General features: G+C 71.4%; 96 protein-coding genes and 4 tRNA genes (1 of these 100 running past the window's edge). 76 read left to right on the top strand and 24 right to left on the bottom strand.

Annotated features, from left to right (window positions below):
• The 20 genes from argS to AB0K08_RS12955 form a co-directional block, all read left to right on the top strand.
• Positions 1-776, top strand: partial view of an arginine--tRNA ligase gene (gene argS / locus AB0K08_RS13050; RefSeq protein ID WP_363355127.1) — the 3' portion only. 877 nt of this gene lie to the left of the window's left edge; 776 of the gene's 1,653 nt are visible here — the last part of the coding sequence; its start codon lies off the left edge, out of view; the stop codon is at positions 774-776.
• A gap of 2 nt (positions 777-778) precedes the next feature.
• Positions 779-2,248 carry a diaminopimelate decarboxylase gene (lysA, locus tag AB0K08_RS13045; protein ID WP_363355125.1) on the top strand — a complete coding sequence of 490 codons (1,470 nt, stop codon included), beginning with the start codon at positions 779-781 and terminating at the stop codon, positions 2,246-2,248.
• Positions 2,249-2,395: 147 nt separating this feature from the next.
• Positions 2,396-3,784, top strand: a complete 1,389-nt coding sequence (locus AB0K08_RS13040; RefSeq protein WP_363355124.1) for a homoserine dehydrogenase — start codon at positions 2,396-2,398, stop codon at positions 3,782-3,784.
• Positions 3,785-3,789: 5 nt separating this feature from the next.
• Entirely contained in the window at positions 3,790-4,902 is a 1,113-nt protein-coding gene (gene thrC, locus AB0K08_RS13035) for a threonine synthase (protein WP_363355122.1), read from the top strand.
• Entirely contained in the window at positions 4,902-5,867 is a 966-nt protein-coding gene (gene thrB, locus AB0K08_RS13030) for a homoserine kinase (RefSeq protein ID WP_363355120.1), read from the top strand. Before thrC ends, thrB begins: the two co-directional genes overlap by 1 nt.
• A gap of 239 nt (positions 5,868-6,106) precedes the next feature.
• Entirely contained in the window at positions 6,107-8,287 is a 2,181-nt protein-coding gene (gene rho / locus AB0K08_RS13025; protein ID WP_363355118.1) for a transcription termination factor Rho, read from the top strand.
• 106 nt (positions 8,288-8,393) lie between these two features.
• Entirely contained in the window at positions 8,394-9,473 is a 1,080-nt protein-coding gene (gene prfA / locus AB0K08_RS13020; RefSeq protein ID WP_363355116.1) for a peptide chain release factor 1, read from the top strand.
• The gene (locus AB0K08_RS13015) at positions 9,466-10,392 is read left to right on the top strand and encodes a HemK/PrmC family methyltransferase (protein ID WP_363355114.1); all 927 of its coding nucleotides are present in this window, start codon (positions 9,466-9,468) and stop codon (positions 10,390-10,392) included. Before prfA ends, AB0K08_RS13015 begins: the two co-directional genes overlap by 8 nt.
• Entirely contained in the window at positions 10,389-11,045 is a 657-nt protein-coding gene (locus AB0K08_RS13010; protein ID WP_363355112.1) for an L-threonylcarbamoyladenylate synthase, read from the top strand. The genes AB0K08_RS13015 and AB0K08_RS13010 overlap by 4 nt, the downstream gene beginning before the upstream one ends.
• A 10-nt stretch (positions 11,046-11,055) precedes the next feature.
• Positions 11,056-12,192, top strand: coding sequence for an MraY family glycosyltransferase (locus AB0K08_RS13005; RefSeq protein WP_363355110.1), 1,137 nt, complete (start codon positions 11,056-11,058; stop codon positions 12,190-12,192).
• The gene (locus AB0K08_RS13000; RefSeq protein ID WP_363355108.1) at positions 12,189-12,635 is read left to right on the top strand and encodes a hypothetical protein; all 447 of its coding nucleotides are present in this window, start codon (positions 12,189-12,191) and stop codon (positions 12,633-12,635) included. The genes AB0K08_RS13005 and AB0K08_RS13000 overlap by 4 nt, the downstream gene beginning before the upstream one ends.
• Positions 12,636-12,915: 280 nt before the next feature.
• Positions 12,916-13,728 carry a F0F1 ATP synthase subunit A gene (atpB, locus tag AB0K08_RS12995; RefSeq protein WP_363355106.1) on the top strand — a complete coding sequence of 271 codons (813 nt, stop codon included), beginning with the start codon at positions 12,916-12,918 and terminating at the stop codon, positions 13,726-13,728.
• Positions 13,729-13,875: 147 nt separating this feature from the next.
• Complete coding sequence (locus tag AB0K08_RS12990; protein ID WP_309808883.1) at positions 13,876-14,091, top strand: F0F1 ATP synthase subunit C; 216 nt, start codon at positions 13,876-13,878, stop codon at positions 14,089-14,091.
• An 83-nt stretch (positions 14,092-14,174) separates the two neighbouring features.
• Positions 14,175-14,732: a F0F1 ATP synthase subunit B gene (locus AB0K08_RS12985; RefSeq protein ID WP_363355104.1), complete on the top strand. Its 558-nt coding sequence runs from the start codon at positions 14,175-14,177 to the stop codon at positions 14,730-14,732.
• The gene (locus tag AB0K08_RS12980) at positions 14,732-15,541 is read left to right on the top strand and encodes a F0F1 ATP synthase subunit delta (protein ID WP_363355102.1); all 810 of its coding nucleotides are present in this window, start codon (positions 14,732-14,734) and stop codon (positions 15,539-15,541) included. The genes AB0K08_RS12985 and AB0K08_RS12980 overlap by 1 nt, the downstream gene beginning before the upstream one ends.
• An 81-nt stretch (positions 15,542-15,622) precedes the next feature.
• Complete coding sequence (atpA, locus tag AB0K08_RS12975) at positions 15,623-17,260, top strand: F0F1 ATP synthase subunit alpha (RefSeq protein ID WP_363355100.1); 1,638 nt, start codon at positions 15,623-15,625, stop codon at positions 17,258-17,260.
• A 93-nt stretch (positions 17,261-17,353) separates the two neighbouring features.
• A complete protein-coding gene (locus AB0K08_RS12970; RefSeq protein WP_363355098.1) occupies positions 17,354-18,247 on the top strand; it encodes a F0F1 ATP synthase subunit gamma in 894 nt (297 codons plus the stop codon).
• A 65-nt stretch (positions 18,248-18,312) separates the two neighbouring features.
• Positions 18,313-19,770 (top strand): F0F1 ATP synthase subunit beta, encoded by a 1,458-nt coding sequence (gene atpD, locus AB0K08_RS12965; protein WP_363355096.1) that lies wholly within the window; start codon positions 18,313-18,315, stop codon positions 19,768-19,770.
• A gap of 4 nt (positions 19,771-19,774) precedes the next feature.
• Positions 19,775-20,068 (top strand): F0F1 ATP synthase subunit epsilon, encoded by a 294-nt coding sequence (locus tag AB0K08_RS12960; RefSeq protein WP_363355094.1) that lies wholly within the window; start codon positions 19,775-19,777, stop codon positions 20,066-20,068.
• Position 20,069: 1 nt separating this feature from the next.
• Positions 20,070-20,516, top strand: coding sequence for a DUF2550 family protein (locus AB0K08_RS12955; protein WP_363355092.1), 447 nt, complete (start codon positions 20,070-20,072; stop codon positions 20,514-20,516).
• A 110-nt stretch (positions 20,517-20,626) separates the two neighbouring features.
• Here the strand turns inward: AB0K08_RS12955 and AB0K08_RS12950 are convergent, their stop codons facing one another.
• On the bottom strand, positions 20,627-21,781 hold the full coding sequence (locus tag AB0K08_RS12950) for an N-acetylglucosamine-6-phosphate deacetylase (RefSeq protein ID WP_363355090.1): 1,155 nt from the start codon (positions 21,779-21,781) through the stop codon (positions 20,627-20,629).
• A complete protein-coding gene (nucS, locus tag AB0K08_RS12945) occupies positions 21,759-22,454 on the bottom strand; it encodes an endonuclease NucS (protein ID WP_363355089.1) in 696 nt (231 codons plus the stop codon). The genes AB0K08_RS12950 and nucS overlap by 23 nt, the downstream gene beginning before the upstream one ends.
• A gap of 37 nt (positions 22,455-22,491) precedes the next feature.
• Between nucS and AB0K08_RS12940 the strand changes: the two genes are divergently transcribed.
• Positions 22,492-22,866, top strand: a complete 375-nt coding sequence (locus tag AB0K08_RS12940) for a hypothetical protein (RefSeq protein ID WP_363355087.1) — start codon at positions 22,492-22,494, stop codon at positions 22,864-22,866.
• 51 nt (positions 22,867-22,917) lie between these two features.
• Here AB0K08_RS12940 and AB0K08_RS12935 read toward each other — a convergent pair whose 3' ends face one another.
• Positions 22,918-24,246, bottom strand: a complete 1,329-nt coding sequence (locus AB0K08_RS12935; RefSeq protein WP_363355086.1) for an AI-2E family transporter — start codon at positions 24,244-24,246, stop codon at positions 22,918-22,920.
• 144 nt (positions 24,247-24,390) lie between these two features.
• On the opposite strand from AB0K08_RS12935, the gene AB0K08_RS12930 reads away from it, so the two are divergent.
• From AB0K08_RS12930 to AB0K08_RS12905, 6 genes are all read left to right on the top strand, one after another.
• Positions 24,391-26,190, top strand: coding sequence for a hypothetical protein (locus AB0K08_RS12930; protein WP_363355084.1), 1,800 nt, complete (start codon positions 24,391-24,393; stop codon positions 26,188-26,190).
• Between the two features lie 111 nt (positions 26,191-26,301).
• Positions 26,302-27,294: a tetratricopeptide repeat protein gene (locus tag AB0K08_RS12925; protein WP_363355082.1), complete on the top strand. Its 993-nt coding sequence runs from the start codon at positions 26,302-26,304 to the stop codon at positions 27,292-27,294.
• An 84-nt stretch (positions 27,295-27,378) separates the two neighbouring features.
• Positions 27,379-28,221 (top strand): ABC transporter ATP-binding protein, encoded by an 843-nt coding sequence (locus tag AB0K08_RS12920; protein ID WP_363355080.1) that lies wholly within the window; start codon positions 27,379-27,381, stop codon positions 28,219-28,221.
• The gene (locus tag AB0K08_RS12915) at positions 28,206-29,783 is read left to right on the top strand and encodes a hypothetical protein (protein ID WP_363355078.1); all 1,578 of its coding nucleotides are present in this window, start codon (positions 28,206-28,208) and stop codon (positions 29,781-29,783) included. Before AB0K08_RS12920 ends, AB0K08_RS12915 begins: the two co-directional genes overlap by 16 nt.
• Positions 29,784-29,831: 48 nt before the next feature.
• A complete protein-coding gene (locus tag AB0K08_RS12910) occupies positions 29,832-30,209 on the top strand; it encodes a DUF3039 domain-containing protein (RefSeq protein WP_363355076.1) in 378 nt (125 codons plus the stop codon).
• A gap of 114 nt (positions 30,210-30,323) precedes the next feature.
• Entirely contained in the window at positions 30,324-32,129 is a 1,806-nt protein-coding gene (locus tag AB0K08_RS12905) for a DEAD/DEAH box helicase (RefSeq protein ID WP_363355074.1), read from the top strand.
• A 55-nt stretch (positions 32,130-32,184) separates the two neighbouring features.
• Here AB0K08_RS12905 and AB0K08_RS12900 read toward each other — a convergent pair whose 3' ends face one another.
• Positions 32,185-32,856 carry an isochorismatase family protein gene (locus AB0K08_RS12900; RefSeq protein ID WP_363355072.1) on the bottom strand — a complete coding sequence of 224 codons (672 nt, stop codon included), beginning with the start codon at positions 32,854-32,856 and terminating at the stop codon, positions 32,185-32,187.
• A 69-nt stretch (positions 32,857-32,925) separates the two neighbouring features.
• Positions 32,926-34,266 (bottom strand): nicotinate phosphoribosyltransferase, encoded by a 1,341-nt coding sequence (locus AB0K08_RS12895; protein WP_363355070.1) that lies wholly within the window; start codon positions 34,264-34,266, stop codon positions 32,926-32,928.
• 78 nt (positions 34,267-34,344) lie between these two features.
• Between AB0K08_RS12895 and clpS the strand changes: the two genes are divergently transcribed.
• The 7 genes from clpS (at position 34,345) to AB0K08_RS12860 (ending at position 40,057) form a co-directional block, all read left to right on the top strand.
• Positions 34,345-34,722, top strand: a complete 378-nt coding sequence (clpS, locus tag AB0K08_RS12890) for an ATP-dependent Clp protease adapter ClpS (RefSeq protein ID WP_363355068.1) — start codon at positions 34,345-34,347, stop codon at positions 34,720-34,722.
• A complete protein-coding gene (locus AB0K08_RS12885) occupies positions 34,722-35,474 on the top strand; it encodes a DUF2017 family protein (RefSeq protein WP_363355066.1) in 753 nt (250 codons plus the stop codon). Before clpS ends, AB0K08_RS12885 begins: the two co-directional genes overlap by 1 nt.
• Positions 35,471-36,520 carry a glutamate racemase gene (murI, locus tag AB0K08_RS12880; RefSeq protein ID WP_363355065.1) on the top strand — a complete coding sequence of 350 codons (1,050 nt, stop codon included), beginning with the start codon at positions 35,471-35,473 and terminating at the stop codon, positions 36,518-36,520. The genes AB0K08_RS12885 and murI overlap by 4 nt, the downstream gene beginning before the upstream one ends.
• A gap of 6 nt (positions 36,521-36,526) precedes the next feature.
• Positions 36,527-37,342: an MBL fold metallo-hydrolase gene (locus AB0K08_RS12875; RefSeq protein ID WP_363355063.1), complete on the top strand. Its 816-nt coding sequence runs from the start codon at positions 36,527-36,529 to the stop codon at positions 37,340-37,342.
• A gap of 71 nt (positions 37,343-37,413) precedes the next feature.
• The gene (gene rph / locus AB0K08_RS12870; RefSeq protein ID WP_363355189.1) at positions 37,414-38,190 is read left to right on the top strand and encodes a ribonuclease PH; all 777 of its coding nucleotides are present in this window, start codon (positions 37,414-37,416) and stop codon (positions 38,188-38,190) included.
• Positions 38,187-38,903, top strand: coding sequence for an RdgB/HAM1 family non-canonical purine NTP pyrophosphatase (gene rdgB / locus AB0K08_RS12865; RefSeq protein ID WP_363355061.1), 717 nt, complete (start codon positions 38,187-38,189; stop codon positions 38,901-38,903). Before rph ends, rdgB begins: the two co-directional genes overlap by 4 nt.
• Positions 38,903-40,057, top strand: coding sequence for an exonuclease domain-containing protein (locus tag AB0K08_RS12860; RefSeq protein ID WP_363355059.1), 1,155 nt, complete (start codon positions 38,903-38,905; stop codon positions 40,055-40,057). Before rdgB ends, AB0K08_RS12860 begins: the two co-directional genes overlap by 1 nt.
• Positions 40,058-40,121: 64 nt before the next feature.
• Here the strand turns inward: AB0K08_RS12860 and AB0K08_RS12855 are convergent, their stop codons facing one another.
• Positions 40,122-41,981: a DUF222 domain-containing protein gene (locus AB0K08_RS12855; protein WP_363355057.1), complete on the bottom strand. Its 1,860-nt coding sequence runs from the start codon at positions 41,979-41,981 to the stop codon at positions 40,122-40,124.
• 112 nt (positions 41,982-42,093) lie between these two features.
• Positions 42,094-43,029 carry a LysR family transcriptional regulator gene (locus tag AB0K08_RS12850; RefSeq protein WP_363355055.1) on the bottom strand — a complete coding sequence of 312 codons (936 nt, stop codon included), beginning with the start codon at positions 43,027-43,029 and terminating at the stop codon, positions 42,094-42,096.
• A 197-nt stretch (positions 43,030-43,226) separates the two neighbouring features.
• Here AB0K08_RS12850 and AB0K08_RS12845 point away from each other — a divergent pair, with 197 nt between their 5' ends.
• Positions 43,227-44,507: a Glu/Leu/Phe/Val dehydrogenase dimerization domain-containing protein gene (locus tag AB0K08_RS12845; protein WP_363355053.1), complete on the top strand. Its 1,281-nt coding sequence runs from the start codon at positions 43,227-43,229 to the stop codon at positions 44,505-44,507.
• On the opposite strand, the gene AB0K08_RS12840 is transcribed toward AB0K08_RS12845, so the two are convergent.
• Together AB0K08_RS12840 and AB0K08_RS12835 are read right to left on the bottom strand one after the other, a co-directional pair.
• The gene (locus AB0K08_RS12840) at positions 44,504-45,307 is read right to left on the bottom strand and encodes a maleate cis-trans isomerase (RefSeq protein WP_363355051.1); all 804 of its coding nucleotides are present in this window, start codon (positions 45,305-45,307) and stop codon (positions 44,504-44,506) included. The genes AB0K08_RS12845 and AB0K08_RS12840 overlap by 4 nt on opposite strands.
• Complete coding sequence (locus AB0K08_RS12835) at positions 45,304-46,143, bottom strand: Asp/Glu/hydantoin racemase (protein WP_363355049.1); 840 nt, start codon at positions 46,141-46,143, stop codon at positions 45,304-45,306. The genes AB0K08_RS12840 and AB0K08_RS12835 overlap by 4 nt, the downstream gene beginning before the upstream one ends.
• Positions 46,144-46,399: 256 nt before the next feature.
• On the opposite strand from AB0K08_RS12835, the gene AB0K08_RS12830 reads away from it, so the two are divergent.
• On the top strand, positions 46,400-47,776 hold the full coding sequence (locus tag AB0K08_RS12830; protein WP_363355047.1) for an amidase: 1,377 nt from the start codon (positions 46,400-46,402) through the stop codon (positions 47,774-47,776).
• Positions 47,777-47,824: 48 nt separating this feature from the next.
• Here AB0K08_RS12830 and AB0K08_RS12825 read toward each other — a convergent pair whose 3' ends face one another.
• Together AB0K08_RS12825 and AB0K08_RS12820 are read right to left on the bottom strand one after the other, a co-directional pair.
• On the bottom strand, positions 47,825-48,352 hold the full coding sequence (locus AB0K08_RS12825; protein WP_363355045.1) for a DUF3830 family protein: 528 nt from the start codon (positions 48,350-48,352) through the stop codon (positions 47,825-47,827).
• A 15-nt stretch (positions 48,353-48,367) separates the two neighbouring features.
• Positions 48,368-49,633, bottom strand: coding sequence for an aminotransferase class III-fold pyridoxal phosphate-dependent enzyme (locus tag AB0K08_RS12820; RefSeq protein WP_363355043.1), 1,266 nt, complete (start codon positions 49,631-49,633; stop codon positions 48,368-48,370).
• Positions 49,634-49,721: 88 nt separating this feature from the next.
• Between AB0K08_RS12820 and AB0K08_RS12815 the strand changes: the two genes are divergently transcribed.
• Positions 49,722-51,230: an NAD-dependent succinate-semialdehyde dehydrogenase gene (locus tag AB0K08_RS12815; RefSeq protein ID WP_363355041.1), complete on the top strand. Its 1,509-nt coding sequence runs from the start codon at positions 49,722-49,724 to the stop codon at positions 51,228-51,230.
• Positions 51,231-51,243: 13 nt separating this feature from the next.
• On the opposite strand, the gene AB0K08_RS12810 is transcribed toward AB0K08_RS12815, so the two are convergent.
• On the bottom strand, positions 51,244-52,389 hold the full coding sequence (locus tag AB0K08_RS12810; RefSeq protein WP_363355040.1) for an ADP-ribosylglycohydrolase family protein: 1,146 nt from the start codon (positions 52,387-52,389) through the stop codon (positions 51,244-51,246).
• A 90-nt stretch (positions 52,390-52,479) separates the two neighbouring features.
• On the opposite strand from AB0K08_RS12810, the gene AB0K08_RS12805 reads away from it, so the two are divergent.
• Both AB0K08_RS12805 and AB0K08_RS12800 read left to right on the top strand, forming a co-directional pair.
• Entirely contained in the window at positions 52,480-53,748 is a 1,269-nt protein-coding gene (locus AB0K08_RS12805; RefSeq protein ID WP_363355038.1) for an exonuclease SbcCD subunit D, read from the top strand.
• Complete coding sequence (locus tag AB0K08_RS12800; RefSeq protein WP_363355036.1) at positions 53,745-56,936, top strand: AAA family ATPase; 3,192 nt, start codon at positions 53,745-53,747, stop codon at positions 56,934-56,936. The genes AB0K08_RS12805 and AB0K08_RS12800 overlap by 4 nt, the downstream gene beginning before the upstream one ends.
• Positions 56,937-56,939: 3 nt before the next feature.
• Here AB0K08_RS12800 and AB0K08_RS12795 read toward each other — a convergent pair whose 3' ends face one another.
• The 8 genes from AB0K08_RS12795 to AB0K08_RS12760 all read right to left on the bottom strand — a co-directional run bounded on the left by AB0K08_RS12795 (position 56,940) and on the right by AB0K08_RS12760 (position 66,779).
• Positions 56,940-60,137 (bottom strand): efflux RND transporter permease subunit, encoded by a 3,198-nt coding sequence (locus AB0K08_RS12795; RefSeq protein ID WP_363355034.1) that lies wholly within the window; start codon positions 60,135-60,137, stop codon positions 56,940-56,942.
• 25 nt (positions 60,138-60,162) lie between these two features.
• Positions 60,163-61,647 (bottom strand): malate:quinone oxidoreductase, encoded by a 1,485-nt coding sequence (locus AB0K08_RS12790; protein ID WP_363355032.1) that lies wholly within the window; start codon positions 61,645-61,647, stop codon positions 60,163-60,165.
• 53 nt (positions 61,648-61,700) lie between these two features.
• The gene (locus tag AB0K08_RS12785; protein WP_363355030.1) at positions 61,701-63,461 is read right to left on the bottom strand and encodes an ABC transporter substrate-binding protein; all 1,761 of its coding nucleotides are present in this window, start codon (positions 63,459-63,461) and stop codon (positions 61,701-61,703) included.
• A gap of 58 nt (positions 63,462-63,519) precedes the next feature.
• Positions 63,520-63,604: transfer RNA gene (locus AB0K08_RS12780), tRNA-Leu, on the bottom strand.
• A 78-nt stretch (positions 63,605-63,682) separates the two neighbouring features.
• Positions 63,683-64,159, bottom strand: coding sequence for a thioredoxin-dependent thiol peroxidase (gene bcp / locus AB0K08_RS12775; protein WP_363355028.1), 477 nt, complete (start codon positions 64,157-64,159; stop codon positions 63,683-63,685).
• Positions 64,152-65,927 carry a peptidoglycan DD-metalloendopeptidase family protein gene (locus tag AB0K08_RS12770; RefSeq protein WP_363355026.1) on the bottom strand — a complete coding sequence of 592 codons (1,776 nt, stop codon included), beginning with the start codon at positions 65,925-65,927 and terminating at the stop codon, positions 64,152-64,154. Before AB0K08_RS12770 ends, bcp begins: the two co-directional genes overlap by 8 nt.
• A 230-nt stretch (positions 65,928-66,157) precedes the next feature.
• Positions 66,158-66,230: transfer RNA gene (locus AB0K08_RS12765), tRNA-Lys, on the bottom strand.
• Between the two features lie 78 nt (positions 66,231-66,308).
• The gene (locus AB0K08_RS12760; RefSeq protein WP_363355024.1) at positions 66,309-66,779 is read right to left on the bottom strand and encodes a hypothetical protein; all 471 of its coding nucleotides are present in this window, start codon (positions 66,777-66,779) and stop codon (positions 66,309-66,311) included.
• A 164-nt stretch (positions 66,780-66,943) separates the two neighbouring features.
• Between AB0K08_RS12760 and ilvD the strand changes: the two genes are divergently transcribed.
• The 17 genes from ilvD (at position 66,944) to AB0K08_RS12675 (ending at position 88,685) form a co-directional block, all read left to right on the top strand.
• Positions 66,944-68,692, top strand: a complete 1,749-nt coding sequence (ilvD, locus tag AB0K08_RS12755) for a dihydroxy-acid dehydratase (RefSeq protein ID WP_363355022.1) — start codon at positions 66,944-66,946, stop codon at positions 68,690-68,692.
• A gap of 359 nt (positions 68,693-69,051) precedes the next feature.
• Positions 69,052-70,923: an acetolactate synthase large subunit gene (locus AB0K08_RS12750; RefSeq protein ID WP_363355020.1), complete on the top strand. Its 1,872-nt coding sequence runs from the start codon at positions 69,052-69,054 to the stop codon at positions 70,921-70,923.
• 2 nt (positions 70,924-70,925) lie between these two features.
• Positions 70,926-71,438 (top strand): acetolactate synthase small subunit, encoded by a 513-nt coding sequence (ilvN, locus tag AB0K08_RS12745; protein ID WP_363355018.1) that lies wholly within the window; start codon positions 70,926-70,928, stop codon positions 71,436-71,438.
• Positions 71,439-71,494: 56 nt separating this feature from the next.
• Positions 71,495-72,526, top strand: a complete 1,032-nt coding sequence (gene ilvC, locus AB0K08_RS12740) for a ketol-acid reductoisomerase (protein WP_363355016.1) — start codon at positions 71,495-71,497, stop codon at positions 72,524-72,526.
• Between the two features lie 202 nt (positions 72,527-72,728).
• Positions 72,729-74,327 carry a phosphoglycerate dehydrogenase gene (gene serA, locus AB0K08_RS12735; RefSeq protein WP_363355014.1) on the top strand — a complete coding sequence of 533 codons (1,599 nt, stop codon included), beginning with the start codon at positions 72,729-72,731 and terminating at the stop codon, positions 74,325-74,327.
• 6 nt (positions 74,328-74,333) lie between these two features.
• The gene (metG, locus tag AB0K08_RS12730; RefSeq protein ID WP_363355012.1) at positions 74,334-75,941 is read left to right on the top strand and encodes a methionine--tRNA ligase; all 1,608 of its coding nucleotides are present in this window, start codon (positions 74,334-74,336) and stop codon (positions 75,939-75,941) included.
• Between the two features lie 147 nt (positions 75,942-76,088).
• Positions 76,089-77,183, top strand: a complete 1,095-nt coding sequence (locus AB0K08_RS12725; protein WP_363355010.1) for a 3-isopropylmalate dehydrogenase — start codon at positions 76,089-76,091, stop codon at positions 77,181-77,183.
• Between the two features lie 93 nt (positions 77,184-77,276).
• The gene (locus tag AB0K08_RS12720) at positions 77,277-78,386 is read left to right on the top strand and encodes a branched-chain amino acid aminotransferase (RefSeq protein WP_363355187.1); all 1,110 of its coding nucleotides are present in this window, start codon (positions 77,277-77,279) and stop codon (positions 78,384-78,386) included.
• A gap of 44 nt (positions 78,387-78,430) precedes the next feature.
• Complete coding sequence (locus tag AB0K08_RS12715; RefSeq protein ID WP_363355008.1) at positions 78,431-79,225, top strand: fumarylacetoacetate hydrolase family protein; 795 nt, start codon at positions 78,431-78,433, stop codon at positions 79,223-79,225.
• Positions 79,226-79,400: 175 nt separating this feature from the next.
• A complete protein-coding gene (locus tag AB0K08_RS12710; RefSeq protein ID WP_363355006.1) occupies positions 79,401-81,641 on the top strand; it encodes a carbon starvation CstA family protein in 2,241 nt (746 codons plus the stop codon).
• On the top strand, positions 81,641-81,847 hold the full coding sequence (locus tag AB0K08_RS12705; RefSeq protein WP_363355004.1) for a YbdD/YjiX family protein: 207 nt from the start codon (positions 81,641-81,643) through the stop codon (positions 81,845-81,847). The genes AB0K08_RS12710 and AB0K08_RS12705 overlap by 1 nt, the downstream gene beginning before the upstream one ends.
• A gap of 28 nt (positions 81,848-81,875) precedes the next feature.
• Complete coding sequence (gltX, locus tag AB0K08_RS12700; RefSeq protein WP_363355002.1) at positions 81,876-83,420, top strand: glutamate--tRNA ligase; 1,545 nt, start codon at positions 81,876-81,878, stop codon at positions 83,418-83,420.
• A 138-nt stretch (positions 83,421-83,558) separates the two neighbouring features.
• Positions 83,559-83,630, top strand: a tRNA-Gln gene (locus AB0K08_RS12695).
• A gap of 128 nt (positions 83,631-83,758) precedes the next feature.
• Positions 83,759-83,834 (top strand) — tRNA-Glu (locus AB0K08_RS12690).
• Between the two features lie 145 nt (positions 83,835-83,979).
• The gene (locus tag AB0K08_RS12685) at positions 83,980-85,773 is read left to right on the top strand and encodes a dynamin family protein (RefSeq protein WP_363355000.1); all 1,794 of its coding nucleotides are present in this window, start codon (positions 83,980-83,982) and stop codon (positions 85,771-85,773) included.
• 3 nt (positions 85,774-85,776) lie between these two features.
• Entirely contained in the window at positions 85,777-87,498 is a 1,722-nt protein-coding gene (locus AB0K08_RS12680; RefSeq protein WP_363354998.1) for a GTPase, read from the top strand.
• Complete coding sequence (locus AB0K08_RS12675; protein ID WP_363354996.1) at positions 87,495-88,685, top strand: thiamine-phosphate kinase; 1,191 nt, start codon at positions 87,495-87,497, stop codon at positions 88,683-88,685. The genes AB0K08_RS12680 and AB0K08_RS12675 overlap by 4 nt, the downstream gene beginning before the upstream one ends.
• Before the next feature lie 32 nt (positions 88,686-88,717).
• On the opposite strand, the gene AB0K08_RS12670 is transcribed toward AB0K08_RS12675, so the two are convergent.
• Positions 88,718-90,208, bottom strand: a complete 1,491-nt coding sequence (locus AB0K08_RS12670) for a UDP-glucose/GDP-mannose dehydrogenase family protein (RefSeq protein WP_363355185.1) — start codon at positions 90,206-90,208, stop codon at positions 88,718-88,720.
• Between the two features lie 266 nt (positions 90,209-90,474).
• Here AB0K08_RS12670 and AB0K08_RS12665 point away from each other — a divergent pair, with 266 nt between their 5' ends.
• Positions 90,475-92,589 (top strand): acyltransferase family protein, encoded by a 2,115-nt coding sequence (locus tag AB0K08_RS12665; RefSeq protein WP_363354994.1) that lies wholly within the window; start codon positions 90,475-90,477, stop codon positions 92,587-92,589.
• Positions 92,590-92,609: 20 nt separating this feature from the next.
• Here AB0K08_RS12665 and AB0K08_RS12660 read toward each other — a convergent pair whose 3' ends face one another.
• Entirely contained in the window at positions 92,610-93,377 is a 768-nt protein-coding gene (locus AB0K08_RS12660; RefSeq protein WP_363354992.1) for an IclR family transcriptional regulator, read from the bottom strand.
• 103 nt (positions 93,378-93,480) lie between these two features.
• Here AB0K08_RS12660 and leuC point away from each other — a divergent pair, with 103 nt between their 5' ends.
• The 6 genes from leuC (at position 93,481) to AB0K08_RS12630 (ending at position 100,045) form a co-directional block, all read left to right on the top strand.
• Positions 93,481-94,986 carry a 3-isopropylmalate dehydratase large subunit gene (gene leuC, locus AB0K08_RS12655; RefSeq protein WP_363354990.1) on the top strand — a complete coding sequence of 502 codons (1,506 nt, stop codon included), beginning with the start codon at positions 93,481-93,483 and terminating at the stop codon, positions 94,984-94,986.
• A gap of 2 nt (positions 94,987-94,988) precedes the next feature.
• Entirely contained in the window at positions 94,989-95,591 is a 603-nt protein-coding gene (gene leuD / locus AB0K08_RS12650; protein ID WP_363354988.1) for a 3-isopropylmalate dehydratase small subunit, read from the top strand.
• A gap of 127 nt (positions 95,592-95,718) precedes the next feature.
• Complete coding sequence (gene murA, locus AB0K08_RS12645) at positions 95,719-97,047, top strand: UDP-N-acetylglucosamine 1-carboxyvinyltransferase (protein WP_363354986.1); 1,329 nt, start codon at positions 95,719-95,721, stop codon at positions 97,045-97,047.
• Positions 97,048-97,056: 9 nt separating this feature from the next.
• Positions 97,057-97,821: a lysophospholipid acyltransferase family protein gene (locus AB0K08_RS12640; RefSeq protein ID WP_363354984.1), complete on the top strand. Its 765-nt coding sequence runs from the start codon at positions 97,057-97,059 to the stop codon at positions 97,819-97,821.
• Positions 97,818-98,894 (top strand): NAD(P)H-dependent glycerol-3-phosphate dehydrogenase, encoded by a 1,077-nt coding sequence (locus AB0K08_RS12635; RefSeq protein ID WP_363354982.1) that lies wholly within the window; start codon positions 97,818-97,820, stop codon positions 98,892-98,894. Before AB0K08_RS12640 ends, AB0K08_RS12635 begins: the two co-directional genes overlap by 4 nt.
• Positions 98,891-100,045, top strand: coding sequence for a D-alanine--D-alanine ligase family protein (locus AB0K08_RS12630; RefSeq protein ID WP_363354980.1), 1,155 nt, complete (start codon positions 98,891-98,893; stop codon positions 100,043-100,045). Before AB0K08_RS12635 ends, AB0K08_RS12630 begins: the two co-directional genes overlap by 4 nt.
• A 93-nt stretch (positions 100,046-100,138) precedes the next feature.
• Here the strand turns inward: AB0K08_RS12630 and AB0K08_RS12625 are convergent, their stop codons facing one another.
• Positions 100,139-100,681 carry a DUF3515 family protein gene (locus tag AB0K08_RS12625; RefSeq protein WP_363354978.1) on the bottom strand — a complete coding sequence of 181 codons (543 nt, stop codon included), beginning with the start codon at positions 100,679-100,681 and terminating at the stop codon, positions 100,139-100,141.
• Between the two features lie 185 nt (positions 100,682-100,866).
• Between AB0K08_RS12625 and AB0K08_RS12620 the strand changes: the two genes are divergently transcribed.
• From AB0K08_RS12620 to rsmD, 5 genes are read left to right on the top strand one after another with little or no spacing between them, the layout of a single operon-like run.
• Positions 100,867-101,943, top strand: coding sequence for an LCP family protein (locus AB0K08_RS12620; RefSeq protein ID WP_363354976.1), 1,077 nt, complete (start codon positions 100,867-100,869; stop codon positions 101,941-101,943).
• A gap of 26 nt (positions 101,944-101,969) precedes the next feature.
• A complete protein-coding gene (locus AB0K08_RS12615) occupies positions 101,970-103,442 on the top strand; it encodes a polysaccharide biosynthesis tyrosine autokinase (protein ID WP_363354974.1) in 1,473 nt (490 codons plus the stop codon).
• Positions 103,443-103,452: 10 nt separating this feature from the next.
• Complete coding sequence (locus AB0K08_RS12610; RefSeq protein WP_363354972.1) at positions 103,453-104,493, top strand: DAK2 domain-containing protein; 1,041 nt, start codon at positions 103,453-103,455, stop codon at positions 104,491-104,493.
• The gene (locus AB0K08_RS12605) at positions 104,490-106,676 is read left to right on the top strand and encodes an ATP-dependent DNA helicase RecG (protein ID WP_363354970.1); all 2,187 of its coding nucleotides are present in this window, start codon (positions 104,490-104,492) and stop codon (positions 106,674-106,676) included. Before AB0K08_RS12610 ends, AB0K08_RS12605 begins: the two co-directional genes overlap by 4 nt.
• Positions 106,677-106,686: 10 nt before the next feature.
• Positions 106,687-107,304 carry a 16S rRNA (guanine(966)-N(2))-methyltransferase RsmD gene (rsmD, locus tag AB0K08_RS12600; RefSeq protein ID WP_363354968.1) on the top strand — a complete coding sequence of 206 codons (618 nt, stop codon included), beginning with the start codon at positions 106,687-106,689 and terminating at the stop codon, positions 107,302-107,304.
• Here rsmD and AB0K08_RS12595 read toward each other — a convergent pair.
• On the bottom strand, positions 107,257-108,468 hold the full coding sequence (locus tag AB0K08_RS12595) for an aminotransferase class I/II-fold pyridoxal phosphate-dependent enzyme (RefSeq protein WP_363354966.1): 1,212 nt from the start codon (positions 108,466-108,468) through the stop codon (positions 107,257-107,259). The genes rsmD and AB0K08_RS12595 overlap by 48 nt on opposite strands.
• A gap of 24 nt (positions 108,469-108,492) precedes the next feature.
• Between AB0K08_RS12595 and coaD the strand changes: the two genes are divergently transcribed.
• The 8 genes from coaD (at position 108,493) to AB0K08_RS12555 (ending at position 115,139) form a co-directional block, all read left to right on the top strand.
• Positions 108,493-108,963 carry a pantetheine-phosphate adenylyltransferase gene (gene coaD, locus AB0K08_RS12590; protein ID WP_363355183.1) on the top strand — a complete coding sequence of 157 codons (471 nt, stop codon included), beginning with the start codon at positions 108,493-108,495 and terminating at the stop codon, positions 108,961-108,963.
• A 46-nt stretch (positions 108,964-109,009) separates the two neighbouring features.
• Entirely contained in the window at positions 109,010-109,921 is a 912-nt protein-coding gene (gene galU, locus AB0K08_RS12585; RefSeq protein WP_363354964.1) for a UTP--glucose-1-phosphate uridylyltransferase GalU, read from the top strand.
• Between the two features lie 238 nt (positions 109,922-110,159).
• The gene (locus tag AB0K08_RS12580) at positions 110,160-110,681 is read left to right on the top strand and encodes a YceD family protein (protein WP_363355181.1); all 522 of its coding nucleotides are present in this window, start codon (positions 110,160-110,162) and stop codon (positions 110,679-110,681) included.
• Between the two features lie 2 nt (positions 110,682-110,683).
• On the top strand, positions 110,684-110,887 hold the full coding sequence (gene rpmF / locus AB0K08_RS12575) for a 50S ribosomal protein L32 (RefSeq protein ID WP_309809043.1): 204 nt from the start codon (positions 110,684-110,686) through the stop codon (positions 110,885-110,887).
• Between the two features lie 7 nt (positions 110,888-110,894).
• Positions 110,895-111,611, top strand: a complete 717-nt coding sequence (rnc, locus tag AB0K08_RS12570) for a ribonuclease III (RefSeq protein ID WP_363354961.1) — start codon at positions 110,895-110,897, stop codon at positions 111,609-111,611.
• Positions 111,604-112,560: a bifunctional DNA-formamidopyrimidine glycosylase/DNA-(apurinic or apyrimidinic site) lyase gene (gene mutM, locus AB0K08_RS12565; protein WP_363354959.1), complete on the top strand. Its 957-nt coding sequence runs from the start codon at positions 111,604-111,606 to the stop codon at positions 112,558-112,560. Before rnc ends, mutM begins: the two co-directional genes overlap by 8 nt.
• Before the next feature lie 101 nt (positions 112,561-112,661).
• Positions 112,662-113,891: an LCP family protein gene (locus tag AB0K08_RS12560; RefSeq protein WP_363354957.1), complete on the top strand. Its 1,230-nt coding sequence runs from the start codon at positions 112,662-112,664 to the stop codon at positions 113,889-113,891.
• Between the two features lie 3 nt (positions 113,892-113,894).
• Positions 113,895-115,139: a glycosyltransferase family 4 protein gene (locus tag AB0K08_RS12555; RefSeq protein WP_363354955.1), complete on the top strand. Its 1,245-nt coding sequence runs from the start codon at positions 113,895-113,897 to the stop codon at positions 115,137-115,139.
• Positions 115,140-115,343 lie beyond the last annotated feature (204 nt).

Here is a 115,343-nt window from a genome sequence, read left to right as displayed (position 1 = left end):
ACAAGGACCGCGTGCTGATCCGTGCGAACGGTGAGCCGACCTACTTCGCGGCGGACGCCGCCTACTACCTGTCCAAGAAGGACCGCGGCTTCACCGAGAAGATCTACCTGCTGGGCGCCGACCACCACGGGTACGTGGGCCGCCTCAAGGCCATCGCCGCCTGCGCCGGGGACGACCCGCAGCGCAACATCGAGGTGCTCATCGGCCAGCTCATCTCCGTCAACGGGGCCAAGCTGTCCAAGCGGGCCGGCAACATCATCGAGCTCAAGGACCTGGTCGAGTGGCTGGGCGCGGACGCGTTGCGCTACTCGCTGGCCCGGTACCCGGCGGATTCCCCGATCACCATCGACCCGGAGATCCTGACCTCCAGGACCAACGACAACCCGGTCTTCTACGTGCAGTACGCCCACGCCCGGTCCAAGGGGGCGTCGCGCACGGCCGAGGCGGCCGGCGTCGACCGGTCCGCCTTCGACGCCGCCCTGCTCACGCACCCGACGGAATCGGACCTGCTGGCCCGGCTGGGGGAGTTCCCCTCGATCGTGGCGACCGCGGCGCAGCTCCGCGAGCCCCACCGGGTGGCCCGCCACCTCGAGGTCCTGGCCGGCGCGTACCACTCCTGGTACGCCGCGTGCCGGATCGTCCCGGCGACCACGGACGAGGGCACCGGGGAGATCACGCACACCAACCGCACCCGCCTGTGGCTGAACGAGGCCACCGCCCAGGTGCTCGCCAACGGACTCGACCTGCTGGGCGTCAGCGCCCCGGAACGGATGTGAGCATGAATGCCTCAACTGCTTCAACTGCCGGCGCCTCACCCCTGGCCCCCGCGTGGCTCGAGTACCCCGCGGACCCGAATGCGCTGGTCACCAAGCTCTGGGCCGCCGGCGTGCAGCGGAACCACGACGGCGAGATCGCCGTCCAGGGGTTGAGCGCCTCCCAGCTCGCACGGGACTACGGCACACCGCTGCTGGTGCTGGACGAGGACGACTTCCGCGCCCGCGCCCGGGCCTTCCGGGACGCCTTCAACGAGGCCTTCGCCGACCTCTGCGGGGGAGTGGACGTGTACTACGCGGGCAAGTCCTTCCTGTGCACCTCTGCCGCGCGCTGGGTCGCCGAGGAGGGCCTGCGCCTGGACACCGCCTCCGGAGGGGAGATGGCCACCGCGCTGCGCGCCGGAGTCGACCCCGCCCATATCGGGCTGCACGGCAACAACAAGTCCGACGCGGAGATGCGCCGTGCCCTGGCCGCCGGGGTGGGGCGCATCGTGGTCGACTCCCTGGATGAGCTGGACCGGCTCGCCGAGCTGGCCGCGGAGTCCGGCGCGGTGGCCCCGGTCATGCTCCGACTGACCCCGGGGGTGCACGCCCACACCCATGAGTTCATCGCCACGGCCCATGAGGACCAGAAGTTTGGGCTCTCGATGGCGGGCGGCCCGGCCAGCCAGGCGGGTCAGGCCGTGGCGCGGGCCCTGGCGGCCGGGTCCATCGACCTGCGGGGGCTGCACTGCCACATCGGCTCCCAGATCTTCGAGGCCGACGGTTTCGGCGTCGCCGCCCGCAAACTGCTGGGCTTCCTCGCCGAGATCGAGGCCGAGCACGGCGTCGCGCTGGAGGAACTGGACCTGGGCGGCGGCCACGGGATCGCGTACACGGCCGCCGACTCCCCCCGGGCCCCGGCGGACATCGCCACCACGCTGGCCGGCGTGGTGCGGGCCGCCTGTCAGGAGTTGGGGATGGACTGCCCCCGGATCTCGATCGAGCCGGGCCGGGCCATCTCCGGGCCGGCGGGGCTCACCCTGTACGAGGCCGGCGTACGCAAGACCGTCACGGTGGACGCTCCCGGGGAGCAGGCGGCTCAGGAGGGGCAGGGGGGCCAGACGGTCCACTCCCGCCGCTACCTCTCGGTGGACGGCGGCATGAGTGACAACCCCCGGCCGGTGCTCTATGAGGCGGACTACTCAGTGGCCCTGGCCTCCCGGACCTCCACGGCCGAGGCCGTGCTCTCCCGGGTGGTCGGCAAGCACTGCGAATCCGGGGACATCGTGGTCAAGGACGCCTACCTGCCCGAGGACGTGGGCCGCGGGGACCTGCTGGCCGTGCCCGCCACGGGCGCGTACTGCCACTCCCTGTCCAGCAACTACAACATGCTCACCCGTCCGGCCGTCGTCGCCGTGCGGGACGGCTCGGCCCGGGTCATCATCCGGCGCGAGACCGAGGAGGACCTCTTCGCCCGCGAGACCGGGTTGTAGAGGCCGGATCGTCGAGACCGGGTTGCAGAGGTCGTAGCGACCGGGCCGTCGTGAACGATGTGCCGTGAATGAACTGTCGAGAACGCGCTGCAGAATCCGGCCGGTAGAGTCCGGCCTGAACCTGAGCACCAGAACCATCGGAGGACCATGACCGCCACCACCCCGGCCGCCCGCGAGGCCACGCCGCAGGCCTCGCCCCAGGCTCTGAAGATCGCCCTGCTCGGTGCCGGCACCGTCGGCTCCCAGGTGGCCCGCATCCTCACGGAGGACGCCGAGATGCTGGCGGCCCGGGTGGGGGCCCGCCTCGAGCTGGCCGGCGTCTTCGTCCGGAACCCGGACGGTGTCCGCGACTACCAGCTGCCCCGTGAGCTCTACACCACGGACGCCGAGGCGCTCGTGGACTCCGCGGACATCGTGGTGGAGCTGATGGGCGGCATCGAGCCGGCCAAGACGCTCATCGAGCGCGCCATCGCCCACGGCTCGGCCGTCGTCACCGGCAACAAGGCGCTGCTGGCCCAGAGCGGGTCGGAACTGTTCCGGGCGGCCGCGGAGGCGGGCACCCAGCTCTCCTTCGAGGCCTCGGTGGCCGGGGCCATCCCGATCCTGCGTCCGCTCCGGGACTCCCTGGCCGGGGACACCGTCACCCGGGTGATGGGCATCGCCAACGGGACCACGAACTACATCCTGGATCAGATGGACTCCACGGGGGCCACCTTCGACGACGCCCTCGCCGATGCCCAGGCCCTGGGCTACGCGGAGTCCGACCCGACGGCGGACATCGAGGGCCATGACGCCGCCGCCAAGGCCGCCATCCTCGCCAACCTGGCCTTCCACGCGCCGTTCCGGATCGACGAGGTCCACTGCGAGGGCATCACCCGGATCACGGCGGCGGACAACGAGGCGGCCTCCGAGGCCGGCTACGTCATCAAGCTGCTGGCGATCGCCGAGCGGATCACCGCCGGCGACGGTACGGCCGGGGCGGTGCTGCGCGTCCACCCGACCCTGCTGCCCCGGGAGCACCCGCTGGCCGCCGTGCGCGGGGCCTTCAACGCCGTCTTCGTGGAGGCCGAGAACGCCGGTGAGCTGATGTTCTACGGACCCGGCGCCGGCGGCGCCCCGACGGCCAGCGCCGTCATGGGGGACATGGTCTCCATCGCCCGCCGCCTGGTCCGGGGTGGCCCCGGACGGACCCATACGCCGAAGTCCGTGGTGCCGGCCCTGCCCGTGGGGGAGGCCCGGACGAGCTACATGGTGGTGCTGCGCGTGGCGGACCGCCCCGGCGTGCTGGCCGCGATCGCCTCCTCCGTGGCAGAGCACGGCGTCTCGATCGTCTCCATGCGGCAGGTGCCGCTGGCCGAAGACGACCTCGTGGCGGAGGAATCCGAGGAGGAGTACACCGACGAGGCGCCGGAGTCGGTCCTGCGGATCATCACGCACGAGGCGAAGGAACAGGATCTGGCGGCCACCGTGGTCGCCCTCGAGCAATTGGACGCGGTGACCGAAGTGGTCTCGGTCCTGCGAGTCGAAGGGAACTGAACACAGTGGCACATCAATGGCGCGGGGTCATCCGCGAGTACGCCGACCGCCTGCCCGTTAGCGAGGGCACCCGGGTGGTCACCCTGGGTGAGGGTGGGACGCCGCTGATCGAGGCACCCGCACTGTCCGAGCTCGTCCAGGGCGAGGTCTGGGTCAAGTTCGAGGGGATGAACCCGACCGGTTCCTTCAAGGACCGTGGCATGACCATGGCCATCACCGCGGCCGTGGAGCAGGGCGCCAAGGCCGTGGTCTGCGCCTCCACCGGCAACACCTCGGCCTCCGCCGCGGCCTATGCCACCCAGGCGGGACTGACCTGCGCCGTGCTGGTGCCGGACGGCAAGATCGCCATGGGCAAGCTGTCCCAGGCCATCGCCCACGGGGCCACCCTGCTGCAGGTGGACGGCAACTTCGACAACTGCCTCGACGTGGCCCGCAAGCTCAGCGAGAACTACCCGGTGTTCCTCGTGAACTCGGTGAACCCCAACCGCATCGAGGGGCAGAAGACCGGCGCCTTCGAGGTGGTGGACGCCCTAGGGGACGCGCCCGACTACCACCTGCTGCCCGTGGGCAACGCCGGCAACATCACGGCCTACTGGAAGGGCTACCGGGAGTACTCCCAGCCCTACACGAACCCGCACCCCGGCGCCGCGGCCGGTGAGCTGCCGCCCGTCGCCACGAAGACCCCCGTCATGTGGGGTTTCCAGGCCGCCGGTTCCGCCCCGATCGTGCTGGGCCACCCCGTCACCGAGCCGGACACCATCGCCACCGCCATCCGGATCGGCAACCCCGCCTCCTGGGAGCAGGCCGAGGCCGCACGTGACGAGTCCGGCGGGTTGATCGACTCCGTGACGGACGAGGAGATCCTGGCGGCCCACCGGTGGCTGTCCGCCAAGGAGGGCGTGTTCGTCGAGCCGGCCTCCGCGGCCGGGGTCGCAGGCCTGATCAAGCAGCACGGCCTCGGCAACGTGCCGGCCGGCAAGCGGTGGGTCATCACCGTGACCGGCCACGGCCTGAAGGACCCACAGTGGGCCCTGCGCAACGCCGACGGCTCGGACGTGGAGCCCCAGAAGGTGCCGTTCGACGTCGTCGCCGTGGCCGACGCCCTCGGACTCGCCTGATGGGCGGGGCGTTGAACTGCGTCCCCGCCGGGCTCACGGTCTCGGTCTCCGTCCCGGCCACCTCGGCCAACCTCGGCCCGGGGTTCGACTCCATGGGCCTCGCCCTCGACCTGCGGGACGAGGTGACCGTGACCACGCAGGCCGAGGGCTTCGTGGCCGAGGTGAGCGGCGAGGGGGCCGGCCAGGTCCCGGGTGACGGCTCGCACCTGGTCATCGCCACCCTGCGGGCGCACCTGCGCGAGCGCGGCTGGGACGTGGCCGGCCTCACGCTCGCCGCGACCAACCGGATCCCGCACGGCCGTGGTCTTGGCTCCTCGGCGGCGGCCCATGCCAGCGCCGTCCTGCTGGCCGATGCCCTGCTGCCGGAGGGTGAACGCGGCACCGACGCCGAGCTGCTCGACGCCGCCTCACGGCTCGAGGGCCATCCGGACAACGTGGCCCCGGCCCTCGCCGGCGGCCTGACGGTCTCCTGGGACGACGGCGGCCGGTACCGTTCGGCCTTCATCCAGCCGCATTCCGCGGTGCGACCGGTGGTGGCCATCCCGGAGCACCCGCTCAGCACCGAGACGGCCCGCGGGCTGTTGCCGGCCCAGGTGCCCCACCGGGTGGCCGCCGCGAACTCCGGCCGCGCCGGCCTGCTGGTGCACGCGGTGACGCAGGACCCCTCCCTCCTGCTGCCGGGCACCCGGGACTGGCTGCACCAGGACTACCGCGAGCCGGCGATGCCGGAGTCCGTGGCCCTGGTGCATGCCCTCCGCGACCAGGGGCTGGCCGCCGTGGTCTCCGGGGCCGGGCCGACGGTGATGGTCCTGGCCGTGGGACCCGAGCAGGAGCAGTCCGCACAGGCCGCCATGCGGGACCGGCTCGCGGACTCCGGACAGTCGTGGCGTGTCAGCATTCTGCCCGTGGACTCCGTGGGTGCTAAGGTGAGGGTACACCGTTCAGGCCAGCCCACTTCGGGCTGAAGTCGACCGGGATCCACCAGTACGTGGAGATCCCGTGGTCGGTGGGAATCCAGGCTCCACGAGGATCGATCGGTCCCTAGGGCTCCGGCCTGTCTTGGCTCCTCGGATTCCACTTCCCCGGATCGTCTCTGATCCGGAATCGAACCCCGGCTCTCAGTCCTCTGTCCAGAGGACGGCCGGAACACACGTCGCGGGGTCCCTCCAGTCGGATCCTGCCTGACGAGGGAGAAGGAACCTTCGTGACCGAAACCACTGAACTGCCCACGGCATCCGAGGGCAATTCCAGCCAGGCAGCGGCCGCCCCGGCGGCCGCCCCGGCGGCCGCACCGTCCGCCGGCGGCGGATTGGCCGGCCTGAAGCTCGCCCAGCTGCAGGCCCTGGCCTCCCAGCTCGGCATCACCGGGGGATCCCGGATGCGGAAGTCCGACCTGGTGGCCGCCATCTCCAGCCACCAGCGCGGTGGATCCGTCGCCGACCGCAAGGCGGCCGAGGACAAGGACAAGACCGGCGAGCAGAAGGCGGGAGCGGCCCAGGAGCCGGCAGCCGCCGCACCGAAGCGTGGTGCACGTGGCGCCAAGGCGGCTACGGCCCCGGCGGAGCATCCGCAGGCCGAGTCGACGCAGGAGAAGCAGCAGGACAAGCAGCCGCAGGCTGAGCAGAAGCAGGCCGAGCAGCAGCCGTCCGCCGGCAGCGAGACCCCCGAGCGTCCGGCCCGCCGGACCCGGAGCCGCCGGGCCGAGTCCCCGGCGGCCGGCACGGCGACCACCGAGACCGAGCAGTCCGGCGCCGGTGCCGGGACCGCAGAGTCCACCGACGACGGTGCGGCCCAGAACGCCGGCCAGAACGCCGGCCAGAACGCCGGCCAGAACGCCGCCCAGAACTCCGGCCAGGGCGAGGGCCAGCAGGACCGTTCCTCCGGCCGCAACGAGCGCAACGGCAACCGCAACAACACCCGCGGTGAGCGCACCAACGACCGGAACAACGACCGCAGCGGCACCCGCGGCGACCGGAACAACGACCGCGGCAACGACCGCAACCAGGATCGCGGCAACGACCGCCAGCAGGACGGCGACCAGCAGTCCGGCGGCCGCACGAACGACCGGAACAGCAACCGCGACAACGACCGGAACAGCAACCGGGATGACGACAGCCGCCGGAACCGTCGCAACCGCAACCGCAACGACCGCAACCGCAACCGTCGTGGTCGCAGCGGCCCCGAGGTCGACGACACGGAGATGACCGAGGACGACGTGCTGCTGCCCGTCGCCGGCATCCTGGACGTGCTGGACAACTACGCCTTCGTCCGGACCTCCGGCTACCTGCCGGGCCCGAACGACGTCTACGTGTCCCTGTCCATGGTCAAGAAGTACGGCCTGCGCAAGGGCGATGCCGTCGTCGGCGCCATCCGCGCCCCGCGTGACGGGGAGAACCAGAACAGCAACAGCGGCGGCAACGCGGGGAACCGTCAGAAGTTCAACGCCCTGGTGCGCCTGACCTCGATCAACGGCCTGCCGGCCGAGGACAGCCCGAAGCGCACCAAGTTCAGCGACCTCGTGCCGCTGTACCCGCAGGAGCGGCTGCGCCTGGAGACCGACCCCAAGCTGGTCGGCCCCCGCGTGATCGATCTGGTGGCGCCGATCGGCAAGGGCCAGCGTGGCCTGATCGTCTCCCCGCCGAAGGCCGGCAAGACGATGATCCTGCAGTCCATCGCCAACGCCGTCACCACCAACAACCCCGAGGTGCACCTGATGATGGTGCTGGTGGACGAGCGTCCGGAGGAGGTCACGGACATGCAGCGCTCGGTCAAGGGTGAGGTCATCGCCTCCACCTTCGACCGTCCCGCCGATGACCACACCACGGTGGCCGAGCTCGCCATCGAGCGCGCCAAGCGCCTCGTGGAGATGGGCCGTGACGTGGTGGTCCTGCTGGACTCGATGACCCGCCTGGGCCGTGCCTACAACCTGGCGGCCCCCGCCTCCGGCCGGATCCTGTCCGGCGGTGTGGACTCCTCGGCGCTGTACCCGCCCAAGCGGTTCTTCGGCGCGGCACGCAACATCGAGAACGGCGGTTCGCTGACGATCCTCGCCACCGCGCTGGTGGAGACCGGGTCCAAGATGGACGAGGTCATCTTCGAGGAGTTCAAGGGCACCGGCAATATGGAGCTGCGCCTGTCCCGTCAGCTGGCGGACAAGCGGATCTTCCCCGCCGTGGACGTCAACGCCTCCGGCACCCGCCGCGAGGAGAACCTGTTGACCTCCGAGGAGATCAAGATCATGTGGAAGCTGCGCCGGGTGCTGTCCGGTCTCGACACGCAGCAGGCACTGGAGATCCTGACGAACAAGATCAAGGACACCCAGTCCAACGCCGAGTTCCTCATGCTGGTCTCCAAGACCACGTTGGGTCCCAAGGGCGAGAAGTAGCGTTTCGTACCGGCCCCCGTCCCTCCTTCCACCGGCTCTGCCGGACGGACCTGGAGGGGCGGGGGCCGCAGTCATTGCGAGAGCCGCCGAGAGAGGGAACACCACCATGTTCGAGTCCGTGCAGGAACTGCTGGACGAACACCGCGAGCTGACCGACCGCCTGGCCGACCCGGCGGTCCATCAGGACCCGGTGCTGGCCCGCCGGCTCGGCCGGCGCTTCGCCGAACTCGGCGCCATCGTGGCGGCACACCAGGGGTGGACCCAGGCGGTGGCGGACGCCTCCGACGCGCGCGAGCTGGCCGAGGAGGACGACGACTTCGCGGCCGAGCTGCCCGGCCTCCAGGCCACGGCCGACGAGGCCGAGGAGAAGCTGCGCCGGTTGCTGATCCCCCGTGATCCGGCGGACGCCCGAGACGCCATCCTCGAGATCAAGGGTGGTGAGGGCGGCGAGGAGGCGGCCCTGTTCGCCGGCGACCTGCTCCGGATGTACGTGCGCTTCGCCGAGTCGAAGGGGTGGAAGACCGAGATCCTCTCCACCACCGACTCGGACCTGGGCGGCTACAAGGACGTCCAGGTGGCCATCAAGGGCAAGTCCACCGACCCGGCGGAGGGGGTGTATGCCCACCTGAAGTTCGAGGGCGGCGTCCACCGCGTGCAGCGCGTGCCCGTCACCGAGTCCCAGGGCCGCATCCACACCTCGGCCGCGGGCGTGCTGGTCTTCCCCGAGGTGGACGCCCCCGAGGAGGTGCAGATCGCCGCCAACGACCTCAAGATCGACGTGTACCGTTCCTCCGGGCCGGGCGGGCAGTCCGTGAACACCACCGACTCCGCCGTGCGCATCACCCACGTGCCGACCGGGATCGTGGTGTCGATGCAGAACGAGAAGTCGCAGATCCAGAACCGTGAGGCCGGCATGCGCGTCCTGCGCTCGAGGCTCCTGGCCCACCAGCAGGAGCAGCTCGACGCGGAGAACGCCGCGGTGCGGCATTCCCAGGTCCGCACCATGGACCGGTCCGAGCGCATCCGCACCTACAACTACCCGGAGAACCGGATCGCGGACCACCGGACGGGCTACAAGGCCTACAACCTCGACGCCGTGCTCGACGGCGAACTGGGCCCCGTGCTGCAGTCCTGCATCGAGATGGACGAGGCACACCGGCTGGAGGCGCTCGGCCAGCATGACTGACAGCACCCAGACCCTCAGCCTGGAATCCCTGCTGCGCTCCGCCACGGAACTGCTCCGGGCGGCGGACGTGGACACCCCCCGCGCCGATGCGGAGCTGCTGGCCGCCCATGTCCTCGGAGCCAGCCGCGGACAGGTCTCCGCGTGGGCCGTGTCCGGGCGGCAGCTGGATGCCGTGCAGTCCGTGGACCTGCGCCGGCTGGCCATCTCCCGCTCCACCCGGACCCCGCTGCAGTACCTCACGGGCACCACGGCCTTCCGCACGGTGGACCTGAAGGTCGGCCACGGGGTGTTCCTGCCCCGGCCGGAGACCGAGGTGGTGGCCGGTGCCGCCATCGAGGCCGCACGCGGTGCCGCCCAGCCCCTGGTCATCGACCTGTGCACGGGTTCCGGGGCCATCGCCGCCTCGGTCGCCATCGAGGTGCCGGGCGCCACGGTGCACGCCGTCGAGGCCGATCCCGAGGCCGCCTGGTGGGCGGCCGCGAACCTGGAGCCGCTGGGCGTCCGGCTCCACGTGGCAGATGCGGCGACCGCGCTGCCGGAGCTGGACGGACGCGCCGACGTGGTGGTCTCCAATCCGCCCTATGTTCCGGACGGACGGGTCCCGGCCCAGGCGGAGGCCCGCCGCGATCCGGAACGCGCCCTGTACGGCGGGGGAGCGGACGGGATGCGGATGCCCACGGTGGTGGCCGCGGCCGCCGCCCGCCTGCTGCGCCCGGGCGGGACCTTCGTGATGGAACACGATGAGACCCAGGGCGGGCTCGTGGCGGGGCTGCTGCAGGACGGAACCGGTGCCGGATCCGGTGCCGGATCCGGGGAGCTGGGCGCGGGCCTCTTCACGGCGATCGAGACCCGGGACGACCTCACCGGCCGGCCGCGCTACACGGTGGCCGTGCGCACGGATGGGACAATGGCCCGGTGAGCCTGCTGATCGACTGCACCACAGAATCCGGATTGGACCGCGGCCTGGAGGCCGCCGGCACGGCGCTGGCCGGCCGGGGGTGCGTGGTGCTGCCCACGGACACCGTCTACGGCATCGGCGCCGACGCGTTCTCCCCCCAGGCCGTGGCCGTGCTGCTGGCCGCCAAGGGACGCGGGCGCGCCATGCCGCCGCCCGTGCTGATCGGCGGCACCGCGGTCATGGACGGACTGGCCACGGACATCCCGGCGGGCGCACGCGACCTGGCCGAGGAGTTCTGGCCCGGGGCACTCACCCTGATCCTGACCGCCCAGCCGTCGCTCGCCTGGGACCTGGGGGAGACCCGGGGGACCGTCGCGCTGCGCGTGCCGGATGACCAGGTGGCCAGGGAGCTGCTGCAGGAGGTCGGCCCCCTGGCCGTCTCCAGCGCCAACCGCACCGGACAACCGGCGGCGACGACGGCCGCGGCCGCCCGCGAGATGCTCGGCGACACGGTGGCCGTCTACCTCGACGACGGGGAGCGCACCCGCTGGGCGCCGTCCACGATCATCGACTGCACCGTGAGCCCCTTCCGGGTGGTCCGCCGCGGTGCCCTCGGCTTCGATGAGCTGGTCGCCGTGGTGCCGGACCTGGTGGATTCCCCGACCGCGGAATGAGGGTCCGTCCATGAAGGTCTACCTGATGCTGCTGGCGCTCTCCGCCGTGGTGAGCTTCGCGCTCACGCCGGCCGTGCGTCGGCTCGCGTTGGCCGGACAGGTCTTCACCCCGCAGCGCCAACGGGACGTGCACCGCGAACCGGTGCCCAAGCTCGGTGGGGTCGCCATGATCGCCGCCGTGCTGGTGGCACTCGCGATCGGGGCCATGGTGCCCTTCCTGGACGGCATCTACTCGGACCCCGAGCCCCTGCACGGCCTGCTGATGGCCCTGGGCGTGGTGGTGCTCATGGGGGTGGCGGACGACCTCTGGGACCTGCACTGGACCCTGAAGCTGGCCGGTCAGGTCTCGGCCGCCGCCCTGGTGGCCTTCCACGGGATCAGGGTCGAGGCCATGCCCGTGGGCTGGATCGCCGTCGGCAACGAGCCGGTCCAGATCGGCCTGACGATCTTCATCCTCGTGCTGACCATGAACGCCATCAACTTCGTGGACGGCCTGGACGGGCTGGCGGCGGGGATGGCGGCGATCGGCGGCTCTGCCTTCTTCATCTACACCTACCTGCTGACCCGGACCATCAACGAGTTCGACTACTCGAACCTGGCCACGCTCCTCATGGCCGTCCTGGTGGGCTCCTGCATCGGGTTCCTGCCCCACAACTTCAACCCCGCCAGGATCTTCATGGGCGAGGTCGGCGCCATGCTCATCGGCCTGCTGCTGGCCACGGCCGCCGTGGCGGTGACCGCCACGGTCGGAGACATGCAGGAGGGCTTCCGGTTCCGCAACGTCCCGGCCTACATGCCCATCCTGCTGCCGATCGCCGTCATGGCCCTGCCGCTGCTGGACCTGGGGCTCGCCGTGGTGCGCCGGACGGTCCGGGGGGCGAGCCCCTTCTCCGCCGACCGGGGCCACCTGCACCACAAGCTGGTGGACGGCGGCTGGACCCACCGCCAGGCCGTGCTGCTGCTGTACCTGTGGACCTTCCTGATCGCGTACGGGGTGGTGGCCCTGAACTTCGTCGACTGGTGGATCGTGCTGGCTGTGGTCGGCGTGCTGCTGCTCGGCGCCGGCTACCTGACCCTGCATCCATGGGTGCGTCGATCCCGCACGGCCCGGAACGCACCGCACGAGACGAGGGAGCCCCAGACATGACCCGCAGAACCAACGCCCGGTCCCGGCGACGGACCAACACCCGGGGCTGGTGGGGCATCCTGACCGCCTGCCTGGCCTGGGCCTCGGCCGCGCTGGTGGTGGCCGCCGGGCTGGCCTGGCTGCTCACGGGCCCGGACACCGGGGGGCCGGTGGCGGCCGCGTCGCTGGGACTGGCCGGGGCCGCCGTCGTGGTCCTCTCCGGTGCCACCCTGCTGCTGACCGCCTGGTCCTGGGACCGGTGGCGGGACCAGGCGATCTTCATCGCCCTGTTCGGCTTCGTGGTGAAGATCGTGCTGATGGGCCTGCTGCTCACGGTGGTGCCGCCGCCGCAGTGGTTGGACCGGACGGCCGCGGGGATCGGCGCCATCGTGGCGATCGTCGCGTGGCAGGTCGTCGAGGTCATGGTCTTCGCGCGGACCCGGCAGCAGATCTACGACGACTGAGCGGCGACCGACCGGCGACTGATGGAGAAATCGTGACCTTTCTCCACCCATCTCTCCACCCATCGACGCCGCAACTTCGACGCATCGTAGAAATAAATCGCCACAGCAGGGGAAAACCCCGCCAAAACGGGCTTTTTGGTCATTAACACCGTTGCCGGTTTGATAGGCTCATCAACGATCAATAACGACGGTCTGGACTGCGCTGTGCCGCCTGCTTGACCGCTCCGGTGGGAAGACCGCCGCCCGCGTTCCGTTGACCGACACTGCAGAGAGGACCAGCGTGCTCCCGATCGTGCTCGCCAGCTCCACCGATGAGGGTGGATTCGCTCCTCCCACGATCGACCAGACCCACCTGCCGGACATCCTGCCCTGGATGGCCGAGTACGGCACGGGTTTCGGCAAGCAGATGCTGATGATCATCCTCTCGGTGATCCTCATCTCCGCCTTCTTCATGCTGGCCATGCGCAAGCCGGGCCTGGTCCCGGGCAAGGTCCAGTGGCTCGCCGAGTCCGGCTACGCCTTCGTCCGCAACGGCATGGGCCGGGACATCATCGGCGAGAAGGAGTTCAAGCCCTTCGTGCCGTTGCTGTTCGGCCTGTTCTTCTTCGTGGTGGTCAACAACTTCTTCGGCGCCATCCCCTTCCTGCAGCTGCCGAGCTTCTCACACGCCGGCTCGGCCTACGCCCTGGCGATCATCGTCTACATCATCTGGATCGGCATCGGCGTCAAGCGCAACGGCCTGAAGTACTTCAAGCTGGCCGTGGTGCCGAGCGGCGTCCCGGGCTGGATCCTGCCGCTGCTCGTGCCGCTGGAGATCATCTCGAACTTCATCGTCCGCCCGCTGACGCACTCCCTGCGTCTGATGGCCACCATGCTCTCCGGCCACATGATCGTGATGCTGGCCGGCTCCGGCGCCCAGTACCTGATCATGGAGACCGGCAACGTGGCCCTGCAGGCCACCGGTGTGCTGGTGGTGCTCGGCTCGGTGTCGATGTACTTCCTGGAGCTGCTGATCATGTTCCTGCAGGCCTTCGTCTTCACCCTGCTGACCGCGATCTACATCCAAGGGGCGCTTGCCGCCAACGACCACTGACCTTCCGGTGCGGCGGCCACCTCGGTGGGCGCGGCGCCGGTTCGGCGGATCCGTCCGCCACCGCAAGGCTTCCCGGTACCGGCATCCGCCGGAACCACGCCGGGGACACCCTCACAACCTGCCGACAGGCATCTTGAAAGGAACACCATGGAACTGCACGGTTCTCTGAACATGATCGGCTACGGCCTCGCCTCCATCGGCTCCGCCATCGGCGTGGGCCTGATCTTCGCCGCCTACATCAACGGTGTGGCCCGCCAGCCGGAGGCCCAGCGCATCCTGCAGCCGATCGCACTCCTCGGCTTCGCCCTCGCCGAAGCACTCGCCATCCTCGGCCTGGTCTTCGCCTTCGTCGTCGGAGTCTGATCCTTCCTGACATGTGACCGGCCGGACCGCCGCAGGGCGGGCGGCCACCCATGACAGGAACTTCACCAAAGGATGGTTGAAACATGATCAGGACAGAAGCGATCCTCGCTGCCGGCGAGGGCGCGAACCCCCTGCTTCCCAACTGGTGGGAGATACTCGTCACCTCAGTCGGCTTCGCCGTGCTGATGTTCCTGGTGGTGAAGTACATCGCCCCGGCTCTGGAGAACGCCTACCAGAACCGCGTCGACGCCATTGAAGGCGGACTCGAGAAGGCCGAGAAGGCACAGGCCGAGGCCAACGCCCTGAAGGCCAACTACGAGCAGCAGCAGCAGGACGGGTACGCCGAGGCCAACCGCATCCGTGAGGAGGCGCGCACCGAGGGTGCCCAGATCCTGGCAGATGCCCGGGAGAAGGCCTCCACCGAGGCGGCCCGGCTCGTGGAGCAGGCCCACTCCCAGATCGCCGCTGAGCGCATCCAGGCCGAGGCGTCGTTGCGTCATGACGTCGGCTCCCTGGCCACCACCCTGGCCAGCCGGATCGTCGGCGAGTCCCTCGAGGACGACGCCCGCTCGCAGCGCGTGGTGGACCGGTTCCTCGAGGACCTGGACCGCAATGCGTCCACGGCAGGTGTGGCTGAGTAATGGCAGGTGCATCGAGCGATTCGCTGGCCGCGGCCCGCACGGAGCTGGACCCCGTCCTCGTCTCCGGCGGCACCGCCCTGGCCGCCGAGCTGTTCACCGCCCTCGACGCGGTGGACTCCAGCGCGCCGTTGCGCCGCGCCCTGACCGACCCCTCCTGGTCGGTCGAGCGTCGCACCGGTGTGGTCGGCTCCCTGTTCGGCTCGAAGGCGTCCGAGGGGGCCCTCTCGGTCCTCAACACCCTGGCCGGGCACAAGTGGTCCCAGCCACGGGACTTCGGGGACGCCCTGGAGCAGCTGGCCGTCACTGCCGTGGCGGCCTCGGCTGAACGAGACGGGCTGGGCGGGCTCGAGCGCCTGTCCGGCGAGCTGTTGTCCTTCAACCGTGCGGTGGAGCAGTCCCATGATCTCCAGCGTGCACTGACGGATCAGCAGGCTCCCGCCTCGGCCCGGGGCAACCTGGCCGAGCGGCTGCTGGACAACGGCACCGCCGAGGCGAGGCTCCTGGTGCGCCAGGCGGCGCAGTCGCCCCGGGGCCACAAGCCCGTCAACCTGATCCGCGGCTTCGTGGAGACGGTGGCGCACCGCCAGAAGCTGTGGATCGCCGACGTCACCGTGGCCCAGCCCCTGGCGCCGGCCCAGCAGGATCGGCTCGCCGCCGGATTGAAGCGCCTCTTTGGCCGCGACCTGAAGTTGGACGTGGCCGTCGATCCCGAGCTGGTGGGCGGCATCCGGGTCCAGGTGGGAGACGACGTCGTCGACTCCACCCTGCAGTCCCGGTTGCATGACCTCCAGCGGAAGATGGCCGGCTGAGCCCGGCCGGACGAACCCACCAGACACCTTCGCATCATCGTCTCCTCGATGATCACCAACGTTAGAGAGCAGGGAACGCAGATGGCCGACTTGACCATCAACGCTGACGATGTTCGCAATGCCCTGAATGAATTCGCGGCATCCTACGAACCGGCCAGCACCGAACGTGTGGAGGTCGGGCACGTCGTCTCCGCCGCAGACGGCATCGCCCGTGTGGAGGGCCTGCCCTCCGTCATGGCCAACGAGCTGCTGCGCTTTGAGGACGGCACCCTGGGCCTGGCCCAGAACCTCGACACCCGTGAGATCGGCGTCGTGGTGCTCGGCGATTTCCAGGGCGTCGAAGAGGGCCAGGAAGTCCAGCGCACCGGCGAGGTCCTCTCCGTGCCGGTGGGCGACGCCTTCCTCGGCCGCGTGGTGGATCCGCTGGGTGCACCGTTGGACGACCTGGGCCCGGTCGAGGCCGAGGCCCGCCGCGCCATGGAACTCCAGGCCCCGGGCGTGACGGAGCGCAAGTCCGTGGAGGAACCGCTGCAGACCGGCATGAAGTCGATCGACGCGATGATCCCGATCGGCCGCGGCCAGCGTCAGCTGATCATCGGTGACCGCCAGACCGGCAAGACCGCGATCGGGATCGACACGATCCTGAACCAGAAGTCCAACTGGGAGTCCGGCGACCCGACGAAGCAGGTCCGCTGCATCTACGTGGCCGTGGGCCAGAAGGCCTCCACGATCGCCTCCGTGCGTCAGACGCTGGAGGAGCAGGGTGCCCTGGAGTACACCACCATCGTGGCCTCCCCGGCCTCCGACCCGGCCGGCTTCAAGTACCTGGCGCCGTTCGCCGGCTCGGCCATCGGCCAGCACTGGATGTACGGCGGCAAGCACGTGCTGATCATCTTCGACGACCTCTCGAAGCAGGCCGAGGCCTACCGTGCGGTCTCCCTGCTGCTGCGCCGCCCGCCGGGACGTGAGGCCTACCCGGGCGACGTCTTCTACCTGCACTCCCGGCTGCTGGAGCGTTGTGCCAAGCTCTCGGACGACCTCGGCGGCGGGTCCATGACCGGCCTGCCGATCGTGGAGACCAAGGCCAACGACGTCTCGGCCTACATCCCGACGAACGTCATCTCGATCACCGACGGCCAGATCTTCCTGGACTCGGACCTGTTCAACGCCAACCAGCGCCCGGCCGTCGACGTGGGCATCTCGGTGTCCCGCGTGGGTGGTGCCGCGCAGGTCAAGGCCATGAAGAAGGTCTCCGGCACCCTGAAGCTGGACCTGGCCCAGTACCGCGACCAGCAGGCCTTCGCCATGTTCGCCTCGGACCTGGACCCGGCCACCCGCCGCCAGCTGGCCCGCGGTGAGCGCCTCACGGAGCTGCTCAAGCAGCCGCAGTACACCCCGTACCCGGTCGAGGAACAGGTGGTCTCCATCTGGGCCGGCTCCAACGGCCACCTGGACGAGGTCCCGGTGGAGGACGTGCTGCGTTTCGAGCGCGACTTCATCGATCACCTGCGCCACAAGAACGTGGTTCTGGGCCCGATCCGGGAGACCGGCAAGCTGGAGGACTCCACGCTCGAGGCGCTGAAGACCGAGGTCGAGGCCTTCAAGAAGGGCTTCTTCGGTGAAGGCGACAGCAAGCTCGTGGCCGCCGGCCACGAGGAGCACCAGCCGCTGGCGGCCGATGAGGTCACCCAGGAAAAGATCGTCAAGCAGAAGCGCTGACCCGTGATGCCGCCGCGGGTCCGGCCCCTCCCGTCCCCTTGAGGGCGGGCTGGGCAGGACCCGCGGAGGCGGACACGCAAGGAAAGGACCACCATGGGAGCCCAGATCCGGGTCTACCGCCAGAAGATCGCCTCGACCCAGTCGATGCAGAAGATCTTCAAGGCGATGGAGCTGATCGCCACGTCCCGCATCGGCAAGGCACGTGAACGCGTGTCCGCGTCGCTGCCGTACGCCAACGCGATCACCCGCGCCGTGTCCGCCGTGTCATCGCAGCAGGACATCGAACACGTGCTGACCTCCGAGGTCGAGAACCCCCAGCGCGCCGCCGTGCTGGTGCTGTCCTCGGACCGCGGCATGGCCGGCGCCTACTCGGCCAACATCCTGCGCCACGCGGAGGAACTGCTCGAGTCACTGCATGCGGACGGCAAGGAGACGGACATCTACCTCGTGGGCCGCAAGGCGCAGGGGTACTTCGACTTCCGGAACCGCGAGTACAAGAAGTTCTGGGCCGGGAACACCGATGCCCCGGAGTTCCTGCGGGCCCGGGAGATCGGCGAGAACCTCGTCGAGTCGTTCCTGACGGACACGGAGTCCGGCGGCGTGGACGAGATCCACGTGGTCTACACCGCGTTCCACTCGCTGGTGTCCCAGGTCCCGACCGTCGTCCGGCTGCTGCCGCTGGAGGTCGTGGAGGAGGAGGTCACCGATGAGTCGGAGCTGTACCCGCTGTACGAGTACGAGCCCGCCCCGGAGGACGTCCTGGACGCGTTGCTGCCGAAGTACATCGAGTCCCGGATCTTCACTGCGATGCTCCAGGCCGCGGCGTCCGAGCTGGCGAACCGTCAGCGGGCCATGAAGTCCGCCGGCGACAACGCCAAGGACCTCGTCCGCGAGTACACCCTGAAGATGAACAACGCCCGCCAGGCCGAGATCACCCAGGAACTCACCGAGCTGATCGCCGGTGCGGACGCGCTCAGCGCGTCCTGACACCGGACGCATCGCACCACCGCAACAGACCACAAGCCTCCAGCCACACCAGAGAAGTGAGAGAGATGACTGCCACCACGAACGAACAGGGCACCGGTACCACCACCGGCGGCGCCATCGGTCGCATCGCCCGCGTCATTGGGCCGGTGATCGACGCCGAGTTCCCCGCGGACTCGATGCCGGGCGTGTACAACGCCCTGACCGCCGAGCTCACCATCAACGGTGAGACCCGCACCATCACCTTCGAGACCGCGCAGCACCTGGGTGACAACCTGGTCCGCGCCATCTCCCTGCAGTCCACCGACGGCCTGGTCCGCGGTTCGGCAGTGGTCGACTCCGGCGCACCGATCTCGGTGCCGGTCGGCGAGGTCGTCAAGGGTCACATCTTCAACGTGCTCGGCGAGGCGCTGGACGTGCCGACCTCCGAGCTGCAGGTCACCGAGCGCTGGCCCATCCACCGCCCGGCCCCCAGCTTCGCCACCCTCGAGGGCTCCACGGAGATGCTCGAGACCGGCATCAAGGTCATCGACCTGCTGACCCCGTACATCAAGGGCGGCAAGATCGGCCTGTTCGGCGGCGCCGGCGTGGGCAAGACCGTGCTGATCCAGGAGATGATCACCCGTGTGGCCCGCAACTTCGGCGGCACCTCGGTGTTCGCAGGCGTGGGCGAGCGCACCCGTGAGGGAAACGACCTCTGGGTCGAGATGGAAGAGGCCAACGTCCTCAAGGACACCGCCCTGGTGTTCGGCCAGATGGATGAGCCGCCGGGCACGCGCCTGCGCGTCGCCCTCTCGGCGCTGACCATGGCCGAGTACTTCCGCGACGAGATGAACCAGGACGTGCTGCTGTTCATCGACAACATCTTCCGGTTCTCCCAGGCCGGTTCCGAGGTCTCCACGCTGCTGGGCCGCATGCCCTCCGCCGTGGGCTACCAGCCGAACCTCGCCGATGAGATGGGCGTGCTGCAGGAGCGGATCACCTCCACCCGCGGCCACTCCATCACCTCGATGCAGGCCGTCTACGTCCCCGCCGACGACTACACGGACCCGGCTCCGGCCAACGTGTTCGCGCACCTGGACGCCACCACGAACCTGACCCGTACCCTGGCCTCCCGTGGCCTGTACCCGGCCGTGGACCCGCTGGCCTCGACCTCGCGCATCCTCGACCCGCAGTACGTGGGCCAGGATCACTACAACGCCGCGACCCGCGTCAAGCAGATCCTGCAGAAGAACAAGGAACTGCAGGACATCATCGCCATCCTCGGCGTGGACGAGCTCTCGGAAGAGGACAAGATCGTCGTCTCCCGCGCCCGCCGCATCGAGCAGTTCCTGTCCCAGAACACCTACACCGCCAAGCAGTTCACCGGCGTGGAGGGTTCCACCGTGCCGATCAAGGACACCATCGAGGGCTTCACCGCCATCGCCAACGGTGACCTGGACCACATCTCCGAGCAGGCCTTCTACAACGTCGGCGGCCTGGACGATGTCGAGCGCAACTGGGCCAAGATCCAGTCGGAGAACTGAGTCCATGGCTGAGCATGAACTCGAAGTCGAGATCGTGGCGGAGGACCGCTTCGTGTGGTCCGGTCCGGCGCAGTCGGTCAGCGCCCGGACCATCGACGGAGAGATCGGGATCCTTCCCGGTCACTCCCCGCTGCTGGCCGTGCTGGGCGACGGCGACGTCGTGGTCCAGCAGCTGAACGGCCAGACGGTCAACGCGCACGCAGAGGGCGGGTTCTTCTCCGTGGACAACGACCGCGTGGTCATCGTGGCCGGCGCGGCCAGCCTCGAGGGCGGGAACTCCGGGCAGGGCGCGGCCTGAGGTGAGCGCCGGGTGGTCCGCGCTGATCGCCGCCGTGGTGGCGGCCGTGCTGGTCATCGCCTTCATGGTGTGGTGGCGGTGGCGCACGCTGGTGCGGACCCCCGGGACCTTCACGGCCCGGATCCGGCGCCCCGGGATGGACTCCCGGGGTATCCGGGTGATCGGCCGGTACGACGAGTCCGGGCTGGACCTGATGACGGTGGCGTCCGTGGACCCCCGGCCCCGGTGGTCCGCGGCCCGGCATCAGCTCCGGCTGCACCGGGAGGGCGCCGTGAGCCAGGACGGAGTGATCGTGGTGCGCGTGGACGGTGGTCCCACCCCGATCACCCTGGCCATGGACACGGACGCCTGCTCTGGACTCTCCGCCTGGATCGAGTCCGGTCCCGCGATCGGGTTCGGCACCTGGCGGCAGCTGCCGCCGCGGAGCCCGTGGCGCAAGGCCCTGTAGCCGCCGGGACGGCCTCCGGTACCAGCTCAGCCCCGGTTCACCCGGGGCTGAGCTGTTTAAGTGCTGAGCTGTTCAAGTGCTGAGCTGTTCAAGCGCTGAGCTGTTCACGTTCAGGGCACGACGACGGCCGGCCGGCCGGGTGCGATGGACCCGGTCTCCGGGTCGGTCACCCACTCGACCCACCCCGCGTCCCGACGGTGGGCCGGAAGGGTCCGGGCCGGCGTCGTGCTGACCGCCGCGAGGGCCGCCGGCAGCGGGACGCCCCAGCGCAGCAGGTTCCGCAGGGCGCCGTCCAACTGCACGGCACCGGACGCCATGGTGCTGCTGCCCACCAGGCGGGGCGCACCGTCGGCCGCCGCTGAACGAGCCTCGATCCCCACGCCGCCGAGGGTGTAGGCCCCCTCCGGCGCCCCCGTGGCGGCCGAGGCATCCGAGACCACGCACACGGCGGAGGGCGCGAGGGCCAGCAGGTCCACCACCACGCCCGGGTCCACGTGGTGGCCGTCCGCGATCAGCTCCACCCGCAGCCGGCCCTCGGTGGCAGCACGCAGCAGGAGGGGGACGGGCCCGGGCTCGCGGTGGTGGAATCCACGCATGGCGTTGAACAGGTGGGTGACGGCCGGGGTGCGGTCCGGATCCGGCCGCGTGTGGCTGCTCTGGTTGCCGTGGCCGCTGACCCGGCTCTGGTCCGCCCACCGGTCCAGGGCGGCTCCTAGCTCAGTGGCGGTGGCGTCCGTGTGGCCGGGGCAGGCCAGCACGCCGTGCGCGGCCAGCGCGTCCTCCACGGCCGCGGCACCGGCCAGCTCGGGGGCATAGGTCATGGCGACGATGACCTGCTCGCCGCCGTCACGCCCAGCCTGGAGCACGCCGGACAGCCAGCGGTGGGAGTCCGGGTCCGCCGGGTCCAGCAGGTCGGCGGGGGACTGGGCGCCGCAGCGGGCACCCGCGAGGAACGGGCCCTCGAGGTGGAGGCCGGCCAGCACACCCTCGCGGACGAGCGGTGCCAGCCGTCGCACGGCGGCCAGGGTCTCGTCGCGGGACAGCGTCGGCAGGGAGGCCACCACCCGGGTGACGCCGTTCAGGAAGAGTTCCCGGACGGCGTCCCGTACGGAGGCGACCGGGGCGGTGGCGAAGTCCACGCCGGAGAACCCGTGGCAGTGCTGGTCCACGAGTCCCGGGGTCCGCAGCCGGCCCGTGGTGCCGGACCGGCCGGCCGCGCCGGGGGGAGCGGGGGCGCCGGGCTCAGAAGAGCCGGGAGTCCGCATCGTCCACGCCGCGCATCGCGTCGTAGTCCAGGATGAGGCAGCGGATGCCGCGGTCCTCGGCCAGGGTGCGGGCCTGGGGCTTGATCTGCTGGGCGGCGAACACGCCTCGCACGGGGGCGAGTAGCGGGTCGCGGTTCATCAGCTCGAGGTACCGGGTGAGCTGCTCCACGCCGTCGATGTCCCCGCGGCGCTTGAGCTCCACGGCGATGGTGGCGCCGCCGGCGTCCCGCGCGAGGATGTCCACGGGGCCGATCGCGGTCATGTGCTCGCGGCGGACCAGCGAGTGCCCGGCGCCGAGCAGCTCGATCTGCTCGGCCAGCAGGCGTTGGAGATCGGCCTCCACCCCGTCCTTGACCAGGCCCGGGTCCACGCCGAGTTCGTGGGCGGAATCGTGCAGGATCTCGAAGAGGTGCACCACCAGCCGGTCGTCGGTCTTGGCCGCCTGCACCGTCCAGACCTGGGTCACACCCTCCGCGGCCAGCTCCTCGGAGGGCTCCGCCGTGCGCAGGGTGGCCGGCGGGCTCATCCAGTTCAGCGGCTTGTAGGACCCGCCGTCCGAATGCACCAGGACGGCGCCGTCCGCCTTGACCATCAGCAGGCGGGTCGCCTGCGGCAGGTGGGCGCGCAGACGCCCCTCGTAGTTGACCGAACACCGGGCTATCACCAAACGCACACAGGGCAGTCTAGTGGTGGTGTGGAACCATGGAGGGGTGCCACGCTCGAACCGTCCCCGCCGCCGCCCGGGTCAGTCGTCCCGGCAGCCGCAGGGCCGGCCCCGCAGCCAGCCACGGGGCCGGGGCCCGGCTCCCGGCGAGCAGGACCGGCTGGACGGCCTGCTGGGCCTGGACCCCGGGTACCGGCAGGAGGACGGGCACGACGGCGGCTGGCATGTCCGGCGGATCGCCGCCTGGCGTGCGGTGAAGGACTACACCTGCCCGGGCTGCGGCCGGACGATCCCGACCGGTATGGCGCACCTGGTGGCCTGGCGCAGCGACTGGATCCTCGGCGACGAGGCGGCCGCCGCCGAACGGCGTCACTGGCACCCCACCTGCTGGTCCACCCGCCGGCAGGACGGCCTGTACTAGGGCCCAGTCCAGATCCCCACGCGGCTGCCCCCGCAGAACCCATGCTGGGCCCTACAACCGGTCCTGGCGGGGGATCAGCACCTCCCTGAGCACGAGCATCACGGCGGCGGCCAAGGGGATGGCCATGAGGGCCCCCAGCACGCCCAGCAGCGCGGCGCCGGCGATCACGGCGATCACGGCCACGGACCCCGGGACGGCCACCGCCTGGCTCATCACGCGCGGGGAGACGAAGTAGGCCTCGACCTGCAGGTAGATGAAGTAGATGGCCGCGAAGATCAGCGCGGCCTGCCAGCCGCTGATCAGGGCCACGAGTGTGATGACGATGCCGCCGGTCAGGGCGCCGACGAGGGGGACGAACGCCATCAGTCCCGCGAAGAAGGCCAGCAGCGCGCCGAAGGGGACCCCCGCGATCGAGATGGCGATGAAGGCCACGAGCCCGTTGAGCCCGGCGACCACCGACTGGCCCATCACGTAGTGGCCCACCGAGGAGGTGATCTCCTCGCCCAGGTACTCCACCCGGGGCCGGCGCGAGGCCGGGGCCAGGCGGTAGGCCCAGTACTTCATGGCGGGCAGGGTGGCCAGGAAGTAGAGGGTCAGCACCAGCACGATCAGCACCGAGAACCCGGTGTTGACGATGGCCGAGCCCACCCCGAAGAGTCCGCCGAAGACCGCCGTGACGTTGGCCGAGTCACCGATGAACTTCTCGACCTCGTTGACCGCGATGTCGTGGATGCCGAACTGGCTGTCCAGGTCGTGGAAGAACTCAGACTCCAGGAAGTCGGAGACCATCCGCGGCAGGTCGTTGATGAAGCTGGCGGTCTGGTCCACCACGATGGGGATCAGGATCGAGAAGAAGGCGGTCAGGATGGCGGCCAGCATCAGCACCGCGGCGGCCACGCCCACCCCCCGGGGGGCGCCCCACGATTCGATGCGGCGCACCACCGGGTCCAGGCCGAGCGCGATGAACAGGGCGGCCCCGATCCAGACCAGCAGCTGGGTGTTGGCGGAGATGATCCCGAAGAGCAGCAGGGCCAGACCCACGCCGAAGGTCAGCAGGAAGCCCAGCTGGACCGGGTGGGCCCACTGGACCGTCCTGAGCTGTTGAAGGCCCGCCTGCTGCGCGCCCGCATGTTGCGCGCCCGCCGGCTGTGTTCCCGCGGGGGAGCCGTCGGAGGCCGGGGTGCCCGGTGGGCCCGCGGCCGTCGTCACGGGGGGTCGGAGCTCGAAGCGGGGGCGGGGCCGCGGCCCGGGCAGGCGCCGCGCGGCCAGCCAGCTGCGGACCCGGGCCACGACGGTGGGGTCCGGTCCCGGCGGGGGCGCGGCCCCGCCGGAGTCGCCGGCTGCGTCGGGGCCCGCGGGGGCGGAGTCATGGTCCTGCACAAGCGACAGGCTACGTCACGCGGACCCGGTGGGCGATGACCTGCATCGTTATCAATCGGTGACCTTCCCGCTATACTCTTGCGGTGAAATCAGACCACCCACAGACAGGTTGACCGCGTGCGAGTAATATCCGGAGTTGTAGCCATGGTGTTGGGCCTGGCGGCCCTGTTCGGCGCCATCGGGCTGCAGACGATCTGGGCGCCCCCGGCCACTGTGACGGCCAGCACCGCCGGAGCGGGGGTGGACGCCCCGGCGGAGGCCCCGCTCACGGTCATCACCGGCGGGATCAACGAGGTGGACGGTGCCGCGGACGAGGCGGTCGAGTACACCCTGACCGGCGAGGGCGACTACACCGTGATGCTGGGCCAGACCCGTGACATCGAGGCCTGGGTCGGCGAGGCCGCCCACAACACCGTGACCGGCATCGAGACCGAGGTCCCGGACGGGCAGGACCCGCGGGTGGTGGTGGAGCACACCGAGGGCGAGGCCACCGTGCCCGACCCGGCCGGCTCGGACCTGTGGGTGGACCTCCAGGAGGCCAGCGGCACCATCGAGCAGCGCTGGTCCGTCCCCTCCGAGGGCGAGTGGGCCCTGCTGGTGGCCGCCGACGGCACTGAACCGGCACCTGCCGAGATGACCGTCACGTGGACCAACACGGTCGGCGACAGCCCGTGGATCATCCCGCTGTTCGTCATCGGCGCCCTGCTGATCCTGCTGGGCCTCGCACTGCTCGTGTGGGCCCTGCTGCGCCGGCGTCGAGGGCGCCCCGGCGGCGGCTCCGGCACCGCAGCAGGCCGCCCGGTGCCGGCGACCACGCGGCCGGACTCCTCGCCCCAGTCCCCGGACCAGCCCCGGGGGATGCAGGCCCGGGGGATGCAGGCCCGGGGGATGCAGGCCCGGGCAGCGGGGGCCGCCGTCGTCGTCCTGGTGATGACCGGTGTGTGGGGCGCGGGGCCGGCCACGGCCGACGACGCCGGCTCGTCTCCGGACGGTGCCCCCAGCGCCGAGGCCCCCACCCCCGAAACCTCCGCCGACGGGCAGGACGAGCCGTATCCGATCGTCACGGACAGCCAGCTGGAGCGGATCCTCGGCCAGATCGCCGGCGTGGTCGAGGCGGGTGATGAGGCCCAGGACGCCGGGGCGCTCGAGGCCCGCGTCGGCGGACAGTCGCTCGCGATGCGCTCGGCCAACTACGAGAACCGGGAGCTCTCGGAGGACGTCCAGGCCGCCGCCCCCGTCGCCGCCGGACCGGTGAAGTCCGTGGTGGCCGAGGCCGATCCCGCCTTCCCGCGGACCCTGGCCGTCGTGACGGAGGGTGAGGGCAACAGCACCCCGCAGTTCCTCGTCCTGCGCCAAGAGTCGGCCCGGGAGCAGTACAAGCTGGTCGCCAACACCCCGATGACGCCGGGCGCCCAGCTGCCGGCCAGCGACCTGTCCTACACGGGCGCGGAGACGATCGCCTCCGATGACGGCACCGGATTGGTCATGAGCCCCGGCAAGGCCGTCGCCGGGTTGGCCCGCTGCCTGACCGACCCCGAGGCGGACTTCGCCGCCCAGATGACGGAGAACCCGGCGATCCAGGGCATCCACGAGTACCAGGCCGGTATCGAGGAGGCGGCCCCGGACGCCACGATGTACATCAGCCGCAACGCCGTGCCGGACGCCGCCACCGCCCTGCGCCTCGCGGACGGGTCCGCCCTGGTGTTCAGCACGATCGACGCCCAGATGGCGATCGCGCCGAGCGAGGCGGGGGGCAAGGTGGTGGTGGACGACCTGGCTGCGGCCCGCGCGGGGGAGGACAGCAACGAGAGCTCCACCCGCGTGCGCATGACGTACCGTGAGGTGGTGGCCCTTCACGTACCAGCCGAGGGCGCCACCGGCGACGACGCGAAGATCTCCCTGGTCGGCCTGACCGACGAGTTGGAGAGCGTCTCCTACGACTGAGCCGCACCGGTCGCCGGGAGCGCTCGGGCCACGACCGTCCTCGGCGTGCCGTCCGGAAGCGCCAGTCCACCAGTCAGCAGCCCGTCCATCTACGCCAGGAGGAGCGCCGGAATGTCCCAGCAGCCCCCAGCCATGCCATCCCACTTGCGTGGGGCCCTCGACCTGTCCGCCCTCAAGCCGGCTCCGGCGGGGCAGGCGCCCCGTCCGGCGGCGCCCGGCGCGGCGCCCGGCGCGGCGTCCGGAGCCGGCGCCCCGGCCGGCAGCTGGGTGCTGGACAACGCCACCCAGGGCGACCTGCAGCAGCTGATCCAGCTGTCCTCGCGGGTGCCGGTGCTGGTCCACCTGGCCGCCCCCTCCAACCCGGTCAGCCAGCAGCTCGACGACCAGCTCGCACCGGCCGTCGACGCGCTCGGAGGCCGGCTCATCCTGGCCCGGGTGGACACCGAGGCCGACCCCCAGGTCCTGTCCGCCTTCGGGCTGTCGGCCGGGCCGGCCGTCGTCGCCGTCCTGGCGGGCCAGCCGGTTCCGGTGCTGAACCAGCCCGTCCCCGCCGAGCAGCTGGACCAGCTCCTCGACGAGCTCCTCGCGGCGGCGGCCCAGAACGGCGTCTCCGGCACCGTGCCGCCGCTCGCACCCCCGCGCGAGCCGGCGGCGCCGGCCGCAGACGGGCAGGAGCCGGCGGCCCCGCCGCTGCCGCCGCTGCACCAGGAGGCCCAGGACGCCCTCGACGCCGGCCGGTACGAGGACGCCCAGGGCGCCTACCGCCGGGCCCTGGCCGAGAACCCGGCCGACGCCGAGGCCAAGGTCGGGCTCTCCCGTGCCGGGTTGCTGGCCCGCACCTCCACCATGGACGCACAGGCCGTGCGTGAGCGCGGGGCGACCGAGCCGGACGACGTGCAGGCCCAGATCGACGTGGCGGACCTCGACGTCCTGGGCGGCCACGTGGAGGACGCCTTCCAGCGTCTGGTCCGGTTCGTCGCGGCCCACCCGGGCGCGGAGCGCAACACCGCCCGCGAACACCTGGTGGACCTGTACTCCATCGTCGGCGACCAGGATCCCCGGACGGCGGCCTCCCGCAAGGCCCTGGCCATGGCCCTGTTCTAGAAGGGCCACTCCTGACTTAAGTCATGGCCGTACCGGCCATGGCGTTCCTCTGGCGGGGCAGTCGGCCTTGCTACCGTCAGGACCATGAGCATTCCCGCCGGCTCCCAGCCCGAATCCCAGCCCGACCGGAACCCGCCCCAGCCGCGCCCGGACTCCGCCGCCGCGCTCCCGGACCCGCACACGGCCATCGCCATCCGCGGCCTGGCCAAGCGGTTCGGGGAGAAGATCGCCGTCAACGGCATCTCCCTGGACGTGCCGGCCGGTTCGTTCTACGGGCTCGTGGGCCCCAACGGCGCCGGGAAGACCACCGCCATGTCCATGGCCACCGGACTGCTGCGCCCTGACCACGGTCAGATCTGGATCCACGGGACGGACGTCTGGGACGAGCCCCTCGTGGCCAAGCGGCGGATGGGCGTGCTCGCGGACGGGGTCCGGCTCTTCGACCGGCTCACCGGCGAGCAGCTCGTCACCTATTCCGGGCTGCTGCGCGGACTGGACCGGGACACCGTGGCCGAACGCACGGCCGACCTGCTGCGCGTCATGGACCTGACCGCGGACGCCGGCAAGCTCGTGGTGGACTACTCGGCGGGCATGACCAAGAAGGTCGCCCTGGCCTCCGCGATGATCCACGCCCCGCAGGTCCTGGTGCTGGATGAGCCCTTCGAGGCCGTGGACCCGGTCTCGGCCGCCAACATCCGGGACATCCTGGCGCAGTTCGTCGCCTCCGGCGGCACCGTGATCGTCTCGAGCCACGTCATGGACCTCGTCCAGCGGATGTGCGACCACGTCGCGGTCATCGCCCAGGGCAACCTGCTGGCCGCCGGCACCGTGGATGAGGTACGGGACGGCCGCAGCCTGGAAGACCGCTTCGTGGACCTCGTGGGCGGCCGTTCGACCGGGGAGGGGCTGTCATGGTTGCGCACCTGATGCGGATGAAGCTGGCCATCACCGTCAACGGCTGGAAGAAGAGCACCGGCCAGATGATCCTGGCCATCCTGTTCATGGCCTACCTGCTGTTCGTGGTGGTGATGCTCGCGGTCGGCGCCTGGTTCATGCCCGAGCTGGAGACCGAGATGCGGGGCACCATCCTCGCCTTCGCCGGAGCCCTGGCGGTGCTGGGATGGATCGTCATCCCCGTCTTCTTCACGGGCGTGGACCTGACCCTGGATCCGGCGAACTTCGCCACCTTCGGGATCCCCACCCGCAAGCTCGTCCCCGGACTGGCCATGGCCGGGCTGGTCACCATCCCCGGCGCGGCCACCCTGCTGGGCTTCCTGGCGTCCACCCTCGCCTGGCGGGACGCCCCGGGGGCCATGCTGCTCGCCGTGGGCACCACGGTCCTCGGGGCCGTGTTCTGCCTGTGCATCTCCTATGCCGTGACCGGCCTGCTGGCCGGGATCACCGGTCAGCGGCGGATCCGCGAGATCATGTCGATCGTGGCGTTCATCCCGCTCATGCTGGCAGGGGTGATCATCTCCGGGATCGCCGACTCCGTGCAGGCGGCCGTGGAACAGCTGCCCGGGCTGGCGCAGGTGCTCGCCTGGACCCCGCTCGGCTCCTTCACCGCCGCCCCGTGGGCGCTGGCCGAGGGTCGGTTCCTGACGGCCGCCCTGCAGGGGCTGCTGTGCCTGGTGTGGGTGGGCGGGGCCGTACTGCTCTGGCAGCTGGCCGTCGACCTCAGCTACGCCAAGGGCCGGGGCGCCGGACCGGCCAGCACCAAGACGCAGTCCGGACTGGGGCTGCTGGGCATCTTCCCGGGCACCCCGGCCGGTGCGATCGCGGCCCGCTCGATGCTCTACTGGCTCAAGGACCCCCGGTACTCCGCCTCCCTGGTGGTGCTGCCCCTGATGCTCGTGCTCTTCTGGTTCCTGGGGTACCAGTCCGGCGACTACACCATGATCCTGCTGATGGGGCCCATCACCGGGTTCATGCTCGGCTACTCCATCTCCGCGGACATCAGCTACGACGGCTCCGCCTTCGCCCTGCACGTCACCTCCGGGGTGTCCGGCCGGGACGACCGGGTGGGCCGCGTGGGCTCGCTGCTGGCCTGGGGGATCCCCGTGACCCTGCTGTTCACGGTGGCCACCGTCTGGATGGCCGGCGGGTGGAACCTGCTGCCCGGCCTGATCGGGCTGGGCCTCGGCGCGCTGTTGACCGGGGCCGGGGTGTCCGCCCTGGTCTCGGCCCGCTTCATCTACCCGGTGCCGCCTCCCGGCGCCAGCCCCTTCGCCACCCCGGAGGGCGGCGGCATGAGGATGATGCTGATCTCCGTGGGTGCCATGGTCGTGGTCGGGGCGCTGACCCTGCCGGAGCTGGTGCTCTACATCGTGGCGTTGGTCACCGGCAACATGCTGTTCCAGTGGCTGACCCTCGTGGTGGGGCTGGGCCTGGGGGCCGTCCTGCTCTGGCTGGGCATCCGGATGGGCGGGCGGTGGTTCAACCGCTCCCAGGCGGAGACCTACCAGTCGGTGCTCGCCGCCACCGGATGAGCACGGCGCTGGGGGCGGTACCGGGGGTGGGGCGGTAGACTGGTCGGCATGAGTCTGCCTGCCGATCCTGACCCGAACCAGCCCGGCGCCCCGGGCGCCCCCGGTGGCCCCAGCAGCGGCGGAGCCGCGGTCCTCGACCGCCAGGAGCAGCTGCAGGATGTGGAGCCGGGAGACCACGAGCGCTTCTCGCACTACGTCCGCAAGGAGAAGATCATGGAGTCCGCCGTCACCGGCGAACCCGTGGTGGCCCTGTGCGGCAAGGTCTGGACCCCGGGCCGGGACCCGGAGCGGTTCCCGATCTGCCCGGAGTGCAAGGAGATCTACGACGGCCTGAAGTCTCCGAAGGACGGAGGAGCCGGCGGGTCCGGCAACGGTGATTCCGGCAAGGGCGGCGGGCGCGGCTGGTTCGGCGGTCGCGGGAGATAGCCGCTCCCGGACCAACCGGACGCACCGTCCCACCCGGCCGGCCGCCGTCGTGCCGGTGGTATCCCCTGTCCCTTTCCCAGCCCGACCATGCCTGCGAGGAGGCCGTCAAGCTCCGTGTCTGAAGCCCTGTTCCACATCGGTGACGATCTGCCCCCGGCCCTGCCGGAACGGGCGGCCTGGGGTACCGCACCCAAACTGCGCCAATGGCAGCAGGAGGCCCTCGAGCTGTACCTGCAGAAGCAGCCGCTGGACTTCATGGCGGTCGCCACCCCCGGGGCCGGCAAGACCACCTTCGCACTGCGCGTGGCCAAGACGCTGCTGGAGGCGGGCACGGTCAGCCGCATCACGGTGGTGGCCCCGACGGAGCACCTCAAGCGGCAGTGGGCGGACTCCGCGGCCCGGGTCGGGGTGGCGATCGACCCGAACTTCAAGAACGCGGACGGCCGGCACGGCGACGAGTACATCGGCGTGGCCCTGACCTATGCCCAGGTGGCCATGAAGCCGATCCTGCACCGCAACCGCACCGAGAACGCCCGCACCCTCGTGATCCTGGACGAGATCCACCACGGCGGCGACGCGCTGAGCTGGGGCGACGGGATCCGGGAGGCCTTCGAACCGGCCGCCCGGCGGCTGTCCCTGACCGGCACCCCGTTCCGTTCCGACACGGCCGCCATCCCCTTCGTCGAGTACGTCGAGTACGAGGACGGGATCCGCCGCTCGAAGGCCGACTACACCTACGGCTACGGCCCGGCCCTGCGCGACCACGTGGTCCGGCCGGTGATCTTCATGGCCTACTCGGGCCAGATGCGCTGGAAGACCTCCACGGGGGACGTCATGGAGGCCCAGCTCGGTGAGGCCGCCACCAAGGACATCACCGCGCAGGCCTGGCGCACGGCGCTGAACCCGGAGGGCGAATGGATCCCCTCGGTGCTGGCGGCCGCGGACCGCCGGCTCACTGAGGTGCGGCGCAACGTGCCCGACGCCGGCGGGCTGGTCATCGCGACCGACCACGAGGGCGCGCGGGCCTACGCCGCGCAGTTGGAGCGGATCAGCGGCGAGGAGGTCACCGTGGTGCTCTCCGATGACAAGGGCGCCTCGGACCGGATCGAGGAGTTCGCCGCGGGGACCCAACGCTGGATGGTCGCGGTGCGCATGGTCTCCGAGGGCGTCGACGTGCCGCGGCTGTGCGTGGGCGTCTACGCGACCTCCACGTCCACCCCGCTGTTCTTCGCCCAGGCCGTGGGGCGCTTCGTGCGCTCCCGCAGGCGCGGGGAGACCGCCAGCGTCTTCCTGCCCTCCGTGCCGCAGCTGATGCTGCTGGCCAACGAGATGGAGGCCGAGCGCGACCACGCCCTGGACCGGCCGGAATCCGCGCAGGGAGAGGACCTGGAGGACCTCTCGCTGTCCCCCGAGGAGGAGGAGCTGGCGGCGGCGAACCGCCAGGAGCGCGCCTCGGACTCCCTGACGAAGTCCGAGTTCAAGGCCCTGGAGTCCCAGGCGTCCTTCGACAAGGTGCTCTTCGACGGGGCCGAGTTCGGCACCGGCGGCGCGATCGGCTCCGAGGACGAACTGGACTTCCTCGGCATCCCGGGCCTGCTGGACGCGGAGCAGGTCGGCGAGCTGCTGCGCCAGCGCCAGGCCGAGCAGCTGAAGCGCCGGCCGAAGACCGTGCGCAACGAGCACCCGGACCACGCCGCCGAGCGCGGGGCCGGCGTGGTGGACCACCGCCGGCTCAAGCAGATGCGCTCCGAGCTGTCCAAGAACGTCTCGGCGTGGTCGGCCCGTTCCGGGACGCCGCACGGGATGATCCACAACCGCCTGCGGGAGATCAGCGGTGGGCCGGCCGTGGCCCAGGCGACGGCGGAGCAGCTCCAGACCCGGCTGAAGACCCTGCAGGGCTGGTTCGTCGGGCGGAAGTAGCCGCTCGGCAGGTCGTTGGCCGGCCTGTTCGGCGGGCCTGTTCGGCTCGGCGGGCTTATTCGGCGGAGCCGCCCCACACCGCCAGGATGGCGCCGTTCTCTTCCATCAGCTCCAGGGCCTCCTCCGCGCGCTCGGCGTCGACCCCGGCCACCAGGTCGGTGAACACGCGGGTGTCGTAGCCGGAGTCGATGGCGTCCAGCACGGTGGCCCGGACGCAGTGGTCCGTGGCGATGCCGACCACGGTCACGGAGTTGATGCCCTCGGCGCGCAGCCAGTCGTCCAGCCCGGGGGCGTCCTCCTCCACGGCGGTGGACGCCGCGGCGGTGGCGCCGAACGGACCGGCCGGGCCCTCGGGGGCGCCGGAGCGGACCATGTCGGGTGCCCCGAGCTGGCCGTCGAACCCGGAGTAGGCCGCATCGAAGCGGCCCTTCAGGAACTGTGCGTCCAGGAACTCGGTGTCCAGTTCGGGATGCAGCTCGGCGCCCTCGGTACCGGCGACACAGTGCACGGGCCAGGACTCGGAGTAGTCCGGCGTGGCGCCCTCCGGGGCGAAATGCGGACCGGGATCCACATGCCAGTCGCGGGTGGCGACCACCGCGGCGTAGTCCTGGGCGTGCTCGTCGAGGTACGCCGTGATGCGGCCGGCCACCTGGGCGCCGCCCTCGACGCCCAGACTGCCGCCTTCGCAGAAGTCGTTCTGTACATCCACGATGACCAATGCACGCATGGTGTTGATCTTTCCTGTCTCAAAAGGGGTCCTGGTACTTCGCTGCCGGGCACCTGGCCCGGCCGCAACTCATGCCTCGGTGAAGACGGTGGGGATCACTGCTTCGCCGGGCTGCAGTCTACGCACTGAGCCCGGCAATTCCGCATGTGAGGCCCGGTGCCGGTCCGCGGCCCGCACGACCGCCTGGGGGCCGGTCCAGCCGGGCAGCAGCTCCCCGTCCCGCATGAAGGTGTGCTGGAGGGGGCGGTCGTCGGCGTCGGCATCGGCCGGACGGTTGACACCGATCAGCTCCGCCGTGGCCCGGCCTGCGTCGTTGAGCCGGCGGGAGGCGGACTTACGGCCACCGACCGAGGCCTTGCCGGAGGAGGACTTCGCCACGTCGATCCACTGGCCGTGGCCGTCCTGCCGGCTGACGAGCTTGTAGACCATGGAGGCCGTGGGGGCACCCGAGCCGGTGACCAACCGGGTGCCGACGCCGTAGGAGTCCACCGGCGCGGACTGCAGGTGGGCGATCGCGTACTCGTCGAGGTCGGAGGTGACCATGATCCCGGTCCGGTGGTTGCCCAGCTCGTCCAGCAGGGAACGCACCCAGTGCGCCTGCTCCACGAGGTCGCCGGAGTCCAGGCGCACATTGCGCAGCGCGGTCCCGGCCACCTCGACGGCCGTGCGGACCCCGGTCTCCACCTCGAAGGTGTCCACCAGCAGGGTGGTGTCCCGGCCCAGGGACGCGACCTGTGCCTCGAAGGCCTCCCGCTCCGAATCGTGCAGCAGGGTGAAGGAGTGGGCGGCGGTGCCGACGGTCGGCACCCCGTAGCGCAGGCCGGCTGCGAGGTTCGAGGTGGCGCTGAACCCGGCGATCACGGCCGCGCGGCCCGCGGCGACGGCCGATTCCTCGTTGATCCGCCGGGAGCCCATCTCGATGCAGGGGCGGCCGTCGGCGGCCGAGGTCATGCGCGAGGCGGCGGAGGCGACGGCGGAGTCGTAGTTCAGCACGGAGAGCAGATACGTCTCGAGGATGCACGCCTCGGCGAAGGTGGACTCGACCTGCAGCACGGGGGAGTAGGGGAAGAAGGTCTCGCCCTCGGCATAGCCGTAGATGTTGCCGGAGAACCGGAAATCGGCGAGCCACTGCAGGGTGGCCTCGCCCACCACGTGCTGATCGGCGAGGAAGTCGATCTCCTCCGTGCGGAAGCGGAACGCGGACAGGCCCTCGAGCAGCCGGCCGGTGCCGGCCACCACTCCGTAGCGGCGTCCCTCGGCCAGCCGGCGGGTGAAGACCTCGAAGACGCTGCGCCGGTGGGCCGCGCCGGACTGCAGCGAGGCCTCCAGCATGGTCAGCTCATAATGGTCCGTGAACAGGGACGTGGGCAGCAGCCACCCGGGCGTGCCGGTGGAGATCTGGTCGGTCACGAGGCTCACCCTACAACTTGCGGCCGGACCGAGGCGCACCGGTCAGCCCGGGGGTGATGCCGCCGTAGACTGGTCGCCATGTTCTCGACCATCGAATCCCGTCATGTCCCGGGGCAGGCGCCCGGCGCCCCCGGCGGGGGGACCGGTCCCGGCACCGATGTCCTGGAGCGGGAGGAGACCGCCTCCGGAACCGACGCCCGGAAGGCCGCGGACCGCCCCTGGCAGGTCATCGTGTGGAACGACCCCGTCAACCTCATGAGCTACGTCTCCTACGTCTTCCGGTCCTACTTCGGCTTCTCCCGCACCAAGGCCGATGCGCTGATGCTCCAGGTCCACCAGGACGGCAAGGCGATCGTGGCCTCCGGCGGCCGTGAGGAGTCCGAACGCCACGTCCAGGCCATGCACGGCTACGGACTGTGGGCCACCCTGCAGCACAGCCCGGGTGAGGGCGCCTGATGGCCCGCGCGTTCAAGAGCACGCCCAAGGGGTTCGTGGCCGATCTGGAGAAGGCCGAGCGGCGCCTGCTGCGGACCCTGTTCGCGGATGTCATCCAACTGCTGGACGCCGAGGAGCCGCGCCCGCCCTCGGCCGCCCCGTCCACCTCGGCCCCCGCCACATCCGCCCCGTCCACCTCGGCCCCCGCCACATCCGCCCCTTCCGCCTCGGCCCCCGACGCCCCCGCCGCGGGTACATCTGCGGAGGCGGCCGGCGACCCCTTCTGGGACATCGTCGCCGGGCTGGGAGGCGAGGGGGCCGGCGTCGTGCCCTCTGACCCGCACACCGCCGCCCTGCACCGCGAGGCGCCGCGGGACGAGGCGCTGGCGCGCCTGCTGCCACCCGGCGTACACGGCGAGACCGCGGCCGAGCAGGCCGCCGCCGGCGAGTTCCGGGCCCTGACGGAGGACAGCGTGCGACGGTCCAAGACGGCCGACCTGCAACGGGCGGTGGCCGCACTGCAGGTGAACCCGCTGGTGTTGGACGAGGCGAACGCGGTGTCCTTCAGCCGCGCCCTGAACGACGTGCGCCTGGTGCTCTCCGCACGGCTGGGCATCGACTCCGAGGAGGACGCCGAACGGGTGCATGCGGTCGACGACTGGGCCTCAGCCACGGACGTCGAGTCCTACATGGCCCTGCTGTACAACTTCACCACCTGGCTGCTGGAGACCCTCATGCTGGCGTTGTCCACGCAGCTGCCGGACCAACCATGAGCCCCACCACCCTGCCGATGGCTCCCCAGCCGCGCGCACCCATCGGCGTCTTCGACTCCGGCGTCGGCGGGTTGACGGTGGCCCGCGCCATCATCGACCAGCTGCCCGGAGAACAGATCGCCTACGTGGGTGACACCGCCAACGGCCCGTACGGGCCGCGGAGCATCGCCCAGGTGCGCGCGTTCGCCCTGGGCATCATGGACGAACTGGTCGACGCCGGCGTGAAGGTCCTCGTGATCGCGTGCAACTCCGCCTCGGCCGCCGTGCTGCGGGACGCCCGGGAGCGATACACCGCGCGGTACGGGATCCCGGTGGTAGAGGTCATCCAGCCGGCGGTGCGCCGGGCGGTCGCGGCCACGCGCAACGGGAGGATCGGAGTCATCGGGACCGCGGCGACCGTGGGCTCACGGGCCTACGAGGACACCTTCGCCGCCGCCCCGCACCTCGAGATCACTTCCGTGGCCTGCCCGCGGTTCGTCGAGTTCGTGGAGGCCGGCGTCACCACGGGGCCGGAGCTGCTGGCCACCGCCGAGCAGTACCTGGCCCCGCTGAAGGCCGCCGGGGTGGACACCCTGGTGCTGGGGTGCACGCACTATCCGCTGCTGACGGGGGTGATCTCCCTGGTCATGGGGGAGGAGGTGACACTGGTGTCCTCGGCCGAGGAGACCGCCAAGGACGTGTACCGGGCCCTGGTGCGCCACGGCCTCGAAGGCCCCGGGAGCCCCGGTGACGCCGGGGGGCCCGGGAACCCCGGGGTCAGCCGGGTGCCGCCCCACACCTTCATGGCCACCGGCGATCCCCGGCAGTTCGAGACCCTGGCCCGGCGCTTCCTCGGCCCCGAGGTGGGCGGCGTCCAGCACGTGGGCCACATCGCCGAGCGCTACCCGACCGGCGTGCTGGCCCGGATCACCCCGGAGATGGTCGAGGCCGCGCGGGGCGGGGCCACCGGGGAAGTCGTGCCCGGTCCGGCCAGTACAGTGGAGCCAACGCCGGATTCCCCCATCCCTCGGGGGCTCATCACGGATCCCGACGGACGAAAGGCCTGACGCAGCGTGAAGCTCACGATCATCGGTGCCTCCGGGTCGTTCCCCGGTCCGGGATCCCCGGCCTCCTGCTACCTCATCACGGCGGAGGGGCCCACCCCGGACGGGACCGGCACCAAGACGTGGCGGGTCATCATGGACCTGGGCAACGGCGCCCTCGGGACGCTGCAGCGGTACATGGCCCTGGATGACATCGACGCCATCCTGCTCTCCCACCTGCACCCCGACCACTGCATGGACCTGTGTGGGCTGCACGTGGCCATCCGCTGGAACCCCTACGGCTGGAAGGGCATCCACGTCCCCGTGCACGGCCCCGCGGACACCGCGGACCGGATGGCCACCGCCTACGGCCTGGACCCCGAGCCCGGGATGCACCCCGACTTCGACTTCCAGCACTGGCGGGCCCGGGTGCCCGTGACGGTGGGGCCGTTCACCATCACCCCCTTCCCCGTGCGCCACCCGATCGACGAGGCCTATGCGCTGCGCGTGGAGACCACCCAGCCGGGTCCCGACGGGGAACCCGTGCACCGGGTCCTGACCTATTCGGGGGACACGGACACGTGCGACGGGCTGGTGGAGGCCGCCCGGGACGCCGACCTGTTCCTCTGTGAGGCCGCCTTCCAGGAGGGCCGGGACGACGGGATCGACGGCGTCCACCTCACCGGCCGGCGTGCGGGCCAGATGGCCACCGACGCCGGCGCCCGGCGCCTGCTGTTGACGCACCTGCCCGTGTGGACCGACCCCCTGGCCGCCTCGGTGGAGGCGCGGGAGACCTATGCGGGGCACCTGGCCGTTGCCGTGTCCGGGGTGACCTACCGGGTGTAGGCGGGCGCGGGCGGGGGTGGGCCGGTCGTATCCGGTCCGGCCCCCTCGGTAGGATGACGTGCATGACCCCAATGACGTCCGGAGCCTCCGGCCTGCCCGAGAACAGCCGTTCCCACACCGTCCGCGAGGACGGCCGCGCCGTGGACGAGCTGCGCCCCATCACCATCACCCGCGGCTGGTCCCGGCAGGCCGAGGGTTCCGCACTGATCGAGTTCGGCAACACCCGCGTGCTGTGCACCGCCTCGTTCACCGAGGGGGTGCCCCGGTGGCTGAAGGGCGAGGGGACCGGCTGGGTGACCGCCGAATACGCCATGCTGCCCCGCGCCACGAACACCCGCTCGGCCCGTGAATCGGTCAAGGGCAAGATCGGCGGCAGGACCCACGAGATCTCCCGCCTCATCGGCCGCTCCCTGCGCGCCGTGATCGACCTCAAGGCGCTGGGGGAGAACACCATCGTGCTGGACTGTGACGTGCTGGAGGCCGACGGCGGCACCCGCACCGCCTCGATCACCGGCGCCTATGTGGCCCTCGCCGAGGCGATCGCCTGGGCGAAGGGTCAGGGCATCATGAAGGCCTCCTCCCAGCCCCTCAAGGACTCGGTGGCCGCCGTGTCCGTGGGGATCATCGACGGCACCCCCATGCTGGACCTGCCCTACGTGGAGGACGTCCGCGCGGAGACGGACATGAACGTGGTGGTCACCGGGTCCGGGGACTTCGTGGAGGTCCAGGGCACCGCGGAGGAGGCCCCCTTCAACCGGTCCGAGCTCGACTCCCTGTTGGACCTGGCCGTCCAGGGGACCGCCGAGCTGGCCCGCATCCAGACCGAGACCCTGGCGGGCGAGCGATGAGTGGCACCGAAGCCTCGGGCGGCGGACCCCGGCTGGTGCTCGCCACCCGCAACCAGGGCAAGCTCCGTGAGCTCCGTGAGCTGCTGCGCGGTGAGGTCCCGGGCCTGGACGTCGACACCCAGGTGGTGGACGCCGCGGCCGTCGGCGCCCCGGACGTGGTGGAGGACGGTGTGACCTTCGCGGAGAACGCCTTGAAGAAGGCCCACGCCGTGGCCCGCCACACGGGCCTGGTGGCGGTGGCCGATGACTCCGGGCTGTCCGTGGAGATCCTCGGGGGCGCCCCCGGCATCTTCTCGGCCCGGTGGGCCGGCCGGCACGGCGATGACGCCGCCAACCTGCAGCTGTTGCTGGACCAGGTGGCCGACGTCGGACCAGAACACCGCAACGCTGCGTTCATCTGCGCCGCGGCCGTGGTGACTCCGGCCGGTGCGGAGCACGTTGAACTCGGGTTCCTGACCGGGACGCTGTTGACGGAACCCCGGGGGAGCGGTGGTTTCGGCTACGACCCGATCCTGCAGCCCCACGGGATGGACGTGTCCGTGGCGGAGCTCGATCCCTCGTCGAAGAACTCCCTGAGCCACCGCGGCGCGGCCTTCCGCCAGATCCTGCCGGAACTGGTGCGCTTCCTGGACGGATCCGACGGATCCGGCGGCCCGGGTGTGGCGGGCGGGGCTGGTGTGCCGGGCGGGCCTCTCGGTCCCGGGGGACGCTGATGGCGCTGGACTTCACGGCGCTGGACTTCGAGACGGCCAACGGCTTCCGCGGGTCCCCGTGCTCGGTGGGACTCGTGCGGGTGCGCAACGGGCGGCCCGTGGAGCGCGTGCACTGGCTGATGCGGCCACCCGCCGGATTCGACCGGTTCGACCCCCGGAACGTGGGGATCCACGGGATCACGGCCGAGCAGGTCGCCGGGGCACCCCGGTTCGCCGAGGTCTTCGGGGACCTGGCCGACTTCATCGGCACGGATCCACTCGTGGCCCACAACGCCGGCTTCGACGTCGGCGTGATCGAGTCCGCCCTCGAGGTCTCCGGCCGGGACATCCCCCGCCTGGACTATGCCTGCTCGCTCGTGATGTCCCGGCGCGCCTATGACCTGACCTCGTACGCCCTGCCGATGGCCGCGGCCGAGGCCGGCCACCCCCTGCTGAACCACCACGATGCCCTGGCCGATGCCGAGGCCTGCGCCTGGATCATGATCGACGCGGCCGAACGGCGGGCGGCGAACGCCGCGGGCACCCCGAACGCGCGTTCCGTGACATCGATCGGGCCGGGGCGCAGCATGGCAGAGACGAACGTGGCTGAGACGAGCGTGGCAGGGACGAGCGTGCTGGAGACCAGCCTGGCCGGGGTCCTGTCCCTCGACGGAATCCGCCTCCGCCGGCTGGAGTCCCGCCGTGCGGGCGCCGGGCCTGAGTCCCGGGCCACCCGGCAGGCCCGCGGTCTCGGGCCGGTGTTCGACGCCACGGTCGAGCTGCCCCACGCAGCCCGCCTGCCGGACCTGATGCACTGGCCGGACGAGGGAACCAACCCGGAGCCCGCGGCCGATGCCGACCCGGCGCACCCCCTCTACGGGCAGACCGTGGTGTTCACCGGGAACCTGGGGATGCCCCGGCAGGAGGCCAAGAACCGCGCCGCCGCCTGGGGCGCCCGGCCGGCCAGCCGGGTCAATGCCCAGACCAGCATGCTGGTGGTGGGTGACGGCTTCCGTGCCGAGGACCTGAACTCCGCCGTGCGGGCCGGGGCCACGGGTCACCGCAAGACCCGTGACGCGCTGGCGCGCCGCCGGCAGGGTCAGCACGTGGAGCTGGTCTCTGAGCCGGAGTTCCTGCAGATGCTGGATGTGAACTGGCCGGCCGCCTCCGGATGACCGCGGACGACGGCGGCCGCGTCTGCCGAGGCGTCTGCTGAGGCGTCTGGCCAGCGCCGAAGCGTCACGCCCGCCAATAGTGGTTCCGCAGCGGCTTCCTGAAGGGGTCGATGAAGGGCGCCGGGACGAACCACGGGATCCCGTCTTCCAGGGTGATGTCCCAGGAGCCGCCGTGCACGGCCACGTGGTGCCGATTGCACAGCAGCACACCGTTGTCCACGCTGGTCGGTCCGCCCCGGGTCCACCACTGGACGTGATGGACCTCGGTCCAGGGAGCAGGCATAGTGCACCCCGGAGCGGTGCAACCACCGTCCCTCGCGGTGACCGCCTTTCGGAGCCGGGCCGGGAACAGCCGTTGGGAACGCCCCACGTCCAGCACCTGCCCGGCACCACCGAGGACCACGGGGAGCAGATCGGCGTCGCAGGCCAAGGCGCGGATGGTCGTCGGGCTGATCGGCCCGGTGAAGACGGCCTCGGATCGGAAGTCCCCGGGGTCGAAGGGAAGCATCTCCGCTGTTCCGGGCGGATGGGGCTGATGGGGCGGATCGGGCGCGACTGGCGGGGCCGAAGACGTCGTCTCGCCGGCCGCACCGCGCGCCCACTGGTCCGCCAGGGTCTGGTAGTCGATCGCGACCATCACGAGGGGACGGCCACCGCCGGAATCGGGAAGTCCGTTGCCGTCGGTCAGCGAGAGTGCGCCCATCAGTGCGGAGGTGAGCCCGTCGAGCTGTCGTTGGTGGCGGGTGCGGGGATCCGTGGCCAACTCGGCGGCACGGTCCCAGGAGCGGTCCGGGTCGCAGCCACCCTCGGCTGCCGCGGACTCAGCAGGCGTAGCCGGCACCCCGGGGCCGTCGGAGTGGACTGGTCCAGGCGTCTCACCATCGTTCGATTCCGTCGAGCCAGTCGGGTCCGCCGGGTCAGCCGGGCCCGTCGAGCCAGTCGGGTCCTCCGGATCGAACGAGCCCTTCGCCCGGGGATTGGTGGCGGCCCCGGCGATGGTGCTGAGGACCTCGTGCTGCAGATCATCGGCCAGGATCTTCCACTGGTGGAACCGGCGCCGCTTCCCCTGATAGGAGAGCCCCTGCTGGAGGTTCGGCAGGGCCTCCGAGGGTTCGATCCCGTCGGGGTTCAGGGCATGTTGGGCCCACTGCCGCCACCGCGCACAGGCGTGACGCATCGACTCGGCGTCCAAGACACCCGCCTGAGACGTCAACAGCTCCTCACCCTGCCGCAGCCACTCCTCGCCCAACTGCGCATCGACGCCGCCTGCCTCGGCGTCCTCCCTGGTGTCCTGCAGGGCCCGGGTGATGAGGTCCAGGGCTGTCGGATCGATGGTGCCGTGGAGGAAGGCCTCGGCCAGGACGGGGTAGGTGGCGCTGCGTCGGTGGCCGGACAACTCCGGGGCCGGCGGTTGGGTCTGCCGGGCCCGCTGGATCCGCCGGCGCGCCTCGGGCCGCCCGATACGCAGGGTTCGCACCATCCAGTCCGGGGCGTCCCGGAAGGGCCGGGCGCCCCCGGGGATGCCGAGCAGGGGTTCGCGCAGGCCGCCGTCCTCCATGGCCCGCGCGGCGTGCCCGGCCAGCGAGGTGTGGATCGCCGTCATGACCCGCCCCAGGTCCTCGATGTCCCGGTGGATGACCGGTAGGGATCCCTGCGCGAACAGCGGGGGCGGTGCCACGAAGTCGGGCCCGTGGGCCGTCTCGCCCGGTGCGATGGGGGCCAGGGTGTCCTGACCTTCCCACCCGAGCCGCGGTGGGGGAGGGGCGACCCGTTCGAAGGACGCCAGTGTGGTGGGGCCCGACAGGCGACGGGCGAGGACGTCCATGGCCTGCCGGGCGAGGGCGACGACCTCGTGGACCGGCAGCTCGTCGAGGCTGGGAGCGCCCTCCGGGCGGCCGTGCTCGTCCGCTGGGTCGGTTGCCATGCTCGGGTCCTCCGTCCCGTCCCTCGACCAGCCTTCTCTCGTACTGGTATTCGAACACGGGTGGCGGACACGATAAGAACCTGCCCCGAGGGATGTGGACGGAACCGGGGCCTCAGTCGGCGGTGGAGGAGGCGACCGGTCCGGCCGCCAGGCCCTTCTCGGCCGCGGTCCGCCGAAAGGCGTCGATCACCAGGCGGATCGACTGGCGCGGCGTGGGCGACGTGCGGTAGGCGATCGACACCGTACGCATCACGGGTTCCTCGAGGGCGATGATGTCCACCCCCACCGGAAGCACCTCCAGCGCCAGGTCGGACACCAGGCTCACGCCGAGTCCGCCGGCCGCCATGGCCAGGGCCGTGGGCTGTTCGGCCACGGTGTGGACGATCCTCGGATCGAATCCCTGCTGGTGACAGGCGGTCCGGACGGCGCGGCCGAAGTGGTCGCTGGCCGGGGCCAGGATCCAGGGATACTCCGCCAACTGCGCCAGCCGCACGGTCTCGGTGGGGACCATCCCCGCCGGCACGGCCGCGTGCAGACGTTCCACCGCCACCAATGTCTGGGACAGAGCCGGTTCGATGTGCGTCGGGGTGACGGAGTAGTCGATCACGAAGGACAGGTCCAGCGTGCCGTCCTTGACCGCACTGGCCGAGTCCTCGGGGTCCAACTCCACCGTGCGGACCACGATCCCGGGGTGGCCGACCGCGAGCGCCGTCAGGGCCGGCGGCACCAGGCTGGAGGCCACCGAGGCCCAGACCCCCGCCGTCAACCGGGCGGTCACCCCGTTCTGCGCGTGTTCGAGCGCCAGGGTGGCCCGGTCCACCGAACCGAGGATCTCCTCGGCGTGTTCGGCCAGGACCAGCCCGAGTTCGGTGAGCAGCAGTCGCCGCCCGTGGCGTTCCACGAGCCGGACGCCGACGTCCCGCTCCAATTGGGCCAGCTGCTGCGAGACGCCTGAGGGACTGTAGTGCAGGGCGACCGCGACGGCCGTCACGGTGCCGCGCAGGTGCAGCTCCCGCAGCATCCTCAGCCGGCGCAACGACAACTCCATGCGCGCCAGCATAGGGGCGTGCACCCCTGACAGGGGAGATCTTGCAGCTTCCCTGCACAGCACCGTGCAGGAACAGTCGATGGACGCCGGAGTCCACGGCGTCCACGCTGGGAGGACACCGGACGCAGCGATGCGCACCGATCTCAAGGACGAACCGCGCAGGCGGACGAACCGCACAGACATTGGAGGTGGCGGGCATGACACTGACCCACAATCCCGGAGACGGTCGGGGACCGTTCGGCACCGGCTTCCGTACCGGTCCTGGCACCGGCACCGTTCCCCAGACCGACCCCTACACGCGCAGCGACCCCTTCAACCGCCCGCCGGAGCACGAGGTGGCCTGGACGGACCCGGTCACCGGAACCCGGGGGTGGCTGGTGGTGCACACCCTCGTCGGCGGGCTGGCCACCGGGGGCACCCGCATGCGGGCCGGGTGCACGCGGGACGAGGTCGCGGACCTGGCCCGGTGCATGGCCACGAAGACCGCCGCGTTCGGGCTCCCCGTGGGCGGCGCCAAAGCGGGACTGAGCCTGGACCCCAGGTCCCCGGGGGCCCTCGGCGTGCTGGAGCGGTTCTTCGCGGACCTGCGCCCGTGGCTCGAACGGTCCTGGGTCACCGCCGAGGACCTCGGGGTGGCCCAGTCGGACCTGGACGCGGTCTTCGCCCGACTGGGCCTGGACCAGTCGTTCCACGCGGCGATGCTGCGCTCTCCGAACCCGGCCACCACCCTGGACCGCGTCCGTGCCGGACTGGCGGTGCAGGACGGGGACGGGCTGCCGCTGGGGGACGTGATCGGCGGCTACGGCGTGGCCCAGGCCTGTCTGGCCGTGGCGGCGTCCCTGGGGCTGGACCCGGCCGAGACCACGGTGGCCATCCAGGGGATCGGCACCATGGGCGGCGGCGCCGCGTGGTACCTGCATGAGGCCGGCGTGCGGGTGACGGCGATCGCCGACGCCGCGGGCACCCTGTTCCGGCCCCGCGGGCTGGACATCCCGGCGCTGCTGGCCGCACGCGACCACTTCGGTGAGATCGACCGGGCCACGGTCCCGGCCGACGTCGAGATCCTGCCCCGGGACGCGGTGCTCGCGGCCCCCGTGGACATCCTGGTCCCCGCCGCCGTCTCCTACTCGCTGCGCGAGGAATCGGTGGCGGACGTCGCGGCCCGCGTGGTGGTCGAGGCCGCGAATTCACCCACGACGCCGGCCGCGGAGGAACGCCTGGCAGTGCGCGGCATCCCGGTGGTCCCGGATTTCGTGGCCAACGCCGGGGCCGCCGCCTGGGCCTGGTGGCTGCTGCAGGGACAGGTGGGGACGGACCCACAGGACTCCTTCGGCCGCCTCCGCACGGAGATGCAGGGCAAGGTGGCGTTCATGATGGACGCCTGGCAGGCCGACCGCATCATCCCGCGGCGCAGCGCCTGGGGTTTCGCCGCCGCCAACCTGACGGCGCTCGCGGATCGCGAGATCACGATCCCCTAACCGGACCCGGTGTCGGTGCTGGTGCTGGTGCCGGTACCGGTGAAGAGCGTCCCCCATCCGGGGCTGGTGACCCCGGCAGACCCGGCCAGTTGCAGCCCGTACCAGAGGGTCACCTGGTTGGCGGTGAGGACGGGCTTGCCCAGCCGGGTCTCCACGTCACCCACCACGCCCAGCGTGTGCATGGCCGTGTCCGGGATGAGCAGGGCGCCGGCGGCCTCATCGTCGTTCCGGAGGGCCAGGTCCGTCACCTGCTCGGCCGTGAGCCGGCCGACGCCGGCGGCGGTCTCGATCCCGGCGCTGCCCAGGGCCTGGACCCGGATGCCTGAGGCCTGCAGGTAGTCGGAGAATAGCCGCGACACGTCCGCCGGGTAGCTGGCGGCCACGGCCACCCGGTCGATGCCGAGTGCAGTCAGGGCGGCGACGAATGCCTGCGAGGTACTGGCTGCGGGCACCCCGGCCACCTCCGCCAGCTGTTCGGCCTGCCGCCGGACCCCCTCGTGGCCGAAGACGAAACTGCCGGAGGTGCAGGCCCACATCACGGCGTCCAGCCCGCCGGGGCCCTCCCGTGCCATCAGGCGCCGGACGCCGTCGGCGAGCCGCTCCGGGCTCCCCAGGTCCATCAGCTCGGCCACGGCGTGCAGGTCCGTCCCGTAGACGTGCTCGACCGGCAGGCGCACCCCGAGCCGCTGCGCCGCCGCGGGATACTCGTCCTCCGCGGCATGGTCCGGGTAGATGATCCCGACGGCGGGGGGCCGGGGTCCCGGCCCGGCGACCGGGTGGCTGGGCGGCGCGGTGTTCATGGCGGTCCTTCCCGGAAGACTCCGGCCAGTCGGCGCCCGGGACCGACCATGGGCAACCCCATGCGGCCCAGACAGGCCCAGATGGTGAGTTGGTTGGCGGTCAGCACGGGCTTGCCGAGCCGGCGTTCCAGCGGCTCGATGATGTCGTAGGTGGGCAGGTTGGTGCAGGACACGAACACCGCCTGGGCCTCGGGGCTGTCCGCGGCCAGGATGAGCTCGGCCACGGTGCGGTAGTTGACCCGCCAGATGCCTCCGCCCAGTCCGAGGTAGTGGCGCCGGGGGACCGTGACCCCCAGCTCCCCGAGGAAACTCACCAGCCGGTCCGTCAGGTCGGCGTCGTAGGGGGTGATCACCGAGACCCGCCGCAGGTCCAGTGCCCCGACGGCCTCTGCGAGGGCCCCGGAGGTGGTGACCGCCTCCGGCGCCCCGGCCTGCAGGATGGACTGCCGGAGCCGGGCCTCGTGGGCCAGCCCGTGGATGAAGCTGCCCGAGGTGCACAGGTAGGCCACCACCTCCGGATCGACGCCCAGCACGTCCCGCGTGGCCGCCTGGACATGCCGATGCTCGGAGACCAGCTCGGCCATCTCGAGGCTGACCGGCACCGCTTCGAAGGGGGTCCGCGCCAGGTGCAGGCTGACGTCCAGGGGAGTCCACCGCCACAGCTCCCGTTCCAAGGCGAGGTCGAAGGGCGCGATGATGCCGATGCCGCGCTGGACCACGGGCCCGTCGAAGGCCTGATCGCTCAGGTCCTGCTCGTTCGCCTCCTCCGGGCCCGCGCCGTCCGGACCCGCGCCGTTCAGCACCACATAGTTCGGGTCCATATGGTTCAAGTCCACATCGGTCGGATCCACCGGAAGCACCCCGCCTTCATGCCTGGGGCCGGTCCACCGGTTGCTCGGCGCGGGGGTGCGCGGGGCCACGGGGGACGGTCTGCTGAATGATAGGGGCAGTGCCGGTCAGCAGGCCATGGTCTGCTCACGGGCGCACCGCGCCCCTTCCATCCCCGCAGATCAACCACCCATAATGCTCAGGACGCGATCGGTTCCGAACCGACCGCGCAACCGTGCAGCACCGTCGATTCGGGAGGTTCAGATGGACCCCACGCAGATGTCCGCCGTCGAGCTCGTGGCCGCCTACGGAAGCCGGGAGCTCTCCCCCGTGGAGGCCACCACGACCATCCTGGAGCGCATCGGCGAGATCGACCACGGTGAGTCGGGGCTCGGTGCCTACTGCCTGGTGGATGCGGACGCCGCCCTGGACCAGGCGCGCCGGTCCGAGTCCCGCTGGCGGGACGACCATCCCCGGGGACTGCTGGACGGGGTCCCGGTCTCGATCAAGGACATCTTCCTGACGGACGGCTGGCCCACCCTGCGCGGGTCCAAGGCGATCGATCCCGATCAGCCTTGGGTCGTCGATTCCCCCGTGGCCGCCCGGCTGCGTGCGGACGGCATGGTCTTCCTGGGCAAGACCACCACCCCCGAGCTGGCGTGGAAGGCCGTCACGGACAGCCCGCTGCACGGCATCACCCGCAACCCCGTGGACCCGCGGCTGACCGCGGGCGGCTCCTCCGGCGGCTCGGCCGCGGCGGTGGCCGCGGGCCTGGGCCCGGTCTCCGTGGGGACCGACGGCGGCGGGAGCGTCCGCATCCCGGCCTCCTTCTGCGGCATCGTGGGTTTCAAGCCCACCCACGGACGGATCCCGTTGTATCCCGCCAGCCCCTTCGGCCCCCTGGCCCACGCCGGCCCCATGACGCGCACGGTGGAGGACGCCGCCCTGATGATGGACATCCTGGCCCTGCCGGACCATCGTGACCCCACGTCCCTGGCACCGCCCCAGCGCACCTTCCGGGGGGAACTGAACCGGGAGGTGACGGGGCTGCATGTGGCCTTCTCACCCGACCTCGGCTACGCGCACGTGGACGGTGAGGTGGCCGTCGTCGTGCAGGAGGCCGTCCGGCGGATCGAGGCCGCGGGACTGCACGTCACCGAAGCCGACCCCGGGCTGAGCGACCCGATCGAGGCCTTCGAGGTGCTCTGGGCCGCGGGTGCCGCCACCCTGCTGGATTCCATGCCGGGGGCCCGGGCGACGGTCGATCCGGGTCTGGGCCGGGTGTGGGACCTCGGGGAGGGGTACAGCGCCGTGGACTTCCTCCGGGCCCGCAACGTGGCCGCCCAGGTCGGCATCACCATGGGGGCCTTCCACGAGGAGCACAACCTGCTGCTCACCCCCACGGTCGGGATCCCCGCCTTCGAAGCCGGCCACGAGGTGCCGCCGGGCAGTGGTCTGGAGCGGTGGCCGCAGTGGGCCTCCTTCAGCTTCCCGTTCAACCTCTCCCAGCAGCCGGCCCTCAGCCTTCCGGTGGGCACCACGGCGGACGGACGCCCCGTCGGCCTGCAGATCGTGGGCCCGCGGCACTCCGACGACCTCGTGCTGGCCGCCGGACGCTTCGTGGAGCGGCTGTTCACCTAGCCCTGTTCACCTAGACCTGTTCACCTAGACCTGCCGGCTCGCGCCTGCTCAGTCCCGTTCCCAGACCAGCCGCTCCCCGGCGAAGCCGTGGCGCCACAGGTCGTTGCAGGCCGCCGCCATCTCCGCCAGCCCGGCCAGGCCGTCCGTTCCGTCCCCGTCCACCACGGTGCCGAACACGTTGCCCGGGACCCAGCCGACGTCGCCGTTCAGCAACAGGTTGTTGCGGTCGTAGAACAGCGCCAGGTCGGTGGCGCCCTGCTCGTGATGGGCAGTGGTCCCGGCCTCGTAGCCGTAGGCCGGGTTGCCGATCTCCCACGGCTCGAAGTCGAAGAGGCAGACGTCCCCGGGGATCGGTGTGACGGTCGGGTTCTCCCGCCGGGGTGCCCCGGCGATCCGGGGGACCAGGGTGTAGACCTCGTTGCGCGCGAACTTCGCGTGATAGGCGTCCCCGGCCAGGGGCAGGGCCCGCCACACGGCCGCACAGGTGGCCGGGGCGAGGTCGTCGAGCAGCCGGATCCGGCAGGTGACCCCACGGGTGGCGAGGCTCAGCCTCAGATGGCGGGGCTCGGTGGCCATGGTGGGTGCCGCCCCTCAGATCTCGGCGAGGACGGAGGACCAGACGGCAAGCCCCTCGTCGATCTCCTCGGCGGTGACCACGAGCGGGGGGATCATCCGCACCACGTTCATGTACGCCCCGCAGGTGAGCATCAGCAGGCCCTTCTCCGCGGCCACCGTCAGGGCGGCCCTCGCCCGGTCCGGGTCCGGGGCGCCGTCCGCGGTGGTGAACTCGCTGCCGACCATCAGCCCCAAGCCACGAACGTCACCGATGCCGTGGCCGGCCCCGCCGCCGGACCCCCCGCCCGCCGCGGCACGGGCCCCCGCCAGCAGCTGGGCGCCACGCTCTGCCGCGTTCTGGACCAGGGACTCCTCCTCGATCACCCGCAGGGTGGCGACGGCGGCCGCACAGGAGACGGCGTTGGCACCGTAGGTGCCCCCCTGGGACCCGGGCCAGGCGCGGGACATCAGTTCCTCGGAGGCGGCGATCCCGGACAGCGGGAACCCGGAGGCGATGCCTTTGGCGATGGTGATGACGTCCGGCTGGACGTCGAAGTGCTGGTGCCCGAAGTAGCGGCCCGTGCGTCCGAAGCCCGTCTGGATCTCATCCATCACCAGCAGGATGCCGTGCCGGTCCGCCCGCTCCCGCAGGCCGGCGAAGAACTCGGTGTTGCCGGGGATGTAGCCGCCCTCCCCGAGAACCGGCTCCACGATGAACGCGGCCGTCTCCTGGGGCGAGGTCACGGTGGCGAACAGGTAGTCCAGCTCCCTCAGGGCGAAGGCGGTGGCCTCCTCCTCGCTCCAGCCGTAGCGGTAGGCCGTGGGGAAGGGGGCCACGTGCACCCCGGACATCAGCGGGCTGAACCCGGCGGAGAACCGGGTGCCGGAGGTGGTCATGGTGGCCGCGGCCACCGTCCGGCCGTGGAAGCCGCCGTGGAAGACCACCACGTTGGGCCGTCCCGTGGCCTGGCGCACCAGGCGCAGGGCGGCCTCCACGGCCTCACTGCCGGAGTTGGCGAAGAACAGGGAGTCGAGGGAGGGCGGCAGGACACCCTCCAGGGTCTCGGTGAGCTCCTGCAGCGGACGGTGCATGACGGTCGTGTACTGACCGTGGATCAGGGAGCCGACCTGCTCCTGGGCCGCCGCGACCACGCGCGGGTGACAGTGCCCGGTGCTGACCACCCCGATGCCGGCGGTGAAATCCAGGTAGCGGCGTCCCTCGGCATCCCAGAGGCAACTGCCGAGACCGTGGTCCACGACGACGGGGGAGGCTTGTTTCAGATGGGGCGACAGGCTGGTCATACATCACCTTCCACGGGGGTGCGGTTGGCAGTTGACAGTACTTCTACGATGGGCTGACCGGCAAGGATCCATCAGGCGGGAGTTCACCATGACCCAGTCCACGCAACAGCCCTCGCAGCAGCCCTCGAAGCAGCCCTCGAACCAGCCAGAGCGGGAGTCGGCGGCCATCGCCTCGGTCCCCACCGGCCTCTACGCCGGCGGGAGGTGGGTCAGCACCGAGCGGCGGCTGCCCGTCCACGATCCGTCCACGGGCCAGGTCCTCACCGAGGTGGCCGATGCCAGCCCCCGGGAGGCCGCCGCCACCCTGGATGCGGCCGCGGCCGCGCAGCCGTCCTGGGCCGCCACGCCGCCCCGGGAGCGCAGCGAGATCCTCGCCCGCGCCCACCGGATCATGGTCGAGGAGTCCGAGCGGCTGGCCCTGATCATGACCCTGGAGATGGGCAAGCCGCTGGCCGAGGCCCGCGGCGAGGTGGCGTACGCGGCCGAGTTCTTCCGCTGGTTCGCCGAGGAGGCCGTCCGGATCGACGGGGGCTACATGACGGCCCCGGCGGGCGACTCACGGTTCCTCGTGGCCCGAGAGCCCGTGGGGCCGTGCCTGCTCATCACACCGTGGAACTTCCCCCTGGCCATGGGCACCCGCAAGATCGGCCCGGCGCTCGCCGCCGGCTGCACGTCCGTCATCAAGCCGGCCTCCCACACCCCGCTGTCCATCCTCGCGCTCGCGGAGGTGCTCGAACGGGCCGGGGTGCCGGACGGCGTGGTGAACGTGGTCACCACGAGTCGCAGCAATGACGTGATGACCCCGCTCATCCTCGACCCGCGCTCCCGCAAGCTCTCCTTCACCGGGTCCACCGAGGTCGGCAAGTCCCTGCTGGAGCTGGCCGCGCAGACCGTCATGCGGACCTCCATGGAGCTGGGCGGCAACGCCCCCTTCCTGGTCTTCGCCGATGCCGACCTGGACGTCGCCGTGGAGGGCGCCATGGCAGCGAAGATGCGCAACATCGGCCAGGCCTGCACGGCCGCCAACCGCATCCTCGTCCAACGCCCCGTGGCGGAGGAGTTCACCGCACGGCTCACCCGGCGCATGGCGGAGCTGCCCCTGGGCCGCGGGGTGGAGGACGGCGTCGTGGTGGGGCCCCTCATCAACGCCGGGGCGGTGGACAAGGTCACCGAGCTGGTGGCAGACGCGGTCGGGCGCGGGGCCGAGGTACGCCTCGGCGGTGAGCGGATCGAGGGGCCGGGGCACTTCTATCCGGCCACGGTGCTGACGGGCGTCCCGGCGGAGGCCGAACTCTGCAGCACCGAGATCTTCGGACCGGTGGCCGCGATCTCCACCTTCGAGACGGAGGAGGAGGCCGTGGCCATTGCCAACGACACCCCCTACGGGCTGGTCTCCTACCTGTTCACCACCGACCTGGCCCGGGGATTCAGGGTCAGCCACGCCCTGGAGGCCGGCATGGTCGGGCTCAACCGCGGGGTGGTGTCCAACCCCGCGGCCCCCTTCGGCGGCGTCAAGGAGTCCGGGGTGGGCCGCGAGGGCGGTTTCCACGGGATCGACGAGTTCCTGGAGACCAAGTACATCAGCGTCGGCCTGTGACCTGGATCGCGGCCTAGCTCGTGGCGGCGGTCCACCGCTCCGCCGCCTCTACGATGACCTCCCGCTCGCCGATCCACGCCGGCACGGCGCCGTCCGGGAAGACCGCCATGCCATAGCGGGCGCCGAGCAGCTGTCCGGCCAGGGAGGCGGTGGAATAGGAATCGCCGCCGTGGTTGATGGCGAGGGCCAGTGCGGCCCGGAGGTGGTTGGTGGGCTGCGCGGACGGTCCGTCGGTCGCCAGGACGGCGTAGACGGCCACGGCGAGGGCCTCCTCGGCCACCCAGCCCTCGCCGAGTTCCGCCGGGAGCCCTCCGGAGACCACCCCCGGGGACGACGCCGGCCCGGTCGCCTCCCCGGCGGCGGTCCCGTCGGGCGCGGGGTCCCCGGACCCGGCCAGAGCGAGCGCCGCGCGGACCGCGGCGGCCGTGCCGCCGTCGTCGGGCACGGTCTCCAGCCACTCCAAGGCCCCGGCGACGGCCGCGGCGAACCCCTGGCCCGCCATCAGCCGGGAGACCATCAGGGCGAAGGCGGCGGCGGCCGTCCAGGCCGCCGGATGCCCGTGGGTGAGCACGGCGCCCTGGCGGGCGAGCGAGACCACGAGGTGGTCCTCGAGTCCGGGCACCATGCCGTAGGGCGCCGAGCGCATCACCGTGCCGCAGCCCTTGGAGTCCGGGTTCTGCGGCTGGTGCGGCAGCCCCATGTCCGGGGAGGACAGCCCGGACAGGCAGGCGTTGCCGGGGGCGCGCCGGACACCCAGCTCGGGGTGGGCGTCCAGCCAGCGGGTGGGAGGCTGCGGGGCGCCCTCGGGGAGGTGACCGGTCTGGGTGCGGTACCAGCGCAGGCAGGACAACCACACGCTGGCCGCCGGATCGGCCATGGAGCCCTCATTGGCCCATTCGATCCAGTCCAGCAGTCCGTCCAGCACGAACAGCGTCAGCTGCGTGTCATCGCTGACCGGGATGGTCCCCCCGGCGCGGATCGCGGGCACCTGGAGGGGATGGGCCACCCCCGCGTCGCCGTACTCGGCACGGATCTCATCCAGCGAGGAGAACTCCACGGTGTAGCCCAGGGCGTCCCCGGCGGCGCCGGCGGCCAGCAGGCCCAGCACCCGGGAGGCATAGGCAGGTGAATCGGGCCGGGGCGCGGGGGCATCGCTCATGTACTCCATGGTAGGGAGGGTTCGGGCACCGTCGTGGCGAACTGTGGACAACGGCCTATTGTGTCCCCGCCGACGGATAGCGTGGGTGGCATGTTGATCCTGCACACCTCTGACTGGCACCTGGGCCGGTCCTTCCACGGCACCGGCATGCTCCAGGCCCAGCGAGAGGTCCTGGACCAGATGGTGGCCACCGTCCGCGACCGCGGCGTGGACCTCGTCCTGGTGGCCGGTGATGTCTATGACCGGGCGTTGCCCGCTGCGGACGCCGTCGAGCTCCTGGACGCCGCCCTGGCCGAGTTCGTGGCCGCCGGGGCCCAGGTGGTGCTGACCAGCGGGAACCACGATTCGGCCATCCGCCTGGGATTCGGCGGCCATCTGATGGAGGCCGCCGGGGTGCACGTGCGCACGCGCCTGGACGGCATCGCCACGCCGGTGGTGCTCCCGGACCCGGACGGCGGCTCGGTCGCCGTCTACGGGATCCCCTACCTCGAACCGCGGCACGCCGGCCAGGTCTGGGAGGTCGAACCGCAGCATCCGGCCGTCACCGCCGAGGCCGTGCGTCGCATCCGGCGGGACGCCGCGGAACGCTTCGGTGAGGCAGACGGGATAGACGGACCAAGCGGACCAGGCGGGACCGCTGGACGAAGCGGCCGGGACACGGCGATCGTGGTCATGGCCCATCTCTTCGCCGCCGGGGGAGCCGGTTCGGACAGTGAACGGGACATCGGGGCCGAGCGGCCGGCGGAATCGGGGACCGGGGATCTGGTGGTCGGCACCTTGGGCCAGGTGCCCGTCACCGTGTTCGAGGGGTTGGACTATACGGCCCTGGGGCATCTGCACGGACGGCAGCGGATGGCCGAGGCCGTGCGGTACTCGGGGTCGCCACTGGCCTATTCGTTCTCCGAGGCCGACCACACCAAGGGCGGCTGGCTCGTGAGCACGGCCCACGGGGCGGTCACGGGCGTGGAACCGGTGGACTTCTCGGCCGGTCGGCGGCTGGCGGTGCTGCGCGGCCGGATCGAGGACCTGCTCGCGAACGAGGACCACGCCTGGGCCGAGGACCGCTGGTGCCAGATCACCGTGACGGATCCGGTGCGTCCACCCCAGGCCTACCGTCGGTTGAAGGAGCGATTCGACGGGTTGCTGAACTTCGTCCTGGACCCGGAGGGCGTCCCTGCCACGGCGCCCTCCACCTATGCGGCCCGGCTGGCGGCCGCCAGCTCGGACCTGGAGGTCTGCACGGGCTTCGTGGAGCATGTCCGGCAGCGTCCGGCCAGCGCGTCCGAGGCGGGGCTGCTGGAGTCCGCGCTGCAGGAGAGCCGGCTCCGGGCCGAACAGGGCGAGGGGAGCGCGGCGTGAGGATCCACCGGATCGAGCTGAACGGCTTCGGCCCCTTCGCCGGACGGGAGACGGTTGATTTCACCACCCTCAATGAGGCCGGGCTCTTCCTGCTGGACGGGCCCACGGGCGCCGGCAAGTCCACCGTGCTCGCGGGGATCTGCTTCGCCCTCTACGGCTCGGTCCCCGGCGGCCGCAGCCCGGAGTCGTTGGCCAGCACGCAGTCGCCGGTGGGGACCCGGCCCGAGGTCCTGCTGGACTTCACGATCCGTTCGCGCCGCTTCGAGGTGCTGCGGTGGCCCCGCTTCCGGCGCGTCGCCAAGCGTCGGCGCAAGGACCAGGACGGCGTGGCCCTGACCGAGGAGAAGGCGGGGGCCGTCCTGCGCGAACGGCGGGACGGCGAGTGGGTGGAACTCTCGGTCCGGGCGGACGAGATCGGACAGCTGCTGCGCGCGGAGCTGTCCCTGGACGCCCAGCAGTTCATGCGGGTGGTGCTGTTGCCACAGGGGGAGTTCGCCCACTTCCTGCGCGCCGAGTCCAAGGAGAAGGAGACGCTGCTGCGCACGCTCTTCGGCACCGGCCGCTTCGACGGGGTCGAGACCTCCCTCGCGGACCGGCTCAAGACCGTGGGCCAGTCCGTTCAACGGGACCGGGACGTGGTGGCGGCAGCCCGGCAGGACCTGCGCTTCGCCGTGCAGGAGACCCTGGGTGAGCAGTGGTGGCATCCGGCACCCGAGGAGGTGGTCGGCGGTGAGGCCATGGTCGACGGCGGTGAGACCGAGGTCGACGAGGGTGAGGGCGAGGTCGACCGGGGTGAGGGAGCTGAGGACGCCGCGCCGGAGAACTGGCCGGATGCGGAGCTGGTCGAGCGGAGCCTCACCGCAGTGGGAACCGCCGTCGAGGCGGGACGCCTGGAACGTCAGCAGGCGGCGCTCGCCCTGCAGTCGGCCCAGAACGCCGCCGAGCAGTTGACCCGCCGTGAGCAGGATCTGCAGGCCGCCGGGGCGTGGCGGTCGAGGTCCACGGTGCACGAGGAGCGGCGGGAGCAGGCGGCGGCGGACCGCGTGGCGGTGGAGCGGCACCGGGAGGCGGTGCCACTTCAGAAGCGGGCCGCGGAATCCGCGGAGGCTGCCGAGGCGTCCGCGGCGGCCGCACAGACGGTGGAACAGGCGCTCAGCCACGCCCTCGGTCACCCGCTCTGCGCGCAGTGGGACCGCGCAGAACCCTCGGGGCAGCCCGCCGCAGAACCTGACCGGGATGCGCCCCCGTGCGAGCTCGCCTCCCGCCTGGATGCGCTGCGTCAGCGGGCCGAGCGGGACTTGGACCGGTTGGCCGACCGCGAGGAGGACGCGGCCGCCTTGCTCGTGGCGGAGGCGGACCTTGTGCGGCTGCAGGCGGACATTGCGCGGTGGACTCACCAGGCCCAGAGCGAAGAGCATGAGCGGGAGCGGCTGGTGGAGGCCCACCGTGGCCTGCAGCAGCGCGTGGAGGACCTGGCGGCGCCGGCCGGGGGCCTGGACGCGGCGCACCAGGGACTGGACGAGGCGACGGCCCGGTGGGAGGCCGCCCTGGCCCATGACCGGGACGACCGCGCGTTGACTGAGGCGGCGGAGCTGCTGCGCGGCGCCACGGACCGGGCCCAGGCCGCTGTGGACGCCTGGCACCGGGTCGTGGAACAGCGCCTCGCCGGGGCGGCGTCCCTGCTGGCGGGTGAGCTGGAGAGCGGATCACCCTGCCAGGTCTGCGGTTCCGTGGAGCACCCGGCGCCCGCGGCTCCGGGGGACGCCGAGATCTCCGGTGAGGCTCAGGACGCGGCACGGCGTCAGATGGAGGTGCAGACGGACCGGCGGCGTCAGGCTGAGGAGGCGGTCGCCACCGCACGGAGCACGGCCGAGGCCAGCCGCGTGGCCGCCGGCGGGCTCACGCCCCAGGCCGCCGAACAGGCCCGCAGCCAGGCCCGCGACCAGGTGGCCACCGCCCGGAAGGCCGCCGAGGACCTCACCCAGGCCCGGGCCGCCGTGACGCAGAACGAACAGGACCAGCAGGAGCGTGCAGCGGCGGTCCAGGCGGCCCGCGGGGAGTTGGCCGGGGCACAGGCGCGGCTCACCACCACGGAGCAGTCCGTCCACCGGCTCCGGCGGGCCGTGGCGGAGGCGCTGGGCGAGCATGCCGCGCTGGCCGAGGTGCGGCGGGAACTGGAGGATGCCAGGGGCCGCGTGGACGCCGCACGGGCCGCCGTGCAGCAGGAGGCCACCCAGCGCACCCTGGCCACGCAGGCGCGCGAGCAACTCGCCCGGGAGCTGGCGGCCAGCTCCTTCACCAGCCTAGACCAGGTGCGCGGGGCGCTGCTTCCCGGTGACGGTGAGGGCCAGCGGGGTGCCGCCCTGCGGGACTGGGACCGGGAGGAGGCGGCACTCACAGAGCTGGCGGCCAGCGACGCCGTCGTCCGCGGCCGCGCGCTGGCCGCTCAGGGGGTCGCCGCGCCGTCGGAGGCAGAACTCGCCGCCCATGCGCAGGCCGTCCAGGACGCCGCCCTGCGGCGCGACACCGCGGCAGAGACCTCCGGAGCCCTGGAATCGCTGCACCGGCTCGTGACACGGCAGACCGGAGTGCTCACCGAGGTGGCCGAACGTTCCGCCGCACAGCTGGCCGTCTACGAGGAGACCGAGGCCCTGCTCCGTCTGGTCCGCGGGGCGGGGGAGAACTCCTACAAGATGACGTTGGGCAGTTACGTCCTGGCGGGGCGGCTGGAGGAGGTCGTCGCCGCCGCCACCGAACGTCTGCTGGGCATGACCCAGGGCCGCTACGAGCTGCGCCATGATGACTCCGCGCGGGGGCGGGGCGTCCGGGGACTGGACATCACGGTCCTGGACCGGTTCACCGAGGACGAGCGCGCGGCCGCCACCCTGTCCGGCGGCGAGACCTTCATGGCCTCCCTCGCGCTGGCCCTGGGACTGGCGGACACCGTCCAGGCGGAGTCGGGCGGCATCGACATGGACACCCTGTTCGTGGACGAGGGCTTCGGCTCCCTGGACGCGGAGACCCTCGCGGACGTCATGGACGTGCTGGACGGGCTCCAGGCCGGTGGACGGACCATCGGGATCGTCAGTCACGTGGAGAGGATGAAGCAGGACATCGGCTACCGGCTCGAGGTGCAGAAGACCAAGCAGGGCTCCCACCTGCAGGTCCGGGTGCCGGACCCGGTGTAGCCGCTAGCCGCCGACGGCGGCCGCGGCACGGCCCCGACGCCGCTCGCCCCATCCCTCGAGGAGCCGGTACAGCACCGGCACGAGGATCAGGGTCAGCAGGGTCGAGGACACCAGCCCGCCCACCACCACGATGGCCAGTGGCTGGGAGATGAAACCACCCTGCCCGGTCAGGCCCAGGGCCATCGGGGTCAAGGCCAGGATGGTGGCCAGCGCGGTCATCACGATCGGGCGCAGGCGGTGCAGGGCGCCGTGCTCCAGGGCCGTGGCCAGGGTGTACTCGGGCCGCCGCCGGTACTGGTTGATCAGGTCGATCAGCACGATCGCGTTCGTCACCACGATCCCGACGAGCATCAGCATGCCGATCAGGGACGGCAGGCCCAGGGAGGTTCCGGTGGCCAGCAGCAGCAGGATCGCGCCGGTCGCCGCGAACGGGATCGAGATCAGCAGGATGAGCGGCTGCAGCAGGGACTTGAAGGTGGCCACCATGATGACGTAGACGATCGCCACGGCGGCGAGCAGCGCCAGGAACAGGTCGTTGAAGGTCTCCTCCTGCTGGGTGGCCGCCCCGCCCAGCTCGGCGGCGGTCCCCTCCGGCAGGTCCACGTCCTCCAGGGCGGTCCCGACGGCGGCCGAGACGGCACCGAGGTCATCTCCGGTCGGGGTCACGGAGACGACGGCGATGCGATCAGAGTTCGACGACGTCACCGAGGAGCGCACCTCCTGCCGGGAGACCTCCGCCAGCTCTGCCAGGTCCACCGGCCCGCGGGCCGTGACGACCTGGACCCGGCGGAGTTCCTCGAGCGTGGTGATCTTCGCCGGTTCGCCGATCAGCACGGGGTAGTCGGTGTAGTCGATGCGCACGGATCCGGAGGGCACCGGGTTCAGGGCGGCGGCCGCCTGACCGGCCACGGCCTCCTCGCTCAGCCCGTGCTCGGCGGCGGCCAGCGCATCGACGTCCACCTGGAACGTGGGCCGCACCGCGGCGAGGTCCGAGGTGACCTCGTCCGCGCCCTCGATCCCGGTCACGGACGCCACCACGGCCTCGGTGGCCTGTTCCAGCAGTGCCGGGGAGGGGGCCGAGACCTCCACCTCGACATCCGAGGACATCCCCAGGCCGCTGGCCGCGGAGAGCGAGACCTCGCCGGCGCCCTCGAGGCCGGCCAGCCGGGTGCGGGCCTGGTCCTGCAAGGCCACCTGGTCCACCTCGGCATCCGTCAGGACGGTGAAGGTGGCCTCATCCGAACTCCCGGTCATCCCCGGGATGAAGCCGGCGGAGCCGGCCGTCCACTGCACGTCCCGGACGCCGTCGAGGTCCATGAGGACCTCCTCCACCAGTCCGGCGGCCCGGGAGGTCTCCTCGAGCGAGGAGCCGGGCTGTTGGGCTGCGGTGACGGTGAAGGTGTTCTGCCCCGTGTCTCCCAGCAGGTTGGTGGGCACCAGGGGGACCAGCGCCACCGTGCCGGCGAGCAGGACGCCCGCCGCCACCAGGGTGACGGCCGGGCGGCGCTGGGTGCCGCGGAGCACCGGGAGGTAGAGGCGCTGCAGCGGGCCGTGGGCGATGCCCGGGCCGATCCCCGCCTGGACCGGATCGCCCTGTTCCACCGTGCCCTGCTCCGCCTCCGGGACCGGCTCGGCGTGGCGCCCCCGCCGGCGGGACTGCGCGCGTTCCACGGAGCGCCCCAGGAACCACCAGGACAGCACGGGCACGATCGTCAGCGAGACCAGCAGCGAGGCCACCAGGGCGATCGTCATGGTGATGGCGAAGGGCCGGAAGAGCTCGCCGGCCATCCCGCCCACGAGGGCGATCGGGGCGAACACGGCCACCGAGGTGAGGGTCGAGGCGGTGATGGCCGTGGCTACCTCGCCCGTGCCCGTGAGGATGGCGGTGCGCTTGTCCTGGCCCAGCGAGAGGTGGCGCTTGATGTTCTCCACCACCACGATCGAGTCGTCCACCACGCGGCCGATCGAGATCGTCAGGGCACCGAGGGTCAGCATGTTCAGCGAATAGTCCGAGACGCGCATGCCGATGAACGTCACCAGCAGGGACAGCGGGATCGAGACGGCCGTGACGAGGGTGGACCGCACGGAGGCCAGGAAGGCGAGGATCACCAGCACCGCGAACAGCAGCCCCAGCAGGCCTTCCACCGCCAGGGTGCTGATGGACTCCTCGATGAACGGGGCCTGGTCGAACACCACCGTAATCTCGGTGGCCCCGGCCGTCTCGCCCAGTTGCTCCTGCAGCTGGGGGATCAGCGCGTTGATGGCGTGGGACAGGCTCACCGTGTCCGCGTCCGGGGTCTTCGTCACGGACAGCCCGAGGGTGTCCACCCCGTTGGTCCGGGTCACGGAGGTGGCCTCACCGTCCCGGATCACGACGTCGGCCACCTCGCCCAGGCGCACCGGCGCGGCGGCGCTGGACGCGCCGTCCTCGGGCCCGCCCTCTGCGCCCTCCGCCGGGACGAGGGGCACGTCGGCGACGTCCTCGAGGGATTCGACCGGGGCCCCGGCCTGGACGGGCAGGGTGAGCGTCCCCTCGGTGATCTGGCCGATGGGGAACAGCCCGACGTTCTCCTCGAGCGCGGTGGTGATGTCACCGGTGCCCAGGCCCGCGGCGGCCAGCGCCGGCTCGTCGGGCAGGACCGCGATGTGCTGGTCGGTGCCCCCGGTCACCGAGGCGGCGCGGACGCCGTCGAGCTTCTGCAGCCGGGGGACCACGAGCCGCTCGACCTCCGAGCGCAACTCGTTCAGGCCGACGTCGGGGTCCGGGGAGCCCACCGCCATGAAGACCACGGGGAAGTCCGAGACGGAACCGGCGAACGAGGTGGTCTCGGTGCCTTCGGGCAACCGGGAGGAGATGTTGGCCACGGCCCGGTCCACCTGGGCGCGCGCCCGGTTCAGGTCCGTGCCGTACTCGAAGCGCAGGCCGATGGTGTTCAGGCCCGTGGTGGAGGTCGAGCTCGAGGACTCGAGGCCCTCCACGGCCTGCAGCGCCGTCTCCAGCGGCTCCCCGACCTGCCGGTCCACGACGTCGGGGGAGGCCCCCTGCATGACCGAGCTGACGGAGACGACCGGCAGCTCGAGGGAGGGGATCAGCTCCTGCTTGAGCTGGCCGACCATCAGCAGGCCGAAGACCGCCGTCAGGGCCGTGACGAGCGCGATGAGTGCCCTGTTGGCCAGGGAGAAGCGTGCCAGGGAACCCATCGCGGCGGTCTGGTGGCCCGGCCGGTCAGGCCAGCTTGAGGGCGGCCGCGGTGGCCTGTTCGACCTCGTTCATCAGGGTCCGGTCCTCGTTGAGGTGGCGGCCCAGGGACGGGATCATCTCCTGCAGCTTGGGCCGCCACGCGTCCATCTTCGCGGGGAAGCACTTCTCCAGCAGGTCCACCATGATCGGGGCGGCCGTCGAGGCGCCGGGGGAGGCGCCGAGCAGGGCGCCGATGGAACCGTCCGCGGCGGTGACGACCTCGGTGCCGAACTGCAGCACGCCACCCTTCTTGGGGTCCTTCTTCATGACCTGCACGCGCTGACCTGCCGTGATCATCTCCCAGTCACCGCCGTCGGCCAGGGGGTAGAAGTCCTGCAGGGCCTCCACCTTCTTGGACTGACTCTTGAGGACCTCGCTGACGAGGTACTTGACCAGGCCGATGTTGTCCTTGGCCACGTTGAGCATGGGCAGCAGGTTGTGCGGGCGCACGGACAGCGGCAGGTCCAGGTAGGAGCCGGACTTCAGGAAGTTCGAGGAGAATCCGCCGTAGGGGCCGAACAGCAGCGAGCGGCGTCCGTCCACGAACCGAGTGTCCAGGTGCGGCACGGACATCGGCGGGGCGCCGACCGAGGCCTGGCCGTAGACCTTGGCCATGTGCTGGTTGACGATGGTCTCGTCGGTGCACTTGAGGAACTGTCCGGAGACCGGGAAGCCGCCGAAGCCCTTGGACTCGGGGATGCCGGAGGACTGCAGCAGGTGCAGGGCGCCGCCGCCGGCGCCGAGGAAGACGAAGCGGGCGCGTGCGGTGGAGGTCTCGCCGGCGGCCTTGTTCTTGACCTTCAGCTCCCAGCGGCCGTCGGTGCCGCGGTCCACCGAGGTGACCTGGTGGCCGAAGCGCACGTCCACGCCGGAGTTGGCGAGGTTCGTGGTCAGCTGTCGGGTCAGGGACCCGAAGTCCACGTCCGTGCCGTTGGTCTGGCGGGAGGCCGCCAGGCGCTTTCCGCCGGACCGGCCGTCGATCAGCAGGGGGGCCCACTCACGGATGGTGTCCGGGTCCTCCGTGTACTCCATGGTCTCGAACAGCGGCTGCGCACTGAGCGAGGCGTGCCGGGTCTTGAGGTAGTCGGCGTGGTCCGCGCCCCAGACGAAGCTCATGTGCGGCAGGGGGTTGATGAAGGTCTTCGGGTCGCCGATCTTGCCCTCGTTGACCAGGTAGGACCAGAACTGGCGGGACACCTGGAAGCGCTCGTTGATGCCCACGGCCTTGGTCGGGTCGACCGTGCCGTCGGCGCCGAGCGGCGAGTAGTTCAGTTCGCACAGGGCGGCGTGGCCGGTGCCCGCGTTGTTCCACGGATCGGAGGCCTCGAGGCCGGCCTGGTTCAGGTTCTCGAAGAGCGCGATGGACCAGTCCGGCTGCAGCTGCTGCAGGAAGGTCCCCAGCGTGGCGCTCATGATGCCACCCCCCACCAGGACAACGTCGTAGGTGGTTGCGGCAGACTGCTGGGTCACGATTCTCTCCCGGAGTAACGGTTGGGGTGTGGTGGGCTCTTCTGCTGACTTTACTACCGGCCCGGGCTGGGCTGATCCACGGGGACGATCCGGTCGAATCGTTCGTCCAACACCGGTGACGTCGGGTACGAGACCAGATCGTGTCCAGCGGCCACGGCCGAGATCGGGTAGACCAGCGGCAGTGCCGGCAGGTCCAGGGCCACGGACTCCGCGGCCCGCCGGTAGAGGGTCGTCCTGGTCTCCGGGCTGCTGCTGGCCGCGGCCCGGCCGAGGTTCTCCACCACCAGGGGATTCTCGTAGCCGAACTCGGCCGAGTGCGCGCCGAAGAGCGGCTCCAGGAAGTGGTGGGGATCACGGTACTCCCCGGTGCGTCCCAGCAGGTGGAAGGCGCGGTCGGAGTCCGCGGGGATACGGTCGAGGTAGCCGTCCTCCCAGGCCACGGGAACCGGTTCCAGGACGAAGCCGACCCGTGCGAGGTCCTCGGCGATGCGGGCGTAGACCGGTTCGGGGGACGGCAGGTAGGGGCGGGACGTCTGGACCGGGTAGAGGAAGGGCAGCGGCTCGCCCCGGTATCCGGCCAGCTCCAGCAGGCCCCGGGCCTTCTCCTGGTCATAGGCGTAGGTGGTCAGCTCGGGGTGGGCCACGCCGAGGGATGGGGGGACGAACTCGTCGGCCCGGGCGGAGCCCGCCAGGAAGTAGTCCTCGGCGAGGGCTCGGCGGTCGAGCGCGTGGGCCGCGGCCTGGCGCACGTAGAGCTGGCCCAGGATGGGATGCCGCACGTTCATGCCGAGGTACAGCACCGAGAACGGGTCTCGCTGGAGGACCTGCGCGCCGCCCTGGACCAGCGGGCGCAGGGTCGCCGGCGTGACGTAGTCGAAGGCGTCCAGGTGGCCCCGGCGCAGCTCGCGGAGCCGCTGCCGGGCGCCGGAGATCACGGCCAGGCGCACGGGACCGACGGGGGAGGGGCCGTGGCGGTAGTCCGGCACCGCCTCCAGCACGATCGGGGGGGCCTCACCGGGGCCTTCCTGCCCGTCCGCGTCCTGCCCGTCCGCGTCCTGCCCGTCCGCGTCCGGCCCGGGGGACTCGCCCCAGCGGAAGGGGCCGGTACCGGCGGGCCGGGCCGCCGGCAGGCTCGCCGGGCCGGCGGTGCCGAGGGCCTGATCGAAGGCCGCCCAGGAGTCGGGCGAGCTCAGCGCGAACGGTGGCGAGGTGAGGGCCGCGGCGAGGAAGACGATCGGTTCGGACAGGACCAGGGAGACGGTCCGATCGCCCACGGTCTGGCATTCCACGTAGCGGCACTGCTCATCGCCCGCGAAGCCGCCGAAGACGGAGGGGAACGCCAGCCGGGGCAGCCGGTCCAGCCGGTCCTGGCCGAGGAGTTCCGGCAGGCGGGACCACCGCTCGAAGTTGGCCGCCACCACCTCCGCGGTGAGGGGAGTGCCGTCGTGGAAGACGACGTCCGGGGCGAGGGAGAAGGTGTAGCGCAGCCCGTCCTCGGTGGCCCTCCAGTCGCTCGCGAGCAGGGGGATCGGTGCACCGGTGTTGGGATCGACGCCCAACAGGGTTTCCAGGACCTGACGCGTGCTGCGGTGGGACTCGGCGTCCACGGTCAGGGCCGGATCCAAGGACTGCGGCTGCGCGGGTACCCCGATGGTGAGGGGCACGGTGACGGGTTCAGGCGGCGCCGCGGGGGAGGCCGGCCCACGGCCGGTGGCCGGTACCGACTCGCTGCGGATCCGGGCGGCGCAACCGGTCATCGGCAGGACGAACGCGGCCGCCAGGGATGTGATGGCGGTGCGGCGTGAGATCTCCACGCGTCCGGGCCTCCCTGCAGCGGATCGGGAACGGATCTGGGGTCGAACAGTGGACTGCTGGTGCGGGCGGGGGGACTTGAACCCCCACGTCCGAAGACACTGGAACCTAAATCCAGCGCGTCTGCCAATTCCGCCACGCCCGCAAGCCCCGCCAGGCGGGGACAACGGCCCATCCTACCCGGTGGGGACCTGCGGTGTACGGCGGGGCGGACCGGTACGGATCAGGCCAGCGAGAGGTCCCGGCGGAGCTTGGCCACGTGGCCGGTCGCCCGGACGTTGTACTGCGCCAGCTCCACCGTGCCGTCGGGGCCGACGACCACGGTGGAGCGGATCAGCCCCTCATAGGTCCGGCCGTAGTTCTTCTTCTCGCCCCAGGCGCCATAGGCCTCTGCGACGGCGTGGTCCTCATCCGAGAGCAGGGGGAAGGTCAGCCCCTCCTTCTCGGCGAACGAGGCCAATTTGGCGGGGGCATCGGGCGAGATGCCCAGCAAGGTGAAGCCCTCAGCGGCGAAGGCACTGAGGCTGTCCCGGAAATCGCACGCCTGGGTGGTGCAGCCGGGCGTGGCGGCGGCCGGGTAGAAGTACACGATGACGCGCTGGCCGGAGTGGTCGGACAGGGAGACCGTGCCGCCGTCCTGATCCGTGAGGGTGAACGCGGGGGCGGTGTCGCCGGGGGCGAGGCGGTGCTGATCAGTCATGCGCACCACTGTAGGTCGTGGGGGAGAGGAACGCCTCGTCGGTACACAGTGGGAGCGACTCCAGCCAGACGGTGCCGGGATCGACCTCGGCGAGCCGTTCCCGGCCCACGAGTCTGGGTTCCCCGGACTCGTCCAGCACCGCGACGATCTCCGTCAGGACCGTCTCGGCGGTGATGACGAACGTCTCACCCTCGAGGTCCTCCGGGTCCAGGGCGATGCACCAGCGGGCCGCCTCGTCCTCGGACAGCGCCGGGGGGCTGGGCGGTGCGGGCACCGTCGGGTCCGGGTCCGGGGTCGGGATCGGAGCGGGTGCCGGGCCCGGCCTCGGAGGCACGGTGGGGTCGGGCGCCGGCTCGGTGGGGGCCGGATCCGGGGTCGGTTCCGGCGCGGGAGGAGGCGTCGGCTCCGGCGTCGGCGTGGGGGTGGGCTCCGGAGTGGGTGCCGGCTCGGTGGGCACAGGCTCGGTTGGCTCGGGGGGCGCCGGAGAGGCCGGGGGCGCCGTCGGATGCGGGGTCGAGGGCGGCGCGGTCGGAGTGGCGGTGGGGCGGGCCGGCGCCGTGGGCTGGGTCGTCGGCTTCGCCGTCGGCTTCGCTGTCGGTTTCGCCGTTGGTGCGGCGGTCGGCTTCGCCGTTGGTCTGGCCGGCTGCGCGGTGGGTCGGGCCGGTTTCGTCGTCGGCTTCGCGGTGGTCTTCGCGCCCGGCGTCGCCGTCGGCTTCGTGGTGGCCGTGGCCGGGGGCCGGGGTGTGTCGGCCGGCGGCGGGGTGCTGGGGCGCTCCCGGGGACCGGAGGCCCGCGTGGGTGGAGCGGCGGGTGCCTCGGCCCCGGGCGGATCCGTGGTGCCGCGCGCCTGCTGGCGCAGGCGCTGCAGCTCCTCGGCGGTCAGCGCGGCGGGTTGGCCGGCGACGGCCGGCAGGACGAGGGCGGGGTCCAGGGACTGACCGTCCAGGGTGAGGCCGAAGTGCACGTGGCAGCCGGTGGAGTTGCCCGTGGTGCCGGCCAGGGCGATCACATCCCCCCGGGCCACCGAATCCCCGGGGGAGACCAGCAGGGCGGAGTTGTGGTGGTAGGCGCTGGCCAGGCCCGAACCGTGGTCGATGTCCACCCGCAGGCCGGAGGTCCCCCGGTCCGCGGCGAAGCGGACGGTCCCGTCCGCCGCCGCGTGGACGGGTGTCCCGCAGGCCACCGGATAGTCCTGGCCGATGTGGAACTGCACGGAGGGGCCGATCCGGGTGGGATTGACCCGCCAGCCGAAGGGCGAGCTCAGGCTGATGGGGCCGGACACCGGATGGTCCAGCACCACGCCGAGGTCCGGCACGGAACCGCGGTGGACCGAGGCGGGTGCCCGATCCGGGCTGCCCGTGAGCGTGCCCTCGCGATCCTGCAGGGCGCGCTGCTGTGCGGCCGAGAGCACCACGAGGGAACCGGGGTAGGCGCCGCGGGCCGAGGCGAAGGTGGCGGTCACGGCCGGGGCGAGGGCGTCGGCCGGGCCGGATCCGCCGCGTCCGGCGTCGCGGGCCGAGGGATCGAGCGGGCCGGCCAGGAAGTCAGGGTGCAGCGCGGTGGACTCGCGACCGGCCTCCAGCCAGCCGCCGCCCGGCGTGACGTCGGAGTGGCCGGCGACGGCCGCCGTCGTGCCGGGGTGTGGTCCGGGACCGGTGGAGCCCGGGGTGCCGGACGGCAACGCCGTGGTGGGGCCGATCCCCCCGGAGACGGCCGCCAGGACCAAGGCCGCAGCCGCCGCGCCTGCGGGCGCCCATCCACGCTTCACGATCCCACGAACCTCCCACGCCAACCCCTCGAGTGTTACCCCGACAGCGTGGCATGCTTTGGCCACGGGAGGTAGACCTGAGGGTGAACGGAAGGTGCTTCAGGTGTGTCGGATCTCACGGCTGGGAACAGGGTGGGTGGAGGGGTGAGTGGATCCATCGCGCTGACGGGCCGTTAAACCAGTAGGACCCCGGTACCGTGACCGGGGTCCTACTGGTTCTGCTGCTGCGGTGCACCCCCCGGGACTCGAACCCGGAACCCATTGATTAAGAGTCAATTGCTCTGCCAGTTGAGCTAGAGGTGCTGGCCTGCTGCACCGGTATTCGGCCCGTGCAACGAGGAAAAACATTACCAGAGGAATCCGGTGGAAGCGAAATCGGCCCTACTCGTCGTAGTACGAGTCCAGGGTGTCCATGAAATGGGACATGAACTGGTGGAAGTCCTCGGCGTCGGATTCCTGCTCGAGCACCAGGGAGTCGGCGTCGGGCTCCTGCCTCGGCGCGGCCAGCAGGTCCCGCAGGTTCTCCGGCAGCGGAACCCGTGGCGCGCCGCTCACCTCGAACCAGGTCCGGAATCCGGTGACGGTCTCGACCTGGTAGCCGGTGCCGGTGTCCGCGAGGGTCGCCACATTGCCCAGGGCCACCGTGGCGATCGAGGCGTCCTCCCGCAGCCCCGGCAGGGCCTCGAGGTCCACGGGGCACAGCAGCAGCTCCAGGGGGTGGCGGCGGTAGCCGATCGTCCAGGGGTTTCCGGCGCCGGAGGGCTGGCCGTAGACCAGGTTGAAGTCCCCATGGTTGAGGACCTGGGAATCGAAGGCCTCACGGAGCAGGTACTTGAGGTCGTCGCCGTCCATGGGCACAGTCTACGGAAGGCGACCCCGGGCAGGCGGCAGGCAGGCGGGAGGCAAGCGGCAGGCAGGCGGCAGGCGCGCGGGAGGCGGCCGGGCACGGCCGGTGCGCCGGACACCGCCTGTCACGTGCGCCACGTCAGGGGCGCGGCGGTCTTAGGATGGGGGCCATGACCAGCCCCTCCGCAGACACCACCCTCCCCGGGGAGCCCGGCGGCAACGACGCCTCCGCCCCGGACATCAAGCCCCGCTCCCGTGCGGTGACCGACGGAATGGAGCGCGCCCCCGCCCGTGGCATGCTCCGTGCGGTCGGCATGGGCGACGACGACTTCGCCAAGCCGCAGATCGGCATCGCCAGCTCGTGGAACGAGATCACCCCCTGCAACCTCTCCCTGGACCGGCTCGCGCAGGCCTCCAAGGAGGGCGTGCACGCCGGCGGCGGCTACCCGCTCGAGTTCGGCACCATCTCCGTCTCGGACGGCATCTCCATGGGTCATGACGGCATGCACTACTCGCTCGTCTCCCGGGAGGTCATCGCCGACTCCGTGGAGACCGTGATGCAGGCCGAGGCCCTGGACGGCTCCGTCCTGCTGGCCGGCTGTGACAAGTCCCTGCCCGGCATGCTGATGGCCGCCGCCCGCCTGGACGTGGCCAGCGTCTTCATCTACGCCGGTTCCACCATGCCGGGCTACGCCACGCTCGAGGACGGGACCGAGAAGCAGGTCACCCTGATCGACGCCTTCGAGGCCGTGGGCGCCTGCGCCCGGGGGCTGATGAGCGAGAAGGACCTGGACACCATCGAACGGGCCATCTGCCCGGGCGAGGGCGCCTGCGGCGGCATGTACACCGCCAACACCATGGCCTGCATCGGCGAGGCCCTCGGCATGTCCCTGCCCGGCTCCGCCGCCCCGCCCTCGGCGGACCGCCGCCGCGACGTCTTCTCCCGCAAGTCCGGTGAGGCCGTGGTGAACCTGCTGCGCCTCGGCATCACCTCCCGGGACATCCTGACCATGAAGGCCTTCGAGAACGCGATCGCCGTGACCATGGCCTTCGGCGGATCCTCCAACGCCGTGCTGCACCTGCTGGCGATCGCCCGTGAGGCAGGCGTGGGCCTCACCCTGGAGGACTTCAACCGGATCGGGGACAGGGTGCCGCACCTGGGCGACCTCAAGCCCTTCGGCCAGTACGTCATGACGGACGTGGACAAGGTCGGCGGCGTGCCCGTGGTCATGAAGGCCCTGCTGGACGCCGGCCTCATCCACGGCGACGCCCTGACCGTCACGGGCCGGACCGTGGCCGAGAACCTGGCCGAGATCACCCCGCCGGACCTGGACGGCAAGGTCCTGCGTGCGCTGGACAACCCGCTGCACCACAACGGCGGCCTCGCGGTGCTCAAGGGGTCCCTGGCCCCGGAGGGTGCCGTGGTGAAGTCCGCCGGCTTCGATGCCGACGTCTTCGAGGGCACCGCCCGCGTCTTCGAGCGCGAGCGCCAGGCCATGGACGCCCTGGAGGCCGATGAGCTGAAGGCCGGCGACGTGGTGGTCATCCGCTACGAGGGCCCCAAGGGCGGCCCGGGCATGCGCGAGATGCTCGCGATCACCGGCGCCATCAAGGGCGCCGGCCTCGGCAAGGACGTCCTGCTGCTCACCGACGGCCGCTTCTCCGGCGGCACCACCGGCCTGTGCATCGGCCACGTGGCGCCCGAGGCGTCCGACGGCGGCCCCATCGCATTCGTGCGCGACGGAGACCGGATCCGGGTGGACATCGCCGGCCGCACCCTGGACCTGCTGGTCCCGGCGGACGAGCTCGCCGCGCGGAAGGACGGGTGGGAGCCGATCCCGCCGAAGTTCACCACGGGAGTGCTGGGCAAGTACGCCAAGCTCGTGCACTCCGCGGCCGAGGGCGCCTACCTCGGCTGAGGTCCACAGACCGGACATCCGTCTCACGATATGAGACGGCTGTCCGGTAGATTGACACCAACAGCACCACCTCGGGGATAATGGACCCATGTCCAACACGCGACGAGTCGTCGTTATCCAGCGCCTGGCCTGAACCACGGTTCGGGAACGGCGGGTTCGCCCGCTGCCAGGCGCGAGACCCCGAGTAGGCCGACCGGCCGCCGTCGGGGTTTTTTTGTTGGGGAAGCGGAACGGAACCGGCCACCACATCGGCTCCACGAGTTTCCCCGCCGTGAGGCGGGCGGACCCGGGGGACACCCGGGCCGGCACCCAAGGCGCACCAGTCGCCATCGGACAAGCAGTGACGAAGAGGCACAGCAATGAGTAACGGATCCCGCATCACCCCGTCGGTGATGCCATCCCATGCAACCCGTGACAAGCGGGAGAAGAGCGAGTCGGCGGCGGACCGCCTGGTACCGGGGTCGAACCGCGTGATCGGGCCGCAGACGATGACCGGTTCGCAGGCGATCGTGCGGTCCCTGGAGGAGTTGGGGGTCACGGATGTCTTCGGGCTTCCCGGCGGCGCCATCCTGCCGACGTACGACCCCCTGATGGACTCCACCGTCATCCGCCACATCCTCGTGCGGCACGAGCAGGGGGCGGGGCACGCGGCGCAGGGCTACTACCTGGCCTCCGGCCGCCCCGGTGTGGCCATCGCGACCTCGGGCCCCGGGGCCACCAACCTGGTCACGGCGATCGCGGACGCGCACATGGACTCCCAGGCCTGCGTGTTCATCACCGGCCAGGTGGCCTCCAGCGCGATCGGCTCGGACGCCTTCCAGGAGGCGGACATCGTGGGCATCACCATGCCGATCACCAAGCACTCCCGGCTGATCACCGACGCCCAGGACATCCCGCAGGCCCTGGCCGAGGCCTTTCACATCGCCACCACGGGCCGCCCCGGCCCCGTGCTGATCGACGTGGCCAAGGACGCCCAGCAGGCTGACATGGAGTTCTCCTGGCCGCCCAAGATCGACCTTCCCGGCTACCGCCCCGTGCTCCGGGGCCACTCCAAGCAGGTGCGCGAGGCCGCACGGCTGATCCAGCAGGCCGATCGGCCGGTGCTCTACGTGGGCGGCGGCGTGTCCCGCGGCCACGCGAGCGTGGAGCTGCGCGAGCTGGCCGAGCTGACCGGCGCGCCGGTGGTCACCACCCTGACGGCCCGCGGCGTCTTCCCGGACTCCCATGACCAGCACCTGGGCATGCCGGGGATGCACGGCTCCGTGGCCGCCGTGTCCGCCCTGCAGATGTCCGACCTGCTGATCACGCTCGGCGCGCGGTTCGACGACCGCGTCACGGGCCAGCTGTCCACCTTCGCCCCCAAGGCGAAGGTCATCCACGCGGACATCGACCCGGCCGAGATCTCGAAGAACCGGACGGCGGACGTGCCGATCGTCGGTTCGGTCAAGGAGATCATCCCCGAGCTGGCCGATGCCGTGCGGGACATCCACGGCGAGTCCGGTGCCCCGGACCTCTCCGAGTGGTGGACCGTGCTGAAGCGGCTGCGCGAGACGTACCCGATGGGGTACACGCCCACCGAGGACGGCCTGATGAGCCCGCAGAAGGTCATCGAACGGCTCTCGGCGCATTCCGGCCCTGAGGCCGTCTACGTGGCCGGCGTGGGGCAGCACCAGATGTGGGCCAGCCAGTTCGTGCAATACGAGCGCCCGCACCAGTGGCTGAACTCCGCCGGGCTCGGGACCATGGGCTTCTCCGTCCCGGCCGCCATGGGCGCCCAGGTCGGGAACCCGGACCGGGTGGTCTGGGCGATCGACGGCGACGGCTGCTTCCAGATGACCAACCAGGAGTTGGCGACCTGCCTGATCAACAAGATCCCGATCAAGGTCGCCATCATCAACAACTCCTCGCTGGGCATGGTCCGGCAGTGGCAGACCCTGTTCTACGAGTCCCGGTACTCCAACACGGACCTGAACACCGGGCACGACACCATCCGGGTGCCCGACTTCGTCAAGCTCGCGGAGGCCTACGGCTGCGTGGGGCTGCGCTGCGAGTCGGAGGAGGACCTGGATGCCACGATCGAGCAGGCCCTGGCGATCAACGACCGCCCCGTGGTGATCGACTTCGTGGTCTCCCGGGACTCGATGGTGTGGCCGATGGTCCCCTCGGGCGTCTCCAACAGCGAGATCCAAGTGGCCAAGGACATGACCCCGGACTGGGACGAGGAGGACTGAACATGGCAAGGCATACCCTGTCCGTACTGGTGGAGGACCTGCCGGGCGTGCTCACGCGCGTCACCAGCCTCTTCGCCCGCCGCGCCTTCAACATCCACTCGCTGGCGGTGGGCACCTCGGAACTCGAGGGGCTCTCCCGCATCACCGTGGTGGTGGAGGCGGAGGGTGACCTGCTGGAGCAGGTCACCAAGCAGCTGAACAAGCTGGTCAACGTCATCAAGGTGGTCGAACTGGCCGCCGACGCCTCCGTCCAGCGCGACCACCTGCTGGTCAAGGTCCGCTCCGATGCCGCGTCCCGGTCCCAGGTGGTCCAGGCCGTCGAGCTCTTCCGCGCCTCCGTGGTGGACGTCTCCACGGACTCGGTCACCATCGAGGCCACCGGGGCCGCGGACAAGCTCGCCGCCCTGCTCGAGGTCCTGGAGCCCTTCGGGATCCGCGAACTCGTGCGCTCCGGCACCATCGCCGTGGGGCGCGGGGGCAAGTCGATGACCGACCGGGCTCTGTCCAAAAACTGAGCCCGAAAACTGATCCAGACCTCTAGACCTCTCAACCCAATCCAAGGAGAACACCTGTGTCGACCACCAAGTACTACGAAGACGACGCCGACCTGTCGATCATCCAGGGCCGCACCGTCGCCGTCATCGGCTACGGCTCCCAGGGCCACGCGCACTCCCTGAGCCTGCGCGACTCCGGCGTCGATGTCCGCATCGGCCTCGCCGAGGGCTCGAAGTCCCGTGCCAAGGCCGAGGCCGAGGGCCTGCGCGTCGTCTCCGTGGCCGAGGCGGCCGCCGAGGCCGACCTGATCATGATCCTCACCCCGGACCAGGTCCAGGGCGCCGTCTACAACGAGCACATCGCCCCGAACCTGCAGGACGGCGACGCGCTGTTCTTCGCCCACGGCTTCAACATCCGCTTCGGCTACATCCAGCCGCCGGCCGGTGTGGACGTCGCGCTGGTCGCCCCGAAGGGCCCGGGCCACGTGGTCCGCCGCGAGTTCGAGGCCGGCCGCGGCGTGCCGGCCCTGGTCGCCGTGGAGCAGGACGCCACCGGCAACGCCAAGAACCTGGCCCTGGCCTACGCGAAGGGCATCGGCGGCACCCGCGCCGGCGTCATCGACACCACCTTCACCGAGGAGACCGAGTCCGACCTCTTCGGCGAGCAGGCCGTGCTCTGCGGCGGCGCCTCCCAGCTGGTGCAGTACGGCTTCGAGGTCCTGACCGAGGCCGGCTACCAGCCGGAGATCGCCTACTTCGAGGTCCTGCACGAGCTCAAGCTCATCGTGGACCTGATGGTCGAGGGCGGCATCGCCAAGCAGCGCTGGTCCGTCTCGGACACCGCCGAGTACGGCGACTACGTCTCCGGCCCGCGCGTGATCGACCCGTCCGTCAAGGAGAACATGAAGGCCGTGCTGGCCGACATCCAGGACGGCACCTTCGCCAAGCGCTTCATGGACGACCAGGCCGCCGGCGGCCCGGAGTTCAAGCAGCTGCGTGCCGCGGGCGAGGCCCACCCGATCGAGAAGACCGGCCGTGAACTGCGCCAGATGTTCTCCTGGCTCAAGGACTCGGACGACGACTACACCGAGGGCACCGCAGCCCGCTGAGCCGGCTGATCAGGCCTGCAACCGGTCCCACGGTTCCCGACGCCGGCCCCTCGTCTACCTGCCTTCCCTGCGGTAGGCGGGGGGCCGGCGTCATTCCCCTCGGTGCCAAGCCCTAGAATCGATACGGCCGACCCGAGCCAGCGCGGCCGGCCCACCTGCTCCACCCCAGCCCCACCACAGTCCCAACGAAAGCGAATGATCCGTGTCTGAGACCAAGCCCGTCGTCCTCATTGCTGAAGAACTCTCCCCGGCCACGGTGGACGCGCTGGGTCCCGACTTCGAGATCAGGACCACGGACGGCTCGGACCGCGCCCAGCTGCTGGCCGCCCTGCCGCAGGCCAACGCCGTGCTGGTCCGCTCGGCCACGAAGATGGACGCCGAGGCCATCGCCGCCGCCCCGCACCTGAAGGTCATCGCCCGTGCCGGCGTGGGGCTGGACAACGTGGACACCAAGGCGGCCACCCAGGCCGGGGTGATGGTCGTCAACGCGCCGACCTCCAACATCCTCTCCGCCGCGGAGCTCACCTGCGGCCACCTGCTGGGCGTGGCGCGCAACATCGCCCCGGCCAACCGGGCCCTGAAGGACGGGGAGTGGAAGCGCTCCAAGTACTCGGGCGTGGAGATGTACGAGAAGAAGCTCGGCATCATCGGGCTGGGCCGGATCGGCTCGCTCGTGGCCGAGCGCATGCGCTCCTTCGGCATGGAGATCCTGGCCTACGACCCATACGTCACCTCCGCCCGCGCCCAGCAGATCGGCGCCCGGCTGCTGACCCTGGACGAGCTGCTGGCCGAGGCCGACTTCCTCACCATCCACATGCCCAAGACCCCGGAGACCATCGGGATGATCTCGGACGAGCAGTTCGCCCTCATGAAGGACACCGCCTTCGTGGTGAACGTGGCCCGCGGCGGACTGATCGACGAGGAGGCGCTGGACCGCGCCCTGACCGCCGGCAGCATCGGCGGCGCCGCGATCGACGTGTTCTCCTCCGAGCCGGCGGTGGACCTGCCGTTCTTCGCCCACGACCACGCCGTGGTGACCCCGCACCTGGGCGCCTCCACCACCGAGGCCCAGGAGAAGGCCGGGGTGTCCGTGGCCAGGTCCGTGCGCCTGGCCCTGGCCGGTGAACTCGTCCCGGACGCCGTCAACGTGGCCGGCGGGGTCATCCACGAGGACATCCGCCCCGGCATCCCGCTGGCGGAGAAGCTCGGGCGGATCCTCACCGCCCTGTCCACGGGGGACTCCCTCACCGTGGTTGAGCTGGACGTGGCCGGCGAGATCGCGGACAAGGACGTGAAGTCGCTGCAGCTGGCGGCGCTCAAGGGCGTGTTCACGGACGTCGTCTCGGATCAGGTCTCCTACGTCAACGCCCCGGTGCTGGCCGAGCAGCGCGGCATCGAGTCGCGGCTGACCACCACAGCGGAGTCCCCGGCCTACCGCAACACGATCACCGTCAAGGGGGCCACCTCCAACGGCACCCAGCTCTCCGTGGCCGGCACCCTGACCGGGCCCAAGCAGGTGCAGAAGGTGGTGGGGATCGACGGCTACGAGCTCGAGGTCCCCCTGGCCGAGCACCTGCTGGTGTTCCGCTACGCCGACCGTCCCGGGGTCATCGGCACCATCGGCCGGGTCCTCGGGGACGCCGGCGTGAACATCGCCGGCATGGACGTCTCGCGCCAGGTCGAGGGCGGCGAGGCCCTGGCCCTGCTGACCCTGGACGCGGCGCTGCCCTCCGGTGTGGCCGAGGAGCTCGGCCAGGCCATCGGCGCCTCCAAGGTCGCCGGGATCGACCTCGAGGACTGAGCCGCCGTGGCAGAGAGCTACTACCTGACGACCGCGATCTCCTACCCGAACGGAGATCCCCACATCGGCCACGCCTACGAGTACGTGGGCACGGACGTGATGGCGCGCTTCCAGCGGCTGGACGGCAAGGACGTCTACTTCCTGACCGGCACGGACGAGCACGGCCAGAAGATGCAGCAGACGGCCGAGCGCGAGGGGATCACCCCCATGGAGCTGGCCACGCGCAACGCCGCACGGTTCAAGTCGGTCGACGACGAGGTCCTGGACATCTCCTACGACCGGTTCATCCGCACGACCGACGCGGATCACGCGGTGGCGGTCCAGGAGATCTGGCGGCGCATGGAGGCCGCGGGGGACATCTACCTGGACAGCTACGCCGGGTGGTACTCGGTCCGCGACGAGCGGTTCTTCACCGAGGACGAGACCGAGGTGCGCGAGGACGGTCAACGCTACGCGGCGGAGACCGGGACCGAGGTCACCTGGACCGAGGAGGAGAGCTACTTCTTCCGCCTCTCGGCCTACCAGCAGCCGCTGCTGGAGCTGTACCGCGCACGGCCGGACTTCGCGGCCCCGCAGTACCGGTTCAACGAGGTCATCCGCTTCGTGGAGTCCGGGCTGGAGGACCTGTCCATCTCCCGGACCTCCTTCGACTGGGGCATCAGCGTCCCGGCGCCGGCCGACGCCTCCGGACCGCAGCCGACGCAGGACCATGTCACGTACGTCTGGGTGGACGCCCTGACGAACTACCTGACCGGGGCGGGCTTCCCGGACGAGCAGTCCGAGCAGTTCCGGCGGTGGCCGGCCGACCTGCACGTCATCGGCAAGGACATCTCCCGCTTCCACTGCATCTTCTGGCCCGCGTTCCTGATGAGCGCCGGGATCGAGCTGCCCCGGCGCGTCATGATCCACGGCTTCCTCAACAACAACGGCGAGAAGATGTCCAAGTCGCTGGGCAACGTGGTGGGGCCGGCTGAGTGGGTCCAGCGCTACGGGCTCGACGCCGTCCGGTACTTCCTGCTGCGGGAGTTCCCCTTCGGGGCGGACGGCTCCTACAGCCACGACGCGGTGGTGGGGCGGAAGAACGCGGACCTGGCGAACAATCTGGGCAACCTGGCCCAGCGGTCCCTGTCCATGGTGGCCAAGAACCTGGGTGGGGTCCTCCCGGAGCCCGGTCAGTACACGGACGCCGACCGCGCCCTGCTGAAGTCCGTCTCCGGCCTGCTGGACGGCGCACGCGCGGACTACGCCGTGCAGGACTACCACCACGCGCTCGAGACCACGTGGGCCGTGCTGGGGGACGCCAACGCCTACTTCGCCGAGCAGCAGCCGTGGGTGCTGCGCAAGAGCGACCCGGCCCGCATGGCCACCGTGCTGTACGTGACGCTGGAGACCGTCCGGCGCGTGGCGCTGCTGGCCCAGCCCGTGATGCCCGGCTCGGCCACCCGGCTGCTGGACCTGCTGGGCGTGGAGGCCACCGGCGACGCCGGCCGCACCGGTTCCTCGGGGACCGGCGCCCGGTCCTTCGCGGCCTGGGACGCGGCCCTGGTGCCGGGCACCGCCCTGCCCGCGCCCACCCCGGTCTTCCCCCGCCACGAGGAGCCGGAGGCGGACTGAGCCGCTCCGCCCCACGCCACCACTTTGAGGGCAGAATGAACCGGTTCGTTCTGCCCTCAAAGTGAAGAGGCTGACGAAAGTGTCCATCATTCGGACAGGGCGACCACATGGTGGACGTTCGGGAGGGTGTCCACCTAACCTGACGGCATGGAGAACGTAGCCAACACCCCCGATCCGACCGCCGTGCTGGACCTCGCCGTGATCGGCGGAGACGGGATCGGCCCGGAGGTCACCGCCGAGGCCCTCAAGGTGATGCGGGCCGCCACCGCTGCGGTGGGAGACGCCGAGATCCAAGCCACGGAGTACTCTCTCGGTGCCGCCCACTGGCTCGAGACGGGGGAGACCCTGAGCGATGAGACCCTGGCGCGGCTGCGTGGCCATGACGCGATCCTCTTCGGCGCGGTGGGCGCAGCCCCGAACGACACCCGCATCCCGTCCGGCCTGATCGAGCGGGAGCTGCTGCTGAAGCTGCGGTTCTCCCTGGACCACGGCGTCAACCTGCGTCCCTCCCGCCTCTACCCCGGGGTGGTGAGCCCGCTGGCCCACCCCGGGGACATCGACTTCGTGGTGGTGCGCGAGGGCACGGAAGGCCCCTACGTGGGCAACGGCGGGGCCATTCGCACCGGGACGCCGCAGGAGATCGCCACCGAGGTCTCGATCAACACCTCCTTCGGCGTGGAGCGGGTGGTGCGCCACGCCTTCGCCCTGGCCGACGGGCGCCCCCGCCGCCACGTGAGCCTGGTCCACAAGCACAACGTCCTGGTCCACGCCGGCCACCTCTGGCGCCGGACCGTGGAGGCCGTGGCGGCCGAGTACCCGCAGGTCTCCCACGACTACATGCACGTGGACGCCGCCACGATCTACCTGACGACCGATCCCGCACGCTTCGATGTGATCGTCACGGACAACCTCTTCGGGGACATCCTCACGGACCTGGCCGCGGCCGTGAGCGGCGGCATCGGCCTGGCCGCCTCCGGCAACCTGAACATCTCGGGGACCGGGCCCTCCATGTTCGAACCGGTCCACGGCTCCGCCCCGGACATCGCCGGTCAGCAGAAGGCGGATCCCACGGCGGCCATCCTCTCCGCCGTCCTGCTGCTCGAGCAGGCCGGCCGCACCGAGGCGGCCCGGCGCATCAACGAGGCGGTGTGGTCCGATCTGGCGGCACGCGCCGCCGCGGGAGACCAGTCGGCGTCCCGGTCCACCGCGCAGATCGGCAGCGACATCGCCGCGCGCCTGTAGAGGCGTGCGCCGGCAGGGGTGCTCCGCCTGGATCGCCCACTGCGCGGCGGGTTCTATGATGGACGGACTCGAGAGAAGGAAGTTGCCGTGACCATGGAGTTCACCCGCCACCCCCATCCGACGCCTGTGTCCGAGGACCGGCGTCGGGACATCCTGGTCGACCCCGGGTTCGGGCAGCATTTCACGGACCACATGGTCTCCATCGACTGGACCCGCGCCGACCCGGGGGCCGGGGCGCCCCACAGCGGCGGGGCGTGGCACGATGCCCGCGTCGAGCCCTTCGGCCCGCTGACCCTCTCGCCGGCCGCCGCCGTGTTCCACTACGCGCAGGAGATCTTCGAGGGGCTCAAGGCCTACCGCCACCAGGACGGCAGCGTGTGGACGTTCCGCCCGCAGGCCAACGCGGCGCGGCTGAACCGCTCCGCCCGGCGCCTGGCGCTGCCGGAGCTGCCGGAGGAGGACTTCCTCGAGGCGCTGCGCCTGCTCGTGGCCACGGACGAGTCCTGGGTGCCCGACGGCGAGGGGCAGTCGCTCTACCTGCGCCCCTTCATGATCGCCACGGAGGAGTTCCTCGGGGTGCGTCCGGCCAACGAGGTCGCCTTCAAGGTCATCGCCTCCCCGGCGGGCAACTACTTCGGCGGTGCGCTCAAGCCCGTGTCCATCTGGGTCTCCCGCGAGCTGGCCCGCGCCGGCCACGGTGGGACCGGCGCTGCCAAGTTCGGGGGCAACTACGCCGCCTCCCTGGCCGCCCAGATGGAGGCCTCCGCCCACGGCTGCGACCAGGTGCTGTTCCTGGACCCCACCCGGCAGAACGCGGTGGAGGAGCTCGGCGGGATGAACATCTTCTTCGTCTTCTCCGACGGCACCCTGGTCACCCCGGAACTCACCGGCACCATCCTCGAGGGGATCACGCGGTCCTCCGTGATCCAGCTCGGCCGGGACCGCGGGCTCGACGTGGTCGAGCGCACCGTCACCCTGGACGAATGGCGCGAGGGCGTCTCCTCCGGGCAGATCAGCGAGGTCTTCGCCTGCGGCACCGCGGCCGTCATCACCCCCATCGGGACGCTCGTGGACGGCGGGGACTCCTTCGCCTCGCCGGAGGTCGACGAGACCAGCGTGGCCATGGACATCCGTGAAGAGCTGCTGGGGATCCAGACCGGACACTCCGAGGACCGCCACGACTGGCTGTACCGGCTGGCCTGAGCCCGCGGTCCGTTCCACCCGGTGCACTGCCCTAGGCTGGTTCCATGCGCATAGCCCGATTCGTCGTCGACGCCGAACCCCAGTACGGACTCATCGAGGGGGAGCCGGACGCACCGCAGCAGGACCTCGAGGTCGTGGTCCTGCACGGGGACCCGTTCTTCCAGGGGATCCAGCCCACCGCGACCCGTCACCGCCTGTCGGACGTGCGGCTCGTGGCGCCGATCATCCCCCGGTCCAAGATCGTGGGGGTCGGGCGCAACTGGGCGGACCACGCCGCCGAACTGGGCAACCAGGTCCCGGACAGCCCCCAGTTCTTCCTGAAGCCCAACACCTCCGTGGTGGGGCCGGGCGAGCCGGTGACCCTGCCCCCCTGGTCCGAGCAGGTGTCCTACGAGGCGGAACTGGCCGTGGTCATCGGCACCATCTGCAAGGACGTCCCCGCCGAGCGGGTGGATGACGTGGTCTTCGGGTACACCGTGGGCAACGACCTCACGGCCCGGGACGCCCAGAAGGCGGACCTGCAGTGGGCCCGGGCCAAGGGCTTCGACGGCTCCTGCCCCCTCGGACCGTGGATCGAGACCGGGTTGAAGAGCACGGACACCGAGGACCTGGGGATCCGCATGGAGCTGGACGGCACCCTCGTCCAGGACGGCCGCACCTCGGACATGGTCTTCGGCGTGCGGGAGATCGTCTCGGCCGTGTCCCAGGCCTTCACCCTGCTGCCCGGCGACGTCATCCTCACGGGGACGCCGGCCGGCGTCGGACTGGTGGAGGCCGGCCAGCGCACGGAGGCGACCGTCGAGGGCATCGGTTCCCTGAGGACCCTCTACCGGCGCTGAGCGGGCCCGCGGGCCGGAACCCACGGAACCCACCCGCTCGGCAGGATACTCGGCGTGCCGGTCCTTGACCGGCCGGTACCGGGTGGCGAAGATGTACAGGCGTCACGTGAGCCACGGGGATCACTGGATTCACGTTGACCAGATCTGTCACATCTGTCACTGAGGGGATCCGACGATGAGCCATGCCGATCCATCCGACACCGAGACGGTGGCCGACCTGCCACCGGTGCATGTCGAGTCCGCACCGCGGTGGACACCGCTGAAGATCGCCCTCTGGGCGGGGATCGCACTGCTCGGCGGCGTCGCCTGGGCGATGCTGGCGATCGTCCGCGGTGAGACCGTCAACGCGATCTGGTTCGTCTTCGCGGCGGTCTGCACCTATCTGATCTTCTACCGCTTCTACTCGAAGTTCGTCGAGCGCAAGATCGCCCGGCCGGACGACCGCCGGGCCACCCCCGCCGAGTACAAGGCCGATGGCAAGGACTACGTCGCCACGGACCGCCGGGTGCTCTTCGGGCACCACTTCGCCGCCATCGCCGGTGCCGGGCCGCTGGTGGGGCCCGTGCTCGCCGCGCAGATGGGATACCTGCCCGGCACCATCTGGATCATCGTCGGGGTGGTGCTGGCCGGCGCGGTGCAGGACTACCTGGTGCTGTTCTTCTCCACCCGCCGGGGCGGGCGCTCCCTGGGCCAGATGGCCCGGGACGAGCTGGGCCGGGTGGGCGGCTATGCCGCCATCGTGGCGACGCTGCTGATCATGATCATCATCACCGCGATCCTCGCCCTCGTGGTGGTCAACGCCCTGGGCGAGAGCCCGTGGGGCGTGTTCTCGGTGGGCATGACCATCCCGATCGCACTGTTCATGGGCGTCTACCTCCGCTTCCTGCGGCCCGGGCGGATCGCCGAGGTCTCCCTGATCGGCTTCGCGCTGTTGATGGCCGCGATCGTGGGCGGCGGCTGGGTGGCCGAGACCGAGTGGGGTGCCACCCTGTTCACCCTGGACCGCACCACCATCGCCTGGGGCATCATCGTCTACGGGTTCATCGCCGCCGTGCTTCCCGTCTGGCTGCTGCTGGCCCCCCGCGACTACCTCTCCACCTTCATGAAGATCGGCGTCATCGTCCTGCTGGCGGTCGCGATCGTCATCGTCCAGCCGGGCATCGACGTGCCGGCGGTCAGCGAGTTCGCCTCGCGGGACGACGGGCCGGTCTGGGGTGGTGCGCTGTTCCCCTTCCTGTTCGTCACGATCGCCTGCGGCGCCCTCTCCGGGTTCCATGCCCTGATCGCCTCCGGGACCACGCCGAAGATGATCGAGAAGGAGAAGCAGACCCGGTTCATCGGCTACGGCGGCATGCTGATGGAGTCCTTCGTGGCCGTCATGGCCCTGGTGGCCGCCGTGTCCATCGACCGGGGCATCTACTTCGCCATGAACGCCCCGGCGGCCCTGACCTCCGGCTCCGTGGAGGGGGCCGTGGCCTGGGTCAACTCGCTGGGCCTGACCGGCGTGGACCTCACGCCGGAGATGCTGACCACGCTGGCCCAACAGGTCGGTGAGGAGACCGTGGTCTCCCGGACGGGCGGGGCACCCACCCTGGCCGTCGGCCTGGCCCTGATCATCGGCCAGTGGATCGGCGGCTCGGGCATGATGGGATTCTGGTACCACTTCGCCATCATGTTCGAGGCCCTGTTCATCCTCACCGCCGTGGATGCCGGCACCCGGGTGGCGCGGTTCATGCTGCAGGACTCGATCGGCAACGTGGTGCCCCGCTTCAAGGACACCGGATGGCGGTTCGGGGCGTGGCTGTGCACGGCCATCATGGTGGCCGGCTGGGGGGCCGTGCTGATCATGGGGGTGGGGGACCCCCGCGGCGGGATCAACACCCTGTTCCCGCTGTTCGGCATCGCCAACCAGCTGCTCGCCGCGATCGCCCTGGCCGTGGTGCTCACCATCGTGGCGCGACGCCGGACCTTCGGCTCCCTGTGGATCGTGGCACTGCCGCTGGCCTTCATCACGGTGGTGACCACCGTGGGCTCGCTGCAGAAGATCTTCTCCCCGGCCACGGCGGTCGGCTACTGGGCCCAGCACGTGCAGTTCCGGGACGCCCTGGCCGCCGGGGAGACCTCCCTGGGGGCCGCACCGGACGTGGCGTCCATGGAGGCGATCGTGCGCAACTCCTTCATCCAGACGTCCCTGTCCGTCATCTTCCTCGTGCTGACCCTGGTGGTGATCGCCACCTCGGTGACGCGCACCGTCCAGGCCTTCCGCTCCACCGAGGTGATCGACCACGCGGATCCCACCGTGCCCTCGAAGATCTTCGCCCCGGCCGGCATCCTGGCCACGCGGGAGGAGAAGGAGGTCCAGGCCCAGTGGGACGAGCTGCCGGCGGACCGCCGGCCCGTCCGGAGCGGCCACTGATGCACCGGTCCGTGCGGGGGAGGCTGAAGCGGGGGTGGTCTGCGGCCGCCTGGTATGTCCGGGCGTTGCTGGGGGAGGACCGGTACCGCCAGTACGTCCAACACCAGTCCCGGGCCCATCCGGGCTCGGTGCCGCTCAGCGAGGGGGACTTCTGGCGGATGGTCTACCGCGAGCAGGACCTCAACCCCTCGGGGCGCTGCTGCTGACCTCCCAGCGGCTAAACTTCAGGGCATCATGACTGAATCCCTGCCCGGTACCCCTGCACCCGCCCCCGCCGACATCCCCGCCGTTCCCGCCGACGCACCCGTGCGGGTCCGCTTCTGTCCCTCGCCCACCGGCACGCCGCACGTCGGGCTGATCCGCACCGCCCTGTTCAACTGGGGCTGGGCGCGGCACACCGGCGGCACCATGGTCTTCCGCATCGAGGACACCGACGCCAAGCGGGACTCCGAGGAGAGCTACCAGCAGCTGCTCGAGGCCATGGCCTGGCTGGGCATCGACTGGGACGAGGGTGTCGAGGTCGGCGGCCCGCACGGTCCGTACCGCCAGTCGCAGCGTTCCGAGATCTACCAGGACGTCATCGCCCGGCTGCAGGCGGCCGGCCATATCTACGAGGCCTTCTCCACCGCCGAGGAGGTCGAGGCCCGCCACCGCGCCGCCGGCCGGGACCCCAAGCTCGGTTACGACAACCACGACCGCGGGCTCACCGAGGAGCAGAAGGCCGCGTTCCGGGCCGAGGGCCGGGCGCCGGTGCTGCGCCTGCGGATGCCGGACACGGACCTCACGTTCACGGACACGGTGCGCGGGGAGATCACCTTCCGAGCCGGCTCGGTCCCGGACTTCGTGGTGGTCCGGGCGGACGGGAACCCGCTGTACACCCTGGTCAACCCCGTGGACGACGCCCTGATGGAGATCACCCACGTGCTGCGCGGTGAGGACCTGCTGTCCTCCACGCCGCGCCAGATCGCCCTGTACCAGGCGCTGTACGCGGTGGGCGTGGCGAAGTACATGCCCGAGTTCGGCCACCTGCCCTACGTGATGGGGGAGGGCAACAAGAAGCTGTCCAAGCGGGACCCCCAGTCGAACCTGTTCCTGCACCGGGAGAACGGGTTCATCCCCGAGGGGCTGATCAACTACCTGGCCCTGCTGGGCTGGTCGCTGTCGGCGGACGAGGACATCTTCACGCGCGAGCAATTCATCTCCGCCTTCGACATCCACGACGTCCTGGCCAACCCGGCCCGCTTCGACGAGAAGAAGGCCACCGCCATCAACGGGACGCACATCCGGCTCCTGGACGGGGCCGACTTCCGCGACCGCCTCGTGCCGTACCTGCGTGCCGCCGGGCTCGTGGGGGAGGAGCTCTCCGAGCGCGAGGGCCGGATCCTGGATGCGGCGGCCCCGCTGGTCCAGGAGCGCGTCGCCCTGCTGGGCGAGGCCGTGGACATGCTCGCGTTCCTGTTCCAACAGGACGCGGAGATCACGACGGCGGACGGGGCCCTCAAGGGCATGCCCGCCGACCTGCCCGGCGCCCTGGCCGCGGCGCGGAAGTCCCTCGCCGCCCTGGACGCGGCCTCCTGGACCGTCGAGGGCATCGAGGCGGCCCTGCGTGCCGCTCTGATCGACGGGCTGGGCCTGAAGCCGCGCCAGGCCTTCGGCCCGGTCCGGACCGCCGTGTCCGGCAAGAAGGTCTCGCCACCGCTGTTCGAGTCCCTGGAGATCCTCGGCCAGGAATCCTCGCTGGCCCGGCTGGACCGGTTCGCGGCCGAACAGGCCGGTTGATCACCGCCGGCACCGCCCCCAGACCTCGTTTTGTCATCGGGGCGGAACGCCGGTATAGTAAACACCCGTGCCGCAGAGACAGCGGCACGGATGGCCCAAGACCGGATCGGTTCCTCCGAACACGGACTTGACAGCCATTGGGGTATGGTGTAATCGGCAACACAACAGTTTCTGGTACTGTCATTCTAGGTTCGAGTCCTGGTACCCCAGCGGTTTCACTGAAGAGATGGACCTCCGCGGAGGTGAGCGTCGATTTGGTGAAGACCACCAGAGTGTGAAACACTTCTGGGGTTGCCCAAACGGGTCTGCCACTGGCAGGACGGGTGAGCAACGGTGACGGCCCCATCGTATAGCGGCCTAGTACGCCGCCCTCTCACGGCGGTAACGCGGGTTCGAATCCCGCTGGGGTCACCACAGCACGAAGGCCCGGTCCATCTGGACCGGGCCTTCGTCGTTCCCCCGTGCCGTGTCCCGTGCCGTTCCCTCCGTGCCGTTCCCTCCGTGTCGCGTCACGGTGCGGAGTCACGCCGGTGACGGGCCAGGTGTCATGATGGGGTGCGTGAGCACCACAGAAGACGACGCCTCGGCGCCGACGCCGCCACCCGCGGCCGCGGCCGAGGCGGTGGACCTGCTGAGCCGCCTGCGCCACTCGCTCGAGCAGGTCTCCCTGCCCCTCGGGATCGACGGTGCCGCCGAGTCCGCCCGGACGCGGGACGCCGCGGTGGACCAGTTGGACGACTACGTCCTGCCGCGCTACCGCAGCCTCGACGCCCCCCTGCTGGCCGTCGTCGGGGGATCCACCGGTGCGGGAAAGTCCACGCTGGTCAACGCGCTGGTCGGCCACCCGGTCACGCGCTCCGGGGCCATCCGGCCCACCACCCGACAGCCGATCCTGCTGCACCACCCGGACGACCTGGAGTGGTTCACCACCGCACGGGTGCTGCCCCACCTGTCCCGGGTCCGGGGCCACCGGGCCGATCTGGGCGCCGCCGTGAGAGCCGAGCAGGCCGGTGTGGATCCGGACCCCGCGGCCATCGGGTCCCTGGTCATGGTGGCCGAGCCGTCCCTCACCGTCGGAATGGCGCTGCTGGACGCTCCGGACATCGACTCCATCGCAGACGAGAACCGCCGGCTGGCTGCACAGCTGCTCTCCGCCGCCGACCTGTGGATCTTCGTCACCACCGCCAACCGCTACGCGGACGCCGTGCCCTGGGAGCTGCTGCTGGACGCGGCAGCCCGGGACATCACCGTGGCCGTGGTGCTGGACCGGGTGCCGAACGCGGTCCAGGCCGAGGTGGGCGCCGATCTGCGCGGGATGCTGGAACGGCAGGGGCTGGGATCTGCCCGGCTGTTCGTGGTCACCGAGTCCGCGCTGGACGCCGACGGCATGCTGCCGGCCGGCGCCGCGGACCCCCTGCGGGACTGGCTGGCCGCCATCGCCGCCGATGCCGGTTCCCGCTCCGAGGTGGCACGCCGCACCCTGAACGGCGTGGTCCGTCAGCTGGCGGACAAGACGGAGGGCCTGGTCCAGGCCGAACAGGACCAGCGGCGGGCCGCCGCGCGGCTGAAGGGGGACGTGGACTCGGCGTACGAGCAGGCGCTGCAGGGCGTGCTGGCCGCCACGCAGGACGGGACCCTGCTGCGCGGCGAGGTCCTCTCCCGGTGGCAGGACTTCGTGGGGACCGGGGAGTTCTTCCGTTCCCTCGAGTCCGGGATCGGCCGGCTGCGGGACCGGTTGACCGCCTTCCTGACCGGACGACCGGCCCCTCCGGAGGAGGTCGAGACGGCCATCGAGACCGGCCTGCACGCCGTGCTCGTGGAGCAGGCCGCCGCGGCAGCCGAGGAGACCGAGCAACGCTGGCGGCAGGACGCCGCCGGACGGGGACTCGTGCAGGGCCGGGACCTGGCGGGGCTGCCGGAGGACTTCCCCGCCCGGGCCGCCGCCCAGATCCGCGGCTGGCAGGAGGACCTGATCCACCTGATCCAGCAGGAGGGGGCCGGCAAGCGGACCATGGCCAGGATCTCCGCCCTCGGCGTCAACGGGGTCGCGGTGACCCTGATGATCGTCTCCTTCGCCTCGACCGGTGGACTGCTGGGCATCGAGGTGGGGATCGCGGGAGGCACGGCCGTCGTCGCCCAGAAGCTGCTGGAATCGATCTTCGGTGAGGACGCCGTCCGCCGGCTCGCCCGCCGCTCCCAGGAGAACCTCGTGGAACGGATCACGGAGCTCCTGCAGACCGAGTCCCGCCGCTTCACCCAGCTGCTGGACGAGGTGCCGGACGAGGCGGCCTCGGGGCGATGGTCCGAGCTGATTCCCGCACTGCGGCGGCTGGCCGCCCGGCGGGAGGGCTGAGCCATGGCGAAGAACGACCAGAGTCCTCTGGACCGCAAGCTCGCGGCCCTGCGGGCCGCCGCCGAACTGGGCGAGGGGCGCGTCCACCACCAGCTGCTGGCAGACGCCGGGCAGGTCGCCGGGCGGGCCGGCGAACGGCGGCGGCTCTCCGCCGACCACACCGTGGTCGGGTTCTTCGGGGCCACCGGTTCCGGCAAGTCCAGCCTGTTCAACGCCGTCACCGGTCAGGACCTGGCCCGCGTCGCGGCCACCCGGCCGACCACCGCCGAGCCGTTGGCGGCCGTGTGGGGGGCGGAGGGCGCCGGGCCGTTGCTGGACTGGCTCGAGGTGGACCAGCGCCACGAGGTGGCGGGTCCGCCGGCCGGCGCTGACCCGAAGGACACCTGGGCGGGACTGCTGGGAGCGGGCCGGGCCCGGCTGCGGGGTGGGGCCCAGGGTGGCGCCGAGGTCCACGGTGGCCTGATCGTGCTGGACCTGCCCGACGTCGACTCGATCGCCATCCACCACCGTCGGATCGCGACGCGGCTGACCGGCCAGGTGGACGTGCTGGTCTGGGTCGTCGACCCCCAGAAGTATGCCGACGCCGCCCTGCACCGGGAGTTCCTCCAGCCGCTGGCCGCCCACCGTGGCGTGACCCTGGTGGCGTTGAACCAGGTCGACCGGCTCGCGGCGCCGGACGTGCCCGCCGTGCTGTCCTCGCTTCGGGGGATCCTGGCCGAGGACGGGATGAGCCGGGTGCCGGTGTACGGGGCCTCCGCCGTCACCGGCGAGGGGATCGAGCCGCTGCGTCAGGCCATCGCCGAGGTGGCGCGCCGGCGGACCGCCGCGACCGAGCGGTTGCTGGCCGATGTGCGCACGGCCGCCCACGCCCTCGGTGCCCAGGACGCCGGTGGGGTGCCGGCCGGCGTCGGGAAGGGGGCCGAGGCCCGGCTGGTGGACGCCCTGGCGCAGGCCTCCGGCGTGGACACCGTGGTGCGCGCCGTGCAGCAGTCTTACCGGCTCGAGGGCGGACGCCGCACCGGCTGGCCCGTGACCCGGTGGATGTCCCGCGTGCGGCAGGACCCGTTGCGCCGCCTCGGCCTGCGCCGGGGGGACGGCGCTGTGGGTGCCCGGCGCCAGTCCACGGCCCCCGACGACCCCCGGGTGCACCGGACCTCGCTGCCGGAGCGCAGCCCCGCCCAGCGGGCCCAGGCGGACGGCGCCATCCGATCCTTCGCGGACGGGGCGAGCCAGGGGGCACCGGAGTCCTGGCGCACCGCGATCCGCCGCGCCGCCCGCCGCCACGACGAGACGCTGGTGGACGAACTGGACCAGGCGGTCTCCTCGGCCGACCTGCGGGCCGGGACCGGGACCTGGTGGTGGCCCGTGGTCAACGTCCTGCAGTGGCTGGCCCTGCTGGCCGCCCTCGCGGGGCTGGGCTGGCTCGGGGTGCTCGCCGGGGCCGGATACCTCCAGTTCGAGCTGCCGCCGGCACCGGACGTGGAGGGATTCCCGGTCCCCGCCCTGCTCCTGGCCGGTGGGCTGGCCTTCGGCCTGCTGCTGGGGTTGCTCACGGCACCGCTGGTGCGCCTCGGGGCCCGCCGGCGCGGGAACCGGGCCCGGCGGCGGCTGCGCGACGGGATCGCGGCCGTCGCCCGCGAGCGCGTCGCCGCCCCCGTGGCGGCCGAGATCGAACGCTACGGGGCGTTCCGGGAGGCGCTGGCGGCGGCCAGCGGGCGGCATTGACCGGCGGTGAGACGGTGCACGGGCGGACCGTGGGTGGGCTGGGCGAGGCGGGGATCCTGGGCATCCTGAACCGCCGCTTTGCCGCGGTGCCGGCCGCGGAGGACTGGCCCGAGGGCACCGTCGGCCCCGGGGACGACGCCGCCGTGGTGGCTGCCCCGGACGGACGGTTCGTCATCACCACGGACGCCATGGCCCAGGACCGCGACTTCCGGATGTCCTGGCCGGCCACGGCACCACGAGGGGCAGCGGCCGGCGGGGACTTCGCCGGAGGCTACTCCACCGGCTGGAAGGCGGCGGCCCAGAACCTCTCCGACGTCAACGCGATGGGCGCGGAGCCCTCGGGACTGCTGCTGGCGCTGACCATGCCCGCCACCACGTCCGTGGCCTGGATCGACGGCCTCGCCGCGGGGATCTCCGGTGCGGTGATCCACCTGGGGGCGAGCCGGTGCCGCGTGGTCGGCGGGGACCTCGGCTCCGATGACCGCATCACCCTGGCGATCACGGCCACAGGAGACCTCCAGGGCCGTCCGGCGATCCGGCGCACGCTCAGCGCGCGTCCCCGCCGGACCCCGGGCGGCGCCGATCCGGGGCTCGACCTGGTCCTGTGCGGGAGGGCCGGCTGGGCGGCCGCGGGGCTGGAGGTGCTGGACACCGGCCGCCAGAGTCTGATGCGCCGCCTCACGTCCGCTCCACGGGCGGCAGGGGCCGGGCTCCACCGCACCGCGGCCCTGGCGGCCGCAGCTCAACTGCGGCCCCGGCCCCCGCTGGGAGCCGGCCGCCGGGCGGCCGAGGCCGGGGCCCTGGCCATGATGGACGTCTCCGACGGCCTGCTCAAGGACGCCGGACGGCTCGCCACGGCCAACGGCCTACGGGCGGAACTCGATCCGGACTGGGTGCGGACCGAGGCACGGGCGCTGGCGCCCCTGGCCCGTTCCCTGGACCGGGACGCCGAGGACTGGGTGTCCGCCGGCGGTGAGGACTACGGGCTGCTGGCCGTGGTGCCGGCCGGCGGGCCCACCGGGGCGCAGATCCCGCCGGGGTTCCGCCGGGTCGGGCGCCTGGTGGGGCGGGCCGGAGAGACGGATGAGTCCTCCTCCGAGGCAGTCGAGGCTGTCGAGGCTTCGGGAGACCCCGACGGCTGGGACCACTTCGCCGCCCCGCTCAGATCACGGCCGCAGTCCGGGTAGGGACACGCCGGGCGAATCGACCGTTGGCGCTCTCATGATCCCCGGGCTGGCCCTGGGTGTGCGGTGGGGTGGCCGGGCGAGAAGCGGTGGCCGAGGGCGGCGTGGGTGAAGCCGGCGGCCTGCCAGGCGGTTCGGTCCAGGACGTTGCGGCCGTCGATGAGCAGCTTCTGGTCCACGAGTCGTCCCACGTACTCGGGGTCCATCTGGCGGAACTCGTCCCATTCGGTGAGCAGGATGACCAGGTCGGCGCCGACCAGGGCCTTCTCCAGGGTGTCGACGTAGTCCAGGCGGGGGAACCGTTTTGCGGCGTTGGCGTTGCCCTGCGGGTCGTAGACGGCCACGTCGGCCCCGGCGGTGAACAGCCGGTTGGCCACGTCCAGGGCGGGGGAGTCCCGCACGTCATCCGAGTGCGGCTTGAACGTCACCCCCAGCAGGGCCACCTTGGACCCGTTGAGGACCTCGACGGCGGCCGGAGACGGGACGGCGCCGGTTCCGGTGGTACCGGGGCCGGCAGCCCCGGCCGTCCCGGTCGCCCCGGCGGTGCGGGCCTGGCCGTGGCGGTGGTGGGAGAGGATCTGGACGGCGAGGTCGACCACGCGGTCGCGGCGGCGCAGGTTGATGTCGTCCATCTCGGCCAGGAAGCGCATGGTGCGGTCCAGGCCGAGCTCGCTCACGCGGGCCTGCAGGGCGCGGATGTCCTTGGGCAGGCAGCCGCCGCCGAAGCCGACGCCGGCGTTGAGGAACTTCCGCCCGATCCGCGGGTCGTGCCCGATGGCGTCGGCCAGGGTGCCGATGTCCCCGCCCACGGTCTCGGTGATCTCGGAGAAGGCGTTGATGAAGGAGATCTTGGTGGCCAGGAAGGCGTTGGCGGCGACCTTGACCAGTTCGGCGGTCTCGAAGTCGGTGGCGATCCACGGGGTGTCCTCGGTGAGGGACTTGGCGTACACCTGCCGGAGCACCTGCTCGGCGTGGGCGGACTCGACGCCGACGACGAGTCGGTCCGGGGTCAGGGTGTCCTTCACCGCGTAGCCCTCGCGCAGGAACTCCGGGTTCCAGGCCAGTTCCACGTCCCCGGGCAGTCCACGCCCGTCCGGTCCGGCCTCCGTGCGGGTGGCGGCGAGCAGGTCCCTCAGGCGGGCGGCGGTGCCGACCGGGACGGTGGACTTGCCCACGATCAACGCGTCCCGGGTGATGTGCCGGGCCAGGGAGGTCACCGAGGCGTCCACGAAGCGCAGATCGGCCGCGCTCTCGCCGGGCTTCTGCGGGGTGCCGACCCCGATGAAGTGCACGTCCGCCCAGGCCCCGACCTCCTCGTAGGAGGTGGTGAACCGCAGCCGGCCGGACTGGACGTGCTTGATCAGCAGCTCCGGCAGTCCGGGCTCGTAGAAGGGCAGCTTGCCCCGGGTCAGGGCCTCGACCTTGGCCGGGTCGATGTCCAGCCCCAACACCTCGAACCCCAGCTCCGCCATGCAGGCGGCATGCGTGGCCCCCAGATACCCCGTCCCGATCACCGAGATCCGCAGGGGAGCCCGAGCCGTCCCTTCGGGCGGGGCCGGGGCCGCCGTCCCCGGGGCGGCGGGCGGGTGCCGGAGGCTGCGGGTGGAGGTCATCACGGACGGTAGTCTAGGATCCGCCCCGCCGCCGTAGGGCACCAACGGGAGAACATCCGACCAACAGCGGGATAAGATCGGCCCCGTCCTGCCGCGGCCCGGACGGTGTGTCCCGGCCGCGACGACCGGTCGACGCCGCGTCCACGAGGGCCATCCATCAGTCGACGTCCGGGGAAGCCATGAGCCTCAGCACGACCAGCGGCACGGCGGAGAAAACCCGCCGGGTGCGTCCGCCGAGGCATGCGTTCCGACCCGACATCCAGGGGCTGCGGGCCGTCGCGGTCATCGCGGTGCTCCTCGACCACCTCTTCGGCTGGCCCACCGGCGGCTTCGTCGGTGTGGACATCTTCTTCGTCATCTCCGGGTTCCTCATCACCGGCCTGCTGCTCCGGGAGTACCAGCGCACGGGCACCATCTCCTTCCGGCGGTTCTACGAGCGCCGGGTCAAGCGCATCCTCCCGGCATCCGCCCTGGTCCTGTTCGTCACCGTGGTCACAGCCAGCCTGGTCCTGCCCGCCACGCGCGCGAAGTCCACCGTCGTGGACGCGATATGGTCCTTCTTCTTCGCCGGCAACTGGCGCTTCGCCTCCACCGGGACCGACTACTTCCAGGAAGGCACGCTGCCGTCGCCCCTGCAGCACTTCTGGTCACTGGGAGTGGAGGAGCAATTCTACCTGGTGTGGCCGTGGCTGATGCTCGCCATCCTGGTCGCCATGGCCCGGTCCCGTACCGGTCCGGCGCAGTCCCGGCGCGTCATCGCCGCGGCGATGGTCGTCATCATCCTGGTGACGGGTGTCTGGGCGCTCCACCAGTCCAGCGCCGATGAGACCCGGGCCTATTTCTCCACCTTCACCCGCGCCTGGGAACTGGGCATCGGGGCACTGCTGGCCGTGGCCGCCCCCCTGCTCGGCAGGATTCCGTCCGGCGCCAGGCCGTACCTGGCGTGGACGGGCAGCGCGGGCATGCTTGCCTCGATCCTGTGGGTGAGCGCCGAGAACGGGGGGTTCCCGGCACCCTGGGCGGCCCTGCCAGTCTTCTCGGTGGCCCTGGTCATCGCGGCGGGGACCGGGGCAGAGGTCAAGGGGCTGTGGCCGCTCACGAATCCCGTGAGCCGCTACATCGGCGACATCTCCTTCTCGTTGTACCTGTGGCATTGGCCGGTGATCGTCCTGCTGGTCGCGGTGGTGCCCTCCGAGGGCCCCCTGTATGTCCTGCTGGCCCTCGTGCTGTCCTTCGGCCTGTCCAGCGCCGGCTACCACCTGGTGGAGAATCCGCTCCGCCACGCCCGGTGGTTCGGCTGGCGGCGGGAACACGCCACGGGGAGGCCGCAGCCGTCCCCGCAGCGGATCTCGGTGACCGTGGCGCTCGTGGTGGTGGCAGCCCTCGGAACCTCGGTCTCCCTGGTCTCCATCCGAGGTGGCGTGACGGAACCGGCCGGAGCGGGCGGGGACGAGGGTGACCGCAGGAAGGCCTCGGCGCTGATGGACCGATGCCTGGGCGCCGCCTCCCTGGAGGCCGGGGAGGACTGCGACGGTGTCCTCGGGGACGGACTGTGGCCGTCCGTCGACAACTTCGCCACCGAGGTCGGCGGCTCGTTCCAGTGCTGGCGGGAGAGGGACGGGAAGGCCTTCCCCGAGTGCGACCTGGGGGCCTCCGAGGGGGAGTATCGCGTCGCGCTCCGGGGCGACAGCCATGCCGCCTCCCTGCTGCCGGCCATCGAACCCATCGCCGAGAGCCAGGGGTGGGACCTCGACGTCTTCACCGGCTGGGGATGCCACTGGTACGTGCACGATGAGGGGGACAACTGTCAGGGGCCGCTGGAGCAGGCCCAGCAGGCCATGCTGACGGGGGAGCCCTATGACGCCGTGATCGTCTCCTCCTCGCGGTATGACACGGTGCGTCCTGCCGGGGAACGGCGGGATCGCTACGAGCAGGCCTGGGCACCGGTGGCCGAGCGGGGGACGAAGATCATCGTGGTCGCCGACGCGCCCGCATCGACCGATGCGGCACTCGAGTGCCTGACGCGGGTGGGTTTCACCCCGCAGGACCACCGGTGTGGGACCAGCGCTGAGGAGGCGTTCGCCCTCGTCGATCCCCTCCCCGAGGTGGCCTCACGGATCGAGGGCGCGGAGGTCATCGACCTGCGGGAGTACTTCTGCAGGGACGGGTTCTGTCCGGCGGTGATCGGGAACGCGGTGGTCTACCGGGACTCCAAGGCCCACCTCACGGCCACCTACATGCGCTCGCTGGAGCCGATGCTCCGGGAACGACTGGTGCCGGCTGTGCAACAGTAGACCGCCGGCGGGAGCCGGCGTCAGATCTTCGTGGCGGACACCCCGGTGGCGCGGATGAGCTCCGTGAGCTGATGTGCATGGCGCATCACGGTCTCCGCGTGGACGCGGCCGGGTTGACGCGTCAGCCGTTCGATCGGCCCGGAGATGGACATGGCCGCGATCACCCGGCCGCTGGGACCCCGGACCGGCGCCGAGACCGAGGCGACGCCGGGTTCGCGTTCCCCGAGGGACTGGGCCCAGCCGCGGCGGCGGACGGCGGCCAGGACCGTGGGCGTGAAGACGGAGCCGTCCAGGCCTTCCACCAGCCGCTCGTTGTCCTCCCAGGCCAGCAGGACCTGGGCTGCCGAGCCGGCCTTCATGGACAGCCGGGTCCCCACGGGGATCGTGTCCCGCAGCCCCACGGGCCGTTCGGCGCTGGACACGCAGACCCGGGAGTCGGCCTGCCGGCGGAAGAGCTGGGAGCTCTCGCCGGTGGCGTCCCGCAGCCGGGACAGGACGGGGCCGGCGGCCGAGGTCAGCCGGTCCTCCCCGGCGGCGGAGGCCAGCTCGGTCAGGCGACTGCCCAGGACGTACCGACCCTGCAGGTCCCGGCCCACCAGCCGGTGGTGCATGAGGGCGGAGGCCAGCCGGTGCAGGGTGGGCCGGGCGATGCCCGTGGCGGAGACCAGCTGGGCCAGGGACGTGGGTCCCGCCTCCAGGGCGTCCAGGATGGCGGCGGCCTTGTCCACCACCCCGACCCCGCTGGGACTCTGGAGGGCGGGTCGGTCGTCATGCGGCGATGTGTCCATACTCTGATACTAACGTCTCAATATGCGAGACAATCGCGCCGGGGTTGGCACCGCCTGATCCGGCGGTGCCAGAGTGGGGATGTCACTGGCGGAAGGACACGAGATGGCAGACAGCGCAGCAGCGAACACGGTAGCGGAGACGTCAGCGGGTGCAGCGGCGGACAGGACCCCGCTCACCCTGGCCGAGAAGGTCTGGCGGGACCACGTGGTGGTCCCCGGAGAGGGTGCGGGCGAGGCCCAGACCCCGGACCTGCTCTACATCGACCTCCACATCATGCACGAGGTGACCAGCCCGCAGGCCTTCGAGGGGCTGCGGCTGGCGGGCCGTCCCGTCCGGCGACCGGACCTGACGATCGCCACCGAGGACCACAACACCCCCACGCTGGAGATCGACCGGCCGATCGCCGATCCGGTCTCGGCCAAGCAGATCCAGACGCTGCGGGACAACGCCGCCGAGTTCGGCATCCGGCTGCACTCCCTGGGGGACGCCGAGCAGGGGATCGTGCACGTGGTGGGGCCCCAGCTGGGCCTGACGCAGCCCGGGATGACCGTGGTGTGCGGCGATTCCCACACCTCCACCCACGGGGCCTTCGGGGCTCTGGCCTTCGGGATCGGCACCTCCGAGGTCGAGCACGTCCTGGCCACCCAGACCCTGCCCTTGAAGCCATTCAAGACGATGGCCGTCAACGTCGAGGGCACCCTGCGTGAGGGGGTCACGGCCAAGGACATCATCCTCGCCGTCATCGCCCAGATCGGCACCGGTGGCGGCCAGGGCTACGTGCTGGAGTACCGTGGCTCCGCCATCCGGGCGCTGTCCATGGAGGCGCGGATGACGATCTGCAACATGTCGATCGAGGCCGGCGCCCGGGCCGGCATGGTGGCGCCGGACGAGACCACCCTTGAGTTCCTCCGCGGCCGGGCGCATGCCCCGCAGGGCGAGGACTGGGACGCGGCCGTGGACTACTGGAACACGCTGCCCACGGATGAGGGGGCGGTCTTCGACGCCGAGGTCTTCCTCGATGCCGACTCCCTCGAGCCCTTCGTGACCTGGGGGACGAACCCCGGCCAGGGCGTGTCCCTCAGCGCCGCGGTGCCGGACCCGGAACACTTCGAGGACCCGAATGCCCGGGCGGCGGCCGAGCGGGCCCTGGAGTACATGGATCTCACCGCCGGCATGCCGATGAAGGAGATCCGGGTGGACACCGTCTTCCTGGGCTCCTGCACCAACTCCCGGTTGGAGGACCTGCGCACGGCCGCCGAGATCATCAAGGGCCGGACCAAGGACGCGGACGTCCGGATGATCGTGGTCCCGGGGTCCGCGCGGGTCCGGCTGGAGGCCGAGGCCGAGGGCCTGGACCGGGTCTTCACGGACTTCGGTGCCGAATGGCGGTTCGCCGGCTGCTCCATGTGCCTGGGCATGAACCCGGACCAGCTGGCGCCGGGGGAGCGGTGCGCCTCCACCTCCAACCGCAACTTCGAGGGGCGCCAGGGCAAGGGCGGGCGCACCCACCTCGTCTCGCCGGTGGTGGCCGCCGCCACCGCCATCCGGGGCACGCTGTCCTCGCCGTCCGACCTGGCGGCCACCGAATCCGAACTGCAGGAGGCCTGATCATGGAACCCGTGACCCACCACACCGGAATCGGTGTCCCCCTGCGGCAGTCGAACGTGGACACCGACCAGATCATCCCGGCCGTCTACCTCAAGCGGGTCACCCGCACCGGATTCGAGGACGCCCTGTTCGCCGGGTGGCGCAAGGACCCGGAGTTCATCCTGAACCGTGAGCCCTACTCACGGGGCTCCGTCCTGGTGGCCGGGCCTGATTTCGGCACCGGCTCCTCCCGCGAGCACGCGGTCTGGGCCCTGAAGGACTTCGGCTTCCGGGTGGTGCTCTCCGCCCGCTTCGCAGACATCTTCCGGGGGAACTCCGGCAAGCAGGGTCTCGTGGCCGCCGAGGTGTACCAGCAGGACATCGAGCTGATCTGGAAGGAGATCGAGAACCACCCCGGCACCGAGGTGTCCGTGGACCTCGAGACCCGCACCGTGACGTGCGGCTCGGTCAGCGCCGCCTTCGGCCTGGACGACTACACGCGGTGGCGGCTGATGGAGGGACTGGACGACATCGGGCTCACCCTGCGCAGTGAGCAGGAGATCTCCGACTTCGAGGCGCGGCGCCCGGCCCTCAAGCCCGCCACGCTGCCCGTGCGGACCGGCTGATCCCCGCCGGTCCCCCGAGGCATCGTATGCTGGTGTGCGGATCCGCGCCGCCCGGGCTGTATTCCCCAGCGGATCCACACACCAGCGACGGCCCGACCCGGCGGGCCACGGAGGAATGCCACTGCCTATGGGAAATCTGCTGACGATCAACGGTGGAAAGCCGCTCGAGGGACGGGTCACCGTCCGCGGTGCCAAGAACCTGGTGCCGAAGGCCATGGTGGCCTCGCTGTTGGGCGACAAGCCGTCCGTGCTGCGTAACGTCCCGGAGATCCGGGACGTCGACATCGTCACCGGTCTGCTCTCCGTGCACGGGGTCAAGGTCTCCAAGGACCCGGTGACCGGCGACCTCTCCCTGGACCCCTCGGACACCAAGTCCGCCACCAGCTCCGAGATCGACGCCCACGCCGGCGACTCCCGCATCCCGATCCTGTTCTGCGGCCCGCTGATGCACTCGATCGGCGAGGCCTTCATCCCCGACCTGGGCGGCTGCAAGATCGGCGACCGGCCGATCGACTTCCACCTCACCGTGCTGCGCAATTTCGGAGCCGTGGTGGAGAAGCGCCCCGGCGGCATCCACATCTCGGCCCCGAAGGGGCTGACCGGGGCCAAGCTCGAACTGCCCTACCCCTCCGTGGGGGCCACGGAGCAGGTGCTGCTGACCGCCGTGAAGGCCGAGGGCATCACCGAGCTCAAGGGCGCCGCGGTCGAGCCGGAGATCCACGACCTGATCCACATCCTGCAGAAGATGGGCGCCATCATCACGGTCCAGACGGACCGGACCATCCGGATCGAGGGGGTCAGCCAGCTCTCCGGGTTCAACCACCGCGCCATCCCGGACCGCAACGAATCGGCGTCCTGGGCCTCCGCCGCGCTCGTGACCCAGGGGGACATCTACGTCGAGGGCGCCATGCAGCGCGACCTGACGGCCTTCCTGAACATCTACCGGAAGATCGGTGGCGAGTTCGAGGTCGACGACGACGGCATCCGCTTCTGGCACGGCGGGGGGAGCCTCAAGCCCCTCGTGCTGGAGACCAACGTCCACCCGGGGTTCATGACGGACTGGCAGCAGCCGCTCGTGGTGGCCCTGTCCCAGGCCGAGGGCGTGTCGATCGTGCATGAGACCGTCTACGAGAACCGCTTCGGGTTCACCGACGCGCTCGTGAGGATGGGCGCCTCGATCCAGCTGCACCGCGAGTGCCTGGGCTCCGTGCCGTGCCGCTTCGGCCAGCGCAACTTCCTGCACTCCGCCGTGATCTCCGGCCCGACCGAACTGCACGGGGCCGACTTCGACATCCCGGACCTGCGCGGCGGTTTCTCCCACCTCATCGCCGCCCTGGCGGCCCGGGGGACCTCGCGGGCCACCGGGATCGAGATCATCAACCGCGGCTACGAGAAGTTCATGGACAAGCTGACCGGCCTCGGAGCGGACGTCGAGCTGTCCGCCATCAGCCGGTAGGAGAACGCCGTGACTGAATCCGCCGGACTGCGCGCCGGGTACTTCGCCGCGGCCGCCGCGGTGCGTCCCACCCTCAACGCCATCATGTCCAAGGAGTGGCAGGGCCGCGAACACCTCCCGGAGGACGGGTTCATCCTGTGCGCCAACCACCTCTCCAACCTGGATCCGCTGGCCCTGGGCCACATGGTCTACAGCCTGGGATACCTGCCGTACTTCCTGGCCAAGGCCGAGCTCTTCCAGCTCCCCGTGGTGGGCGGACTGCTGACCAGGATGCGGCAGATCCCCGTGGACCGGGCCCGCGGCGGCAACGAGTCGCTGCTGACCGCGAACCAGGTCCTGGCCGACGGCGGTGCCATCATCATCTACCCGGAGTCCACCCTGACCACGGATCCCGACCTCTGGCCGATGAAGGCCAAGACGGGTGCCGCCCGGTTGGCGCTCGAGACCGGGGTGCCGGTCATCCCGGTGGCCCAGTGGGGCATCCACGAGGTCATGCCCAGACCGGCGAGGGCGCCCAAGCCGTGGCCGCGGCGGACCGGACGGATCAGGATCGGGGCCCCCGTGCCCCTGGAGGACCTCCGGGACTCGCCGCTGACGCGGGATGTCCTGGACTCGGCCAGCGAACGCATCATGTCCGCCATCACGGGTGAGCTCGAGGTCCTGCGCGGCGAACCGGCCCCGTCGGGACGGTGGAACCCGCGCACCGCACGGCGCGAGCCGACCCCCGGGCGGCCGGGGCCCGGCGGGGCGCTGCCGGACCGGGGCACCGCGTGAGCGCGGGGGCCGTGGAGGCGGCCGAGGTGGCGGGCGCGCCCGCCCGGCCCGAGAAGCTCGTCGTGGTGGGGGCCGGCAGCTGGGGCACCACCTTCGCCAAGGTCCTGGCCGACTCCGCCGTGGAACGGGGGGTCCCCGCACCCGAGATCGTCGTGTGGGCCCGGCGGCCCGAGATCGCGGAGTCCATCACCCGGGACCACCGCAACGAGGACTACCTGCCCGAGATCGACCTGCCGGACTGCCTGACCGCGACCACGGACCTGGCCGCGGCCGTGACCGGGGCCGGGCTCGTGGTGTTGGCCATCCCCGCACAGGAGGTCCGGGGGCACCTGCCGGCCATCCGCGCCCACCTGGACCCGGCCGCCGTCGTGCTCTCCCTCGTCAAGGGGCTGGAACGCGGCACCGACGCCCGGATGAGCGAGCTGTGCGCCGAGGAGCTGGAGCTGCCGGCGGACCGCTTCGCGGTGGTGTCCGGCCCGAACCTGGCCCTGGAGATCGCGCGGGGGGAGCCCACCGCCACCGTGGTGGCCTCCACGGACCCGGCCGCGGCCGAATGGATCGCCACCCGGACGGCCGGGCCGTACTTCCGGCCCTACACGAACACGGACGTGACCGGCGTGGAGATCTGCGGCGTGGTCAAGAACGTCATCGCGCTGGCCGTGGGCATCTGCGACGGGCTGGGCTTCGGGGACAACTCCAAGGCCTCCGTCATCACGCGCGGGTTGGCCGAGACCACCCGGCTGGCCGAGAGCCTGGGCGGCCAGGCCGAGACGCTGGCCGGGCTGGCCGGACTGGGCGACCTGGTGGCCACCTGTGCCTCGCCGCTGTCCCGCAACCGGACGGCCGGCCGGTACCTCGGCCAGGGGCTGAGCGTGGCGGAGGCCACCGCACGGCTCAAGCAGACGGCGGAGGGCATGAAATCCGTGTCCGCCGTGGTGGACCTGTCACGGCGGCACGGCGTGGAGATGCCGATCAGCGAGGCCATGAACGCGGTCATCGCCGAGACCCTCGATGTGGACACCCTGGCCGGCCTGCTGCTGGCCCGTGACCTCAAATCGGAAGGACGAACGTGAGCACGGAACCTGACCGCAAGCACCCCGCGGGGTCCGGCGACGGCGGCCGCCTGCGCGTGCTGGTGCTGTTCGGAGGCCGTTCGAGCGAGCACCCGATCAGCTGCATCACCGCCACCGGGGTGCTGAAGGCCATGGACGCCGAACGCTACGAGGCGGTGCCGGTGGGGATCACCCCGACCGGCCAGTGGCACGGCCTCGGGGCGGATCCGCGGCGCTGGGACCTGCCCGGCGGGGACCTGCCCCGGGTCCCGGAGCCTGCAGACCCGCTGACGCTGCACCTGACCTCCGCCGGGGGCCACGAGCTCGTCTCCGTCACCAGCGGCACCTCCCACGGGGCCGTGGACGTGGTCTTCCCGCTGCTGCACGGGCCGTTCGGCGAGGACGGGACCCTGCAGGGCGAGCTGGAGATGGCCGCCGTGCCCTATGTGGGCGCCGGTGTGCTGGCCTCGGCCGTCGGCATGGACAAGCACTTCATGAAGGTGGCCTTCCAGGCCGCCGGGCTGCAGGTGGGGCCGTGGGAGACCATCACCGACCGTCAGTGGCGGGCCGATCCAGAGGCCGCCGTTCAGCGGGTGGCCGCCCTCGGCATGCCGCTGTTCGTCAAGCCGGCCCGCGCGGGCTCGTCCTTCGGCATCACCCGGGTGTCCACCCCCGAGGGGATCGCCGAGGCCGTCGAGGAGGCCCGGCGCTTCGACCCGAAGGTGGTCGTGGAGGCCGGGATCGAGGGCCGCGAGATCGAGTGCGCCGTGCTGGACGGCCACGGCCTCGCCGCACCGCGGGCCTCCCTGCCCGGGGAGATCGTGGTGCACGAGGGCACCGGCGACCACGACTTCTACGACTTCGAGGCCAAGTACCAGGACCGCGCCGCAGCGGAGCTGTCCTGCCCGGCGGACCTGCCCCCGGAGGCTATCGCCCGGGTCCGGCGGCTGGCGGTCGAGGCCTTCGACGCGGTCGACGCGGAGGGGCTCTCCCGCGTGGACTTCTTCTACACGCCGGACGGCACGTTCATCATCAACGAGATCAACACCATGCCCGGGTTCACCCCCATCAGCATGTACCCGGCCATGTGGGAGCGGACCGGGCTGTCCTACCCCGAGCTGATCGACGAGTTGCTGGCCCTCGCGCTGGAACGCGGCACCGGGCTGCACTGACCCGCCCGACCCGCCCGACCCCACAGGCGCACCGTGACCCTGCCCCCGCCGGAGTGACACGGTCCGGTCACGCCGTGCCCGCCACGCGCAGGACTACGACGACGGCGCGTCCGTCTGCGGGATCGGCGCCTGGGTGGGTGCGGTGCTGGTACACGCTCCGGTGGCCGGGATACGGCCCACCGCCGCGGCCAGGTCCACCATGACCGAGCTCGACCCGGCCCGCGTGTCATCGAAGAGCACCTCGACGGCGGGGGACCGGCCGTAGGTGGTCAGGGTCCAGAACTCCCCGTCGTCCCGGATCACCCAGTCGATGCCGTTGGCCGTGACGCAGTGCTCCGTGGTGGGCCCCGGGACCGGGACCCCGCAGCGGAGGATGACGGCGGACGGCTCACCCCAGGCGGCCGTGGCCTGGCTGTCCGTCTCGCGGCGTTCCAGGCCGGCGACGACGTCCGGGAGCATGACCATGGCCTCGGCGCAGACGGGATCGGTGGCCTCGGGGGCCGGTTCCACATCCGCCACCGGCCCACCGCAGCCGCTGACGGCCAGCACCGCGCCGGTCAGGGCCATCGTCCCGACGGCCCTGACACCGCGACGCGCGGCAGGGCGGGGCTGGGTCACCAGGTCAGGGGAGAACATGAAGACAGCCTACGATGTCCGGGTCCGGCGGTGCCGTACCATGGAACGAGCACTTCACGGTGTTGGCCCGATCTGGCAGGTTCCCTGGTGGCCTGCGTGCCGGTGACCACCGTGACGCGGAGGTCACCGCACCCCGCAGCCCCTGCCCGGGGCCACCGCCATCGCCCACACCACGGAGGACCGACGTGTCTGAACGCCCCACCGACGAGCCTGAGTTCGGCCAGGACGCCCAGCTCGGCGACGAGCCCCGCCGATCCCGGCCCCGGAAGCGGAAGAACAAGGCGGTCTGGTGGACGCTGGGTGTGCTCCTGGTCCTGGTGATCGGAGCCGGCGTGGTGGCCGCCGGGTATCTGATGAACCTCGCCTCCACCTTCGACAACGACACGAAGCGCTTCGAGACGACCTTCCCCCAGGCGGACACGCGTCCGAGCAAGGCGCCGGCCGAGGAGGGCAGGGAGGAGCCGTTGAACATCCTGCTGCTGGGCTCTGATTCCGGCGGCGGCTCGGGAGAGACCGAGAACCTGGCCGGCGTGCCCCAGGCCGGACGCTCGGACACCATGATGTGGGTCCATATCCCGGGGGACCGCCAGGCCGTCTATGTGATGTCCGTCATGCGCGACCTCTGGGTCGAGATCCCCGGGGAGGGCACCCACAAGCTCAACGCCGCCTACTCCTTCGGCGGCGTACCCAAGACCGTCCAGACCCTGGAGACGATGTTCGGCACCCGGATCGACCACGTGGCTGCCGTGGACATGGCCGGGTTCGAGGGCTTGGTGGACTCCCTGGGCGGCGTGGACATCACGGTGCCGGAATCCTTCCGGTCCGGCAACGGCGGACGGTCGTTCCAGGCCGGCCCCCAGCACATGGACGGGGACACCGCACTGTCCTTCGTCCGCGAACGGTATGCGTTCGCGGACGGGGACTACTCGCGGGTGCGTCATCAACAGCTGTTCATGAAGGCCGTGGCCCAGAAGCTGATGACGCCACAAACCCTGACAAATCCATCCAGAATATCCGATATGGTTAGCGGGTTGTCTCCATATCTGACGCTTGATGAAACGCTGAACTCGGGGGAGTTGGTCTCCATCGGACGGACCATGACGGACGTCCGATCGGATGATCTGGAGATGTTCACGGTGCCCACCAACGGGGTGGGCCGCGCGAGGGGCCAGTCTGTCGTCTGGCCGGACGAGCAGGCGATCGAGGAGATCGGTTCCGCGCTCAGCCACGACGACATGGCCTCGTACCTTTCCGGTCAGTGACCGGAACCCACACGAAAGGACGCGACTTGGACCTTCGCGACTACATCCGGATCCTGCGGAACAACTGGCTGTCGATTCTGCTGGTGACCCTCCTGGGCGTCGCCGTGGCAGCAGGCGCCACCGCCTTGACGAAACCGAGCTACACGGCCCGGACACAGATCTTCGTGGCGGTGAACTCCGGGGACACCGCGAGCGACATCCTGCAGGGGTCCAGCTTCTCCGAGAAGCGCGTCACCTCCTACGTCACCCTTGCCACGAGCCCGCGGGTCCTGCAGCCGGTCATCGACGACCTGGGCCTGGACACCAGCGTGCAGGGACTGGCCGAGACCGTGGAGGCCACCGCCCCGCCGCAGACCGTGTTGATCAACCTCTCCACCACGAACCAGGACCCGGCCCGCTCGGCTCAGATCGCCAACGCCGTGGCCGAGTCCCTGATCTCCACCGTGTACGAGGTGGAGAGCCCCGAGGGCAGCAGCAACCCCCTGGTGGACCTCTCCGTGGTGGAGGAGGCCTCCGTGCCGCTGTCCCCCTCGAGCCCGCGCGTCGCCCTGAACCTGGTGCTCGGCTTCGTGGTGGGCGCCGCCCTCGGCGTGGCCTTCGCCCTGCTGAGGACCCTGCTGGACTCCCGCATCCGCAGCCGCGAGGACGTGGAACGCATCACGGACGCCGCGGTGCTGGGCGCCTTCGCCGACCACAAGGCGGCCGAGGACGAGCCCATCATCTCGCTGGACGACCAGTTCGACCCGCGCGCCGAGAACTACCGCCAGCTGCGCACCCACCTGAAGTTCACCAACGTGGACGGCGGCACCCAGTCTGTGGTGGTCACCTCGTCGATCCCGGGTGAGGGCAAGACCACCACCTCCTGCAACCTCGGCATCATGCTGGCCGAGTCCGGCAGCCGCGTGGTCATCATCGATGCGGACCTGCGCCGCCCGCGCGTGGCCAAGACCCTGGGGCTGGAGGGCGCCGTGGGGCTGTCCACCATCCTGTCCGGCCAGATCGACCTCGAGGACGCCATCCAGACCTGGGGCCCCGACGGCGAGCTGGACGTCATCACCTCCGGCGAGATCCCGCCCAACCCCTCCGAGCTGCTGGGCTCCGAGGCCATGCGCCGGCTGCTGCGCCAGCTGGAGGGCCGCTATGACGTGGTCCTGCTGGACGCCCCGCCGCTGCAGCCCGTGACGGATCCCTCCGTGCTGGCCGCCATGACCTCCGGCGTGCTGCTCGTCAACCGAGTGGACGGCTACGTGCACCGCGAGCAGCTGCAGGGAGGCCTGGACAGCCTGGCCTCCGTGGACGCCCGGGTGCTGGGCCTGGTGCTGACCCGCATGCCGCAGAAGCGCGGCACCTACTACGCCTATCAGTACGCCTACGAGGCGGACACCGTGGAGCCCACCTCGGCGCGCCGGTCCAACGGCGGCCGGCCCAACGGCGGCCGGCCCTCCGGCAAGGGCCAGTCCTCGAACCAGAAGGCCCTGACGGGTATGCGATTCCGGTGAGGTGCCGGGCATGACCAGGGACGAGACGCCCAGCCGCAGCCCCTCGCGGGTGCACCAGTGGCTGGAACTGGCCGAGACCGTGGTCGGCAACGCCTCGGACCGGATGGATGCCATGAACATCTTCCCGGTCCCGGACGGTGACACCGGCAGCAACCTCTACGGGACCGTGCGCGCCGCCCGTGCCGCGGTCGCCGAGTCCACCACCGAGGACGTCGGGGTGCTGCTGGCCACGGCCGGCCGCGCCGCCCTGGACCAGGCCCGGGGGAACTCCGGCACCCTGCTGGCGGTGATGCTGATCGGCATGTCCGAACCCCTGAACGGGCACGAGCGGCTGGCGGCCCCCACCCTGGCGGCGGCCCTCGAGCGGGCCCGGACCAGTTGCTGGGCCGCCCTCTCCGATCCCCAGGACGGAACCATGCTCACGGTCCTGGGCTCCGCGGCCCAGGCAGCGGGGGAGTACGCCGCGGGGCTGCAGGGCCAACCCGAGGACCAGGCGATGAGCCGCCGTGAGCTCGGCGCCGCACTGGATGCGGTGGTGGAGGCCGCATGGCAGGCCGTCGTCCAGACGGAGGGCCAGCTGCCGGCCCTGACCGAGGCCAACGTGGTGGATGCCGGCGGCGTCGGGCTGATGCTGATCCTCGACTCCCTGCGGGCCACCGTGATGGGGACCCGGATCGATCCGGGCCTGCTCGACGGGCTGCACGGCTTCTCCGCGTCCGCCCCGCACATCCACGCCGACCGCGAGTCCACGGTGGGGTACGAGCTGATGTGCAGCATCGACCTGGACCCCCTCACCGCGGCCACGCTGCGGTTCGAGCTGAACGAGATGGGTGACTCCGTGATCATGAGTCCGGTGGGCTCGGCCGGTGACCCCGCCGGCACCGCCCCCCAGGACCTGGGCACGGAGCACCGGGAGGATGAGGCCGACGCCCCGGTGCGGTGGCGCCTGCATGTGCACGTGGATGACCACGAGGCGGCCGAGGCGCTCGTCCGCAAGGCCGGCAGCCCCGAGAACTTGGTGATCACGTCCCTGCAGCACGGCACCCCATGAGCCCGGACCCGCTCCTGCAGCCGATCGAGCGGCTCCTGGGCGGCCGCACGGCCAAGCGCCTGGACCAGGAACTGGGGCTGAGAACGGTGGGGGATCTGCTCCAGCACTTTCCCCGCCGCTGGATCGAGCGGGGGGAGCTGACCCCGATCGCCGCCCTGCCCGTGGGGGAGCAGGTCACCGTGGTGGCCCGCGTGGTCTCGGTCGAGCGCCGGCAGATGCACTCGCGGCGCGGCTTCATCGTGGACGTCACCGTCACCGACGAGGATTCGGACCGCCCGGCCTCCCTCGACATGGCGTTCTTCAACAGCCATGACGCGCTGCGGCGTCTGCAGCCGGGCCAGCGGGCCATGTTCCACGGCAAGACGGCCCTGTACCGGGGGGACCTGACCCTGAACAACCCCGACTTCTCCGTCCTGGACGGCGCCGAGGTCCCGGGGGAGGAGGACCTGTCGCCCGTCCCGATCTACCCCGCCACGGCCAAGCTCCCCAGCTGGGTCCTGCGCGCGAGCATCGGCACCGTCCTGGACGCCCTGGGCCCGTCGGATCCCGGAGAGTCCGCGGACCCGGTCCCGTCCGAGCTGCTCGAGGCGGCCAGCACGGACGGGGTGCCCCTGCCGACCCTGGCCGCCGCCTACGCGGACATCCACCGGCCGGGCCAGGTGGCCGACGCGCTGCGGGCCCGGCGCCGGTTCGCGCTGCAGGAGGCGCTGGTGCTGCAGGGCGCCCTGGCCCTGCGGCGGCACGCGGCATCCCTGCCGGACGCGGTGGCGCGGCCCGCCATCGGACACGGTGTGCTGGCCGCGCTGGATGCGCAGCTGCCCTTCACTCTGACCGAGGGCCAGCTCTCCGCCGGGGCGGTGATCGCCGCCGACCTGGCGCGGGACCGGCCCATGAGCCGGCTGCTGCAGGGCGAGGTGGGCTCCGGCAAGACCCTCGTGGCCTTGCGGGCCATGCTCCAGGTGGTGGACGCCGGGGGCCAGGCGGCGCTCGTGGCCCCCACCGAGGTGCTGGCCGCACAGCACCACCGTTCCCTGACGGCCACCCTGGGCCCGTTGGCCCGGGCCGGACGGCTGGACGCCCCGGACGGGCCGGCCACCGAGGTGGTCCTGCTGACCGGGTCCCTGACGGCGGCCCAGCGCCGGGCGGCGCTGCTGAAGATCGCCTCGGGGCAGGCCGGCCTGGTGGTGGGCACCCACGCGCTGTTCGGCGGCACCGTGCAGTTCGCGGACCTGGGCCTGGCCGTGGTGGACGAGCAGCACCGCTTCGGCGTGGACCAGCGGGAGTCGCTGCGCCGGGCCAATCCGGGCACCCACCTGCTCGTCATGAGCGCCACCCCGATCCCGCGGTCAGTGGCCATGACGGTCTTCGGGGACCTCGACCTCACCGTGCTGGAGGGGCTGCCCTCCGGGCGGCAGCCCGTGGCCACGCACGTGGCCCGCATGGCCCATGGCCCGCGCATCATCGACCGCGTCTGGGAGGTCATCGCCGAACAGGTGGCCGCCGGCCACCAGGCGTTCGTGGTGTGCCCGAAGATCGAGCCGGGTGATCAGGATGCCGGCGGGGACGCCGATGCCGCGGCGGTGCAGGACATGCTGCCGCGCCTGGCCTCGATCCCGGCGCTGCAGGGGCTCCGCCTGGCCGGCCTCCACGGCCGCCAGGACCAGGCGACGCAGGCGGAGACCATGGGCCGGTTCGTGGCGGGGGAGGTGGACGTGCTGGTGGCCACCACCGTGGTGGAGGTCGGCGTGGACGTGCCCAACGCCACGGTCATGTCCGTCCTGGACGCCGATGCCTTCGGCCTGTCCACCCTGCACCAGCTGCGCGGCCGGGTCGGCCGAGGCACCGCCCCGGCGATCTGCCTGCTGGCCACCCGCCTTCCGGACGGACACCCCGCGCTGGACCGCCTCCAGGTGCTCGCGGCCACCCAGGACGGGCTCCAGATCGCCCGGGCCGATGTCCAGCAGCGCGGCGAGGGGGACGTCCTCGGGGCCAGCCAGCACGGAGGCAGCCGGTTGAGGGTGTTGAGGGTGCTGCAGCACGCCGAGCTGATCGAACTGGCGGCGGACTGGATCGACCGGCACCTGAGCGCAGACGGTACGCTGGACCACCCGCCGCTGACCGGGGCCGTCACGGCCTGGGAGGCGGGACACGAGGACACCGGCGACTACATCGAGAAGGGTTGAGGCACCGAGCATGCCCAGGATCATCGCCGGCCACGCCGGGGGGCTGAAGCTGCAGTCCGTGCCGGGTGACGCCACCCGCCCCACCACGGACCGGACCCGGGAGGCCCTGTTCTCCTGGTTGGCGAGCCGGGGCTGGTTGGAGGGCACCGCCGTCGTGGACCTCTTCGCCGGGTCCGGCGCCCTCGGCGGGGAGGCGGCCAGCCGGGGCGCCCGACGGGTCCTGCTCGTGGAACGGGACCGGCGCGCCGCCGCCGTCTGCCGGCAGAACGCCCAGGCGCTCAACCACCGCGTGGGCCGGCCCGTCGTGGAGGTCAGCGCCGCAGACGTGGACCGGGTGCTGGACTCGCCGGCGGGAGCCGGGCCGTGGGACCTCGTCCTGGCGGACCCGCCCTATCCGCTGGCCGGGGCCGCGCTGGCGGGGACCCTCGAGCGGATCGCGGCGGTCCTGGTGCCCGAGGGCCTGCTGGTGCTCGAGCGGTCCTCCCGGTCGGCCGAACCCGACTGGCCTGCCGGACTGGATCACTTCGAGACGCGCCGCTACGGAGAGACCACACTGTACTTCTGCCTGGCCGCGGGACCCTCAGCTGCCGGGGACGCCGAGGACGCCGGGCAACCGCTGCAGCCGTGAGACCGCCTCCGCCATCACCGCCGGCGACTTGCAGAACGCCCAGCGCATCCAGGACGCCAGCGGCGCCGTCCCGCCTGGGTCCGCCGCCGGGCTGCACAGGGCGCTGACCGGGATCCCCACGACGCCGGCCCGTTCCGCGAGCACGGGGGCCGCACCCAGGGCGTCCGCCACCCCGAGCGGCGCCAGGTCCGCGACGGTGAAGTACCCGGCCGCCGGCACCACGGGATCCAGGCCCGCCGTCCGCAGCCCGGCCACCAACCCGTCGCGGGCCGCGCGGTACCGCTGGCGCTGCTCGGTGAGGAATCCGTCGCCCTCCGCCAGGGCGCGGGCGACGGCCGGCTGGTACGCGGGGCCGGAGGAATAGGTGAGGAACTGCTTCACCGAGTACACGGCCTGAACCAGGTCCGCCGGCCCGGTGACCCAGCCGACCTTCCACCCCGTCAGGGAGAAGCTCTTGCCGGCCGAGGACACCGTCAGGGTGCGGTCCGAGCCGCCCGGCACGGAGGCGACGGGCTGATGCCGGCCGTCGAACACGAGGTGCTCGTAGACCTCGTCACTGATGATCAGCACTCCGTGCCGGGCGCACACCGCCACGAGCCGGGCCAGGACGTCGGCCGGCAGCACGGCGCCCGTGGGGTTGTGGGGCGTGTTCAGCAGCAGGACGCGGGTGCGCGGGGTGATCGCCGCCTCGAGCGCCGCCGGGTCCGGGAGGAAGCCCGGTGCCGCCAACGGGACGGTCACGAAGCGGGCCCCGCTCAGGGCGGTGACCGCCGCGTAGGAGTCGTAGAAGGGCTCGAAGGCCACCACCTCGTCTCCCGGCTGCACCAGGGCCAGCAGGGCGGCGGCCACGCCCTCCGTGGCCCCGGTGGTCACCACCACCTCACGCTCGGGATCCACCTGAAGGCCGTAGTGGCGGTGCTGGTGGGCGGCCACGGCCCGGCGCAGACCCGGGTCGCCGCGCCCGGGCGCGTACTGGTTCGCGTGCCCGGTCAGGACGGCCTCCGCGGCCAGCGCCCGGACCCAGTGCGGGCCGTCGGTGTCCGGGAAGCCCTGGCCCAGGTTCACGGCGCCGTGGCGTGCGGCCAGCCGGGTCATGGTCTCGAAGACGGACGGTGGATGTCGTGGCGTGACGCGGGGCCGGGCTGGCTGTGATGCGGCGGGCATGGGCTCCATAGTATGTTCGAGGGCATGCGCCGCGCCGTCTGCCCAGGATCCTTCGACCCCTTGCACAACGGTCACGTCGAGGTGATCGCTCGGGCCACCAACCTCTTCGACGACGTCATCGTGGCGGTCTCGACCAACTATGCGAAGAAGTACCGCTTCGATGTGGACACCAGGATCGAGATGATCCGGGAGACGGTCTCCTCCCTGCAGGGGATCTCGGTGGTGCCGATGGGCGACGGCCTGCTGGCCGAGTTCTGCCGCAAGGCGGGGGCCAACGCCATCATCAAGGGCCTGCGCAACACCGCCGACTTCGAGTACGAGATGCCCATGGCCGCGATGAACCGCCATCTGACCGGGGTGGAGACCGTGTTCCTGCCCACGGACGGCCGGTACGCACACCTGTCCTCCACGCTCATCAAGGAAGTGGGACAGCTCGGCGGGGACGTCTCTGAGTTCGTCCCGCGCGCCGTCATGCGCCGGCTGCACGAGGGCTGACCGTCACCGAGAACAGGCCCACGCCCGGAGAGGTTATCCTGCACCCATGACTCAGCGCTCGCAGAATCCCCGCACCAAGAAGGCCGTCATCCCCGCCGCTGGGATGGGCACCCGGTTCCTGCCGGCCACCAAGGCGATGCCCAAGGAGATGCTCCCGGTGGTGGACAAGCCGGCCATCCAGTACGTGGTGGCCGAGGCCAAGGCCGCCGGGCTCAAGGACCTGCTGATGATCACCGGCCGCAACAAGCGCGCCCTGGAGGACCACTTCGACCGGGTGCCCGCCCTGGAGCGGAGCCTGGAGCTGAAGGGGGACTTCGGCAAGCTGGACAAGATCCAGGAGGCCACCAACCTCGGCAACATCCACTACGTGCGCCAGAACGACGCCAAGGGGCTGGGGCACGCCGTGTGGTGCGCCAAGCAGCACGTGGGCGATGAGCCCTTCGCCGTGTTGCTGGGCGACGACCTCATCGACGAACGGGACGACCTGCTCGAGCGGATGATCGATGTCCAGCAGGAGAAGGGCGGTTCCGTCATCGCCCTGATGGAGGTGCCCCCGGAGAACATCTCGGCCTACGGCGTGGCCCAGGTCGACGCCGTGCCGGAGGGGTCCGAGGACGTGGTCCGGGTGACCGACCTGGTGGAGAAGCCGCCGGTGGAACAGGCGCCGTCCAACCTCGCCATCATCGGGCGCTACGTCCTGGACCCCGTGGTCTTTGAGGTGCTGGAGCGCACGGGTCCCGGCCGCGGCAACGAGATCCAGCTGACGGACGCCCTCCAGGTCCTGGCCCAGGGGGAGGGCGAGGGCTTCGGTGTGCACGCCGTCGTCTTCAGGGGCAAGCGCTATGACACCGGTGACAAGCTGAGCTACCTCCAGGCCGTCATCGAGTTGGCCAGTGCCCGCGAGGACCTCGGCCCGGGGCTGCGTCCCTGGCTGAAGGAGTTCGCCAGCGGGCTGTGAGGCCACCGGCGGGCCATTTGGTCAGCGGCGGCCTGAACGGTTAGACTGGTGAGTCGGTCCCGCGGGTTCCGTCCTGCCTGGATGCCGGAGCACGGTGCACACCGTGCGAGGGGATCCGTACCGCCACCACTGCCGATCGGAAGGAATGCTGATGTCCGCGTCATCGTCCCCGAACGCAGCCGGTGCAGCGGAGGCTTGGGTGCACTCCGTCCGGGACCTGGTGCGCAGCCCGGGGTCCATGCGGACCCTGGAGGAGCGGTGGTCAGCCCCTGAGGCACTGTCCACTCCGCTCATCGGCATCCCGGCTGGTTCAGCCGTGGACGTCGAGTTGCGTCTGGAAGCGGTCCACGAGGGCATTCTGGTCACCGGTGAGGCTCACGCCGAGCTGGTGGGGGAGTGCAGTCGATGCCTGGACCCGATTCAGGACGGGATCACCGTTGACCTGCAGGAGCTGTTCCTCGCGGCCGCCCCCGAGGGTGGCAACGACGAAGAGCGCCTGGTGGTGCACGAGACCGTGGATCTGGAGCCCGTGCTCCGGGACGCCGTGGTCACCGCCCTGCCCTTCCAGCCGGTCTGCCGGCCGGAGTGTCAGGGACTGTGCCCCGACTGCGGTATTCGCCTGGAGGACGCTGGCGAAGACCACGTCCACGAACAGCTGGATCCCCGCTGGGCGGCCCTGGCCGAACTGACGAAGACCCCCGCGTCCGGTACCGCCGGACCGGAACCGAAGACCTCATCCGACGAGACAGAAGAGAGATAGCCGTGGCAGTCCCGAAGCGGAAGATGTCCCGTTCCAACACCCGTGCCCGCCGCTCCCAGTGGAAGGCCACCGTGCCCCCGCTGGTGAAGTCCGTGGAAAACGGCCGCGTCACCTACCGCCTGCCGCATCAGGCCCAGGTCGTGACCGATTCCGCCGGTACGCCGATGTTCCTGGAATACAAGGGCCGCAAGGTCGCTGACGCCTGAGGTGCCCGTGGCGCCTCAGTCAACTGAAGACCTGCACCAGCGTCTCGGGGTCACCATCGACCCCGAGACGCTTGTCCTTGCCCTGACGCACCGGTCCTACGCCTATGAACACGGCGGACTGCCCACGAACGAGCGCCTCGAGTTCCTCGGCGACTCCATCCTGGGCTTCGTGGTGACCGACCACCTCTACCGCACGTATCCCGCCCTCACCGAAGGTGACCTGGCCAAGAAGCGTGCCGCCGTCGTCTCCACCCGCGCCCTGGCCTCCGTGGCCCGCAGCATCGGCGTCGGGCCGTCCATCCTGCTGGGCGAGGGCGAACGGCGCACCCGCGGTGCTGACAAGGACTCCATCCTGGCCGACACCATGGAGTCCCTCATCGGTGCCACCTATATGGACCACGGGCTCGCGGCGGCCCATGCACTGGTCCACCGCCTCGTGGTCCCCCTGCTGGAGGACAAGCTCGCCATGGGGGCCGGCACGGACTGGAAGACCTTCATCCAGGAGGCCGCCGCGAACGGCGGCCTCGGCGGGGTCGAGTACCGGATGGAGTCCACCGGCCCGGACCATGACAAGGTCTTCACCGCCACCCTCGTCATCGGGGCCGTCACCTACTCCAGCGGCACCGGTCCATCCAAGAAGGCGGCGGAGCGTCAGGCCGCCGCCCGATCCTGGGATGCGGTGAGTGCCGCCGCCGAGGCGGCCGGAACAGCCCGGCGTGCCTGAACTCCCCGAGGTGGAGGTGGTCCGGCGTGGCGTGGCCACCTGGGCGGCCGGGCGCCCGGTCTCCGCCGTCGAGGTCCTGGACGCCCGGTCCACCCGCCGGCACGACGGCGGCGCGGCGGCCTTCGAATCCCAGCTCACCGGCCGCCGGCTGGCGGCACCACAGCGCCGCGGGAAGTACCTGTGGGTACCCCTGGCCGGCCGCCCGGACGAGGAGCCGGCCGACCCGCACGGTCAGCAGGCTCTCGTGGTCCACCTGGGGATGAGCGGACAGCTGCTCGTCAGCACCCCCTCAGACCCGGTGCAGCGGCACCTGCGGATCCGGATCCTGTTGGAGGACACCGGCACCGGCACCCGAACCGCAGAGGGCGGCTCCGCACTCGAGCTGCGCTTTGTGGACCAACGCATCTTCGGGGGGCTGTTCCTGGATCCCCTGGTGCCGTCGGCGGATCGGCCCGAGCAGTTCCTGCCGGCCTCCGTGGCGCACATCGCCCGGGACCCGCTGGACCCCCATTTCGACCCGTCCGCGGTGCACCGGCGGCTGAGGTCCCGCAAGACCGGGCTCAAGCGGGCGCTGCTGGACCAGTCCCTGGTCTCCGGCATCGGCAACATCTATGCGGACGAGGCCCTCTGGCGGGCCCGGCTGCACTATGCCCGGCCCACCGAGACCTTGAACCGCGGGGAGTCCGCCCGGCTGCTGACCGCCGTCCAGGACGTGATGGAGGACGCCCTGGCTCAGGGCGGCACCAGCTTCGATGCCCTCTACGTGAACGTCAACGGCGAGTCCGGATACTTCGACCGCTCCCTCAACGTCTACGGGCAGGCCGGCCGGATGTGCCCGCGCTGCGCCGCCGAGGGGCGGGATTCCCTGATCGTCAAGGACCGGTTCATGAACCGCTCCTCCGCCTACTGCCCCCGGTGCCAGCCGGTGCCCCGGCGCGCACGCTGGTGATCGGGGTCCCCTGCCCCGGCGCCAGGCCCCACGGCCGGGCCAGCGGTTCCAGGACCGCGGTCTAAGATGGTCTGGAACTTTCTGCATGGATGGGACACCCTTTGGCTCACACCGAGAACCACGACTACGTGCCGCGCCGTTCCCGTGGCCGGACCCGTCGCAAGCGCCATACCGTCCGCAACGCCCTGATCGTCGTGGCCGCCCTGCTGGTCGTCGTCCTCGTCTTCGTGGGCGTGTACGTCGCCTCCATCGCCTCCACCTTCAATGACAAGCGCCAGACCGTGGACGCGGGCATCGCCACCGAGCAGGCCGCCTCGGACGGTGCGCTGAACATCGTGGTGATGGGCTCTGACTCGCGGGGCGAGGGCATGGACACCGCAGAGAACAAGGGAGAGGACGGCGCCCGCTCGGACACGATGATGCTGGTCCACATCCCCGAGGACCGGCAGAACATCTTCGTCATGTCGATCGTGCGCGACCTCTGGGTCGAGATCCCCGGGGAGGGCCAGCGCAAGGTCAACGCGGCCCTCGGCCTGGGTGGCTACCCGCTCGTGACCGCCATGGTGGAGGACATGCTGGGCGTGAACGTCGACCACCTGGCGGTCATCGACTTCGAGGGGTTCAACGGGCTGACGGAGGCCCTGGGCGGCGTGGAGGTGTGCAATCCGACGGCCTTCTCCTCCGGCCAGGTGAACCCGTCCTACTACCCCCAGGGGGAGATCCTGCTCCAGGGTGCCGACGCCCTGCGGTACGTCCGCGAACGCAAGGCCTTCCTGGGCGGTGACTTCGAACGGGTGGCCAACCAGCAGCGCTTCGTGTCCGCCATGGTGGACCAGATCCTCACCGTGGACACGCTGGCCAACCCGCAGCGGGTGATGGACGTGGTCAACGCCATCGTGCCGTTCATCTCCGTGGACGAGGGGCTCGACGCCGCGACGATCGCCGGGTACGGGCTGCAGCTGAACGGGATCCGCTCCGGTGACATCCAGACCTTCACCATCCCCCACGGTCCGCCGGCCGAGGGACCGGGCGGGGCCTCGATCGTGCTCCAGGACGAACAGGCCATGGAGGAGCTGCGCCGCGCCCTGCAGCAGGACCGGTTGGGCGACTACCTGGCACCGGAGGCCGAGCCCGGGACCTCCGCCCCGGGTGACGCCACCGCCGGCGCGTCGGAGCCCCCCTCGGATGCGACGTCCGAGCCCGCGACCGACCCTGCGACCGACCCCGCGACTGACCCCGCGTCGAGCCCTGCCTCCGCCTCGGCATCGGGCCCGGCCGAGTCCGGGAGCGCCTCCACGGAGGCCGCAGCCCCCGTCTGCGCCGGGGCCTAGTCCATGCGGGTGCAGCTGATCACGCATTCGTACCTGCCGGAGCGCACACCGCCGGAACGGCGGTGGGCCGCCTTCGTGGAGGCCTTCCGGGCCGAGGGCTGGGAGGTGGACATCGTGGTCCCCCCGGCAGACCCCGGGCATATCCCCGGTGGCGGGCACGAGGCCGTCCCGGAGTCCGGGACCTCCGGCACGGGGCCCGCCCTGGGACCCTGGGGCGAGAGGATCCACCGGACCCTTCGCTGGTCGGCCCTCCGGGGAACCCGCGACGGCCGGTTCCTCGGTCACATCCTCCATGCCGTGGCCGCGATCCCGGTGGGCCTGCGGGCCGGCCGGCCGGACGTGATCGTCATCACCGTGCCGGCGCTGCCCACCGTGGTGGCCGGCTGGACCCTCTCCCGGCTCCGCCGCGTACCCCTCATCGTGGAGATGCGGGACGCCTGGCCGGACCTGGCCCGCGAATCGGGAGTGTCCACCGGGCTGTTGAGCCGCCTCATGGAGTCCTTGGTGACCGGCACCCAACGCACCGCGGACCTCGTGGTGACCGTGACGGAGGGGTTCGCCGAACGCCTCCGGGAACGGGGCATCGAGCGGGTGGACGTCGTCGGCAACGGGGTGCCCCTCGGCGCCATCCCCGCCCTGCCCGCGCGTATCCGGCCCCGGGGGCACCTCAACGTGCTGTACCTGGGCAACCACGGTGAGAGCCAGGGCCTGGAGACGGTGATCCGGGCCGCCTCGCTCGTGACCGACGGACCGGAACACATCACCGTGCGCTTCGTCGGCTCCGGCACGCAGCGCGCCGGGCTGGCCGCGCTGAACGCCTCCCTGGGCGCGCCGGTCCAGATGCTCGAGTCCGTGCACGGTGCCGCCCTCACGGCGCAGTACGCGTGGGCGGACACCTGCCTGGTCACCCTGCGCCCGGACTGGCCCAGCTTCGAATGGACCGTTCCCTCGAAGACCTACGAGCTGCTGGCCGTGGGCCGCCATGTCACGGGGGTCGTCACGGGAGAGGCCGCACGGATCCTCGAGGAGTCCGGGGCCTCGACCCTGGTGCCGGCTGAACCGCAGGCCCTGGCCGAGGCATGGCGGCGCCTGGCGCAACAGCAGGGCAGCACCGACGTGGCGGGCCGCGGCCGTCAATGGGTGAGCCGCCACGCGGACCTGCCGCAGCTGGGCCGGCGTTTCGTGGAACGTGCCCGGGACACCGTGCTGCGCCGTGCAGACCGGGCGACCCCCTATAATCGCCACTGACCGGATCTGCCTGCGGTCGTCGTCCCACCCTGAACCGCCAGCCGAGGGTTGTCCTCGGTCGCGTCGGGGGACGCCCACCGCAGGCAACCATCGATTTAAGGACGTATTCCATGACTGACATCTCCAGCGTTGCCGTGATCGGCCTGGGTTACATCGGCTTGCCGACGGCGGCCATCCTCGCGGGTCACGGCCTGCGCGTCCACG

Origin of the sequence: Citricoccus sp. NPDC055426, assembly GCF_040677445.1 — a bacterium.
In the GTDB taxonomy this organism is placed as follows: Bacteria; Actinomycetota; Actinomycetes; order Actinomycetales; family Micrococcaceae; genus Citricoccus.
The sequence above is the reverse complement of the archived record's forward strand: the minus strand, read 5'-3'. Positions and strand labels throughout refer to the sequence as shown.

What these genes read in the sequence shown, in the direction of transcription:
- AB0K08_RS12970 (WP_363355098.1), top strand. Translation starts at nt 17,354, where the DNA reads ATGGGAGCCCAGATCCGGGTCTACCGCCAGAAGATCGCCTCGACCCAG.
- AB0K08_RS12580 (WP_363355181.1), top strand. Translation starts at nt 110,160, where the DNA reads ATGCGGACCCTGGAGGAGCGGTGGTCAGCCCCTGAGGCACTGTCCACT.
- ilvD (WP_363355022.1), top strand. Translation starts at nt 66,944, where the DNA reads ATGACCAGCCCCTCCGCAGACACCACCCTCCCCGGGGAGCCCGGCGGC.
- bcp (WP_363355028.1), bottom strand. Translation starts at nt 64,159, where the DNA reads ATGACTGATCAGCACCGCCTCGCCCCCGGCGACACCGCCCCCGCGTTC.
- atpA (WP_363355100.1), top strand. Translation starts at nt 15,623, where the DNA reads ATGGCCGACTTGACCATCAACGCTGACGATGTTCGCAATGCCCTGAAT.
- AB0K08_RS12960 (WP_363355094.1), top strand. Translation starts at nt 19,775, where the DNA reads ATGGCTGAGCATGAACTCGAAGTCGAGATCGTGGCGGAGGACCGCTTC.
- AB0K08_RS13040 (WP_363355124.1), top strand. Translation starts at nt 2,396, where the DNA reads ATGACCGCCACCACCCCGGCCGCCCGCGAGGCCACGCCGCAGGCCTCG.
- gltX (WP_363355002.1), top strand. Translation starts at nt 81,876, where the DNA reads ATGACTGAATCCCTGCCCGGTACCCCTGCACCCGCCCCCGCCGACATC.
- AB0K08_RS12805 (WP_363355038.1), top strand. Translation starts at nt 52,480, where the DNA reads ATGTTGATCCTGCACACCTCTGACTGGCACCTGGGCCGGTCCTTCCAC.
- AB0K08_RS12610 (WP_363354972.1), top strand. Translation starts at nt 103,453, where the DNA reads ATGACCAGGGACGAGACGCCCAGCCGCAGCCCCTCGCGGGTGCACCAG.
- AB0K08_RS12795 (WP_363355034.1), bottom strand. Translation starts at nt 60,137, where the DNA reads ATGGGTTCCCTGGCACGCTTCTCCCTGGCCAACAGGGCACTCATCGCG.
- AB0K08_RS12925 (WP_363355082.1), top strand. Translation starts at nt 26,302, where the DNA reads ATGTCCCAGCAGCCCCCAGCCATGCCATCCCACTTGCGTGGGGCCCTC.
- leuD (WP_363354988.1), top strand. Translation starts at nt 94,989, where the DNA reads ATGGAACCCGTGACCCACCACACCGGAATCGGTGTCCCCCTGCGGCAG.
- AB0K08_RS12555 (WP_363354955.1), top strand. Translation starts at nt 113,895, where the DNA reads ATGCGGGTGCAGCTGATCACGCATTCGTACCTGCCGGAGCGCACACCG.
- clpS (WP_363355068.1), top strand. Translation starts at nt 34,345, where the DNA reads ATGTTCTCGACCATCGAATCCCGTCATGTCCCGGGGCAGGCGCCCGGC.
- lysA (WP_363355125.1), top strand. Translation starts at nt 779, where the DNA reads ATGAATGCCTCAACTGCTTCAACTGCCGGCGCCTCACCCCTGGCCCCC.
- AB0K08_RS12930 (WP_363355084.1), top strand. Translation starts at nt 24,391, where the DNA reads ATGGTGTTGGGCCTGGCGGCCCTGTTCGGCGCCATCGGGCTGCAGACG.
- AB0K08_RS12680 (WP_363354998.1), top strand. Translation starts at nt 85,777, where the DNA reads ATGGCGAAGAACGACCAGAGTCCTCTGGACCGCAAGCTCGCGGCCCTG.
- murA (WP_363354986.1), top strand. Translation starts at nt 95,719, where the DNA reads ATGGGAAATCTGCTGACGATCAACGGTGGAAAGCCGCTCGAGGGACGG.
- atpD (WP_363355096.1), top strand. Translation starts at nt 18,313, where the DNA reads ATGACTGCCACCACGAACGAACAGGGCACCGGTACCACCACCGGCGGC.
- AB0K08_RS12660 (WP_363354992.1), bottom strand. Translation starts at nt 93,377, where the DNA reads ATGGACACATCGCCGCATGACGACCGACCCGCCCTCCAGAGTCCCAGC.
- AB0K08_RS12710 (WP_363355006.1), top strand. Translation starts at nt 79,401, where the DNA reads ATGAGCCATGCCGATCCATCCGACACCGAGACGGTGGCCGACCTGCCA.
- AB0K08_RS13005 (WP_363355110.1), top strand. Translation starts at nt 11,056, where the DNA reads ATGAAGGTCTACCTGATGCTGCTGGCGCTCTCCGCCGTGGTGAGCTTC.
- AB0K08_RS12760 (WP_363355024.1), bottom strand. Translation starts at nt 66,779, where the DNA reads ATGGACGGCGACGACCTCAAGTACCTGCTCCGTGAGGCCTTCGATTCC.
- AB0K08_RS12850 (WP_363355055.1), bottom strand. Translation starts at nt 43,029, where the DNA reads ATGGAGTTGTCGTTGCGCCGGCTGAGGATGCTGCGGGAGCTGCACCTG.
- AB0K08_RS12990 (WP_309808883.1), top strand. Translation starts at nt 13,876, where the DNA reads ATGGAACTGCACGGTTCTCTGAACATGATCGGCTACGGCCTCGCCTCC.
- AB0K08_RS12820 (WP_363355043.1), bottom strand. Translation starts at nt 49,633, where the DNA reads ATGACCAGCCTGTCGCCCCATCTGAAACAAGCCTCCCCCGTCGTCGTG.
- ilvN (WP_363355018.1), top strand. Translation starts at nt 70,926, where the DNA reads ATGGCAAGGCATACCCTGTCCGTACTGGTGGAGGACCTGCCGGGCGTG.
- AB0K08_RS12830 (WP_363355047.1), top strand. Translation starts at nt 46,400, where the DNA reads ATGGACCCCACGCAGATGTCCGCCGTCGAGCTCGTGGCCGCCTACGGA.
- AB0K08_RS12920 (WP_363355080.1), top strand. Translation starts at nt 27,379, where the DNA reads ATGAGCATTCCCGCCGGCTCCCAGCCCGAATCCCAGCCCGACCGGAAC.
- prfA (WP_363355116.1), top strand. Translation starts at nt 8,394, where the DNA reads ATGTTCGAGTCCGTGCAGGAACTGCTGGACGAACACCGCGAGCTGACC.
- rph (WP_363355189.1), top strand. Translation starts at nt 37,414, where the DNA reads ATGACGTCCGGAGCCTCCGGCCTGCCCGAGAACAGCCGTTCCCACACC.
- AB0K08_RS12705 (WP_363355004.1), top strand. Translation starts at nt 81,641, where the DNA reads ATGCACCGGTCCGTGCGGGGGAGGCTGAAGCGGGGGTGGTCTGCGGCC.
- AB0K08_RS12845 (WP_363355053.1), top strand. Translation starts at nt 43,227, where the DNA reads ATGACACTGACCCACAATCCCGGAGACGGTCGGGGACCGTTCGGCACC.
- AB0K08_RS12825 (WP_363355045.1), bottom strand. Translation starts at nt 48,352, where the DNA reads ATGGCCACCGAGCCCCGCCATCTGAGGCTGAGCCTCGCCACCCGTGGG.
- AB0K08_RS12980 (WP_363355102.1), top strand. Translation starts at nt 14,732, where the DNA reads ATGGCAGGTGCATCGAGCGATTCGCTGGCCGCGGCCCGCACGGAGCTG.
- AB0K08_RS12750 (WP_363355020.1), top strand. Translation starts at nt 69,052, where the DNA reads ATGAGTAACGGATCCCGCATCACCCCGTCGGTGATGCCATCCCATGCA.
- AB0K08_RS13000 (WP_363355108.1), top strand. Translation starts at nt 12,189, where the DNA reads ATGACCCGCAGAACCAACGCCCGGTCCCGGCGACGGACCAACACCCGG.
- AB0K08_RS12840 (WP_363355051.1), bottom strand. Translation starts at nt 45,307, where the DNA reads ATGAACACCGCGCCGCCCAGCCACCCGGTCGCCGGGCCGGGACCCCGG.
- AB0K08_RS12715 (WP_363355008.1), top strand. Translation starts at nt 78,431, where the DNA reads ATGCGCATAGCCCGATTCGTCGTCGACGCCGAACCCCAGTACGGACTC.
- AB0K08_RS12625 (WP_363354978.1), bottom strand. Translation starts at nt 100,681, where the DNA reads ATGTTCTCCCCTGACCTGGTGACCCAGCCCCGCCCTGCCGCGCGTCGC.
- AB0K08_RS12605 (WP_363354970.1), top strand. Translation starts at nt 104,490, where the DNA reads ATGAGCCCGGACCCGCTCCTGCAGCCGATCGAGCGGCTCCTGGGCGGC.
- AB0K08_RS12810 (WP_363355040.1), bottom strand. Translation starts at nt 52,389, where the DNA reads ATGAGCGATGCCCCCGCGCCCCGGCCCGATTCACCTGCCTATGCCTCC.
- AB0K08_RS12950 (WP_363355090.1), bottom strand. Translation starts at nt 21,781, where the DNA reads ATGCGGACTCCCGGCTCTTCTGAGCCCGGCGCCCCCGCTCCCCCCGGC.
- AB0K08_RS12665 (WP_363354994.1), top strand. Translation starts at nt 90,475, where the DNA reads ATGAGCCTCAGCACGACCAGCGGCACGGCGGAGAAAACCCGCCGGGTG.
- thrB (WP_363355120.1), top strand. Translation starts at nt 4,902, where the DNA reads ATGGGCGGGGCGTTGAACTGCGTCCCCGCCGGGCTCACGGTCTCGGTC.
- AB0K08_RS12860 (WP_363355059.1), top strand. Translation starts at nt 38,903, where the DNA reads ATGGCGCTGGACTTCACGGCGCTGGACTTCGAGACGGCCAACGGCTTC.
- AB0K08_RS12720 (WP_363355187.1), top strand. Translation starts at nt 77,277, where the DNA reads ATGGAGTTCACCCGCCACCCCCATCCGACGCCTGTGTCCGAGGACCGG.
- AB0K08_RS12815 (WP_363355041.1), top strand. Translation starts at nt 49,722, where the DNA reads ATGACCCAGTCCACGCAACAGCCCTCGCAGCAGCCCTCGAAGCAGCCC.
- AB0K08_RS12985 (WP_363355104.1), top strand. Translation starts at nt 14,175, where the DNA reads ATGATCAGGACAGAAGCGATCCTCGCTGCCGGCGAGGGCGCGAACCCC.
- rdgB (WP_363355061.1), top strand. Translation starts at nt 38,187, where the DNA reads ATGAGTGGCACCGAAGCCTCGGGCGGCGGACCCCGGCTGGTGCTCGCC.
- murI (WP_363355065.1), top strand. Translation starts at nt 35,471, where the DNA reads ATGAGCCCCACCACCCTGCCGATGGCTCCCCAGCCGCGCGCACCCATC.
- rsmD (WP_363354968.1), top strand. Translation starts at nt 106,687, where the DNA reads ATGCCCAGGATCATCGCCGGCCACGCCGGGGGGCTGAAGCTGCAGTCC.
- AB0K08_RS12885 (WP_363355066.1), top strand. Translation starts at nt 34,722, where the DNA reads ATGGCCCGCGCGTTCAAGAGCACGCCCAAGGGGTTCGTGGCCGATCTG.
- coaD (WP_363355183.1), top strand. Translation starts at nt 108,493, where the DNA reads ATGCGCCGCGCCGTCTGCCCAGGATCCTTCGACCCCTTGCACAACGGT.
- AB0K08_RS12915 (WP_363355078.1), top strand. Translation starts at nt 28,206, where the DNA reads ATGGTTGCGCACCTGATGCGGATGAAGCTGGCCATCACCGTCAACGGC.
- galU (WP_363354964.1), top strand. Translation starts at nt 109,010, where the DNA reads ATGACTCAGCGCTCGCAGAATCCCCGCACCAAGAAGGCCGTCATCCCC.
- AB0K08_RS12725 (WP_363355010.1), top strand. Translation starts at nt 76,089, where the DNA reads ATGGAGAACGTAGCCAACACCCCCGATCCGACCGCCGTGCTGGACCTC.
- AB0K08_RS12595 (WP_363354966.1), bottom strand. Translation starts at nt 108,468, where the DNA reads ATGCCCGCCGCATCACAGCCAGCCCGGCCCCGCGTCACGCCACGACAT.
- leuC (WP_363354990.1), top strand. Translation starts at nt 93,481, where the DNA reads ATGGCAGACAGCGCAGCAGCGAACACGGTAGCGGAGACGTCAGCGGGT.
- AB0K08_RS12900 (WP_363355072.1), bottom strand. Translation starts at nt 32,856, where the DNA reads ATGCGTGCATTGGTCATCGTGGATGTACAGAACGACTTCTGCGAAGGC.
- AB0K08_RS12855 (WP_363355057.1), bottom strand. Translation starts at nt 41,981, where the DNA reads ATGGCAACCGACCCAGCGGACGAGCACGGCCGCCCGGAGGGCGCTCCC.
- AB0K08_RS13015 (WP_363355114.1), top strand. Translation starts at nt 9,466, where the DNA reads ATGACTGACAGCACCCAGACCCTCAGCCTGGAATCCCTGCTGCGCTCC.
- AB0K08_RS12910 (WP_363355076.1), top strand. Translation starts at nt 29,832, where the DNA reads ATGAGTCTGCCTGCCGATCCTGACCCGAACCAGCCCGGCGCCCCGGGC.